This is a genomic window from Streptomyces sp. SJL17-4, assembly GCF_036826855.1.
Taxonomy (GTDB): domain Bacteria; phylum Actinomycetota; class Actinomycetes; order Streptomycetales; family Streptomycetaceae; genus Streptomyces.
This window is the reverse complement of record NZ_CP104578.1, coordinates 4127501-4241801: the sequence shown is the minus strand read 5'-3', so window position 1 is coordinate 4241801 and position 114301 is coordinate 4127501. Positions and strand designations below refer to the sequence as shown.

100 protein-coding genes, 11 tRNA genes, 1 other RNA gene, 1 pseudogene and 1 riboswitch (2 of these 114 cut by a window edge) are annotated in these 114301 nt (G+C 71.8%); of the genes and pseudogenes, 52 read left to right on the top strand and 61 right to left on the bottom strand.

What is annotated here, in order from left to right:
- Positions 1-1407 carry the 3' portion of an MFS transporter gene (locus N5875_RS18970; protein WP_338495042.1) on the top strand. 120 nt of this gene lie to the left of the window's left edge, so 1407 of the gene's 1527 nt are visible here — the last part of the coding sequence; its start codon lies off the left edge, out of view; its stop codon occupies positions 1405-1407.
- Positions 1408-1442: 35 nt separating this feature from the next.
- Positions 1443-2228: a TetR/AcrR family transcriptional regulator gene (locus N5875_RS18965; protein WP_318208348.1), complete on the top strand. Its 786-nt coding sequence runs from the start codon at positions 1443-1445 to the stop codon at positions 2226-2228.
- 87 nt (positions 2229-2315) lie between these two features.
- On the opposite strand, the gene N5875_RS18960 is transcribed toward N5875_RS18965, so the two are convergent.
- Together N5875_RS18960 and N5875_RS18955 are read right to left on the bottom strand one after the other, a co-directional pair.
- A complete protein-coding gene (locus N5875_RS18960) occupies positions 2316-3935 on the bottom strand; it encodes an MDR family MFS transporter (protein WP_318208349.1) in 1620 nt (539 codons plus the stop codon).
- Between the two features lie 15 nt (positions 3936-3950).
- On the bottom strand, positions 3951-4394 hold the full coding sequence (locus tag N5875_RS18955; RefSeq protein WP_338495039.1) for a MarR family transcriptional regulator: 444 nt from the start codon (positions 4392-4394) through the stop codon (positions 3951-3953).
- Positions 4395-4584: 190 nt separating this feature from the next.
- Here N5875_RS18955 and N5875_RS18950 point away from each other — a divergent pair, with 190 nt between their 5' ends.
- On the top strand, positions 4585-4815 hold the full coding sequence (locus tag N5875_RS18950; RefSeq protein ID WP_318208351.1) for a hypothetical protein: 231 nt from the start codon (positions 4585-4587) through the stop codon (positions 4813-4815).
- 75 nt (positions 4816-4890) lie between these two features.
- On the opposite strand, the gene N5875_RS18945 is transcribed toward N5875_RS18950, so the two are convergent.
- On the bottom strand, positions 4891-5487 hold the full coding sequence (locus tag N5875_RS18945) for a TetR family transcriptional regulator (protein WP_318208608.1): 597 nt from the start codon (positions 5485-5487) through the stop codon (positions 4891-4893).
- A gap of 241 nt (positions 5488-5728) precedes the next feature.
- Here N5875_RS18945 and N5875_RS18940 point away from each other — a divergent pair, with 241 nt between their 5' ends.
- Positions 5729-6667, top strand: a complete 939-nt coding sequence (locus N5875_RS18940) for an oxidoreductase (RefSeq protein WP_318208352.1) — start codon at positions 5729-5731, stop codon at positions 6665-6667.
- Here N5875_RS18940 and N5875_RS18935 read toward each other — a convergent pair.
- The 9 genes from N5875_RS18935 to N5875_RS18895 form a co-directional block, all read right to left on the bottom strand.
- Complete coding sequence (locus tag N5875_RS18935) at positions 6654-6938, bottom strand: hypothetical protein (protein WP_338495036.1); 285 nt, start codon at positions 6936-6938, stop codon at positions 6654-6656. The genes N5875_RS18940 and N5875_RS18935 overlap by 14 nt on opposite strands.
- 636 nt (positions 6939-7574) lie before the next feature.
- Entirely contained in the window at positions 7575-8480 is a 906-nt protein-coding gene (locus N5875_RS18930) for an RNA polymerase sigma factor SigF (RefSeq protein ID WP_318208354.1), read from the bottom strand.
- 235 nt (positions 8481-8715) lie between these two features.
- Positions 8716-9561 (bottom strand): RNA polymerase sigma factor SigF, encoded by an 846-nt coding sequence (locus N5875_RS18925; RefSeq protein WP_318208355.1) that lies wholly within the window; start codon positions 9559-9561, stop codon positions 8716-8718.
- 266 nt (positions 9562-9827) lie between these two features.
- Positions 9828-10121: a Dabb family protein gene (locus N5875_RS18920; protein ID WP_015034986.1), complete on the bottom strand. Its 294-nt coding sequence runs from the start codon at positions 10119-10121 to the stop codon at positions 9828-9830.
- A 9-nt stretch (positions 10122-10130) separates the two neighbouring features.
- On the bottom strand, positions 10131-10295 hold the full coding sequence (locus N5875_RS18915) for a hypothetical protein (RefSeq protein ID WP_167346861.1): 165 nt from the start codon (positions 10293-10295) through the stop codon (positions 10131-10133).
- A 447-nt stretch (positions 10296-10742) separates the two neighbouring features.
- Positions 10743-10827, bottom strand: a tRNA-Ser gene (locus N5875_RS18910).
- A gap of 55 nt (positions 10828-10882) precedes the next feature.
- A complete protein-coding gene (gene tadA, locus N5875_RS18905; protein ID WP_338495033.1) occupies positions 10883-11374 on the bottom strand; it encodes a tRNA adenosine(34) deaminase TadA in 492 nt (163 codons plus the stop codon).
- A complete protein-coding gene (locus N5875_RS18900; protein WP_318208371.1) occupies positions 11374-11907 on the bottom strand; it encodes a hypothetical protein in 534 nt (177 codons plus the stop codon). The genes tadA and N5875_RS18900 overlap by 1 nt, the downstream gene beginning before the upstream one ends.
- 239 nt (positions 11908-12146) lie before the next feature.
- Positions 12147-12356, bottom strand: a complete 210-nt coding sequence (locus N5875_RS18895) for a hypothetical protein (protein ID WP_318208372.1) — start codon at positions 12354-12356, stop codon at positions 12147-12149.
- 92 nt (positions 12357-12448) lie between these two features.
- Here N5875_RS18895 and upp point away from each other — a divergent pair, with 92 nt between their 5' ends.
- A complete protein-coding gene (upp, locus tag N5875_RS18890) occupies positions 12449-13084 on the top strand; it encodes a uracil phosphoribosyltransferase (protein WP_150268034.1) in 636 nt (211 codons plus the stop codon).
- Positions 13085-13187: 103 nt separating this feature from the next.
- Here upp and N5875_RS18885 read toward each other — a convergent pair whose 3' ends face one another.
- Positions 13188-13817: a LytR C-terminal domain-containing protein gene (locus tag N5875_RS18885; protein ID WP_318208373.1), complete on the bottom strand. Its 630-nt coding sequence runs from the start codon at positions 13815-13817 to the stop codon at positions 13188-13190.
- A 117-nt stretch (positions 13818-13934) separates the two neighbouring features.
- Positions 13935-14231, bottom strand: a complete 297-nt coding sequence (locus N5875_RS18880; RefSeq protein WP_015034993.1) for a type II toxin-antitoxin system VapB family antitoxin — start codon at positions 14229-14231, stop codon at positions 13935-13937.
- Positions 14232-14327: 96 nt separating this feature from the next.
- Between N5875_RS18880 and N5875_RS18875 the strand changes: the two genes are divergently transcribed.
- Complete coding sequence (locus N5875_RS18875; RefSeq protein ID WP_318208374.1) at positions 14328-15953, top strand: helicase HerA-like domain-containing protein; 1626 nt, start codon at positions 14328-14330, stop codon at positions 15951-15953.
- Positions 15954-15967: 14 nt separating this feature from the next.
- Here N5875_RS18875 and N5875_RS18870 read toward each other — a convergent pair whose 3' ends face one another.
- The 4 genes from N5875_RS18870 to N5875_RS18855 all read right to left on the bottom strand — a co-directional run bounded on the left by N5875_RS18870 (position 15968) and on the right by N5875_RS18855 (position 19881).
- A complete protein-coding gene (locus tag N5875_RS18870; protein ID WP_318208375.1) occupies positions 15968-17521 on the bottom strand; it encodes a M28 family metallopeptidase in 1554 nt (517 codons plus the stop codon).
- A gap of 115 nt (positions 17522-17636) precedes the next feature.
- Positions 17637-18278, bottom strand: coding sequence for an HhH-GPD-type base excision DNA repair protein (locus N5875_RS18865; RefSeq protein WP_318208376.1), 642 nt, complete (start codon positions 18276-18278; stop codon positions 17637-17639).
- 42 nt (positions 18279-18320) lie between these two features.
- On the bottom strand, positions 18321-19298 hold the full coding sequence (gene pip / locus N5875_RS18860) for a prolyl aminopeptidase (RefSeq protein ID WP_318208377.1): 978 nt from the start codon (positions 19296-19298) through the stop codon (positions 18321-18323).
- Between the two features lie 10 nt (positions 19299-19308).
- Positions 19309-19881 (bottom strand): alpha/beta hydrolase, encoded by a 573-nt coding sequence (locus N5875_RS18855; protein WP_338495026.1) that lies wholly within the window; start codon positions 19879-19881, stop codon positions 19309-19311.
- Positions 19882-19931: 50 nt separating this feature from the next.
- Here N5875_RS18855 and N5875_RS18850 point away from each other — a divergent pair, with 50 nt between their 5' ends.
- A complete protein-coding gene (locus N5875_RS18850; protein WP_338495024.1) occupies positions 19932-21134 on the top strand; it encodes an erythromycin esterase family protein in 1203 nt (400 codons plus the stop codon).
- A 12-nt stretch (positions 21135-21146) separates the two neighbouring features.
- On the opposite strand, the gene N5875_RS18845 is transcribed toward N5875_RS18850, so the two are convergent.
- Positions 21147-23426, bottom strand: a complete 2280-nt coding sequence (locus N5875_RS18845) for an excinuclease ABC subunit UvrA (protein ID WP_338495022.1) — start codon at positions 23424-23426, stop codon at positions 21147-21149.
- A gap of 115 nt (positions 23427-23541) precedes the next feature.
- On the opposite strand from N5875_RS18845, the gene N5875_RS18840 reads away from it, so the two are divergent.
- Complete coding sequence (locus tag N5875_RS18840; RefSeq protein WP_318208381.1) at positions 23542-24321, top strand: TetR/AcrR family transcriptional regulator C-terminal domain-containing protein; 780 nt, start codon at positions 23542-23544, stop codon at positions 24319-24321.
- 112 nt (positions 24322-24433) lie between these two features.
- Here the strand turns inward: N5875_RS18840 and N5875_RS18835 are convergent, their stop codons facing one another.
- The gene (locus tag N5875_RS18835; RefSeq protein ID WP_318208382.1) at positions 24434-25069 is read right to left on the bottom strand and encodes a TetR/AcrR family transcriptional regulator; all 636 of its coding nucleotides are present in this window, start codon (positions 25067-25069) and stop codon (positions 24434-24436) included.
- A gap of 195 nt (positions 25070-25264) precedes the next feature.
- Between N5875_RS18835 and wrbA the strand changes: the two genes are divergently transcribed.
- Complete coding sequence (gene wrbA, locus N5875_RS18830) at positions 25265-25873, top strand: NAD(P)H:quinone oxidoreductase (protein WP_187622070.1); 609 nt, start codon at positions 25265-25267, stop codon at positions 25871-25873.
- 79 nt (positions 25874-25952) lie between these two features.
- Here wrbA and N5875_RS18825 read toward each other — a convergent pair whose 3' ends face one another.
- Positions 25953-26240 (bottom strand): metal-sensitive transcriptional regulator, encoded by a 288-nt coding sequence (locus N5875_RS18825; protein ID WP_188268412.1) that lies wholly within the window; start codon positions 26238-26240, stop codon positions 25953-25955.
- A gap of 79 nt (positions 26241-26319) precedes the next feature.
- Positions 26320-27123 (bottom strand): TetR/AcrR family transcriptional regulator, encoded by an 804-nt coding sequence (locus N5875_RS18820; protein WP_338495018.1) that lies wholly within the window; start codon positions 27121-27123, stop codon positions 26320-26322.
- A gap of 64 nt (positions 27124-27187) precedes the next feature.
- On the opposite strand from N5875_RS18820, the gene N5875_RS18815 reads away from it, so the two are divergent.
- The gene (locus N5875_RS18815) at positions 27188-28669 is read left to right on the top strand and encodes an MFS transporter (protein WP_338495016.1); all 1482 of its coding nucleotides are present in this window, start codon (positions 27188-27190) and stop codon (positions 28667-28669) included.
- Positions 28670-28709: 40 nt separating this feature from the next.
- Here N5875_RS18815 and N5875_RS18810 read toward each other — a convergent pair.
- A pseudogene (locus N5875_RS18810) lies at positions 28710-30855 on the bottom strand (TerD family protein).
- Between the two features lie 197 nt (positions 30856-31052).
- Positions 31053-31469: a YciI family protein gene (locus N5875_RS18805; RefSeq protein ID WP_318208612.1), complete on the bottom strand. Its 417-nt coding sequence runs from the start codon at positions 31467-31469 to the stop codon at positions 31053-31055.
- A 143-nt stretch (positions 31470-31612) separates the two neighbouring features.
- Here N5875_RS18805 and N5875_RS18800 point away from each other — a divergent pair, with 143 nt between their 5' ends.
- On the top strand, positions 31613-32242 hold the full coding sequence (locus N5875_RS18800; protein ID WP_318208385.1) for a MarC family protein: 630 nt from the start codon (positions 31613-31615) through the stop codon (positions 32240-32242).
- 15 nt (positions 32243-32257) lie between these two features.
- On the opposite strand, the gene N5875_RS18795 is transcribed toward N5875_RS18800, so the two are convergent.
- Both N5875_RS18795 and N5875_RS18790 read right to left on the bottom strand, forming a co-directional pair.
- A complete protein-coding gene (locus N5875_RS18795; RefSeq protein ID WP_338495014.1) occupies positions 32258-33565 on the bottom strand; it encodes a winged helix DNA-binding domain-containing protein in 1308 nt (435 codons plus the stop codon).
- A gap of 4 nt (positions 33566-33569) precedes the next feature.
- Positions 33570-34421, bottom strand: a complete 852-nt coding sequence (locus tag N5875_RS18790; RefSeq protein WP_318208387.1) for an alpha/beta hydrolase — start codon at positions 34419-34421, stop codon at positions 33570-33572.
- A 226-nt stretch (positions 34422-34647) separates the two neighbouring features.
- Between N5875_RS18790 and N5875_RS18785 the strand changes: the two genes are divergently transcribed.
- Positions 34648-35499 (top strand): helix-turn-helix transcriptional regulator, encoded by an 852-nt coding sequence (locus N5875_RS18785; RefSeq protein ID WP_338495011.1) that lies wholly within the window; start codon positions 34648-34650, stop codon positions 35497-35499.
- Between the two features lie 110 nt (positions 35500-35609).
- Here N5875_RS18785 and N5875_RS18780 read toward each other — a convergent pair whose 3' ends face one another.
- From N5875_RS18780 to N5875_RS18770, 3 genes are read right to left on the bottom strand one after another with little or no spacing between them, the layout of a single operon-like run.
- Positions 35610-36668, bottom strand: coding sequence for an aldo/keto reductase (locus tag N5875_RS18780; protein WP_318208389.1), 1059 nt, complete (start codon positions 36666-36668; stop codon positions 35610-35612).
- Between the two features lie 9 nt (positions 36669-36677).
- Entirely contained in the window at positions 36678-37580 is a 903-nt protein-coding gene (locus tag N5875_RS18775; protein WP_338495009.1) for an alpha/beta hydrolase, read from the bottom strand.
- Between the two features lie 14 nt (positions 37581-37594).
- Positions 37595-38569: a DUF5937 family protein gene (locus tag N5875_RS18770; protein WP_338499200.1), complete on the bottom strand. Its 975-nt coding sequence runs from the start codon at positions 38567-38569 to the stop codon at positions 37595-37597.
- 106 nt (positions 38570-38675) lie between these two features.
- Between N5875_RS18770 and N5875_RS18765 the strand changes: the two genes are divergently transcribed.
- Positions 38676-39923, top strand: a complete 1248-nt coding sequence (locus N5875_RS18765) for an MFS transporter (protein WP_338495007.1) — start codon at positions 38676-38678, stop codon at positions 39921-39923.
- A 9-nt stretch (positions 39924-39932) separates the two neighbouring features.
- Here N5875_RS18765 and N5875_RS18760 read toward each other — a convergent pair whose 3' ends face one another.
- From N5875_RS18760 to N5875_RS18745, 4 genes are all read right to left on the bottom strand, one after another.
- The gene (locus tag N5875_RS18760) at positions 39933-40142 is read right to left on the bottom strand and encodes a DUF4287 domain-containing protein (protein WP_073909122.1); all 210 of its coding nucleotides are present in this window, start codon (positions 40140-40142) and stop codon (positions 39933-39935) included.
- 89 nt (positions 40143-40231) lie between these two features.
- The gene (locus N5875_RS18755; RefSeq protein WP_338495003.1) at positions 40232-42484 is read right to left on the bottom strand and encodes an FtsX-like permease family protein; all 2253 of its coding nucleotides are present in this window, start codon (positions 42482-42484) and stop codon (positions 40232-40234) included.
- Entirely contained in the window at positions 42481-43155 is a 675-nt protein-coding gene (locus N5875_RS18750; RefSeq protein WP_338495000.1) for an ABC transporter ATP-binding protein, read from the bottom strand. Before N5875_RS18750 ends, N5875_RS18755 begins: the two co-directional genes overlap by 4 nt.
- A gap of 57 nt (positions 43156-43212) precedes the next feature.
- Positions 43213-43623 carry a hypothetical protein gene (locus tag N5875_RS18745; RefSeq protein WP_318208393.1) on the bottom strand — a complete coding sequence of 137 codons (411 nt, stop codon included), beginning with the start codon at positions 43621-43623 and terminating at the stop codon, positions 43213-43215.
- Between the two features lie 234 nt (positions 43624-43857).
- On the opposite strand from N5875_RS18745, the gene N5875_RS18740 reads away from it, so the two are divergent.
- Positions 43858-44421, top strand: a complete 564-nt coding sequence (locus tag N5875_RS18740; protein WP_338494997.1) for a hypothetical protein — start codon at positions 43858-43860, stop codon at positions 44419-44421.
- A 112-nt stretch (positions 44422-44533) separates the two neighbouring features.
- Here N5875_RS18740 and N5875_RS18735 read toward each other — a convergent pair whose 3' ends face one another.
- Together N5875_RS18735 and N5875_RS18730 are read right to left on the bottom strand one after the other, a co-directional pair.
- Entirely contained in the window at positions 44534-44929 is a 396-nt protein-coding gene (locus N5875_RS18735) for a VOC family protein (RefSeq protein ID WP_318208395.1), read from the bottom strand.
- 67 nt (positions 44930-44996) lie between these two features.
- Complete coding sequence (locus N5875_RS18730) at positions 44997-45275, bottom strand: hypothetical protein (RefSeq protein ID WP_338494995.1); 279 nt, start codon at positions 45273-45275, stop codon at positions 44997-44999.
- 127 nt (positions 45276-45402) lie between these two features.
- On the opposite strand from N5875_RS18730, the gene N5875_RS18725 reads away from it, so the two are divergent.
- Positions 45403-46008 carry a TetR family transcriptional regulator gene (locus tag N5875_RS18725; RefSeq protein WP_318208614.1) on the top strand — a complete coding sequence of 202 codons (606 nt, stop codon included), beginning with the start codon at positions 45403-45405 and terminating at the stop codon, positions 46006-46008.
- Positions 46009-46098: 90 nt separating this feature from the next.
- Here the strand turns inward: N5875_RS18725 and N5875_RS18720 are convergent.
- Positions 46099-46186 (bottom strand) — tRNA-Ser (locus tag N5875_RS18720).
- A gap of 117 nt (positions 46187-46303) precedes the next feature.
- Between N5875_RS18720 and ffs the strand changes: the two genes are divergently transcribed.
- From ffs to N5875_RS18690, 6 genes are all read left to right on the top strand, one after another.
- An RNA gene (ffs, locus tag N5875_RS18715) (signal recognition particle sRNA small type) lies at positions 46304-46402 on the top strand.
- Positions 46403-46621: 219 nt separating this feature from the next.
- Positions 46622-48805, top strand: coding sequence for a DNA polymerase III subunit gamma and tau (locus tag N5875_RS18710; RefSeq protein WP_338494992.1), 2184 nt, complete (start codon positions 46622-46624; stop codon positions 48803-48805).
- Positions 48806-48866: 61 nt separating this feature from the next.
- Entirely contained in the window at positions 48867-50117 is a 1251-nt protein-coding gene (gene purD, locus N5875_RS18705) for a phosphoribosylamine--glycine ligase (RefSeq protein WP_318208399.1), read from the top strand.
- Positions 50118-50368: 251 nt separating this feature from the next.
- Positions 50369-52339 (top strand): hypothetical protein, encoded by a 1971-nt coding sequence (locus N5875_RS18700; protein ID WP_338494991.1) that lies wholly within the window; start codon positions 50369-50371, stop codon positions 52337-52339.
- 245 nt (positions 52340-52584) lie between these two features.
- A complete protein-coding gene (locus tag N5875_RS18695) occupies positions 52585-54045 on the top strand; it encodes a N,N-dimethylformamidase beta subunit family domain-containing protein (protein WP_318208401.1) in 1461 nt (486 codons plus the stop codon).
- An 88-nt stretch (positions 54046-54133) separates the two neighbouring features.
- Positions 54134-55042 carry a phosphoribosylaminoimidazolesuccinocarboxamide synthase gene (locus N5875_RS18690; protein WP_318208402.1) on the top strand — a complete coding sequence of 303 codons (909 nt, stop codon included), beginning with the start codon at positions 54134-54136 and terminating at the stop codon, positions 55040-55042.
- Between the two features lie 71 nt (positions 55043-55113).
- On the opposite strand, the gene N5875_RS18685 is transcribed toward N5875_RS18690, so the two are convergent.
- From N5875_RS18685 to N5875_RS18650, 8 genes are all read right to left on the bottom strand, one after another.
- Positions 55114-55189, bottom strand: a tRNA-Gly gene (locus tag N5875_RS18685).
- Positions 55190-55211: 22 nt separating this feature from the next.
- Entirely contained in the window at positions 55212-55856 is a 645-nt protein-coding gene (locus tag N5875_RS18680) for a response regulator transcription factor (protein WP_318208403.1), read from the bottom strand.
- Positions 55853-57145: a histidine kinase gene (locus N5875_RS18675; RefSeq protein WP_338494986.1), complete on the bottom strand. Its 1293-nt coding sequence runs from the start codon at positions 57143-57145 to the stop codon at positions 55853-55855. Before N5875_RS18675 ends, N5875_RS18680 begins: the two co-directional genes overlap by 4 nt.
- A 37-nt stretch (positions 57146-57182) precedes the next feature.
- Positions 57183-58016 (bottom strand): ABC transporter permease, encoded by an 834-nt coding sequence (locus N5875_RS18670; RefSeq protein WP_318208405.1) that lies wholly within the window; start codon positions 58014-58016, stop codon positions 57183-57185.
- Positions 58013-58972, bottom strand: coding sequence for an ABC transporter ATP-binding protein (locus N5875_RS18665; protein WP_338494983.1), 960 nt, complete (start codon positions 58970-58972; stop codon positions 58013-58015). Before N5875_RS18665 ends, N5875_RS18670 begins: the two co-directional genes overlap by 4 nt.
- Before the next feature lie 142 nt (positions 58973-59114).
- A tRNA-Gly gene (locus N5875_RS18660) sits at positions 59115-59190 on the bottom strand.
- 80 nt (positions 59191-59270) lie between these two features.
- A tRNA-Gly gene (locus tag N5875_RS18655) sits at positions 59271-59342 on the bottom strand.
- A gap of 123 nt (positions 59343-59465) precedes the next feature.
- Positions 59466-59807 carry an Lsr2 family protein gene (locus N5875_RS18650; protein WP_318208407.1) on the bottom strand — a complete coding sequence of 114 codons (342 nt, stop codon included), beginning with the start codon at positions 59805-59807 and terminating at the stop codon, positions 59466-59468.
- 366 nt (positions 59808-60173) lie between these two features.
- Here N5875_RS18650 and purS point away from each other — a divergent pair, with 366 nt between their 5' ends.
- The 5 genes from purS to N5875_RS18625 all read left to right on the top strand — a co-directional run bounded on the left by purS (position 60174) and on the right by N5875_RS18625 (position 64866).
- Positions 60174-60419: a phosphoribosylformylglycinamidine synthase subunit PurS gene (gene purS, locus N5875_RS18645; RefSeq protein ID WP_017240564.1), complete on the top strand. Its 246-nt coding sequence runs from the start codon at positions 60174-60176 to the stop codon at positions 60417-60419.
- Positions 60416-61096 (top strand): phosphoribosylformylglycinamidine synthase subunit PurQ, encoded by a 681-nt coding sequence (gene purQ, locus N5875_RS18640; protein ID WP_015035033.1) that lies wholly within the window; start codon positions 60416-60418, stop codon positions 61094-61096. The genes purS and purQ overlap by 4 nt, the downstream gene beginning before the upstream one ends.
- On the top strand, positions 61096-63345 hold the full coding sequence (gene purL, locus N5875_RS18635) for a phosphoribosylformylglycinamidine synthase subunit PurL (protein WP_318208408.1): 2250 nt from the start codon (positions 61096-61098) through the stop codon (positions 63343-63345). The genes purQ and purL overlap by 1 nt, the downstream gene beginning before the upstream one ends.
- A 102-nt stretch (positions 63346-63447) precedes the next feature.
- The gene (locus tag N5875_RS18630; protein WP_338494976.1) at positions 63448-64005 is read left to right on the top strand and encodes a winged helix-turn-helix domain-containing protein; all 558 of its coding nucleotides are present in this window, start codon (positions 63448-63450) and stop codon (positions 64003-64005) included.
- A 30-nt stretch (positions 64006-64035) separates the two neighbouring features.
- Positions 64036-64866: a M23 family metallopeptidase gene (locus N5875_RS18625; protein ID WP_318208410.1), complete on the top strand. Its 831-nt coding sequence runs from the start codon at positions 64036-64038 to the stop codon at positions 64864-64866.
- On the opposite strand, the gene N5875_RS18620 is transcribed toward N5875_RS18625, so the two are convergent.
- Positions 64854-65258, bottom strand: coding sequence for a nuclear transport factor 2 family protein (locus N5875_RS18620; RefSeq protein ID WP_318208411.1), 405 nt, complete (start codon positions 65256-65258; stop codon positions 64854-64856). The two genes, N5875_RS18625 and N5875_RS18620, sit on opposite strands and share 13 nt — an antisense overlap.
- A 74-nt stretch (positions 65259-65332) precedes the next feature.
- On the opposite strand from N5875_RS18620, the gene N5875_RS18615 reads away from it, so the two are divergent.
- The 4 genes from N5875_RS18615 (at position 65333) to purM (ending at position 70018) form a co-directional block, all read left to right on the top strand.
- Positions 65333-66124 (top strand): sterol carrier family protein, encoded by a 792-nt coding sequence (locus tag N5875_RS18615; protein WP_338494974.1) that lies wholly within the window; start codon positions 65333-65335, stop codon positions 66122-66124.
- A gap of 92 nt (positions 66125-66216) precedes the next feature.
- A complete protein-coding gene (locus tag N5875_RS18610) occupies positions 66217-67146 on the top strand; it encodes an META domain-containing protein (protein ID WP_318208413.1) in 930 nt (309 codons plus the stop codon).
- Between the two features lie 217 nt (positions 67147-67363).
- Complete coding sequence (gene purF / locus N5875_RS18605) at positions 67364-68890, top strand: amidophosphoribosyltransferase (protein ID WP_318208414.1); 1527 nt, start codon at positions 67364-67366, stop codon at positions 68888-68890.
- A gap of 60 nt (positions 68891-68950) precedes the next feature.
- On the top strand, positions 68951-70018 hold the full coding sequence (purM, locus tag N5875_RS18600; RefSeq protein WP_318208415.1) for a phosphoribosylformylglycinamidine cyclo-ligase: 1068 nt from the start codon (positions 68951-68953) through the stop codon (positions 70016-70018).
- A gap of 161 nt (positions 70019-70179) precedes the next feature.
- Here purM and N5875_RS18595 read toward each other — a convergent pair whose 3' ends face one another.
- Positions 70180-70434 (bottom strand): DUF3073 domain-containing protein, encoded by a 255-nt coding sequence (locus N5875_RS18595; protein ID WP_030318267.1) that lies wholly within the window; start codon positions 70432-70434, stop codon positions 70180-70182.
- Between the two features lie 323 nt (positions 70435-70757).
- Positions 70758-71849 (bottom strand): Glu/Leu/Phe/Val dehydrogenase dimerization domain-containing protein, encoded by a 1092-nt coding sequence (locus N5875_RS18590; RefSeq protein WP_338494970.1) that lies wholly within the window; start codon positions 71847-71849, stop codon positions 70758-70760.
- A 155-nt stretch (positions 71850-72004) separates the two neighbouring features.
- Between N5875_RS18590 and N5875_RS18585 the strand changes: the two genes are divergently transcribed.
- Together N5875_RS18585 and bldC are read left to right on the top strand one after the other, a co-directional pair.
- Positions 72005-72949, top strand: coding sequence for a hypothetical protein (locus N5875_RS18585; RefSeq protein ID WP_338494968.1), 945 nt, complete (start codon positions 72005-72007; stop codon positions 72947-72949).
- A gap of 581 nt (positions 72950-73530) precedes the next feature.
- The gene (bldC, locus tag N5875_RS18580; RefSeq protein WP_003949541.1) at positions 73531-73737 is read left to right on the top strand and encodes a developmental transcriptional regulator BldC; all 207 of its coding nucleotides are present in this window, start codon (positions 73531-73533) and stop codon (positions 73735-73737) included.
- Between the two features lie 341 nt (positions 73738-74078).
- Here bldC and N5875_RS18575 read toward each other — a convergent pair whose 3' ends face one another.
- The 3 genes from N5875_RS18575 to hrpA all read right to left on the bottom strand — a co-directional run bounded on the left by N5875_RS18575 (position 74079) and on the right by hrpA (position 78565).
- Positions 74079-74339, bottom strand: coding sequence for a DUF6274 family protein (locus tag N5875_RS18575; RefSeq protein ID WP_338494966.1), 261 nt, complete (start codon positions 74337-74339; stop codon positions 74079-74081).
- Between the two features lie 127 nt (positions 74340-74466).
- Positions 74467-74540: transfer RNA gene (locus tag N5875_RS18570), tRNA-Asp, on the bottom strand.
- An 86-nt stretch (positions 74541-74626) separates the two neighbouring features.
- A complete protein-coding gene (gene hrpA, locus N5875_RS18565) occupies positions 74627-78565 on the bottom strand; it encodes an ATP-dependent RNA helicase HrpA (RefSeq protein WP_318208419.1) in 3939 nt (1312 codons plus the stop codon).
- Positions 78566-78670: 105 nt separating this feature from the next.
- Here hrpA and N5875_RS18560 point away from each other — a divergent pair, with 105 nt between their 5' ends.
- The 3 genes from N5875_RS18560 to N5875_RS18550 all read left to right on the top strand — a co-directional run bounded on the left by N5875_RS18560 (position 78671) and on the right by N5875_RS18550 (position 80796).
- Positions 78671-79021, top strand: coding sequence for a hypothetical protein (locus N5875_RS18560; RefSeq protein ID WP_318208420.1), 351 nt, complete (start codon positions 78671-78673; stop codon positions 79019-79021).
- 66 nt (positions 79022-79087) lie between these two features.
- Positions 79088-79957: a thioredoxin domain-containing protein gene (locus N5875_RS18555; RefSeq protein ID WP_338494963.1), complete on the top strand. Its 870-nt coding sequence runs from the start codon at positions 79088-79090 to the stop codon at positions 79955-79957.
- Positions 79954-80796 (top strand): cytochrome c biogenesis CcdA family protein, encoded by an 843-nt coding sequence (locus N5875_RS18550; RefSeq protein ID WP_318208422.1) that lies wholly within the window; start codon positions 79954-79956, stop codon positions 80794-80796. The genes N5875_RS18555 and N5875_RS18550 overlap by 4 nt, the downstream gene beginning before the upstream one ends.
- 102 nt (positions 80797-80898) lie before the next feature.
- On the opposite strand, the gene N5875_RS18545 is transcribed toward N5875_RS18550, so the two are convergent.
- From N5875_RS18545 to N5875_RS18535, 3 genes are all read right to left on the bottom strand, one after another.
- Positions 80899-80972, bottom strand: a tRNA-Phe gene (locus N5875_RS18545).
- Between the two features lie 22 nt (positions 80973-80994).
- A tRNA-Asp gene (locus tag N5875_RS18540) sits at positions 80995-81068 on the bottom strand.
- A 40-nt stretch (positions 81069-81108) separates the two neighbouring features.
- A tRNA-Glu gene (locus N5875_RS18535) sits at positions 81109-81181 on the bottom strand.
- 213 nt (positions 81182-81394) lie between these two features.
- Between N5875_RS18535 and N5875_RS18530 the strand changes: the two genes are divergently transcribed.
- The 6 genes from N5875_RS18530 (at position 81395) to N5875_RS18505 (ending at position 87584) form a co-directional block, all read left to right on the top strand.
- The gene (locus N5875_RS18530; RefSeq protein WP_187622110.1) at positions 81395-81745 is read left to right on the top strand and encodes a metallopeptidase family protein; all 351 of its coding nucleotides are present in this window, start codon (positions 81395-81397) and stop codon (positions 81743-81745) included.
- A gap of 124 nt (positions 81746-81869) precedes the next feature.
- Complete coding sequence (locus N5875_RS18525) at positions 81870-82598, top strand: hypothetical protein (protein ID WP_338494958.1); 729 nt, start codon at positions 81870-81872, stop codon at positions 82596-82598.
- A 197-nt stretch (positions 82599-82795) separates the two neighbouring features.
- Positions 82796-85144, top strand: a complete 2349-nt coding sequence (locus N5875_RS18520; RefSeq protein WP_338494956.1) for a DEAD/DEAH box helicase — start codon at positions 82796-82798, stop codon at positions 85142-85144.
- A gap of 192 nt (positions 85145-85336) precedes the next feature.
- Positions 85337-85409, top strand: a tRNA-Lys gene (locus N5875_RS18515).
- Positions 85410-85584: 175 nt separating this feature from the next.
- Positions 85585-86979: a diacylglycerol kinase family protein gene (locus N5875_RS18510; protein ID WP_338499198.1), complete on the top strand. Its 1395-nt coding sequence runs from the start codon at positions 85585-85587 to the stop codon at positions 86977-86979.
- Positions 86976-87584, top strand: a complete 609-nt coding sequence (locus N5875_RS18505) for a phosphatase PAP2 family protein (RefSeq protein ID WP_318208426.1) — start codon at positions 86976-86978, stop codon at positions 87582-87584. The genes N5875_RS18510 and N5875_RS18505 overlap by 4 nt, the downstream gene beginning before the upstream one ends.
- 94 nt (positions 87585-87678) lie before the next feature.
- Here N5875_RS18505 and sigJ read toward each other — a convergent pair whose 3' ends face one another.
- Positions 87679-88632: an RNA polymerase sigma factor SigJ gene (gene sigJ, locus N5875_RS18500; RefSeq protein ID WP_318208427.1), complete on the bottom strand. Its 954-nt coding sequence runs from the start codon at positions 88630-88632 to the stop codon at positions 87679-87681.
- A 210-nt stretch (positions 88633-88842) separates the two neighbouring features.
- Between sigJ and N5875_RS18495 the strand changes: the two genes are divergently transcribed.
- The 6 genes from N5875_RS18495 to N5875_RS18470 all read left to right on the top strand — a co-directional run bounded on the left by N5875_RS18495 (position 88843) and on the right by N5875_RS18470 (position 94279).
- Positions 88843-89337, top strand: a complete 495-nt coding sequence (locus N5875_RS18495) for a rhodanese-like domain-containing protein (RefSeq protein ID WP_318208428.1) — start codon at positions 88843-88845, stop codon at positions 89335-89337.
- Positions 89338-89390: 53 nt separating this feature from the next.
- A tRNA-Met gene (locus N5875_RS18490) sits at positions 89391-89464 on the top strand.
- Between the two features lie 106 nt (positions 89465-89570).
- Entirely contained in the window at positions 89571-90311 is a 741-nt protein-coding gene (locus tag N5875_RS18485) for a MerR family transcriptional regulator (protein ID WP_318208429.1), read from the top strand.
- 229 nt (positions 90312-90540) lie between these two features.
- Entirely contained in the window at positions 90541-91749 is a 1209-nt protein-coding gene (locus N5875_RS18480; protein ID WP_318208616.1) for a PP2C family protein-serine/threonine phosphatase, read from the top strand.
- A gap of 201 nt (positions 91750-91950) precedes the next feature.
- Positions 91951-92097: riboswitch (cyclic di-AMP (ydaO/yuaA leader) on the top strand.
- Positions 92098-92108: 11 nt separating this feature from the next.
- Positions 92109-93269 carry a M23 family metallopeptidase gene (locus N5875_RS18475; RefSeq protein ID WP_318208430.1) on the top strand — a complete coding sequence of 387 codons (1161 nt, stop codon included), beginning with the start codon at positions 92109-92111 and terminating at the stop codon, positions 93267-93269.
- A 62-nt stretch (positions 93270-93331) separates the two neighbouring features.
- Positions 93332-94279: an aldo/keto reductase gene (locus N5875_RS18470; protein WP_338494951.1), complete on the top strand. Its 948-nt coding sequence runs from the start codon at positions 93332-93334 to the stop codon at positions 94277-94279.
- Between the two features lie 54 nt (positions 94280-94333).
- On the opposite strand, the gene N5875_RS18465 is transcribed toward N5875_RS18470, so the two are convergent.
- The 4 genes from N5875_RS18465 to N5875_RS18450 form a co-directional block, all read right to left on the bottom strand.
- A complete protein-coding gene (locus N5875_RS18465; RefSeq protein WP_318208432.1) occupies positions 94334-95662 on the bottom strand; it encodes a PrsW family intramembrane metalloprotease in 1329 nt (442 codons plus the stop codon).
- Between the two features lie 82 nt (positions 95663-95744).
- A complete protein-coding gene (trmB, locus tag N5875_RS18460) occupies positions 95745-96602 on the bottom strand; it encodes a tRNA (guanosine(46)-N7)-methyltransferase TrmB (protein WP_338494950.1) in 858 nt (285 codons plus the stop codon).
- Between the two features lie 49 nt (positions 96603-96651).
- Entirely contained in the window at positions 96652-97836 is a 1185-nt protein-coding gene (gene lhgO / locus N5875_RS18455; protein ID WP_318208434.1) for an L-2-hydroxyglutarate oxidase, read from the bottom strand.
- Between the two features lie 183 nt (positions 97837-98019).
- Positions 98020-99498, bottom strand: coding sequence for an MFS transporter (locus N5875_RS18450; protein ID WP_318208435.1), 1479 nt, complete (start codon positions 99496-99498; stop codon positions 98020-98022).
- Between the two features lie 571 nt (positions 99499-100069).
- Between N5875_RS18450 and N5875_RS18445 the strand changes: the two genes are divergently transcribed.
- The 3 genes from N5875_RS18445 (at position 100070) to N5875_RS18435 (ending at position 106553) form a co-directional block, all read left to right on the top strand.
- Positions 100070-102268: an asparagine synthase-related protein gene (locus N5875_RS18445; RefSeq protein WP_338499196.1), complete on the top strand. Its 2199-nt coding sequence runs from the start codon at positions 100070-100072 to the stop codon at positions 102266-102268.
- A gap of 115 nt (positions 102269-102383) precedes the next feature.
- Entirely contained in the window at positions 102384-102980 is a 597-nt protein-coding gene (locus tag N5875_RS18440; RefSeq protein ID WP_338494948.1) for a Uma2 family endonuclease, read from the top strand.
- A 72-nt stretch (positions 102981-103052) separates the two neighbouring features.
- Positions 103053-106553 carry a BTAD domain-containing putative transcriptional regulator gene (locus N5875_RS18435; RefSeq protein ID WP_338494945.1) on the top strand — a complete coding sequence of 1167 codons (3501 nt, stop codon included), beginning with the start codon at positions 103053-103055 and terminating at the stop codon, positions 106551-106553.
- Here N5875_RS18435 and N5875_RS18430 read toward each other — a convergent pair.
- Both N5875_RS18430 and N5875_RS18425 read right to left on the bottom strand, forming a co-directional pair.
- Positions 106540-108693 (bottom strand): sigma-70 family RNA polymerase sigma factor, encoded by a 2154-nt coding sequence (locus N5875_RS18430; protein WP_338494944.1) that lies wholly within the window; start codon positions 108691-108693, stop codon positions 106540-106542. The two genes, N5875_RS18435 and N5875_RS18430, sit on opposite strands and share 14 nt — an antisense overlap.
- A 207-nt stretch (positions 108694-108900) precedes the next feature.
- On the bottom strand, positions 108901-109713 hold the full coding sequence (locus N5875_RS18425; protein WP_338494942.1) for a helix-turn-helix domain-containing protein: 813 nt from the start codon (positions 109711-109713) through the stop codon (positions 108901-108903).
- 354 nt (positions 109714-110067) lie between these two features.
- On the opposite strand from N5875_RS18425, the gene N5875_RS18420 reads away from it, so the two are divergent.
- Together N5875_RS18420 and N5875_RS18415 are read left to right on the top strand one after the other, a co-directional pair.
- Positions 110068-111432, top strand: coding sequence for an NAD(P)/FAD-dependent oxidoreductase (locus N5875_RS18420; protein ID WP_318208437.1), 1365 nt, complete (start codon positions 110068-110070; stop codon positions 111430-111432).
- A gap of 106 nt (positions 111433-111538) precedes the next feature.
- Positions 111539-113191, top strand: coding sequence for a SpoIIE family protein phosphatase (locus N5875_RS18415; protein WP_318208438.1), 1653 nt, complete (start codon positions 111539-111541; stop codon positions 113189-113191).
- 2 nt (positions 113192-113193) lie between these two features.
- Here N5875_RS18415 and N5875_RS18410 read toward each other — a convergent pair whose 3' ends face one another.
- Positions 113194-114301: the 3' portion of an MFS transporter gene (locus N5875_RS18410; protein ID WP_318208439.1), read on the bottom strand. The gene runs 161 nt beyond the window's last position; only the last 1108 of its 1269 coding nucleotides appear in the window; the start codon falls outside the window, past its right edge; the stop codon is at positions 113194-113196.

Genomic DNA, 114301 nt, shown 5'->3' with positions numbered 1-114301 from the left:
AGCGTCGCCATCCCGTCGCTGACCTCCGAACTCCACGCGACCACCACCGACATCCAGTGGATGATCAACGCGTACTCGCTCGTCCAGTCCGGCCTGCTGCTCAGCGCGGGCAACGCCGCCGACCGCTACGGCCGCAAGAAGCTGCTCGCGATCGGCCTCGCGCTCTTCGGTATCGGCTCGCTCGCCGCCGGCCTCGCCGACTCCACCGCGCAGCTGATCGCCGCCCGCGCGGGCATGGGCGTCGGCGGCGCGCTCCTGATGACAACCACCCTCGCCGTCGTCATGCAGATCTTCGACGACTCGGAGCGGGTCAAGGCCATCGCGCTCTGGTCCACCGTCGCCTCCCTCGGCTTCGCCGGCGGGCCGCTGATCGGCGGCGTGATCCTGAACCACTTCTGGTGGGGAATGATCTTCCTGATCAACATTCCGGTCGCCGTCGTGGCCCTGGTCGCCGTCCTCAAGCTCGTACCGGAGTCCAAGAACCCCCAGGGCGAGCGCCCCGACCTGCTCGGCGCGCTGCTCTCCACCATCGGCATGACCGCCGTCGTGTACGCGATCATCAGTGGCCCCGAGCACGGCTGGGTCTCCGCCCAGGTGCTGGTCCCGGCCGCGATCGGGCTGCTCGGCCTCGGCGCGTTCGCCCTGTGGGAGCTGCACACCCCGTACCCGATGCTCGACATGCACTTCTTCCGGAACCAGAAGTTCATCGGCGCCATCGGCGGTTCGATCCTGGTCGTCTTCGGCATGGGCGGCTCGCTCTTCCTGCTCACCCAGCACCTGCAGTTCGTGCTCGGCTACGAGCCGCTGGAGGCGGGTCTGCGGATGGCGCCGCTCGCGCTGACGATCGTCGGCCTCAACCTGACCGGCATCGGCCCGAAGATCGTCATGAAGCTGGGCACCCCGCCCACCGTCGTCCTCGGCATGACCCTGGTCGCCGCCGGCCTGACCTCGATCTCGCTGCTCGGCGGCGGCACCGACGGCAGCTACGCGGGCATGCTCCTCGGCCTGGTCCTGATGGGCGGCGGCATCGCCGTCTCCTCCCCGGCCATGGCCAACGCGATCATGAGCTCGATCCCGCCGGAGAAGGCGGGCGTGGGCGCCGGGATCAACGGCACCCTCGCCGAGTTCGGCAACGGCCTCGGTGTCGCCGTCCTCGGCGCCGTCCTCAACGCGCGCTTCGCCGCGCTCGTCGCCGTCACCGCGACCTCCCTCCCGGCCGCCCTCGCCGCCGCCGGCAGCGAGGCCGAACGGCAGGAGATCTCCGACGCGTTCGCCTCCGGCCTCCAGACGAGCCAGCTGGTCGGCGCGATCGCCGTCTTCGCCGGCGGTCTGGTCGCGGCGGCCCTGCTCCGGCGGGCCGAGCGGACGGAGAAGGCCCTGACGCCCGAGCAGCCCACCGCTGCCTAGCATGGGCACCGAGAACTGACAGACGGAGGAACGCGATGGTCAAGGCAGCCGACCGGGCCAAGAACCCGGCGCGTTCCAGCGTCTGGCTGGAGACGCGGACTCCGCGGAGCGGCGGCGGTCCGGCCGGGCTCGACCGGGACCGGATCGTCGCCGCCGCGATCCGGATGCTCGACGAGGAGGGCCTGGCCAAGCTGTCGATGCGCAAGCTGGCGGCCGAGCTGAACGTCACCGCGATGTCCCTGTACTGGTACGTGGACACCAAGGACGACATCATCGAGTTCGCCATGGACAGCGTGTACGGCGAGTTCGACCTCGCGGCGATCGACGCCGCGGTGGACTGGCGGGAGCGGATCCACGTCCTCGCCCTGGAGTACCGGCGGATGCTGGTCGGCCACCCCTGGATGTCGCCCTCCGCCGGCCAGTACCTGAACATCGGCCCGAAGGCGATCGCCGTCGGCCAGAAGATCCACGAGGCGATCCGGGACACCGGCCTCTCGCTGGAGCGCCAGCCGAGCGCGATGTCGGCGGTGTTCCAGTTCGTGTACGGCTACGGGACGATCGAGGCCCAGTTCGGGCGCCGTGCGGCGGAGGCGGGCATGTCGCAGGACGATTTCTACGTGGACTCGATCAAGGCCTTCAGGGACGACCCGGCTTTCGTGGACCAGTCCCAGGGCATGAAGGAGATCCTCGACGAGCGGGCCTCGCACGGCAGCGTCAGCGTCATCTGGGACCGCGACTTCGCCTACGCCCTGGATGTCCTGGTCGCCGGCATCGAGACCATGGTTTCCCGTGAAACCAACACCCGTGAAACCGGACCATGAACATGACGGAGCGGCGGGCCGTCCCCTGCCCGCCGCTCCGTACCGGACCCGGCCGCGCCTCCGCTCGAAGCGCGGCCGGGAGTTTCTCTAGCCCTCGTCGGAGCCCTCGGCGGAGCCTTCCTCGGAGCCCTTCACCGAGCTGCTCTTCAGGGCGACTTCCTTGATGAACAGCGTCACCACGAAGGCCAGCAGCGCGAACGGCGCCGAGTAGAGGAAGACATCGGCGACACCGTGCCCGTACGCGTCCTCCATGACCGTGCGGATCGGGGCCGGCAGCTTGTCCATGTCGGGGATGCCGCCGCCGGTGCCGCCCTGGCCCATGGCGCCCGCGGCCTTCGGACCGAGCTCGGCCAGGCCCTCCTTGACGTAGCTCGTGACCCGGTGGGCCATGACCGCGCCGAGTGCCGAGACACCGATCGCACCGCCCAGGGAGCGGAAGAAGGTGACGACGGAGGAGGCGGCGCCGAGGTCGGCGGGGGCCACCTGGTTCTGGGTGCAGAGCACCAGGTTCTGCATCATCATGCCGAGGCCGAGGCCGAGGACCGCCATGAACAGCGCGATGTGCCAGTACGCCGTGTCGTAGCGGATCGTGCCGAGCAGGCCGAGACCGCCCGCGGCGAAGGCGCCGCCGCTGACCAGCCACGCCTTCCACCGGCCGGTCTTGGTGATGACCAGACCCGAGACGGTGGAGGAGACGAACAGGCCCGCGATCATCGGGATGGTGAGGACGCCGGACATCGTCGGCGACTCGTTCCGCGCCAGCTGGAAGTACTGGCTGAAGAAGACCGTGCCGGCGAACATCGCGACACCCACGAAGAGCGAGGCGAGCGAGGCCAGGGTGATCGTGCGGTTGCGGAAGAGGCGGAGCGGGATGATCGGCTCGCTCGCCTTCGACTCGACGAGCAGGAAGATCCCGCCGAGCGCGACCGAACCGAGCACCATCACGGCCGTCTGCCAGGACATCCAGTCGTACTTGTCGCCCGCGAAGGTGACCCAGATGAGGAGCAGGGAGACCGCGGCACTGATGAAGAAGGCGCCGGCCCAGTCGACCTTGACCTTGCGCTTCACGACGGGGAGCTTGAGCGTCTTCTGCAGGACGACCAGCGCGATGAACGCGAAGGGCACGCCCACGTAGAAGCACCAGCGCCAGCCGAGCCAGTCGGTGTCGGTGATGACGCCGCCGAGCAGCGGGCCGCCGACGGTGGCGACGGCGAAGGTCGCGCCGAGGTAGCCGCTGTACCGGCCGCGCTCACGCGGGGCGATCATCGCGGCCAGGATGATCTGGGAGAGGGCGGTCAGACCGCCGACGCCGATGCCCTGCACGACACGGCAGGCGATGAGCATGCCGGTGCTCTGCGAGAGACCGGCGACGATCGAGCCCGCCACGTAGATGATCAGGGCTATCTGGACGAGCAGCTTCTTGGAGAAGAGGTCCGCGAGCTTGCCCCAGAGCGGGGTGGTCGCGGTCATCGAAAGCAGCGCGGCGGTGACCACCCAGGTGTACGCGGACTGGCCGCCGCCCAGGTCGGTGATGATCTGGGGGAGGGCGTTGGAGACGATCGTCGAGGACAGGATGGCGACGAACATGCCGAGCAGCAGCCCGGACAGCGCCTCCATGATCTGCCGGTGTGTCATCGGGGCGGTCGCGCCGCCACCAGCACCGGTGAGGCCGTCCCGCACACCGGTGTCGGGCGTGGTCGTAGCCATGAACTTCCTTTTTTCTCAAGCGTGGTGGGCCCGGCAGTCCCCGAAGGAGTCGCGGAGGCGGGCGAGCAGGTGGGTGAGGAGTTCGACGTCGTCGTCGGACCACTCCGCGAGGTGGCGGGAGAAGGCCTCGGTCACCCGGCGGTCGAGTTCGCCGAGCATCGCGTGGCCCGCGTCGGTGAGCCGCAGGATGCGGGAGCGCTTGTCATCCGGATCGGGCAGTCGCTCGATCCAGCCGTGTTCCACCGTGTGCGCCACCTGGCGACTGCACACGGACATGTCGACGGCCATGAGTTCCGCGAGCCGGCTCATCCGCATGTCGCCGTGGTGCTTGACCAGGGCGAGCACGGCCGCCGAGCCGCCCTGGCATTCGACGGGCAGGGCGCGGGCGAGTCCGCGCTTCACGGCCCCGATCGCACTCACCGAGCGGGCGAGTTCTTCGTACCTGTTCCGTGTCGCCATCGGGCACCCCGTACATCTTGTTGCTTAGGGCAACCATAGAGATGGATGGTTGCTTCAGGCAAACTAAATCGGTCAAACGGCGCTAAAGAAACGGCAAAGGTGGAGCGGACGTGTGGGTCACGGACGGTTCCGCAGAGTCCTGGGGACGGGGCTTGGGCCCCTCACCCGTACTTCGCTAGGGTCCTGACCCATGGCACACAACCCCCAAGCACCGTACGGCCAGGGCCAGCCCCCGCAGGGCCCCGAGGGTTACGACCCCGCCGGCAACACGCAGATGTTCCGCGCCTTCGTCGACGAGGGCGCCCCGCAGCAGCGGCAGCCGCAGGCCGCGGCCGCGTCGGGCGGCCCGAAGGTCGGACTGATCGTGGGCGTGGTCGCGGTGATCGTCGTCCTGGCGGCCGTCGCCTGGCTGGCCCTCTGACCGCTCCGCACATCCACAGGCCCGAGGTGGGCCGGGTCCGCAGCCTGCGGACCCGGCCCACCTTTCTCTTTCCGATCAGGAGGCCGCGGAGTCCAGCGCGGGCGTGAGCACCGCGAAAGCCTCCCCGATCAGGGCGCTCGGGTCCGCGGAGCTCCCCGCGTCCTCACCCTCGCTCCACCGGTGCAGTACGGCATCGAAGGCGGCGAGCGCCATGCCCGCGGCCAGCCGGGGGTAGAGGTCGGCCCGGGGGTCGCGGCCCAGGCGGGCCGCCAGCTCCTCCGTCAGGTCCTCCCGCCACCGCGCCTGGTGCTCCAGGAAGCGGGCGAGCAGGGCGGGGGTGCGCAGGATCAGCCGGACCACCGGCAGGGCCCGCTCGGCGTGGTCGTCGCAGATCGTCAGGGGTACGGAGACGGCGTGCAGGAGCGCCTCGGAGGGGCGCTCCCCGGCGGGCCGGGCGGCGAGGCCCGCGCGCATGTCGGCGCCCATGTCGGCCAGGAACTGGACGACCACGTCCTCCTTGGACGCGAAGTACCGGAAGAAGGTCCGCTTGGAGACCCCGGCGGTGGTCGCGATCTCGTCGACGGTGACGGCGTCGAATCCCTTGAGGGCGAGGAGTTGGAGGGCCGCTTCGGTGAGCTCGGTCGCGACGAGCTGACGCTTGCGCTGGGCCAGGCTGACGGGGGCGGGGCCGGTGGCTCGGCCGGGACCGGGACCGGGACCGAGGCTGGGGCCGGTGGCTCGGCCGGGACCGGCACCGGGGCTGGGCCCGGTCGCGCCACCGGGCGCGGGGTCGACTTCGGGGCGGATGCTCACGGGCAGATCGTAACGTGGTGCCTTCGGTGACACCAGGACGCCTTGATGGCGCGCGGTTGCCTGCTTGACACTCGGTGACACAAGCGGCAGCGTGTGTCGTATGACCAAGAAGCAGCGCTGGACCGCCGATCGGATCCCGGACCAGACCGGGCGGCTCTTCCTCGTCACCGGGGCCAACAGCGGCCTCGGCCTCGCCACCACCCGGGCGCTCGCCGGCCGCGGCGGACGGGTGATCCTCGCCGTACGGGACGAGGAGAAGGGCCACCGGGCCGTCGACGAGCTCGTCGCGGCCGGGGTCGCGCCGGGCCTGCTCGCCGTACGCCCGCTCGACCTCGCCGACCTCGACTCGGTACGCGCCTTCGCCGACCGGATGCGCGAGGAGCACCCGCGCCTGGACGTGCTCGTCAACAACGCGGGCGTGATGGCCCCGCCCCGCACCCTCAGCGCCCAGGGGCACGAGCTCCAGTTCGCCACCAACCACCTCGGCCACTTCGCGCTCACCGGACTGCTGCTCGACCTGCTCGCCGCCGGACGGGACCCCCGGGTGGTCACGGTCAGCTCGATCAAGCACCGGCAGGGCAGCCTCCGCCTCGACGACCTCACCGGCGAGCACGGCTACGCGCCCATGACCTTCTACGACCAGTCGAAGTTCGCCAACGCCGTCTTCGGGCAGGAACTGCACCGGCGCCTGAGCGCGTCCGGCAGCCCGGTCCGGAGCGTGCTCGCCCACCCCGGCTACACCGCGACCCGGCTCCAGACCCGGGACACCTCCGGCCTCCAGCGGTGGATCTTCATCCACCTCGGCAATCCGCACATCGCCCAGCGTCCCGAGCAGGGCGCGCTGCCGCAGCTGTACGCGGCGACCGAACCGGACGTGCGGGGCGGCGAGTTCATCGGCCCCGACGGCATGGCCGAACTGCGCGGCGCACCCACCCGCGTACGCCTCTCCACCGAGGCGACCGATCCCGGGACAGGTCGCGAGCTGTGGGAGCTCTCGGAACGCCTGACCGAGGTGCGCTTCCCCGTCACCGCCAGGTAGCGGTCACCTTCTGGGTGTCGACACGCATCCCCAGCGGCACCCGCCAGGAGTCCACGCACACGGTGTACGTCTCCGTCCGCGCCGCCCCGGCGGCGATCGGCGCGGGCAGGGGCTGGGTGGACGTGAGGGTCGCCCAGTCGACGCCGAGGGCCCCGATGACGTGCGTGGCGAAGGTGACCGTGCCCGAACGGGCCGCCGTACCCCCGCTGTTCCGGAAGGTGACCGTCACCTTCTCGCACCAGCGCCGCTCGCCGTCGGCGAGGACGGGCACGGAGACGGTGACCAGGGCGGGGCCGGGGGTGGGTGTGGGCGCCGGGGTCGCGGGCGGTGCCGGGGCGGTGGTGCCGGGCGCGGGCTTCGAGGGCGGCGGGGAGGGCGTACGGGGAGGGGTTCCGGTGCCGGAACCCGGGGGCGTACTGCCGGATCCCGTGCCGCCCGGCTCGGTCGTCGGAGCCGTACCGGACCCCGTACTCGTACTCGACCCCGATCCAGGTCCCGATCCAGGTCCCGACCCAGGTCCCGATCCAGGTCCCGACCCAGGTCCCGATCCCGATCCCGTATCCGTACCGGAAGACCCGGACGGGCCCGGGGGTGCCGTGTCCCCGTCCGCCGGTGGCGGCATGGACGGCGTTTCCGGCTCCGGCGAGGGTGACGACGTGCTGGACGTGTCCCCGCTCGTCGTCGGGCCGTCCAGGGGCACCAGGGTGACCGCGCCCGACGGGGTGCCCGCCGCTCCCGGGGAGGGGCCGGCGCCCACCGCCGCGTACCCCTCGCCGTCTCCTCCGCCGCCACAGGCGGTCAGCGCCCCGCCGAGGCAGAGCGCCACCGCTACGAGTCCGGGCTTCCTTCGCCTCATAACCGCCAGTCTGTCTGACGATCCGTCAACAAGGGAGCCCTTCGCGGAACTTCAGTCGGCGATGAGGCCCTCGCGCAGCTGGGCGAGGGTGCGGGTGAGCAGCCGCGAGACGTGCATCTGGGAGATGCCGACCTCCTCGCCGATCTGCGACTGGGTCATGTTGGCGAAGAAGCGCAGCATGATGATCTGCCGCTCCCGGGGCGGGAGTTTGGCGAGCAGCGGCTTGAGCGACTCGCGGTACTCGACGCCTTCGAGCGCCGTGTCCTCGTAGCCCAGGCGGTCGGCGAGGGAGCCCTCGCCGCCGTCGTCCTCGGGCGAGGGGGAGTCGAGCGAGGAGGCGGTGTACGCGTTGCCCACGGCGAGGCCGTCGACGACGTCCTCCTCCGACACCCCGAGCACGGCGGCGAGTTCGGGCACGGTGGGGGAGCGGTCGAGCTTCTGGGCGAGCTCGTCGCTGGCCTTGGTGAGGGCGAGGCGCAGCTCCTGGAGCCGACGCGGGACGCGGACCGACCAGGAGGTGTCGCGGAAGAAGCGCTTGATCTCACCGACGACCGTCGGCATCGCGAACGTCGGGAACTCCACGCCCCGTTCGCAGTCGAAGCGGTCGATCGCCTTGATCAGGCCGATGGTGCCGACCTGGACGATGTCCTCCATCGGCTCGTTGCGGGAGCGGAAGCGGGCCGCCGCGTACCGCACGAGGGGGAGGTTGAGCTCGATGAGGGTGTCGCGGACGTAGGTCCGCTCCGGGCTGTCGGCGGCGGCACCCTCGGTGTCGAGGGCGCGCAGCCTCAGGAAGAGGGAGCGGGAGAGGGTGCGGGTGTCGAGGGCTCCGGACGTGACGACCATCGGCGGAGGCGCGGTCTCCGCGCTCTCGGTCGCGGTCGGCGCCGTCGTCTGCGTGGGCACGGGAACGGGCGTGAGCGTGAGCACCTTCGAGCTGCCCAGTTCTGTGGACATGCCACCCCCTTGAGGTCGCGGACGGTCGCGGTGGCCGCGACCATCTGAGGAACGCAGCCTCCACCTGAATACCGGCGGCGGGGCTGCGGCAAACTCGGTTCCAGCAGAATGTCACATGTCGGCAACACGCTGTAGTGACTTGTCGACAAGGCGAGGGTGCATATCCGCAGGAAACAAGGGGTGTACGGCATTTGGGGCGCCGCAGAACTGCTCCGAACCGGTCTACCCGATCCGGTTACGCCTCGATTCTGTTTGCGGATCTCAAACGCGCGAAGCTGCGGGCGAGGAGCCTTGACACATGCATCTGGGAGACGCCGAGTTCCTGGCTGATCTGGGACTGCGTCAGATTGCTGTAGTAGCGCAGCATCAGGATCCGCTGCTCCCGCTCGGGCAGTTGGACGAGCAGGTGGCGGACGAGGTCGCGGTGCTCGACGCCGGCGAGGGCGGGGTCCTCGTAGCCGAGCCGGTCGAGCAGGCCGGGCAGTCCATCGCCCTCCTGTGCGGCCTCCAGGGAGGTCGCGTGGTACGAGCGTCCGGCCTCGATGCAGGCGAGTACCTCGTCCTCGGCGATCCGCAGCCGCTCGGCGATCTCGGCGGTCGTGGGGGAGCGGCCGTGGGCGGTCGTGAGGTCCTCGGTGGCGCCGTTCACCTGGACCCAGAGCTCGTGCAGCCGGCGGGGCACGTGCACGGTGCGGACGTTGTCGCGGAAGTACCGCTTGATCTCGCCGACGACGGTCGGCATGGCGAACGTCGGGAACTGGACGCCTCGGTCGGGGTCGAAGCGGTCGATGGCGTTGATCAGGCCGATGGTGCCGACCTGGACGACGTCCTCCATCGGCTCGTTGCGGGAACGGAAGCGGGCCGCCGCGTACCGCACGAGGGGGAGGTTGGCCTCGATGAGGGCCCCGCGCACCCGGTGGTGCTCGGGAGTGCCCGGTTCCAGGTTCTTGAGCTGCCCGAAGAGCACCTGGGTGAGGGCGCGGGTGTCGGCGCCACGGGTGCTCTGGGGCCGCGGGCGGGGGGTCTCCGCCCCGCCCGCCTCGTGCTGGGGCGGGACCTGAGGCGCTGTACTGGCCGGCACGTTCACGCCACCCCTTTGGCTGGTCTTGCTGGTCGACTGGGTCAACTACGGTCAACTCATCCGTCAAAAGCGGTCATAGCATCACAAGACATGTCCACTGTGTGCAAGCACCGCATATCGACGTGTTGAGGGCATAGTGACGGAAAAAGGGGAGGTCACGCGTGGAATCGCGCACGAAAAAGCCCCCCACCTCGACGGCGGGGGGCGGGGCGTCGATCGCGGACCGGAACGCGTCGAACGCAGACCCGGAACGCGTCGAACGCGGACTAGAACGCGTAGTCCGCGATCACCCAGGTGGCGAACTCGCGCCACTGGGCGACACCCGCCTGGTGCGCGGGGTGCTCCAGGTAGCGCTGGAGCGCGTCGGTGTCCTCGACGGCCGAGTTGATGGCGAAGTCGTACGCGATCGGCCGGTCCGTGATGTTCCAGTCGCACTCCCAGAAGCGCAGCTCCGGGATCTGGTCGCCGAGGGCGCGGAACGCCTCGACGCCGGCGACGACACGCGGCTCGTCGCGCGCGACACCGTCGTTGAGCTTGAAGAGGACCAGATGGCGGATCACGAAGGGCTCCTAGTTGATGAGTTCGGTCATGAACTCGCCGACACCCTGGGCGGCGCTGGAAATGCCCTCGAACCCTACCTGTACGAGATCAGCGGCCCGGGCCGGGGACGTGATGATCGTGTACAGCACAAAGACCGAGACCGCGTAGAGCGCGACCTTCTTCGCTTGCGCCATGGCCAGCCCTCCCGTGTTCCCCCGCCTGTTCCCCCGCCGTACGACCGCGCCACTCTAACCGAGGCTTTATGGACCAAGGGCCCGAAGATCGAGGCCTTTCGCCGCCACCCGGAAGGGTGATGACGGAGCAGGATGGATGTCGAGCCCGGAAGATCTGGCAGGAATCGGAAGGGCTCCTGGAACCGGCCCGCACTGCGGGGTCCGCGCCGCGAGCTTCCCCCCTGACCGCGGCGCAGGACTTGTAGGACCGGTTCTCATCGGGGGGAGCGGCTTGTCCCCCCGATGCCGCTCCCCCCGTCCAAGCTTCCCTGCCCGACGAAAGAAGGCCCCGGCCGCGCCACGCGCGCGTACGGGGCCTCTGTCGTATCGCGAGGACGGGAGGACGGGAGGACTGTACGGGGATACGCCGAAGGGCCCGGTGCAATGCACCGGGCCCTTCGATCGAAGCGGTAGCGGAGGGATTTGAACCCTCGGTGACTTGCGCCACACTCGCTTTCGAGGCGAGCTCCTTCGGCCGCTCGGACACGCTACCGAGAGAGAGCTTAGCCGAAACTCGCGCTGCGATGAAATCCGTATCCCGTGGCAGGTCAGCGGGTGCGGAAGAAGGCCGTGAGCTGTTCCGCGCACTCCTCGCCGAGCACGCCCTGGATCACCTCGGGCCGGTGGTTGAGCCGGCGGTCCCGCACGAGGTCCCAGAGCGAACCGGCCGCGCCCGCCTTCTCGTCGGGCGCGCCGAACACCACCCGCTCGACCCGCGACTGGACGAGTGCCCCCGCGCACATCACGCACGGCTCCAGGGTCACGACCAGCGTGCAGCCCGTCAGCCGCCACTCCCCGGTCGCCGCGGCCGCCCGGCGCAGGGCGAGCACCTCGGCGTGCGCGGTGGGGTCACCGGCCGCCTCCCGCTCGTTGTGCCCGCGCGCGAGCACGGCGCCGTCCGGGCCGAGTACGACCGCGCCGACCGGTACGTCACCGGCCGGCAGGGCCGCGTCGGCCTCGGCCAGGGCGAGCCGCATGGCGTCCCGCCAGGGGTCCCGAACGGGGTCGGGCGCAGGTACGACTGGTACAGCGCGGGCCACTAGCGGACGGCCTCCAGGACCTCGGCGGCCCCCAGCGCGTCCGCGATCTCCGCGAGCGCCTCGCTTTCGAGCGCCAGCAGGTCCGCCGCGGACATACCGAGGTCCGCAAGGATCAGCCGGTCGCCGACCGGAGCGGCCGGTACGGCCTCGGCGGCGACGCTCGTCTCCTCGTCGTCGTCCGTGTCGCCGTCGAGCGGCTCCCCGTCCTCCGTGCCGTCCAGGTCCAGCGACTCGAGCTCGTCGACGATGTCGTCCAGGTCGTCGCCGAGGATCTCCCGGGTGAGGATCTCCCCGTACGAGGAACGGGCGGCGGCGGCGCCGTCCGAGACGTAGATGCGAGGGTCTTCCTCACCCTCGATCCGTACGATCCCGAACCACGCGTCCTCCTGCTCGATGAAGACGATCACCGTGTCGTCGTCCGAGGCCTCGCGGGCGAGCTCGGTCAGATCCGACAGGGTCTCCACGTCGTCGAGCTCCGTGTCGCTCGCTTCCCACCCGTCTTCGGTGCGCGCGAGCAGTGCGGCGAAGTACACCTGACTCTCTCCCACTGATCAGAGGTGTGACGATCCGGCGGCGCGCTCCTGATGCCCCGCCCAATCGGCATCGTGACAGATACGGCGCCCACAGGAGAGGTCTTCGGCTCTTGAGTCGTGCATCAGTCTGAACGACCCCGCGATCGGGCGGGCGTGCGACCCCGGCGCACGCTGGGGGCGCACAAGGGGACGGGACGGGGACGGGACAGGGCGTGGCCGGGCACGGAGCGGCGGGCGGCTCACCAGCGGAACGTCCGCATGCGCATGGCCTGGCGCATCCGGGCCGCCCGGGCCCGCCTCGGCTGGACGCGTTCACGCAGCGCCTTGGCCTCGCCCAGTTCACGGAGGAACTGGGCGCGGCGCCTGCGGCGCTCCGCGTCGGTCTCCGGTGCCGGCTTCCGGGCCGCCCCCTCGGCGGCACCCTCGGCCGGTTCTTCCAGGTCGGGCATGGGCCACTCCACCCCATCGCCGGGTCCCCGTGTTCCCACCTTCCCCCAGTGGCGCGGGTCGACGCCAGTGCGCGGCGGGCTACTGTTGAGTCATGCGTCTCCACGTCGTCGATCACCCGCTGGTCGCCCACAAGCTCACCACGCTGCGCGACAAGCGCACGGACTCCGCGACCTTCCGTCGGCTCGCCGACGAGCTGGTCACCCTGCTCGCCTACGAGGCCACCAGGGACGTCCGGACCGAGCAGGTCGACATCGAGACCCCCGTGACGCCCACGACCGGCGTGAAGCTGTCGTACCCGCGTCCGCTGGTGGTCCCGATCCTGCGCGCCGGGCTCGGCATGCTCGACGGCATGGTCCGGCTGCTCCCGACCGCCGAGGTCGGCTTCCTGGGCATGATCCGCAACGAGGAGACGCTGGAGGCGTCGACCTACGCCACGCGGATGCCGGAGGACCTCTCGGGCCGCCAGGTGTACGTCCTGGACCCGATGCTGGCGACCGGCGGCACGCTCGTCGCGGCCATCCAGGAGCTCATCAAGCGCGGCGCCGACGACGTGACCGCGGTCGTGCTCCTCGCCGCCCCGGAGGGCGTCGAGATCATGGAGCGCGAGCTGGCGGGCACCCCCGTCACCGTCGTGACGGCCTCGGTCGACGAGCGTCTCAACGAGAACGGCTACATCGTCCCGGGCCTGGGCGACGCGGGCGACCGCATGTACGGCTCCGCCGAATAGGCACTGTCGGCTCCGCCGAATAGGCACTGTCGGCTCCGCCGAATAGGCACTGTCGGCTCCGCCGAACAAGCGCTGTCGGCTCCGCCGAACACGAAAAACTACCTCAGCACTTTCCGGTCGGTACGGGCGCGGGCTTGGTCAGGGCGACCAGGGCCGCGTCCGCCGTCTTCTTCGGGGCCAGGTTCTTGAAGGCGGTCCCGATGATCAGGTCCACGTCCGCCGTGCCCCGGGTGTCCGTCTTCGTCGTGGCGCCCGCGAGCTGGGTGCCGAGGACCGGGAAGACGCCCTTGGCGGCGGTCGTGGCGCCGAGGAGCAGACCGGCGCCGGGGACCTTCTTGTCGTAGGCGGCGGGAGCGTTCCCCACCTTGCCGATCTTGAAGCCGCGCTTCTTGAGTTCGTCCGCGGTCGACTTGGCGAGCCCGCTGCGCGGGGTCGCGTTGTAGACGTTGACCGTGATCTGGGCGGGCTTGGGGAGGACGGCGGCGGGCGGGGTCGTCGCCCGGGCGACGGGTTTGCAGTCGGCCTGTTTTCCGGCCGTCGCCCTGGTGCCCTCGTCGCCGGAGAAGACGTCGACGAGCTGGAGCGTGCCCCAGCCGGCCGCGCCGAGCACGACCACGGCGGCGGCGGACGCGAGGATGATCCTGCGCCGGCGGTGGGGGCGGCGCATGCGAGGGTAGACGTCCCCCGTGATGCGGTACTTTCCGCCCATTCCAGGGGGAGTGAGCATGCTCATGAACGCAGCGTAATGCCGCCCGTCGGCGATGCCTACTTGATGATCATGTGATCGCGTCCGGATGGGGGCGAACTGACCCCGAAAGGGTCAGCGAGTACGGGGCCGGTCGGCGCCGTCTCAGTCCATTTCCAGGACGCGGGCGTGCAGCACCTGGCGCTGCTGGAGTGCCGCGCGGACGGCGCGGTGCAGTCCGTCCTCGAGGTAGAGATCGCCCTGCCACTTCACGACGTGCGCGAAGAGGTCGCCGTAGAACGTGGAGTCCTCGGCGAGCAGCGTCTCCAGGTCCAGCTGGCCCTTGGTGGTGACCAGCTGATCGAGACGGACCGGGCGCGGGGCGACGTCCGCCCACTGCCGGGTGCTTTCCCGGCCGTGGTCGGGATACGGCTTTCCGTTTCCGATGCGCTTGAAGATCACACGGAAAGCCTACCGGGCGAGCGGCTCCCGGCGCAGCCATGCCCGGGTAGTGGGATCCTGGTGCGAAATATGACAAACCGGAATCGGGGTGCCGTGATGAGCGCGAGCGAGCAGCAACCGGCCGTGCTGGGCGGCCCTGCCGCCGAGATCGCCGCCGGATACGCCTTCGAGGGGGCGGCACTCGATCTGGGGGCGCTGCTCTGGGACGGGGCGTGTCACCCGGACGCGCCGATCCGCATCCCGCTGCCCGTGCTCAACCGGCACGGGCTGGTCGCCGGCGCGACCGGCACCGGCAAGACGAAGACGCTCCAGCTGATCGCCGAGCAGCTCTCGGCGCACGGCGTGCCGGTCTTCCTCGCCGACATCAAGGGCGACGTCTCCGGCGTCTCGGCCCCCGGCGAGGACGGCGAGAAGGTCCGGGAGCGGGCCGCGCAGGTCGGTCAGGAGTGGCGCGCGACGGGCTTCCCCTGCGAGTTCTACGGGCTCGGCGGGACCGGCCCCGGCATCCCGGTGCGCGCCACGGTGACCAGTTTCGGCCCCGTACTCCTGTCGAAGGTGCTCCAGCTCAACCAGACGCAGGAGCAGTCGCTCGGCCTGATCTTCCACTACGCCGACTCCAAGGGCCTGGAGCTGGTGGACCTCAAGGATCTGCGGGCGGTGGTGGCGTTCCTGGTCTCGGACACCGGGAAGGCGGAGCTGAAGGGGATCGGCGGGCTCTCCACGGTGACGGCCGGGGTGATCCTGCGGGCGATCACGGCCTTCGAACAGCAGGGCGCGGGCGGCTTCTTCGGGGAGCCGGAGTTCGACACGAGCGAGTTGCTGCGGACGGCGGCGGACGGGCGCGGGATCGTCTCGGTCCTGGAACTGCCGGCGGTGCAGGACAAGCCGCAGCTCTTCTCGACCTTTCTGATGTGGATGCTCGCGGATCTCTTCCATGACCTGCCGGAGGTCGGCGATCTGGAGAAGCCGAAGCTGGTCTTCTTCTTCGACGAGGCGCATCTGCTGTTCAACGGGGCGTCGAAGACCTTCCTGCAGTCGATCACCCAGACCGTGCGGCTGATCCGCTCGAAGGGCGTCGGGGTGTTCTTCGTGACGCAGACGCCGAAGGACGTGCCGTCGGACGTGCTCGCGCAGCTCGGCAACCGGGTGCAGCACGCCTTGCGCGCGTTCACCCCGGACGACGCGAAGGCCTTGAAGGCGACGGTACGGACGTTCCCGAACTCGCCGTACGACCTGGAGGAGGTCCTCACGGGCCTCGGTACGGGCGAGGCGGTGATCACCGTACTGAGCGAGAAGGGTGCTCCGACCCCGGTCGCGGCGACCCGGCTGCGGGCGCCGGAGTCGCTGATGGGCCCGATCGACGCTGCCGCCCTGGACGCGGCGGTGAAGGGCTCGCTCCTCCACGGGCGGTACGCGGAGGCGGTGGACCGCGAGTCGGCGTACGAGAGGCTGACGGCCGAGCAGCAGGCGACGGAGGCGGCGGCACTTGAAGCGGCGGCCGCCAAGGAGGCCGAGAAGGAGGCGAAAGAGGCCGGGAACGAGGCCAAGGAGGCCGAGAAGACGCGGAAGCAGGAGGGAGCGAGGGCTCCTAAGCCGGAGCCCTCGCTCGCCGACCAGGTGGTGGGCAGCGGGATCTTCAAGTCCCTTGCGCGGTCGATCGGCACCCAGCTGGGCCGGGAGATCAGCCGCTCGGTCTTCGGTACCGCCCGCCGTAAGAGGTAACGGGGCCCGGCGGACTACTCGGTGACCTCGTGGTGGTCGCTGTGCAGGCCGCCGCCGCTGCTCTCGCCGCCCGTGGTCGGGGTGGAGACGACCGGCTTGCGCAGCGAGGAGATGTCGTGGGCGTAGGTGCCCACGGCGTTGGCGATGACGTCGATGTTCACGTCGAAGGCCGTCATGTTGACGTTCTTCAGGTCGTCGCCCTTGGCGTGGTAGTTCACGTCGTACGCGACACCCGCCGTGCCGCCGAACTTGGCGGCCTGGGCTGCGGTCTTGATGCCCTCGGCGCCGGTGAAGGTGCCGCCGGAGGGGATGCCGACCTTGATGAACGGGCCGTAGTCGGAGCGCCCGGAGAAGTCGGTGCCCTCGTTCGGGACCCCGCGCGATCCCATGAAGTCGGTGATGTCGCGCTCGAGCTGGGCGGAGCCCGCGGGGCCGGCGCCCTCGCCGACGTTGTCCGAGTTGTCGCCGTCGTAGACGAACAGGCCGTAGTTCGGCGAGGCGATCATGTCGAAGTTGAGGTAGAGCTTGATCTCGCTCTTGTCGAGCGCGGTCAGGTTCTTGACGTAGTGGTCGGAGCCGAGGAGGCCGTTCTCCTCCGCGGACCACCAGGCGAAGCGGACCTTGTTGCGGACCTTGTCCTTCGACTTGGCGAGCTCCAGGGCGGTCTGGAGGAGACCGGCGGAGCCGGAGCCGTTGTCGTTGATGCCGGGGCCGGCGGTGACGGAGTCGAGGTGCGAGCCGAGCATCACGGTGTTGGCGGCGTTGCCGCCCTTCGTCTCCGCGATGACGTTGTTGGTGACGCGCTTCTCCTGGAACTGGCGGATCTCGAAGGAGAGCGTGACCGGGCCCTTGGCGAGGTCGGCGGCGAGTTTCTCGCCCTCGGCCAGGCTGATGCCACCGGTCGGGATCTTGCCGGCGGCCGGGTCGCTGAGGGTGCCGGAGAGGATGCCCTCGACGTTGTTGTAGATGATCGCGCCGGCGGCACCGGCCGCGGCGGCCTGCTGCTGCTTGATCGCGAAGGAGCAGCCTCCGCGCTTGATGAGCGCGACCTTGCCGGTGAAGGCGCCGGCGGCGTAGTCGCCCGGCTCGCAGCCGGTGGTGCCGTCGGCGTCGACGGGCACGGCGGCCAGGTCGGCCTTGATGCCGTCGACCGGGGTGGACGTGGTGTACGTCATGGCTCTGATCTCCAGGGCGCGCGGCGCGGGCGTCACCACGGAGACCTTCTCGGCGAGCGTCTCGGTGTAGATGAAGTCGAACTGCTCGTACGAGACGTCGTAGCCGGCCTTCTTGAGCTGCTGGTACACGTACGCGGCCGAGGCGTCGTGCCCGAGGGTGCCGGCCGCGCGGTGACCGCCGGCCGAGTCGGCTATCGCCTGGAACTTCTGCAGGTGCTTGTAGGCGTCCTGGCCAGTGGTTTCGCGGACCAGCTTCTTCGCCAGCCGGGCGGCATCGCGGGCGGGTGCGGCCGTGGGGTCCTTCACCGCGGTGGCGGGGGAGGCGAGGACCAGCGGGGTGGCGAGGGCGGCGGCGGCCAGAACGGCCGCGGCCCGGCGCTGGGTAGCGTTCACAGAAGTCCTTCCCGTTACGGACGAGGTTGAGGGGAAGTTAGCGATCGGCAGGGCATCCTGTGAACACCTTCTCCACAATTCCTGTCCCACAGAGCAGGATTGAAATCTGGAAGTATCAATTCTCGTCGGTTTTGGACTCCTTGGCGGCTTTCGCCGCTTTCGCTGCCGCCTTCATCTCCTGCTTGTGGGCCCGCACCTTCACCAGCGACTCCGGGCCCGTGATGTCGGCGGCCGAGCGGTACGAGCCCTGCTCGCCGTACGCACCCGCCGCCTCCCGCCAGCCCGTCGGCCGCACCCTGTACTGCTTGCCGAGGAGGGCCAGGAAGATCTGCGCCTTCTGCTTGCCGAATCCGGGCAGCGCCTGGAGCCGCGCGAGCAGTTCCTTCCCGGTCGCCGCGTCCGCCCAGACGGCCTCGGCATCGCCCCCGTACTCCTCGACGAGGAACGCGCACAGTTGCTGTACGCGCTGGGCCATCGACCCCGGGTAGCGGTGCACGGCGGGCTTCTCGGAGAGCAGCGCGGCGAACTCCTCCGGGTCCCGGGCGGCGATCTCGTGCGCGTCGAGATCGTCCGCGCCGAGCCGCTGGGCGATGGTGTATGGCCCGGAGAAGGCCCATTCCATCGGCACCTGCTGGTCGAGCAGCATGCCGACGAGCGCGGCCAGCGGGGACCGGCCGAGCAGCGCGTCGGCCTCCGTCTGCTGGGCGAGATGGATCTCGGGGGCCTTGGACCTGGAGCTGGTGGACTCGGGACTCATTCCTCGATCATCCCGCCGGGGCAGGATGATCGCCCGGTGGACTCACCCTCCCCCGAGCTCGGGCTTCGCCCGAACAGGGGGGACCCCCATCGCGAAGCGGTCGAGGGCGGCCAGGATGAGCAGTCCGGTCTCCTTCCCGCCCAGGTGGCCGGCGGTCTCGACGACGTGCAGCTCGGCGTCCGGCCAGGCTCTGGAGAGCTCCCAGGCGGTGCCGAGCGGGCCGCCCATGTCGAGCCGGCCGTGGATCAGGACGCCGGGGATGCCGGCGAGCCGGTGGGCGTCGCGGATCAGGGCGCCCTCCTCCAGCCAGGCGCCGTGCGCGAAGTAGTGCGAGCAGATCCGGACGAAGGCGAGCCGGGTGTCGTCGACCCGGTCGGTGTACGGGGTGCCCATGCCCTCCATCGAGAGGACGGCGTCCTCCCAGGCGCACCAGTCGGCGGCGGCCTTCTCCCGTACGGCCCGGTCGGGATGGTTCATGCGGTCGGCGTAGGCGCCGACGAGGTCCGCGGCCCCGTCGGCGCCGGCCCGGAAGCGCTCGTGGGCCTCGGGGAAGAACCGCCCCACACCCTCGTACAGCCAGGCCGTCTCGGAACGGCGGGTCGTCGTGACGGCCGCGATCACGATCTCCGTCACCCTCTCCGGGTACGCCTCCGCGTACGCCAGGATCAGCGTGGAGCCCCAGGAGCCGCCGTACAGCAGCCAGCGGTCGATCCCGAGGTGCTCGCGCAGCCGCTCCATGTCGGCGACCAGGTGGGCGGTGGTGTTCACGGTCATGTCGGCGGCCGGGTCGCCGGCGTGCGGGGTGGAGCGTCCGCAGCCGCGCTGGTCGAAGAGGACCAGGCGGTACGCCTCCGGGTCGAAGAAGCGCCGGTTGTGCGGCGAGGACCCGGAGCCGGGCCCGCCGTGCACGACGAGCGCGGGCTTGCCGTCCGGGTTGCCGGAGACCTCCCAGTGGACGCGGTTGCCGTCGCCCACGTCGAGCAGGCCCTGGTCGTACGGTGCGGTGCTGTCGGAGTACATCCGACCGAGCCTAGCGACCCTTGATCCGCACCGCGGGGTCCTCGCACCACTCCAGGAGCGAGGGCCATTCCCCGTACCCGGAGTCGGGGTTGAGGTGTTCCCCGCCCGGTACGTGGTCCAGGTCGAGGCCGAGGGGGAGGCCGTAGTGCCGGTCGGCGCCCTCGGGGCAGTACGGGTCACCGTCGCCGTACACGAGCCGCGCGTCGAGCCCGGCCTCCGTCAGGTCGAGCCCGTCGGCGAAGGCGGCGATCTCGGGGATCGAGGCGGTGACGGCCGGCGAGGGCGGGGCGACGAGCAGCACCCGGTCGGCGACCGGCCGGCGGTCCCCGGCCCGCAACCAGAGCAGCACGGACAGGCTGTGCGCGAGCACGACGAACTCACCCCGGGCGGGCCGCGCGCCGTGCTCGTCGAGCGCGGCGAGCCAGTCGCCGAGCACGGGCGCGTCGGGCTCGGGCAGCTGCGGGTACCGCACCTCATGGCCGCGCTCCCGCAGGCGCCCGGCGAGCCAGTGCTGCCAGTGGGCGGGCGGACGGCGGTTCTGGAATCCGTGCAGGATCAGGAACGTCGTGGAATCGGTCGTCATGGCCCGATCGTGCGGTCCTGGGGGACGGCTGGTCCAGATAGTTTCGGTGGATGGACGGATCAGGGGAGGCCGAGCTGCCGGGGCGGTTCGGGGTCGAGGGGTTCGGCACGGGGGAGTTCGGGGCGGCCCTTGACGGAGTGCGGGTCGTCGGCCTGGGCGAGTCCACCCACGGGACGAGGGAGTTCTTCCGGCTCAAGCACCGGCTCTTCGCGTACTTGGTGGTCGAGCACGGCTTCCGGACGTTCGCCATGGAGGCCAGTGCGTCCGCCGGAACGGCGGTCGACGCGTACGTCAGGGACGGCATCGGCGACGGGGCCGCCGTCCTGACGGGGCTCGGATTCTGGGTCTGGCGGACCCGGGAGGTCCTGGACCTCCTGGAGTGGATGCGGGACTACAACCGGGGACGGCCCCGCGCGGAGCAGGTCGGTTTCGTGGGCATCGACCCGAAGCGGTGCGGGGCGTCGCTCGCGCACTTCGGGGAGGAGCGCGCGGGGGCCCTGGCGGTGCTCGCGGAGGCGCACCCGGGTCGGTACCCCGAGCGCCGGGCGGAGCTGCTCGCGGCGGCGGAGGCGCTGGAGGCCGGGGTGCTGGAGGCCGCGGAAGGGCCGGCGGAGGCGGCTGGGCAGGCGTCCGCGGACGCGGGCGTCCGTGAGGCCGCTCGGCGGGCGTCCGTGGAGGACCGGCATCATGCCCGCGTTCTGGCGAGGGCCGCCGACGTGGTCACCCGCGAGCCCGGCAGGGAGGTGATGACGGCCAGGGACGGTCACATGGCCGACGCGGTGGACGAGGCCGTGGCCGCCGGCGGCGGCGCCGGGGTCGCGGTGTGGGCCCACAACGGCCACATCGGCGTCCGGGGACGCACGCTCGGGGCCCGGCTGCGGGAGCGGTACGGCTCCGCGTACTACGCGCTCGGCCTGGTCTTCGGCGAGGGCGCCTTCCGGGCCCGCCGGATGTGGCCGGGACCGTGGGGCCCGCGCCTGAAGCGGCCCTCGCCGGTGGCCGTGAACCGGCTCGGGCCCGCCCGCGAGGGCACGCTCGAAGCGCTCCTCGCGGCGCGGGCGCCGGGCACGCACCTGGTGGATCTGAGGTCCCGCGCGGACGAGCCGTGGGTGACGGGGACGCACCTCACCCGCACCCACGGGGCGTACGTCCACCGCCTCACCTACCGCTGGAACGTGGCGCCGACGGTGCCGGGCGCCGAGTACGACGGTCTGCTGTACGTACCCGTCTCGACGCCCTCACGGCCGCTGTGACCGCACGTCTCCTCAGCCGCCCACGTACTCCTTGAGGTGACGTGCGGTCAGGGTGTCGGCCTTCTCGACGAGTTGGGCGGGTGTGCCCTCGAAGACGATCCGCCCCCCGTCGTGCCCCGCCCCCGGCCCCAGGTCGATCAGCCAGTCCGCGTGGGCCATCACCGCCTGGTGGTGTTCGATCACGACGACCGTGTTGCCCGCCTCGACGAGCCGGTCGAGGAGGGCGAGCAGCTTGTCGACGTCGGCGAGGTGGAGCCCGGTGGTCGGCTCGTCGAGGACGTACACGGCGGCCTTCTCCGCCATGTGGATGGCGAGCTTGATGCGCTGCCGCTCTCCGCCCGACAGCGTGTTGAGGGGCTGCCCGAGACGGAGGTACCCGAGGCCGACGTCCTTGAGGCGGCCGAGGATCGTGCGGGCCTGGCCCTTGGCCGAGAGGGCGGTGAAGAAGTCGTACGCCTCCTCGATCGACAGCGACAGGACCTCGTGGATGTTCTTCCCGTTCAGGAGGTAGGTGAGGACCTCGGGCGTGAACCTCTTCCCCTCGCACTCCTCGCAGACCGACGCGACGCCCGCCGCGATGGCGAGGTCGGTGTAGACGAGCCCGAGGCCGTTGCAGCGCGGGCAGGCGCCCTCGGAGTTGGCGCTGAAGAGGGCCGGCTTGACGCCGTTGGCCTTGGCGAAGGCCGTACGGATCGGGCCGAGGAGCCCCGTGTACGTCGCCGGGTTCGAGCGGCGCGAGCCCCGGATGGGGGACTGGTCGGCGACGACGACGCCCTCGCGGCCCGGCAGGTTGCCGTGGATGAGGGAGGACTTTCCGGAGCCCGCCACGCCCGTGACGACGGTCAGGACCCCGGTCGGGATCTCGACGCTCACGTCCTTGAGGTTGTGCTGCGTGGCGCCGGTGATGCTCAGCGCGCCGGTGGGGACCCGTACCTCCGCGCGGAGCTTCGCCCGGTGGGCGAGGTGGTTGCCGGTGAGGGTGCCGGAGGTGCGCAGCCCCGGAACGTTTCCGCTGTAGCAGATCTCGCCGCCCGCGGACCCGGCGCGCGGGCCGAGGTCGACGACGTGGTCGGCGATCTCGATGACCTCGGGCTTGTGCTCGACGACGAGAACGGTGTTGCCCTTGTCGCGCAAGCGCAGGAGCAGGTCGTTCATGCGCCGCACGTCGTGCGGGTGCAGCCCGGTGGTCGGCTCGTCGAAGACGTACGTGACGTCGGTGAGCGGGGAGCCGAGGTGGCGGACCATCTTGACGCGCTGGGCCTCGCCGCCGGAGAGCGTGCCGGACGACCGGTCGAGGGAGAGGTAGCCGAGGCCGATCTCGACGAGCGAGTCGAGCAGCTCGCGCAGCCCGGCGAGGAGCGGGGCGACGGAGGGGTCCTCGATCCGGCGGACGAACGCGGCGAGGTCGCTGATCTGCATCGCCGAGCACTCGGCGATGTTGACCCCGTCGATACGGGAGGACAGCGCGGCCCGGGTGAGCCGGGTGCCCTCGCACTCGGGGCAGGTCCGGAAACCGACGGCCCGGTCGACGAAGGCGCGGATGTGGGCCTGCATGGCCTCCCGGTCCTTGGAGAGGACGGTCCGCTGGAGCTTCACCACGAGGCCCTCGTAGGTGAAGTTGTTGGTGCCGACCTTCACCTTGCAGGACGGCTTGTGGAGGAAGTCCTCCCACTCCTGCTCGGTGAAGTCCGCGAGCTTCTTGTCGGGGTCGTAGAAACCCGAGTGGGCCATGATCTGCCACATCCAGGAGTCGACGGCGTAGCCCGGCACGGTGATGGCGCCCTCGTTGAGGGACTTGGTTCGGTCGACGAGCTCGTCGACGTCGATGTCGGAGATCTGGCCGGTGCCCTCGCAGCGCGGGCACATGCCTTCGGGCAGGTTGAAGCTGAAGGCGCCCGAGGTGCCGACGTGCGGTGTGCCGAGGCGGCTGAAGACGATCCGCAGCATCGTGTACGCGTCGGTGGCGGTGCCCACGGTGGAGCGGGAGTTGGCGCCCATCCGCTCCTGGTCGACGACGATCGCGGCGCTGAGGTTGTGCAGTCCGTCGACGTCGGGGCGGGCGAGCGACGGCATGAAGGACTGCAGGAAGGCGCTGTAGGTCTCGTTGATCAGGCGCTGCGACTCGGCGGCGATGGTGCCGAAGACGAGGGAGGACTTTCCGGAGCCGGAGACTCCGGTGAAGACGGTGAGGCGGCGCTTGGGGAGGTCGACGTCGACGTTCCTGAGGTTGTTCTCCCTGGCCCCGCGGACCTGGATGACGTGATGGCTGTCCGCTGCGACGGGGTGGTTCATGCGTGCGCCCTCCGTTGGTCGTCCTGCTTGCCGGGGAAGGGTACTCTATACAGCGTACAAAGTAAGCGAGAATAATCCTGACCTGCGAAAACGAGATGATCGGAAGGGGAGTGACATGGCGGCGGCGAAGGGGAAGAGCAGCAGCGGTGCGGGCGACCCGGCGCGCACCCTGGAGCTCCTGTGGCGCGACGGCTCGGCCGCCCCGGCGGGTCGGCGCGGGCCGAGACAGGGCCTCACGGTCGACGCGGTCGTCGACGCGGCCCTCGCCCTCGCCGACGCCGGCGGACTCGACGCGCTGACCATGCGCGCGGTGGCCCAGCACCTCGGCGTGACCCCGATGACGCTCTACACGTACGTCCCCGGCAAGGCCGAACTCCTCGACCTCATGCTGGACGCCGTCTTCCTGCGGATGGACCGGCCGCCGTTCCGCCCGGAGGAGTCCTGGCGGTCCCGCCTCACCGCGGTCGCGGACGCCAACCGGGCACTGCACCTGCGTCACCCGTGGCTGGTCGAACTGCGCATCGTGCGCGCCCCGTTGGGGCCCGGCGTGATGACCAAGTACGAGTACGAGCTCGGCGCCTTCGAGGGCCTCGGCCTCGACGACGTGGCCCGGGACTCGGCGCTGACGTACGTCCTCGGCTTCGTGCAGTCGGGCGCGCGGGCGGAGCTGGACGCGCGGGCCGTGGAGCGGGAGAGCGCGATGTCGGACGGGGAGTGGTGGGACGCCCACGAGCCGCTGCTGGCCCGCGCGTTGGACCAGTCGCGGTTCCCGCTGGCGAGCCGGGTGGGGGAGGCGGCGGCACTCGCGTACGACGGCCTGTACGACGCGGAACACGCGTACCGCTTCGGGCTGGCGCGGGTCCTGGACGGGCTTGCGGCGCTGGGCGGGATCTGACTGATCCGGGGGCGCTGACCCCGGGCTGCCGTGCCGGGGTGACTGTTCCCGGGCTGCTGACCCCGGGCTGCTGGGTCAGGGCCCCTCCGGGCTCCCCAGGGCTCCCCAGGGCTCAGGCCCGCAGGTGGAGCAGTTCCCGTATCCCCGTCTTGAGGCGCTCCGCCGACAGCTCCTGCTCGACCGCCAGATGGTGCATGACGTCCGGCGAGAACGGTGCGAGCAGCAGGTGCGCGAGCAGCGTGCTGTCGGAGCCGGGCCGCAGGCGCCCGACGAGCAGGGCCACATGCGTGTGCATCACGCGGTACGCGCCGCTGTGGTAGCGGGCGCGGGGCGCGGCGGAGTGCGCGGCGAGCAGGATCTCGCGCTGTTCGCCGACCCGGTCGACGAGCGCGTCGATGAAGGCGTCGAGCCGCGCGTCGGCCGGGGCGCCGGGTCCGAGCGGCGGCGGGCCGCTCATGTACGCCTCCTGGAACTGGCGCTCGCGGTCGTCGAGGAGCGCCCACAGGAGCTGGGAGACGTCGCCGAAGCGGCGGTAGACCGTGCCGACGCCGATACCGCTGGCGTGAGCGACCTGGTTCATGGTGACGGCCTCGGGGCCGTCCTCGGCGACGATCCGGGCGGCGGCGTCGAGGATCTTGCGCCGGTTGCGGGCGGCGTCGGCCCGCTCGGGTGCGGGGGTGCCGACGGTGGGGAGGAGGCCGAGCAGGGGTGCCGCCGTGCCTCCGGCCCGCGGGATCTCGGTGCTCATCTGCCGACTCCTGTTCCTGGTGCGCCGCCCGTGCGCCCTGTTGCGCGTCGCATCGCGCTGTTTCTGTTTGCGTGCCCCGTCTCCCCGTTCCGGTAGCCCTCGAAGTGAGCATACCCGTTCCCCTTGCGAACCGGATAGTGATCCGTTTAGTCTCGCCTCATTGAAACGGAAACTGATCCGGTTGAGGAGATCGCCATGTCCGTGAAGGTCGCTGTCATCTACTACTCGGCCACGGGTGCCGTCCACCAGCTCGCCCAGGCCGTCGCCGAGGGCGCCGAGAAGGCCGGCGCCGAGGTGCGGCTGCGCCGGGTGCCCGAGCTCGCCCCGGCCGCCGCCATCGACTCGAACCCGGCGTGGCGCGCCCATGTCGACGCCACCGGTGACGTGGAGGTCGCCACCCTCGAGGACCTGGAGTGGGCGGACGCGTACGCGCTCGGCTCCCCGACCCGTTTCGGCAACGTGGCGGCGCAGCTGAAGCAGTACATCGACACCTCGGGCGGCCTCTGGCAGCAGGGCGTCATGGCGGACAAGCCCGCGACCGCCTTCACCAGCGCGCACAACCTGCACGGCGGCAACGAGTCGACGCTGCTCGCGCTCTACAACACCTTCCACCACTGGGGCTCGGTCATCGTCTCCCCCGGCTTCACGGACCCGGCGGTCTACGCGGCCGGCGGCAACCCGTACGGCACCGCCCACCCGGGCGCGAACGGCGCCCCGGAGGAGAACGTCCTCCAGGCCGCCCGCTACCAGGGCCGACGCCTGACGACGATCGCGAAGCGCCTGAAGGGCCTCGCGACCGACTGACCGCGCCGACGGTCGCCACGAATGACGTACCCCCGGGGGATCTCCCCCGGGGGTACGTCCGCGTCTCATGGGGCGCAGGTCACGCCAGCGACAGGAAGAGCTTCTCCAGCCGGGCGCGCATCGCGTCACGGTCCTCGCCGTTCCGGCGGCCGTCCTCGACGTCGGTCAGGCACTGCTGGAGGCCGGTCGCGATGATCGCGAACCCGGCCCGGTCGAGGGCCCGGGAGGCGGCGGCCAGCTGGGTCACGACCTCCTCGCAGTCGCGGCCTTCCTCGATCATCCGGATCACGCCGGAGATCTGGCCCTGAGCCCGGCGGAGCCGGTTCAGTACCGACTTCAGCTCCGCACCAGCGAGATCCAGTTCCACAGCTACTCCTCTTAGATACCCCAGGGGGTAATTTACTCCCCGCGCGGGGTTCCGTCGAAGACCAAGGATGACACCTGCGTCAGATTGCGGGCGGGGACGAGGAGGGCGCGGGGGCGGGTCCGGGCCCGAGGGCGGGCTCGTACCGTCGGAGGAACATCTCGACCCCGTCGACGACGAGACGCTCGCCCAGCTCCTCGCCGAGCTCGGTCCCGTGCTGCTCGAACACCATCTGCGGGAAGACCAGCAGCGAGTAGAGCTGGAGTACGGCGACCTCCAGGTCGGGGATGTCGAGGAGGCCCCGGTCCGCGAGGGTGCGCAGGGCGTTCGTGACGGCGGGGTGGTGGCCGGCCGGGCCGTGCGCGCGCCAGGCGCGGCCCAGTTCGGGAAAGCGGTGGACCTCGGTGGCGACGAGGGTGCGCAGGGCGCGCCCCTCGGTGTCGGCGCGCAGGGCCCGGCCCCAGGCGTGACCGGCGTCGATGAGGGCGGCCTTGAGCGCCTCGGGCCCGTCGGCCTCGACGAGCCGAGCGAGGTCGGGCGCGTCGCTCCGCCCCTCACCGCTCTGTCCGCCCTGGCCACCCCGTCCGCCCTGGGCACCCCGTCCGCCCTGGGCGCCCCGTCCGCCCTGTTCGCCCTGCCAGCTTTCGCTGAGGGGCTCGTCGAGGCCGCCCGCGACGACGGCGGTGAAGAGGGCTTCCTTGCTGCCGAAGTGGTTGTAGACGGTCACTTTCGAAACGCCGGCCTCGGCGGCGATGGCGTCCATGCCGACGCCGAAGCCCTCGCGGAGGAAGAGGTCGCGGGCGGCCCGGACGATCGCCTGCCGTTTGCGGGCGGCGCGGGGGCCGGTGGGGGCGGGCTTGGCGGCCGGGGCGGGCTTGGCGTCCATGGCCTCACCCTACCCAGGAAACTGTACTCTTGAGTTCAACTGTACTGTGCCGTACAGTTCAATTATGCCCACAGACTCCGCCGCACCCTCCCCTGCCCACGCCCACGCCCACGCCCATGACCAGACCCATGGCCACCCGAGCCCCGACCCCCGCCGCTGGAAGGCCCTCGCGCTGATCTGCGCGGCCCAGTTCATGCTGGTCCTCGACGTGACCGTGGTGAACGTCGCGCTGCCCGCGCTCGCCATCGACCTCGATCTCGGACGTACCGCCCTGACCTGGGTCGTCACCGCGTACACCCTCTGCTTCGGCGGGCTGATGCTCCTCGGCGGACGACTCTCCGACGCCCTCGGTGCCCGCCGGGTCCTCCTCACCGGACTTGCCCTCTTCACCGCCGCGTCCCTCGCCTGCGGACTCGCGCCGAACGCCGGCGTCCTGCTCGGCGGCCGGATCGTCCAGGGCGTCGGCGCCGCGCTCCTCTCCCCGGCGGCGCTCGCCCTGGTCACGACGATGTTCCACGGCCCGGAGAGGCCCAGGGCGCTGGGCGTCTGGGCGGCCATCGGCGGAACGGGTTCGGCGGTGGGCGTCCTGCTCGGCGGCGCCCTCACCTCGGGCCCGGGCTGGCCGTGGATCTTCTACGTCAACGTCCCGGTGGGCCTCGCGGTCCTGGCGACCCTCCCGAGGTTCGTACGGTCGACGGCGACGGCGAAGCCCGCGAAGCGGAGCGGCGGCCTGGACATCCCGGGCGCCCTCCTCGTCACGACGGCGACGGGCGCACTCGTCTACGGCCTGGTCACGGCGGGCGACTCCGGCTGGACGTCGACGGCGACGCTGCTGCCCCTCCTCGGCGCGCTCGCGCTCTACGGAGCCTTCGCGGCGACCGAACGGAAGACCCGCACCCCGCTGATGGACCTGCGGATGTTCACCCGGCGACCGGTCGTCGCGGGCTCACTCCTCATGCTGGTCGCGACGGCGCTCCTGATCTCGTTCTTCTTCCTCGGCTCGATGCACCTCCAGCACGTCCACCGCCTGGACGCCCTCCGCACCGGACTCCTGTTCCTCCCGGTGGCCCTGACCACGGCGATCGGCGCTCACCTCGGCTCCCGCCTGGTGAGCACGGCGGGCCCGCGCGTCTGCGCGACGGCAGGCCTGACGGTCGCGGCCCTGGGCTGCCTGCCGCTGGTCCTCGTCGACCCCGCGACCGGCCCGTGGACCACGCTCCTCCCGTCCCTCGCGACGGCGTCGCTCGGCCTCGGCGCGGTCTTCGTCACGGCGACGACGACGGCCCTGGGCCTGATCGCCCCGCACGAGGCGGGCCTCGCCTCCGGCATCGTGAACACCTTCCACGAACTGGGCGGCTCCATCGGCGTCGCGCTCGTCTCCACCCTGGCCCTGACCACCACGACCGCCCCGACCCCGACCCCGTCCGGCCTGACCACCGCGTACGCCCTCTGCACCGTCACGGCGGCAGCAGCGGCCCTTGCGTCCCCACTCCTCATCCCGAGCGGCCGCCCGCACATGACGGGCGGCCCGCACGGAATGCACTGAGATCCGGAACACCAGGACGGCAGCGGTGGGCGGCGGAGGGTCAGTGGACTCCGGACGTGTCGGCGGCGGCCGCCCGCGGAGCCCGTCGCTGCTCGAACTGGCCCAGATGAGAGACGACCGAGCTGTAGAAGCGGTCGACGGCTTCGTCGATGCTGCGGATGAACCCCGACTCCGTGCCGCCCCGGCTGCTGCCCATGCCCTTGAAGAGGGACAGCCGGAAGCCGGTGATGGCCACGCCGTCCTTGGGCAGCAGATCTCCTGGCTCGGGGCGGAGCCGCTCCAGGGTGCCGCGCGGTCCGCTCCGGCCCTCCAGCAGCCACGTGCAGGTCGGCGGGTGCGTCGTCCAGCACACGCAGGAGCCGCTTCGCGACCGACAAGGGGTAGGCGCCGTCGGGTGCGGGGACGTCGATGGACGTGCGGATCTTGCCGGTTCGGAGATCCGCGGTGAGGGAGAGGATGCTCTGTGTACCGTCGACGCGCAGCTCGGCGGAGAGCTTTCCCTCTTCGCAGAGCCGGTCGGCCAGCTCCGTGCGTCGGGACTTCGGGTCGGAGCCGCGCTTGGCCCTCTGTACCGGCAGGGCCTTCTGCCCGAGCTCGCCGCCCAGTCGGAGGCAGACCTGGCGGATCAGCCGCTCCCAGCTCTCCACGACCTCCACCGCGCGCGGATCGCCCTGGCACAGGGTCTCGCCGTCGATTCCGTTGCGGACGGGAACCCATGACGGTCCCATGTTCTGGAAGCCGTGGCAGCCGGAGTTCTCGTGCTGGAGGTAGTGGAGCAGCTCCTGGAGGAGCCAGGCATGTGCGGCATTGCCGACGCCTTCGTGCCGGATCAGCATCTGTGCCTGGTGCGCCACCTCCGCCCACGAGAGGTGCCAGAGCGAGACCTTGTGCTTGCGCCTGCCGTCCGTCTTGACCTCGACGAGCGGACTGCCCTCCAGGGCCACGTCGTTGGAGAGGGTGATGACGGCCTCGTAACCGCGCCTCGCGGCGATGTCCATGTAGTTCTGGACCTGCTCCGACTTCAGCGGGTTGCCGTTGGTCTTGGTCTCCACGAGCGCGGTCCAGAGCTTCCCGGCCCGCTCCGTCCGGATGACCCCGTCCGGGCGCTTCGGGCTGTCGCCGTGGGGGAGCGATACCTCGGTGAACGTCTGCATCCGGCCGGCGGGAGCCCCGAAACCAGCGGTGAGGCGTCGACCGAACTCCGGCACTTCCGCCATGACGGAGAGCAGGACCGATGTCGCGCGCACCTCCCGCTCCCGGTCGCTCTTGTAGGAGGGGACGGGGAAGAGCCGGGCGGGCTTCCACGAATCGTTCTCCGCCAGAGACTTCTTCGCGGCCTTCGGGAGAGTGACCTTCTTCTTGGCCGTGCGCGTTCCGCGGCGGCGGGCGGGCTGGGGCGTGTCCGCGGGCGAGGCAGGGGCGGCGGCCGTCCCGCGCGGGGCCGATACCGCGCGATCCGTGGATGAGGTGGCCTGCGCCGGGATGCGGAGGGCGTCGGCTGCCCGTAGATCGGTTTCGGCCACGTCGGGGGACGTCTCCCCGGCATCCCCGGCTCCCCTTGCGGCCTCGGAGCGGCCGGCCGCGACGACTTCCTCCCTGCCGCCGCCTTGAATCTCCGCGCCCTCCGGGCCCTCGACGTCCTCGTCCTCGCCCTCGTCGACCGTGATGCCGAAGTCGGTGGCGAGACCGGCGAGACCGGTTTCGTATCCCTGGCCCACGGCACGGAACTTCCACTCGTCGTTGCGCCGGTACAGCTCGCCGAAGATGAAGGCCGTCTCGATCGTGGCGTCCGGGATGGAGAACCCGAGGAGCGCTTCGCCCGAGCGGTCGGTGACGGTCATGCGCAGGTCGTCCAGATCCCCGAAGCAGGCACCGCCGTACTGGCTGGCCGCCACGACGACGGTGGCGACGTCCGAGGGGACGGCCGTGAGGTCGAGGCTGATCCGGTCCTCGCTGCCGTTCTCCGTGGGGACCTTGCCCAGGAGCTGCACACTGCCGTCCTGGGCGGCGGGGTGGTTGTAGAAGTAGAAGTCCGAGTCACTGCGGACCTTGCCGTCGCCGTCGACCAGCAGCACCGAGACGTCCGCGTCGCCGTCGCCGGCCGCGCTGCTCCAGCTCAGACCGACGACGACCGACCCGGCGTCGTCGCTGAGTGCAGCCAGTCCGATGTTGGCTCCCTTGGCCATCTCGTGCATGCGTCCCCCGGCCCCTCGCGATGTGATGTGCATCTCAGGGGAACCGTAGCGTCCGTAACGGGAGGACGGGGAGGGAATGTGAAACCTGGACTAACGGTGCGTGTCGATGGCCGGAAAGGGCCACTCGGCAGGCGGATGACAGGCCCGCCGAGCGGTCTCGGTGGACTGCCGACGGCTGGTTCGCGCCGTCAGTCCTGAGTCGGGCCCGTCTCGTCCACCGGCCGGATGACCACCGGGTACGCCGGGGCGCCGGCCGGCTGCGGGCAGCGGGCGACCTGGGCGGCGATCTCCGTCACGCGCTCCAGGGAGGCGCAGTCGAGGAGCCAGTAGCCCGCGATGACCTCCTTGGTCTCCGCGTAGGGGCCGTCCGTGACGACCGGCCTGCCGTCGCCGTCCACCGTCACGAACCGGGTCGTGGAGGGGGCGGCGAGGCCCTGGGCGTCGACCATCTCGCCGTTGGCCGACAGCTCCTCGTTGATGGCGTTCATGTGCTCGAACATCGCCTTGAGGTCGGACTTGTTCCAGGCGGGGCTGTCCTCGCTGGGGCGGCCCACCATGGCCTCGTAGTCCGCCTGCGCGCCCTCCACCATCACCAGGTACTTCATGACGTCCTCCTCGCTCATCGTTCTCGGCTTCCTGGGGGTGCTGCCTCTCGCAGGACAGTCGGAGCGGAGGACCCGTTCTCGACACCGCGCGGACACCGGCCGGAAAAACAGGAGAAATCACCCACCCGCACCATGATTCCGGTGTGAACGCCTTCAGCTACTCCGCCGCCTTCATCACCTTCTTCTCCGTCGTCGGCCCCCCGAAGGTCCTCCTCGCCTTCGCCGGCCTCGCCCAGGTCCACCCGGTGCGCCAGCTGAGGACCATCGCCCTCATCTCCTCGGGCGCGGCCGTCCTCGTCGGTCTGGTCATCGGCATCACCGCCCCCTGGGTGCTGGACGTCTTCCACATCAGCACCCCCGCACTCCAGCTCGCCGGCGGCGTCATCTTCTTCATCTACGCCGTCGGGCTCGTCCTCGGTCTCCACTTCGGCTCGGGCACCACCCACCAGGACGCCCCCGACCTGCCCAGCGGCGTGAGCGAGCTGCTCATCCCGTACGTGGTCAGCCCGCTCGCCATGACGGCCGTGCTCATCGAGGCGGCCGCCCGCGACTCCTTCACCTGGCGCTCGACCGTCGTCGGCTCGTACGTGTCCGTCATCGCGCTCGACCTGATCTGCGTCCTGCTGCTCGCCCCCGTCCTGCGCCGCACCCACCACGCCACGATCGAGCTCCTCGGCCGCCTGCTGGGCCTGCTGCTCGCGGCCGTCGGCGTCGACCTGGTCCTCGACGGCCTCTCCGACCTGGACGTCCCGGGCCTGTACCAGCGCCAATGAGCCCCGGGCGCGAGCTCAGGCGCCCAACTCCCGCTCCAGCGGTGTACGGAATCGAGGCGTCACCCGTACGCCCCCGACCCACCCCGCGAGCCGTTCCGCCTCCGCGTCGATCGCCCGCTCGGCCGCCGCGCCCACGTCCGTCAGGAGCCGGTGGACGATCTCGCCGTCCGGGCGCTGCGCCCAGCCGCCGACGATCCGGCCGTCCCACCACACCGTCGGGCCGATGTTCCCGCTGCGGTCGTACAGCGCCGGCCGGTGCTCCGGGTCCAGGTACCAGTCACGGGCCTGCCAGCCCATCGCCGTCGGATCGAGCGCGGGCAGCAGCGCCGCCCACGGCTCAGGCGCGGCCGCCCGCTCCGTCACGGGGTCGAGGTCGTCCGGCAGGACGAATCCGGTCCCCTCGTCGAGGGCCACCGGCAGCGCCCCGACGGCGGCGAGCGCCCCGCGTACATCCGTCACCTTCCACCCCGTCCACCACTTCAGATCCGCCTCGGTGGCGGGCCCGCAGGCCCGGAGCCACCGCTGCATCAGCTCGGCGCGAGCCGCGAGGGGATCGTGATCCGGCGGGGGAAAGGACTCGGGCTCGGAATCGGAATCGGGATCGGGATCGGGGTCGGGATCGGGACCGGAACCGGGATCTGGGTCTGGATCTGGATCTGCATCGGGCTCGACGGGACGCGCCCAACGGAACTGGCTGGACGTCCACGTGCCCTGAGGCCGGCCCCGTACGATCCGCCCCTCCATGCCGAGCACCCGCAGCACCCGGCTCGCGACCGACTGGACACCCTCCTGCCGCGTGCCCTTCCCGTACACGTACGTCGATCTCAACGCCGGTACCGCCCGGCCGAGTTCGGTGCCGGTCGCCTCGCCCCGTACGGCCAGCTCGGCGAGGACGAGCCGCTCGGTCTCCGCCAGCCACGCGGCGTCGAAGTCGCTGCCGACCGCCAAGTGCCGGAGCAGCATGGTGCGTTCGCGGACGGCGGCCGGGTCGGCCGTCGAGGCCTGCACGGCGGGGGCGAGGGCGGCGGGGAAGACGAAGACCGTGTGCCGCATGCCGTGCATCCGGACCAGCGACCGGTCCTCGTACAGCGCCCGCTCGACCTCCGCCACCGGCCCGGCCTCCCCGGCCAGCCGCGCCCCCACGGCGAGGAACACACTCGCCGGGTCCGTCCCGTGCAGCGCGACGAGCGACTCCGCGACCTCCTCCGCCGACCCGGCCCGCGCAGCTCCGGCCAGCCGATGCCGCACCCCGAGCCGCGCCCTGCGTTCGGCGGCGTCGATCGTCCTCGTCCTCGCCCTCGTCTCACCCATGCGCCCAAGCATGGCCTCAGGCACGGACCGAAACGCGGAATTCGGAGCGGGGGGAGTCCGAGTCCACGGTGCCGGAGCCGAGGAAATCCGTCACGGTCCCCACGAACTCGTCCTCCTTCTCGAAGAAGACGACATGACCGGCGTCGATCTCCGTGTACGCGCTGCCGCCGATCGCCGCGTGCAGCTCGCGGCTGTTCTCCACCGGGACGGTGGCGTCCTGCGCGCACCCCACGACCAGCGTCGGCGCCGTGATCCGTGGCAGCAGCGCCCGGATGTCGACCTCCAGGTCGAGCGCCACGTGCCGCAGGGTGCCCGGGGTGGGCGGCATGTTGGGGATGAGCGCCTCGACGCCCTCGCGGCCGACGGAGTTGAGGAACCCGCGGCTGAACCCGGTCATCGTCACGCTCCGCCCGAAACCCGCCGGATCGAACTCCCCGAGCCGCTGCCAGAGCGTGAACAGGTTCCGCAGGTACTCGTCGCCCTCGGTGTACGCCCAGCCCGCGACCAGGACGAGTCGGTGGACCAGGTCGGGGCGGAGGGCGGCGACGGCCGCCGAGACCGGGGAGCCCATGGAGAACCCGAGCAGGTCGACGGGCCCGGTGCCCGCGTCCTCGATCACGGCGATCACCTGGGCGGCGAGCGCCTCGACGGTCAGCGGACCGCCGTCGTCGACGGTCCGGTCGGCGCCGGACAGGTCCGGGGTGATGACCGTACGACCGGTGGCGAAACGGGGCGCGGTCTGCCCCCAGTTGACGACGGCGCCACCGGAGCCGGTGCCGTGGACGAGAAGCAGGGCGGGCCCGGCGCCCGATCCCTCGACGTCGTAGCGGACGCGGGCGGTGCCGACGGGGACGGTGACGGTGGCCATGAGTGCTGCTCCAGGGATGGGTCGGGGTGGGGTGTCGTGTTGCCGACACCCAGAACCCTGCCGCCCACCGGAAACAGGCGGGAGAGCCCTCCCGACCCTGGGACCGCCGGTCCCAGGATGGCCGCGGGGAAGACATACGACGGTGCTCCGCGACGAGCCGACCTTCGAGCTCGGCACGGCACGGCACGGATCGGCACGGATCGGCACGGTCCGGCAGGATGACCGCATGACGACGATCGACCGCCGTGAACTCGCCGACTTCCTTCGCCGTACCCGCGATCGGGTCCGGCCGCAGGACGCGGGTCTCCCGGTGGGGCCCCGCCGCCGCACGCCCGGACTGCGCCGCGAGGAGGTCGCCCAGCTGGCCGGGATGTCCGCCGACTACTACATCCGCCTGGAACAGGCCCGTGGCCCGCAGCCCTCGCCGCAGATGCTCGCCGCGCTCGCCCGAGCGCTGCGGCTCGACACCGACGAGCGCGACCACCTGCACCTCCTGGCGGGCCACCGCCCGCCGGCGGGCCCCATGGCGGGCGATCACGTCTCACCCGGCCTGCTCCACCTCCTGGACCAACTGGGGACGACACCCGCGCAGGTCCTGAGCGACCTGGGGGACGTACTCGCGCAGAACACGATGGCCCGCGCGCTGCTCGGCGGGGTGTGCACGGTGTCGGAGCACGGCCGGAACGTGGTGTGGCGCTGGTTCGCCGACCCGGAGGCCCGTACGGCGTACCCGGCCGAGGAGCACGCGTACCACAGCCGCCTCCATGTCGCGGATCTGCGCGCGGCGTTCGGCCGCCGGTCGGGCGACCCGGCGGCGACCCGGCTGGTGGAGCGGCTGCGCGGGGCGAGCGAGGAGTTCGCGGAGCTGTGGGAGCGGCACGAGGTGGCGGTGCGCCGGCACAACCGGATGCGGGTCACGCACCCGGTGATCGGCCCGGTGGACCTGGACTGCCAGGTGCTGCTCGCCCCGGAGGGCGATCAGCGGCTCGTGCTGTTCACCCCGCCGCCGGGCACGGACGCGGGGGAGCGACTCGCGCTGCTCGGGGTGGTGGGCACGGAGCAGTTCACGCGGAGGTGACGACCCCGGGCGCCCAAGCACCGGAGGCGCCCATCAGGCACAGGCGCCCATCAAGCGCAGGCGCCCATCAGGCACAGGCACGCATCAAGCGCAGGCGCCCCTCAGGTCACCTACCCGGCCGCCCGCTCCTCCAACGGCCGCCGCCGCAGCGCGGGCTGGGTGAGGAAGGGTGTCTGCCATGCGCCGTCCGCGCGGTAGAGGTTCGTGCCCGGCGGCACGATCGCGTCGATCCGGTCCAGGATCTCGTCCGTGAGGACGACGGTCGCGCCCTTCAGTAGCCCCTCCAGCTGGTCCATCGTCCGCGGCCCGATGATCACGGAGGTCACGGCCGGGTGCGAGGCGGCGAAGGCGAGGGCGAGCTCGGGAAGGGAGCAGCCGATCTCGTCGGCGAGGGCGATGAACTCCTCGACGGCGTCGAGCTTCGCGGCGTTGCCGGGCAGCGTCGGGTCGAAGCGGTGCGGGGTGAGCGCGGCGCGTCCGCTGGTGAGGTCGATCGGCTGCCCCTTGCGGTACTTGCCGGTGAGGAAGCCGGAGGCGAGCGGCGCCCAGGTCAGGACGCCCATCCCGTACCGCTGGGCGACGGGCAGGACGGAGGCCTCGATGCCCCGGGCGAGCAGCGAGTACGGCGGCTGCTCGGAGCGGAAGCGGCGCAGGCCGCGCCGTTCGGCGACGGCGTGGGCCTCGACGATCTCCTCGGCCGGGAAGGTGGAGCAGCCGAACGCCCGGATCTTGCCCTGGCCGACGAGGTCACCGAGGACGTCGAGGGTCTCCTCGATGTCGGTGCGGTGGTCGGGCCGGTGGACCTGGTAGAGGTCGATCCAGTCGGTGCCGAGCCGCTTGAGGCTGTTCTCGACGGCCCGGGTGATCCAACGGCGGGAGAGACCGCCCCGGTTGGGGCCCTCGCCGCCGACGGGGAAGTACACCTTGGTGGCGAGGACGGTCGCGTCCCGCCGGCTGGAGTCGCGCAGCGCCTTGCCGACGATCTCCTCGGACTCGCCGGAGGAGTACATGTCGGCGGTGTCCACGAAGTTGATGCCCCGGTCGAGCGCGGCATGGATGACACGTACGGAATCCTCGTGGTCAGGATTGCCGACGGCCCCGAACATCATCGTGCCGAGGCAGTACGTACTTACTTCGAACCCGGTCCCGCCGAGTACCCGATAGCGCATGCGCGCACTCTAGGAATTCGAGTGCACTCCAAGGCAAGGGCCCGCGAGGAAGTCGACGATCAGCCGATGGAGGACCCCGGGCCGCTCCAGGTGCACGTCGTGGCCGGTGCCGGGCAGGCTGGTGCCGTGCAGCGCGGGCCGGCGGCGGACCATCTCCGCGTACTCGTCGCCGCCGATGATCCCGCCGTGTTCGCCCTGCCCGAGGACCACGAGGGTGGGGCAGGTGATCGCGGCCCACTCGTCCCAGAACGCACGGGTGGCGTTCTCGTCGAGGGACCGGACCATGACCTCGGGGTCGAAGCGCGGCCACAGCCCGTCGGCCCGCTGCTCCAGCCCGCGTGCCCAGCCCTCGCCCACGGCGTCCGTGCCGCCGCCGAGGTACGCGACGGCCGCCGCCCGCGAGGGGAACGGCACCGGCCAGGCCCGCAGCCAGGCCCCGATCTGCTCCTGGACGCCGGGGCTCGCCCCGCCGGGCCCGGCCTCGACGAGGACGAGGGCGCGCGGCAGGCCGGGGTGGGCGGCGGCGGTGAGGAGCGCGGTGCTCCCGCCCAGCGACTGCCCGATCAACACGGGGTGATCGAGACCGAGTTGATCGATGACGGCGACGGCATCGGCGACGTACGCGGCCCGTGAGAGGTCTCCGTCCCGGGGGTGGCGCTCGCTGCCGCCGTGCCCGCGCTGGTCGAGGGCGACGACGCGATGGCCGGAGTCCCGCAACAGCCGGGCGGTGTCGTCCCACTCGCCGGCGTGCCCGGCGAGCCCGTGGAGGAGGAGCACGTCGACCCCGGAGCCAGGGGAACTGCCCCGGTCGCCCCAGTCGCCCCGGTCGCCCCAGTCGCGACACGAGAGCCGCACACCGTCACGGATCACGACCCGCTCTGACCAGGAGGGACTGGAGGAAGAAGACGTCATCCCTCCATGATCCCCTACGGGTTGAGGAGCTGATCGGCGACGGCGGTACGGGCGTAGAGGACGGAGCGCCCGCTGCGGTGGGCGGTGACGAGGCCGGCGTTGCGCAGGGCGATGAGGTGCTGGGAGACGCCGGCGGCCGACAGGCCGCAGTGGGCGGCGAGTTGGGTGGTCGACGCGGGGGTGTCGAGCTGGGTGAGGAGCAGGGTGCGGGAGCGCCCGAGGACGGCGGCGATCGCCTCGGTGGCATCGGAGGTACGAGGCTCCCAGACGGCACCGAAGCCCCGGGCCGGGTAAGCGAGTTGGGGCGGGTCGGGATGAACGGACCGGGTGAGGACCCGGGGCCAGGCGAACACGGAGGGGACGAGCAGCAGCCCGGACCCGGCCTGGTCGCGACTGAGCGCGCAGTGCCGCCGTACGAGCCGCAGGGTGCCGTCGTCCCACCGCACGGTCTCATGGAGCTCGCTCAGCACCCGCGCCGAACCGTGCTCGGCGACCTGCCGGGCCCGATGGAAGACATCGGCCTCCAGGACGTGCTGGATCCGGGCCCAGTAGGGGGCGAGGGCGAGCTCCCAGTAGGCCTCGATCTCGTCGACGACCTTACGGAGAACGGCGGGAGGGTCGTCATGAAACGCCTGAAGCCGCCCAGAAGGCTCACCCCCGGCCAGCGTGCGGAGATCGTCCCGCACCTGCCCGGCGGGCGTGCGGAGAAGGGCGTCGAGCTCGGTGGCGAGGGTGGGGAAGGGCCGGGCGGGGGTGGGGTTGAGGAAGTCGGCGAGGTAGCCGTGTGCGGGAACGAGCGCGGCGAGCCACCCACGATCGAGCCCGGCGCGCACGATCCGGGGCCGGACCTGGGCGGCCCAGCGCCGATGGGGACCGGAATCGGGCCGGCCGACGAGGACGCGGTAGCTGGTGACGACCTCCCACATGGGGGAGACGGCGAAACGGGTCTGGGCGAGGTCGGCGGCGGAGAAACTGAGCCCGGATTCCAAGGGATCCACGTCCTAGAGTCCACAATCGAGCAGAGGAAGAGGGAGATTGGATTCGGCCAGAGCTTAATCAATGGAGACGGAGACGCAACGGGGGCAGCCTCGGCGCATGCCCCCTCTCACTGCCTCGTCCCTCGTCCCGTCCTCCTTCCGAGGACTGCCACCCGTCGTATGGACGATCTTCGCGGGAACGATCGTCAACCGCCTCGGCTACCTCGTGACCCCGTTCCTGGTCTTCTTCCTGGCCGCGCGCGGAGTGACGGGCACGGAGACCTCGTACGTCCTGGGAGCCCTGGGCGCGGGCAACCTCCTGGGCCCGGCCGTGGGCGGCGTCCTGGCCGACCGGATCGGGCGCCGCCCGACGATGCTGATCGGCCTGATCGGGGCGTCGGCGGCGCAGGGCGCGCTGTTCCTGGCCCCGGGAGTGTGGACGATGGCGGCGGCGGCGCTGCTGATCAGCGCGGCGGGCAGCACGGTCTCGCCGGCGGCGTACGCGCTCCTCGCGGACGCGGTGGACAGCGAGCGGCGCCGACGCGCGTACGCCCTGTTCGGCTGGGGAGTGAACATCGGTACGGCGGTGGCGGGCGTCCTCGGCGGCTACCTGGCCGCGCAGGGGTACTGGCTGCTCTTCGCGGTGGACGCGGGCTCGATGCTGGCGTACGCGCTGGTGGTGGCGGTCCGCCTCAGGGACCCCGAGCGACCGGACCGGCCCGAGCGGCCCGAGCGGCCCGAGCGCAATGCGAAGCCCGAGAAGGACGGCATCGGCTACGGGGTGGTGCTGAGGGACCGCCTGGCCCTGCTCCTCCTCCCCCTCTTCGGGGTCCAGCTCTTCGTGTACTCGCTGACCGAGGTCGCCCTGCCGCTGGCGATCCACGACAGTGGCCTGTCGCCGGCGGTGTACGGGTCGATGGCGGCGGTGAACGCGGTCCTGGTGGTGGCGCTGCAGCCGTTCGCGACGGCGAGGCTGTCCAGGTTCCCGCAGCTGGCGGTGCAGGGCGCGGGCGGCACGCTGATCGCGGGAGGGGTGGCGCTGACCGGACTGGCGGAGGGGATCGTGGGCTACACGGTGTCGGTCGTGGTCTGGTCGCTGGGCGAGGTGGTGGTGGCGGGCATCGCCGCGGGCGTGGTCGCCAATCTGGCCCCGGCACACGCGCGGGGCCGCTACCAGGGCGCCTTCAGCTGGACGTGGGGGCTGGCCCGCTTCGCGGCGCTCACCCTGGGCGTCGCCGCGTACACGACGCTGGGCGCGTCGGTGCTGTGGTGGACGGCCCTGGTGGCGGGCACCGCCGCGGCGCTGGCGACGGCGGCCCTGACGTCGAGGGTGAACGCCCGCGCGGCCCACGAACTGGCGGCGTGAGGCCGGGGGTTACTTCCCTTCGGCAAGGGTGTGGGCCACGAGCGCGTTGGCGTGCCCGTGGCCCAGCCCGTGCTCGGCCTTCAGCCAGGAGACGAGCTCCATGTGCTTGGTGAGGGGAGAGGACCGGATGAGCTCCTGCCACTCGGAGATGGGTCGGCCGTACTTCTTCTCGATGGAGGGGAAGTAACTGGCGGGACCTTTGACGACGTTCTCGGCCACGGGATCTCCTGGAGCGACGGGATGGGACGGGAGTACTGACAGAGGCATGACCCCCACCCCACCAAAAACTCATCGGGGTCGCCGCAAGATCAATCCCGCCGAATGTGCTCCGGGTCGATGTGTCGCCGCACCATGGGCACGGAGGCGAGTGCGGCGACGACCAGCACGCCCAGCGCAGAGGCGAACAACAGGGGCAACCCCTCCCAGTCCCAGTGCACGGCACCACCCCCGGTGATCAGATAACTGGACTCGGCCAGCCACCCGGCGACGATGGCACCCCCCAACCCCACGACAAGCGGCAGCAACACCTGCATGACCTGCACCCCCCGCAAGGTCCCGGCCCGAGCCCCGAGCAAGGCAAGCGCGGTCACCTGCCCCCGCCGCTCCATGGCCCGATCGGCCACAGAAACCACAAACGCGGCCACACCGATCACCAGCCCGAGCACCATCCCCACACCGAGCAGACTCCGAATAACGGCGAGCTGAGCCAGCGAGTCGATGACAATCCCGACGGGCTCGACGGGCGAGGTGGGCGCAACGGCCCCGATCCCGTCGAGAACGGCGCGGACGGTGGCGGGGTCGGAGTCACTAACGAGCGTGAGGGTGCCGGCGGAATCGGCGAGGGGGGAGGGAAGACGGGAGGGGGGTACGAGCAGGACGCCCGAGTCGAAGACGGAGACGCTCCAGGGAAGTACGTCGACTCTTTCGCGGGGCACACTGAAAATGGCTTTCCGGCCGTTCTTCAATGCAAATGGGTAGCGCTCTCCAGCCTTCGGGTCGTACCTGAAGTTCGAGCGCTCATCGCGCAGCTGCATGATCCTGTCGTCTACGCAGCCTGTGGCTCGCTGCGTAGACGTGGCGAGCTGCGCGCAGGTCGCCACCACGAGATTGGCGTGAGGTACGTCGCTGCCGTCCAGCGGATCCCAGGAGCTGTATGAGACCACTTGCGTCCGCACACCTGGCACCTTTGCAAGTGCCTTCCGTTGCTCCGGGTTCAGCCCGTTCAGATGGACGTTGTATTCCTGAAGTGGCGCAGTTCGCCGGCTGGCTTGGCCCAGCTCGATGAGCACCCCCTGAGTAAGCGAGGCGCCGAACACCAGCAAAACAAGGCCAGTAACCACCCGCAGCGATGAACCAGGGTCTACCTCGGTACGCCGCATCGCCAGCGCCACGGGCAGCGACTTGGCCGCCCCGGCCAGCCGTCGCGCGAGCCATGCAGTGATGGGAGCCAACCCAAAGACGAGCCCGGCACCGGTCAAGAGCACGGCACCAGGCACCAGCAGGGAGCTGGCTGACCCGCCGGAAGGGTCGCGCCCCATGATGCTGAGGACGCAATATCCGCAGATGATCCCAACCCCGGGAACCAGCAGCAGGGTCCCGAACTTCCTCGGAGGTTTGCGCTCCCCGGTCCGTCGCACACTGATTGGCGAAAGGGCGGCCCGCCGTGCACTGAACTGCCCTACTACCCAAGCGAGCGCTGGACATCCGACCAGACACACTGCCACGGTCGCCACCGAGGGTCGGCCATCCGCGGGATACCAGTGCAAGCCCGGCAACCCGACCCGAGCCGTGATCTCGTTGGCGCCGAGATAGCCCACAATCCCGATTACCGCCCCGACCAGAGCGGCGACGACACTCTCCCCGGCATTGACGCGCAGGGTGTCCTTCACGCTGAGCCCGACGAGCCGGAGGGCGGCTAGCCGTCGGGCACGCGACTCCCCGGAGAGCCGTGCACAGATGGAGAGAAAGATGACGAGCGGGAGCAGGACGATGCACCCGAGGGTGAACCGAAGGATGTCGAGGGTCGACGGCTCGACAATCTCCCGCCACGACCGACCGGAGCCAAAGCTGCCCAGTTCCTCTGCTTCGGTCAGCTTGGCGGGAGTTGTGCCGATGTACGCGTAGAGATCCTCGGAGTCCCCCAATCCCTCCGGCGCGATGGTGCCGGTTACGCGGCCCGGGATAAGACCGGCTGTCTTTGGATTGGCCCCAAGAATCTCACCGAGCTTCGGCGAGACGATGGCCTCGCCGTCGGCGGGAAGCTTCTCAATACCCGGGGGCACGGGGCTGGGCCCAGAGCCTGTACGTGCGACGAAGACCCGATGCAGTGGCTGTGACCCATACGGATCCCGAAATTCTTGGTACAGGGTGTTACTGGTCCCTGGGTTCGGTTCACGGGCGGCCGTGCGAGCGTCATGAGCGGCGAGTATCGATGGAATAGTGAGGACTGCGGCAAGGCACGCCACGCCGAGTGCCGAGCCAAGCGCCATCAGGAGGAAACGAACCCGCCCCCGGCGCCCGCTTCCCCACAACAGGCGCAATCCGAGGGCGAACGCGTTCACACCGCCACCCGTTGGGCCAGAACGCCGTCCGACATCGTGTATTGCGTATCAGCCCTCGCAGCGACGTCGGCATCGTGTGTGACGATGACTACGGCCGTCTTCTGCCTGCGCGCCAGCTGAAGGAACTCATCCAAGACCGCTGCCGCGTTGGCACTGTCGAGCGCGCCGGTCGGCTCGTCAGCGAACACCACGTCAGGCCGGTGGACCAGAGCGCGTGCGACCGCAACACGCTGACTCTGGCCCCCGGACAGCTTTGAGGTCCTGCGCCGCAGCAGATCACCCATCCCGAGCCGCCCCAGCACCTGCGCGGCCACGGCGTGGGCGTGCACCTTGCTGATGCCGGCGAGTCGGAGGGGAAGGGCCGCGTTCTCCTCGGCGGTCAGTTCGGGCAGCAGCTCCCCGTACTGAAAAACGAACCCGAGACGGGTGCGACGTAGGGCGCTCAGCTCACCGTCGGGGAGACTCGAGAGCTGGATCCCATCGAAGGTGACGGTGCCGTTGGTCGGTGGCAGAACCCCCGCGAGGCAATACAGCAGCGACGACTTCCCTGACCCGCTGCTCCCCATGATGGCGGCCACTTCGCCGCGCTTGAGCATGAAATCCGCGCTACTGACGGCCTGCTCAGTGCCGTAGAAGAGATCCACGCTGTCGGCGCGGAGGATGACGTCCATGCTGGTGTGCTCCCTGGGCGTGGGGAGCCGCGCGTCGGCGGCTCCCGGAACCGTTGACTACTTCCGCGAGAACAGCCGCTCCGGCGAGCAGTAGTCGGGTCGCAGCGAGCCGCGATCGATGCACGCGTGCAACCGCACCTTCTTGGTCTTCAGGACGGCTCCGTCGTAGAAGACCTTGTCGACCTTGACGCTTTTCCTCTGGACACCCTTGTGATGGCCCCAGGCGTAGCCCTCGACCTTGGTGCGGAGGTAGACGTTGTGGCCGTCGCTCCCGTTTTCGTCCCGCAATGAGCCCTTGAGGTGAAGTCCGCTAGGCGCCTTGGTTGTGGGTTGCCACTGGTACTTGCCTTCGAACGCAACTCCCGGCGTTTCCATGACCAACTCGTGCCAAGACGAGTCCGCCACCGCCACCCCCATCCCCCCGAAGAACAGCCCCGCGGCCACCACCGCCGTAGCGAACTTCCTCATCGATAACCCCTGTTTGGTCGTGCCGACTGGTCATCACAGAAAGTATCGGCATCACTACACACCGGTAGCCGCAGTAACGTCCCTCCCTCTCATCACCCCCCGATCCAGTGAATGAGCCGACTTACGGCGGGCGGAGGGCCCGAACACGCAAGCCCATCCCCCTCCGCACCTCGTAGGAGTGATCACCGGTGCGCCTCCGTGAAGGCGTACCGCGGCAGCCCCAAAGATGCGCGCATGCCTCTTTCCTCTTCCTCCGCGCTGCGCCGCGCCCTCCTCCCCTTCGTCGCCGCCGTCGCCCTCCTCGGGACGGCCGGTTCCGCCGGTGCCGGTGCCGTCGAGGCGTGCGGTTCGGTCATCACCGCCCCGCTCGCCCGGCCCGTGTCCGCCGACGAACCCTGTCCCAGCACCGACCCCGTGGTGTGTCGGATCCGCGTGCTGCCGATGGACGAGAAGGTCGAGGCCCAGCGGACCCGGATGCGGTACCACGGGCTCCTCGAGGACATGCACCGCACGGAGGCCGCCATGCGTGAGGCGGGCGCCACGGACGAGGAGATCGCCCGGGAGATGGTCGACATGCGGAACCAGGCCAAGGAGATCACCCGCGCCGGCATGACCCCGGAGGAGGTCCGGATCCTGGAGCAGCGGAACGTCGCCAAGTACGGCAACCCGCTCGGCCCCACCGCGGACCAGCTGTACGCCAAGTACGGCTCCTGGCAGCAGGTGATCGACGCGTCGATGCGGACGAGCTACGCCGTCGACCGCGAACTCAGCCTCGAGTACCGCCCCTGCCCCGTCTAGGAGGGCGGCGCGCACACACGCCGGTGGGCCGGGACGCGGATGCGTCCCGGCCCACCGGCTGTATCGGCTTCATGGCGGTATGGGCGGCCGTCCGACCCTCAGGCGCCGCTGCTCACGAGGCGTCGGCGGAGGGCGTGACCCACTCGACCAGCTGGATGACGACCCCGTTGGGGTCGGTCAGCTGGAACAGGCGCTCGCCCCACGGCTCCTCGCGCAGCGGCATGGTGATCGGAGCGCCCGCCGCGCGGAGGCGGGCCTCCTCCGCCGCGAGGTCGGTGACGGTGAACGCCAGGATCAGGCCGGCGGCCTGCTGGTCGCGCTGCTCGGGCGGGAGGACGTCGGTGCCCCGGCTGAGCAGCACGATGTCGACGGCGGCGTCGTCGCGGGTCAGCGAGGCGAAGCCGTCGGCGGCCATGGCTACCTGGTAGCCGAGGTGGGTGGTGAGGAACTCCCGGGACGCGTCCACGTCGGTGACGGTGAGGGAGAGGGTGGAGGTCGAGACGTTCACGGCGGCTCCTCGGTAGGAAGGCAGGTAGACGGTCAGGCCGGTAGGCAAGCAGGCGGGTGGTCGCGCCTCAGTACGTACGGCGCGGCGCCTGGTACCGGTTGCGGGCGGCGGCAGCGGGGGCCCCGCGGCGACCGCCGCGCGGCAGCTCCCGGAGCGGCGGGCGCCGGGCGGCGCTGGGCGCAGGTCCCGCGTCCTGCCCGGCGCCGGACAGGACGGCGAGCCCGGCGGAGGACCTGGTGGCGGACCTGGTGGCGTACGCGACGGACACGGCGGACGCGGCGTACGCGACGGACACGGTGGATGTGGCGGACGTGGTGGCGAGCACGGTGCGATCCGGCTTCGGCATACGCGGCCTCTTCCCTTTGGTTCTACGGGGCGATTTTTACGACGGACGTAACTTTACGCACGCCGCCGAGGATGCGTCAAGGATATTTTTACGTCGAGTGTAAGATTCGCTCATGGGTACCGAGAGCATGGGACTCCGCGAGTCCAAGAAGCAGGAGACCAGGCAGCTGATCTCCGACCACGCCACCCGCCTCTTCATGGAGCAGGGCTTCGAACAGACGACCATCGCCGAGATCGCCACGGCGGCCCGCGTCGCCAAGAAGACGGTCACCAACTACTTCCCGCGGAAGGAGGACCTGGCCCTCGACCACCACGAGGCGTTCACCGCGACGCTGGCCCGCGCGGTCGCCGACCGGGCGGCCGGGGAGTCGCCGCTCGCCGCGCTGCGTCGCGAGTTCGCCGGCGCGGTCGAGCGGTGCGACCCCGTTGCGGGCTTCGCCGGTCCGGAGTTCGCCCGCATGATCGCCGAGAGTCCCACCCTGAGCGCCCGCCTGCGCGAACTCCACGACCTCCGCGAGGAGGCCCTGGCCGCAGCCCTCACGGCCCCAGCCCCGGCCATCGCCCCCCGGGCCACCGCCGCGCTCCTCGGCGCCGCCCACCGCCTGCTCTTCCAGCGCATCCAGGAACTCACCCTCGCCGGAGAGCCCAACGCCCGGATCGCCGCCACCGTGGCCCCGGAGGCCACGTACGTCTTCGATCTCCTCGAAGCCGGCCTCCCCGGAAGCGAGGGCTGAAGAGCAAGCCCGTCGGCTCCGCTCCGGACAACGCCGAAGGGCCCCACCGCGAACGGTGGGGCCCTTCAACGAATTGCCCGGTGAGAGCAATGGCGGAGGATACGAGATTCGAACTCGTGAGGGGTTGCCCCCAACACGCTTTCCAAGCGTGCGCCCTAGGCCTCTAGGCGAATCCTCCGCCGCGAACATTACATGACCGAAGAGGGTGCTCGCGAACTCGATCCTGGTGGGGGACGGTGAGGGGGTCCGGGAGGGGGAGCGGGGCCTTGGGGGCTCTGGCATCGGGTACTCTGGGCGGAGCCCCTCACGCGGTGCTATCTGACTGAACTCCCCCAGGGCCGGAAGGCAGCAAGGGTAGGTCGGCTCTGGCAGGTGCGTGGGGGGCGCTTGCGTTCCCGTACGCGGCGATGGCGGTGGCGATAGCGATGGCGATGGCGGTGGCAGAAGCTGTGGCCGGGGCCGCAGCAGCAGCCGGGAGCAGCAGTGGCCGGGGGCAGTGGACGGGGCCGGGCCCCGCAGCCGTGGCCGAGGTCGCGCGCCGGGGCCGGGCTCGGAGCAGTCGGCGGCGGCGGTTTTTCCCGGGTTGTCGGTGGGCGCCTATAACCTCGTACATGTGTCGTCTCTCGCGCTCTACCGCCGCTATCGCCCCGAGTCCTTCGCCGAGGTCATCGGGCAGGAGCATGTCACCGACCCGTTGCAGCAGGCCCTGCGGAACAACCGGGTCAATCACGCGTACCTGTTCAGCGGGCCGCGCGGCTGTGGCAAGACGACCAGTGCGCGCATTCTCGCGCGGTGTCTGAACTGCGAGCAGGGGCCCACTCCCACGCCCTGCGGGGAGTGCCAGTCCTGCCGTGACCTCGCGCGGAACGGGCCGGGGTCGATCGACGTCATCGAGATCGACGCCGCCTCGCACGGTGGTGTGGACGACGCCCGTGAGCTGCGCGAGAAGGCGTTCTTCGGGCCCGCGTCGAGCCGGTACAAGATCTACATCATCGACGAGGCCCACATGGTCACCCCGGCGGGCTTCAACGCCCTGCTGAAGGTGGTCGAGGAGCCGCCGGAGCACCTCAAGTTCATCTTCGCCACGACCGAGCCCGAGAAGGTGATCGGGACGATCCGGTCCCGGACCCACCACTACCCCTTCCGGCTCGTCCCGCCCGGCACCCTGCGGGAGTACCTGCGCGACGTCTGCGGGCGCGAGGGCATCCCCGTCGAGGACGGCGTGCTGCCGCTCGTCGTGCGTGCCGGCGCCGGTTCCGTGCGTGACTCGATGTCCGTCATGGACCAGCTCCTCGCCGGAGCCGCCGCCGACGGTGTGACGTACCCCATGGCCACCTCCCTGCTCGGCTACACGGACGGTTCGCTGCTCGACGCGGTCGTGGAGGCCTTCGCCGCCGGTGACGGCGCCGCCGCGTTCGAGGTCGTCGACACGGTCATCGAGGGCGGCAACGACCCGCGCCGGTTCGTCGCCGACCTCCTGGAGCGGCTGCGCGACCTGGTGATCCTCGCCGCCGTGCCCGACGCCGCCGAGAAGGGCCTCATCGACGCCCCGGCCGATGTGATCGAGCGCATGCAGGCGCAGGCGTCCGTGTTCGGTGCCGCCGAGCTCAGCCGGGCCGCCGACCTGGTCAACGCCGGTCTGACCGAGATGCGGGGCGCCACCTCGCCCCGGCTCCAGCTGGAGCTGATCTGCGCGCGCGTGCTGCTGCCCGCCGCCTTCGACGACGAGCGGTCCGTCCAGGCCCGCCTCGATCGGCTGGAGCGCGGTGCCGCCACCGGGCCCGCGCCCGTCTTCACGCCCGGCGCGCCCGCGCCCGCCCTGGGGTACGTGCCCGGGCCGGACGCCCATACGCCGATGGCCCCGCCCCCGCCGGCCCCCGCCCCGGCCCCCGCGCCCATGCCCGTACAGGCTCCGCCGCAGGCCGCACCGGCACCGGCACCCGCACCGGCCGCCGCACCCGCACCGGCTCCCGAGCCGGTTCAAGCGCAGCCCTCCGCTCCCCGTCCCGGCGCCTGGCCCGGTGCCGCCGCGCCCGGTGGCGGCGCACCCGGTGCCTGGCCCGGTGCGTCCGCGTCCGCCGCGCCGGCTCCGGCGGCCCCCGCTCCCGCTCCCGTGTACGCACAGCCCGCGCCGCAGGCATCCGCGCCCGCTCCCGCCGCCTCGGGCGGCGGCGGTGACACCGCCCAGGTGCGCAACCTCTGGCCGCAGATCCTCGACGCCGTGAAGAACCGGCGCCGCTTCACCTGGATCCTGCTCAGCCAGAACGCGCAGGTCGCGGGCTTCGACGGCACGACCCTCCAGCTCGGCTTCCTCAACGCCGGAGCCCGCGACAACTTCGCGAGCAGCGGCAGCGAGGACGTCCTGAAGCAGGCCCTCGCCGAGCAGTTCAACGTGAACTGGAAGATCGAGGCGATCATCGACCCGTCGGGCGGCGCCTCGCCGCCGCCCGCCGCCACCGGCTTCGGCGGATCGGGCGGCACCGGAGGCTTCGGCCGCCCGCAGGCCTCCGCCCCCGCGCACGCACAGCCCGCGCCGTCCTTCCAGCAGGCGCCGCCGCCCGCCCCCGTACAGCCGCAGACGCAGTCCGCCGCCCCCGCGTCCGCCCCCGCGCCCTCCTTCCAGCAGGCCCCGTCGCCCGCGCCCGCGTACACGCCGCCCGCGCCGCAGCCTGTGGCGCCCGAGGACGACGTGCCGGAGGAGGACGATCCGGACCTCGTCGACTCCGCCCTCTCCGGGCACGACCTGATCGTGCGCGAACTCGGAGCCACGGTTGTGGAGGAATACACGAACGAGTAGGGGCGTCTCGTTCAGTGGCCCGCACAAGGGGCATCCCGGTCGTCGGGCTACCCTGACTGGCGTGAAGGTCCTCGTCATCGGCGGCGGCGCCCGCGAACACGCCCTGTGCCGCTCTCTCTCCCTCGATCCCGACGTCACCGCTCTGCACTGCGCGCCCGGCAACGCCGGAATCGCGGAGGTCGCCGAGCTGCACCCCGTCGACCAGCTGGACGGCGAAGCCGTCGCGCGCCTCGCCACCGAGCTCGGCGCCGACCTGGTCGTCGTCGGCCCGGAGGCTCCGCTCGTCGCCGGTGTCGCCGACGCCGTCCGCGCGGCCGGCATCCCCGCCTTCGGCCCGTCGCGGGAAGCGGCGGAGCTGGAAGGCTCCAAGGCGTTCGCCAAGGACGTCATGGCCGGCGCCGGGGTGCCCACCGCCCGCAGCTACGTCTGCACGACCCCGGAGGAGATCGACGAGGCGCTCGACGCCTTCGGCGCTCCGTACGTCGTGAAGGACGACGGCCTCGCCGCCGGCAAGGGCGTCGTCGTCACCGACGACCTCGCGCAGGCCCGGGCCCACGCGCTCGCGTGCGACCGGGTGGTCATCGAGGAGTTCCTCGACGGCCCCGAGGTCTCCCTCTTCGCCATCACCGACGGCACCACCGTCCTCCCGCTCCAGCCCGCGCAGGACTTCAAGCGCGCGCTCGACGACGACGAGGGCCCGAACACCGGCGGCATGGGTGCCTACTCGCCGCTGCCCTGGGCCGACCCGAAGCTGGTCGAGGAGGTCCTCGGGACCGTCCTCCAGCCGACGGTCGACGAGCTGCGCCGCCGTGGCACGCCGTTCTCCGGCCTGCTGTACGCGGGTCTGGCGATCACCAGCCGCGGCGTACGGGTCATCGAGTTCAACGCCCGCTTCGGCGACCCCGAGACCCAGGTCGTGCTGGCCCGGCTCCGCACCCCGCTGGCCGGCGTGCTGCTGAACTCCGCCAACGGCACCCTGGGCGACCAGGCCCCGCTGAACTGGAGCGACGACGCCGCGGTCACCGTGGTCATCGCCTCGCACAACTACCCGGAGACCCCGCGGACGGGCGACCCGATCGAGGGCCTCGACGAGGTCGCCGAGCAGGACGCCCCGCTCGCGTACGTGCTGCACGCCGGGACGAAGCGGGACGGCGACGCGATCGTCAGCGCGGGCGGCCGCGTCCTTTCGGTCACCGCGACCGGAACGGACCTGGCGCAGGCCCGCGAGCGTGCCTACGCGGCGGTCGGCCGTATCCGCCTTGACGGCTCCCAGCACCGTACGGACATCGCGCGGAAGGCCGCCGAGGCCTGACAGGACCGCCGATTTCTCGCGTGGCCGTGCGGTGGATCGTACGGCCGCGCGAAATCCATCACCTTTGCCCAAAGCCATACCTTCGAGTGACGGCTGGGCCATCCGGATGACGTCCGCCGAAGCCCCAACTAGGGTGCGGCGAAGGCATTCCGGCACTTGGCCCACCGGCATTGCGATGTCAGTGGCGGGTGCCACAGTGGGGGAGTGAGCAACACCGCCACAGGCAGTCCCGACGTGGGCAGGAGGGGGTGATGTACGGCGTGTCCGGTACCGGTTCCGTTGTCGGCGAGGAGTGGGGAGCGCGCGCCGCGCGCTCCCGGGCCCTCGCCGTCCTCCGGGTCCGCGGCAGGGCGCTGGGCCTCGCGGTCCTGCCCGCCGCCGTGGCCGTCGTCCTGTACGCGGGCGGGGCCACCGGCCACTTCACCGGCTCCGGCTGGGACACGGCCCGCTGGGTGGTGACCGTCCTCGCGGTCCTCGTCCTCCTCGCCGGCACCGCCGTCGCCCTCGTCGTGGCCCGCGCCCGTCCGGCCGCCACGCCGACGGTGGAGCTCTCCGAGACCGCCGCCCCCGACCTCTACCGGCTCGTCCGGGACCTGGCCGACCGGCTCGACGTCCCGGCGCCCGCCGCGATAGCCCTGACCCCGGACTGCGACAGCTGGCTGGAGGACCGCACCCACCGGGCCCACCGCGCGCTGCGCACACCGGGCGGCGAGGGGGAGGGCGAAGGCGCCCCCGTCCTCGTCATAGGTTCGCCCTTCCTGTGGTGGATGCGCGTCGGCGAGCTGAGGGCGGTCCTCGCCCCGGTCGTCGCCGGTACGGGCCCCGCCGCGCACCCCGACATAGCCGCGGCCCGCCGTTTCGTCCGGGGCCTGGACGCGGCCGTGGCCGTGCCGGAGACCCCCGGTCTCGACCCGTTCCGCCGACTGGGCGCGGGCGCCGTCGGGCAGGTCGCCCGTGTCCTCCTCCGCGCCTGCCGCGGGCACGCCGCCGAGATGGAGCGCGGGGTCGCCGCCGCCGGCTCGGAGCGCGCCCAGGCCGTGGACTACGGCGTTCGGATCGTCGCCCAGGAGCAGGTCGGCCTGGCGTACGCGGGCTGGGACCGGCTCCTGACCCGCGTCGCGCTGCCCGCCTGGCGGATGGGCCGCTGGCCCGCCAAGCTCGACGCCGGCGTGGTCTCCGCCCTGACCGAGCTCTCCCGCCGCGACCGGCTCGCGGACGGCTTCTCCTCCCGGCTCGGCGAGCGGCCCGCCTGCGACCTCCTGGAGGAGCCGGGCGCGGTCGACGAGGCCACCTCGCTGCTCGCCGCCCGTCTCTTCCACGGCGGCCCGGCCGAACCCGGGCCCGACTGGTCCCCGGTGGAGTGGAGCCAGTACCCGGAGGAGGTCGTCGACCGGAAGTGGCGCACCGACGCGGCCCGGCTGCACCAGGTCCTCGACGGCCTCGGCCTGGCGGATTCCGCGGCCGGGGGCGGGGGCAGGGGCAGGGGCGGTGAGGGCGTTGCCGACGGCCCGACCCTGACCCGGGTGATCGCCCACCTCTCCACGGAGCCGGCGAAGCCCGCCGATGTCACCGCAGATGTCGCCGCCGATGTCGATGCAGATGTCGACGACGCCGACGCCGCCGCAGTGCCCGGGGACCGCCCGCTCCCGGTGGAAGGCGCGGACGCCCGCAGCCACGACGACGGCCGGGTCACCCTCACTGACGAGGTCGACATCGAGGATGCCACCGACGTCGACCTCGACATCGAGGACGACGAAGAGGCCGTCAACCCCGCCGCCGAGGCGCTCGCCGGCGCGCTCAGCGCGCTCCTCGCGCGCGAGGAGGCCGCCCGGGAGGCGCGGGTGGCCGCCACCGCCCTGACCGCCGAGGCGGCGGCCCGCAGCGCCGAGAGAAACGACCGGCACTCCGGCACCACACCCCCCGTGGTCGTCAGCGGCCCGGACGGCCCGCTGCCGCTCTTCCCGCTCCAGCCGCCCCGCTCCGGCCGCGACCTGCTCGCCGACCACGTCACCGCGATGGTCTGCTGCGCGGCCGTGGACACCGCCGAGGCCACCCCCGGCCTCGACTGGCTCGACGGCCCCGCGCTCCTCGTCGGCGGCGAGCGGGCGGCGGACCTCGGCCCCCGTGTCCTCGCGCTCGTCGAGGACGGCGACCCGGAGCCGCTGCGGGCGTGGCTGGCCCGCACGGGGGTGCGCCCCGAGAAGCCCGTACGCCTGGTCTGAGGCGTCCTGGGGCGTCCTGAGTCGTCCTGAGGCGTCCTGAGGCGTCCGGGGGCGTCCGGGGGCGCCCCGGGGGCCGTCCGGAGGTGCCCCGAAGATCACTCGTTTCGGAGCCCCGCCTTCCACTCTCGTCAATTCACGACGAACGGTGACGGAGTGCGTGCGTTATGTGATGTGCTGGAGACCGTCACTGACAGAGGCACAGGCACTGACCAGCCGACCCGGGGGAGTCGAGGGAGGGGCGCAGCATGGGGGCGGACCAGATCAGACGGTGGGAGTCGGGTGCGCTCGCGCACGCCGTCACCGATCCCTTCGGCCAGGGCCCGTTGCCCTGGCTGCGCGGTTCCGAGAACTACTTCGACGACACCGGGCAGATGGTCCCCTGGTACGCGGACGAGATCCTGGCCCGGGGCGGCAGCGGCGGCCCGCGCACGGCCGACGACGTCCGGCGCCAGATCAAGGGTTTCGCCTCCGACGGGGCCGTGGCGCCGGGCGAGTCGATCGACTTCCACGTCACCGTGGACCCGCCGCAGCAGTTCTCGGTCGACGTCTACCGGATCGGTCACTACAGCGGCGACGGCGCCGCGAAGATCACCACGAGCCCCCGGCTCTCCGGCATCGTCCAGCCGGCCCCGCTGACCGCCGACCGCACGGTCTCCTGCCACCACTGGTGGCAGTCCTGGCGGTTGCAGGTCCCCTCCTACTGGTCGATCGGGGCGTACGTCGCCGTCCTCACCACCGCCGACGGCTACCGCTCGCACATCCCCTTCACGGTCCGCGACAACCACCCGGCCGATCTGCTCCTCGTCCTCCCGGACGTGACCTGGCAGGCGTACAACCTCTATCCGGAGGACGGCCACACCGGCGCCAGCCTCTACCACGCCTGGGACGAGGAGGGCCGGCTGCTCGGCGAGCAGGACGCGGCCGTGACCGTCTCCTTCGACCGCCCGTACGCGGGCGCGGGGCTGCCCCTCCACGTCGGGCACGCGTACGACTTCATCCGCTGGGCCGAGCGCTACGGGTACGACCTGGCGTACGCCGAGACCCGCGATCTGCACGCCGGGCGGGTCGACCCGAGCCGGTACCGGGGTCTGGTCTTCCCCGGGCACGACGAGTACTGGTCGGTGCCGATGCGCAAGACCGTCGAACTCGCCCGCGACCAGGGCACGTCGCTGGTCTTCCTCTCCGCGAACACCATGTACTGGCAGGTGGAGTTGGGGCCCTCGCCGTCCGGGGTGCCGGACCGGCTCCTCACCTGCCGCAAGCGCCGCGGCCCGGGCCGGCCCGCGCTCTGGCGCGAGGTCGACCGGCCCGAGCAGCAGCTCCTCGGCATCCAGTACGCGGGACGGGTGCCCGAACCGCACCCGCTGGTCGTACGGAACGCCGAGCACTGGCTCTGGGAGGCGACCGGCGCCGGTGACGGCGATGAACTCCCCGGCCTGGTCGCGGGCGAGGCCGACCGCTACTTCCCGCGTACGGCGCTCCCCGAGCACCAGGGCCGCATCCTGCTCGCCCACTCGCCCTACCGGGACGGCGAGGGGGCGCTCCGGCACCAGGAGACGAGTCTCTACCGGGCTCCCTCGGGCGCCTGGGTCTTCGCCTCCGGCACCTTCGCCTGGTCGCCGGCGCTCGACCGGCCGGGCCATGTCGACGCCCGGGTCCAGCGCGCCACCGCGAACCTCCTCGACCGGATCTGCAAAAGGGACTGAGCGGCGGGTCACAGGGCCTGGCGGCCGGGGCCGCCCCGATGTGCGAGAGAATCGGACACGCTCCTGGATCAACCTACGCGGAGGAACCGTGTCCGGATTCGTAGAAAAGCCCGAGCCCGTCCAGGTCCCGGGCCTCACCCATCTCCACACGGGCAAGGTGCGCGACCTGTACCGGAACGAGGACGGGGACCTCGTGATGGTGGCGAGCGACCGCATGTCCGCGTACGACTGGGTGCTGCCCACCGAGATCCCCGACAAGGGCCGGGTCCTCACCCAGCTCTCCCTGTGGTGGTTCGACCGGCTCTCCGACCTGGTCCCGCACCACGTGATCTCGACGGAGCTGCCGGCCGGCGCCCCCGCCGACTGGGCGGGCCGCACCACGGTCTGCAAGTCGCTGAACATGATCCCGGTCGAGTGCGTGGCCCGCGGCTACCTCACCGGCTCCGGCCTCGTCGAGTACAACGAGTCCCGCACGGTCTGCGGCCTCGCGCTCCCCGAGGGCCTCGGCGACGGCTCCGAGCTGCCCGCCCCGATCTTCACCCCGGCCACCAAGGCCGCCGTCGGCGACCACGACGAGAACGTGTCGTACGAGGAGGTCGCCCGCCAGGTCGGCGCCGAGACGGCCGCCCTGCTGCGCCAGACGACCCTCGCCGTGTACGGCCGGGCCCGTGACATCGCCCGCGAGCGCGGGATCATCCTCGCGGACACCAAGTTCGAGTTCGGCTTCGACGGGGAGACGCTCGTCCTGGGCGACGAGGTCCTCACCCCGGACTCCTCCCGCTTCTGGCCGGCCGACCAGTGGGAGCCGGGCCGCGCCCAGCCCTCGTACGACAAGCAGTTCGTCCGGGACTGGCTGACCTCCCCGGCCTCCGGCTGGGACCGCAAGAGCGAGCAGCCCCCGCCGCCGCTGCCGCAGGAGATCGTGGACGCCACGCGCGCCAAGTACCTGGAGGCGTACGAGCTGCTGACCGGCAAGTCCTGGTCCGACAGCTTCTGAGGTCCGCGTGCCCCGGGCAGCAGCCCGGGGCACGAGAAAGCCCCCGGTCGATTCGACCGGGGGCTTCTTCATGGAGCGGACGACGAGATTCGAACTCGCGACCCTCACCTTGGCAAGGTGATGCTCTACCAACTGAGCCACGTCCGCATGCGCCGTAGCGCGGAGCCAACTATACCCAACCTTTCGCCTGCGCGAGACGCACCGCTGTATGCCGGTTCTCGGCACCGAGTTTCGCGGCGGCCGAGGAGAGGTAGTTGCGGACGGTCCCGGGGGAGAGCGAGGCGCGCCGGGCGATCTCCGCGACGGGTGCCCCGTCGGCGGAGAATTCGAGCACCTCGGCCTCCCGCGCGGTCAGCGGGGAGTCCCCGGCGGCGATGGCGTCGGCCGCCAACTCCGGGTCCACGTAACGGTTTCCGGCGTGCACGGTACGGATGATCTCGGCGAGCCGCTGGGCGCTGACGGTCTTCGGGACGAAGCCGCGGACGCCGGCCGAGAGGGCCCGCTTGAGGTGTCCGGGGCGACCGTGACCGGTCACGATCATGGTGCGGCAGCCGGGCAGTTCGTCCCGCAGGACTGTGGCGACCCTCACACCGTCCGCACCCGGCATCTGCAGATCGAGCACGGCGACGTCGGGGCGGTGGGCGCGGGCCATGGCGAGCGCCTCGGGCCCGGTCGCGGCCTCGGCGACGACGACGAGATCGTCCTCGAGACCGAGCAGCGCGGCGACCGCGCCACGGATCAGATGCTCGTCGTCGGCGAGCAGCACGCGCACGGGCACGGGCGTGCGTACGGGCGCCGGTACGGGCCCGGTCATCGCCGCACCTCCGCCCGGGCCACCGGAATCCGGGCCGTCACGAGGAACGTACCCCCGTCGCCCGGCCCCGCGTCGAGCGTCCCGCCGACCGCCGCGAGCCGCTCCCGCAGCCCGACGAGCCCGGTACCGGTACCGGTGCCCGAACCGGCGTCACGGCGACCCTCACCGGAACCGCCGCCGCCCCCCGCACCCGCCCGCACCCCGTCGTTCTCCACCGTCAGCAGCACCATGTTCTCCTCCTTCTCCTTCTTCCCCTTCTCCTTCCGCACGGCGATGGCGCAGCGCCGCGCGTCCCCGTGTCGCAGTACGTTCGTCGTGGCCTCCCGGACCACCCACCCGAGGGCTGCCTGGACCTCGTCGGGCAGGTCGAGCGCCGGTCCGGGGGAGTCGACGGCGCAGTCGATCCCGGCCGCGTCGAGCACGCCCCGCGCGCCCTCCAGCTCCACGCGCAGATCCGCCTCGCGGTAGCCGCGTACGACGTCCCGTACCTCCCGCTGGGACTCCTGGGCGATGCGCTGCACCTCGATCATCTGGTCGACGGCCTCGGGGCGTTCGCGCCGCGCGAGCTGGACGGCGAGCTCGCTCTTGAGGGCGATCACGGAGAGGTTCCGGCCGAGGATGTCGTGCAGGTCGCGCCCGAAGCGCAGCCGTTCCTCGGCGACCGCGAGCCGGGCCTGTACGTCGCGTGCCTCGCGCAGTTCGAAGACGACGCCGAGCACCCAGAGCGAGAGGCGGACGGTGACGGCGAGCCAGCCGGTGATGAAGAGGACGGTGGCCACGGACGCGAGGCTCTGTTCCGTGTCCCGGCCGGTGAGCGGTACGAGGAGCAGGAGCACGCCGGCGAGCAGGGCCTGGTGGAGGGCGACGATCCGGCCGGGCAGGATCAGGCAGTGCCCGGCGAGGAAGGGCACGAGTGCCGCTCCGAGCATGCCGGGCAGCAGTCCGGTCAGGTCGGCGGTGGCCGCTTCGAGGAGTACGGCTCCGGCGGTCGCGGCCCCGGCCGCCGCGGCGGGCAGCACCTCGCGCGGCGGGAGCACGGTCCCGGGCTTCAGGTACGCGTCCATGGCGCGGCGCAGGAAGCGGTGGGAGAGGACCCCGTTGGCGAGGTTGAGCAGCGGGGCGACGACGACGAGGAGGAGTGGGGCCTCGTGCCGGATGGGCCGGATCAGGAGGAGGAGCCCGAGGACGAAGACGGCGGCCCACAGCAGCATGTACGCGGTGACGCGGGTGTAGAGGTCGACCTTGGCCAGGCCGCTCCGGCCGTTCCAGCTCTTCACGGGCCTCTTCACGGGCGCGGGTCCGTCCTCTCGGTGTCGCGCTGGTTCCTCAGCGCCGGGGCTCCCAGCGGAACCACCGCTGGACAGCAAACACCGAGACCACGATCCAGGCCACCGCGGTCGCCGTCGCGCCCAGCAGGTCACCCGCCGCCACGTCGCCTGACCAGCCGGCCCGTACGAGTGTCATGACCCCGGTCACCGGCAGCAGTTCGCAGACGGACGCGAGCGCCTTGGGAAGCATGGAGAGGGGTACGAAGAGCCCGGAGCCGATGGAGGAGATCAGGATCAGCGGCAGCGCGGTGAGCTGGGCGCTCTCGGGTGTGCGGGTGACGGCCGAGGTGGCCGCGGCGAGGGTGGTGAGCAGGACGGTGCCGAGGACGACGCCACCGAGGAGCAGATCGGGCCTGGCGGGTACGGGCAGGTCGAGGACGGCGATGCCGCCGATGGTCAGGACGGCGCTCTGGGCGAGGGCGAGGGTGGCGGCCGGCAGCGCGATCCCGGTCAGGATCTCGGGGTCGGTGGGCTCTCCGGTGCGCAGCCGCTTGAGGACGAGGGCTTCGCGGCGGGCGGCGAAGGCGGCGACGAGGTTGCTGTAGACGCCGATGAGGAGGGCCATGCCGATGGCGCCGGTCACGGCGACCTCGGCGATGCTCGTGCCCGCTGCGCCGAGGTCGACGCTCTTCAGGGAGCTGCGGACGGCTTCCACCATGAGGAGCGGGACGAGGAGGGCGCCGAAGAGCGCGGTGCGGTTGCGGACGAGGAGCGTGAGCTCGGCCCGCCCGAGCGCGAGGAGCCGCCGCCGGGAGGGGAGCTCCCTGCGGGAGGCGAGCGGTGTACGCGAAGGGAGGGGCGTACGGGAGGGGAGCTGGACGGGGGAGCTCATCGAACGGCCTCCGATTCCGGGATCCGGGCTTCTGACACGGTGTCCGCCGCGGCGGCGATGTCGAGGAAGGCCTCTTCGAGCGAGGCGGAGCGGGCGTCGAGCCCGTCGAGTCGTACGCCCTCGTCCCGGGCCCAGCCGAGCAGCGCGGCGAGGTCGTCCTGGAGGGATCCGGTACGGATCTCCACCCGCCCCGCGTCCTCGGCGGCCCGCAGTCCCAGCGGGAGCCGGGCGGCGGGGACCTCGGCGGGGAGGGTGAAGCGGATGCGGGCGGGCCGGGCGGCGGTGACCTCGGCCGGGGTGCCGGAGAGCACGATCTGCCCGCGGTGCATGATCGCGAGCCGGTCGGCCAGGGCCTCGGCCTCCTCCAGGTAGTGGGTGGTGAGCAGCACGGTGGTGCCGCCGTCGCGGAGGGCGCGGACGAGTTCCCAGGTGTCGCGGCGGCCCTCGGCGTCGAGGCCGGTGGTGGGTTCGTCGAGGAAGAGGACCTCGGGGCGGCCGAGGAGGGCGAGGGCGAGGTCGAGCCGGCGTCGTTCGCCGCCGGACAGCTGCTTGACCCGTACGTCCTCGCGTCCGGTGAGGCCGGTGGCGCCGAGCGCTTCGCCGGCGGGGCGGGCACCGGTGGTGCAGCCTGCCCACATCCGTACGGTTTCGGCCACGGTCAGTTCGGAGGGGAAGCCGCCCTCCTGGAGCATCACGCCGATCCGGGGGCGGACGGTGGCCCGTTCGCGGTACGGGTCGTGGCCGAGGACGCGGGCGGTGCCGGCGCTCGGGGCGGCGAGGCCTTCGAGGAGTTCGACGGTGGAGGTCTTCCCGGCGCCGTTGGTGCCGAGGAGGGCGAAGATCTCGCCGTGCGGGACGGTGAAGGAGATGCCGCGGACGGCCTCGAAGTCGCCGGAGTAGCCGCGGCGGAGGTCTTCCGCCTCGATCGCGGGGGTCGCGGGGGTCGCGTTGCTCATGTGTCCAGGCTTCCGGCGGCGGGGGCCGTCCGGCAGTGCGCGCTGTCACCACCCGCTTCTGACAAATGTCATGGGGGGTGGGGCCACCGAGGAAGGGGAACACGACGAAGGCCCCGGTTCCAGAGAACCGGGGCCTTCGATCTGGAGCGGACGACGAGATTCGAACTCGCGACCCTCACCTTGGCAAGGTGATGCTCTACCAACTGAGCCACGTCCGCATTGCTGCCGCTCAGCTTTCACTGGGCGGTGCGAGCACCACTCTACCTGATGCACCGGAGTGCTTGGTCTTGCGATGCAGAGCGGGTGACAGGAATTGCACACTGCGCCTTCCCCCTGGAAGGGGGATGTTCTACTACTGAACTACACCCGCACGCTGCGTGAGGTGGGGCTTTGCGGCCTCGCCCCTCGGCGTGTTCCAGACTTTAGCGGATCATGGGGGGTGCAATGCAAATCGGCTCCGCCGCGCCGCGTCGGCGGCCGGGGGCCGGCCCGCTCAACTCGCGGCGCGGAAGGCCTCGTAGACCCTCTTCGGGATCCGGCCGCGGGCCGGCACCTCCATCTTGTTGGACTGCGCCCAGGCGCGGACCGCCGCCGGGTCGGGGGCGAGGGAGGTGCGGGTGTACGACTCCACGGAGGCGCTCCGGCCGGTCCGGGCCTTCGCCGGCAACGTGCGTCCGGCGGCGAGGTACGGGGCGAGTGCCTTGCGGAGTTTCTTTGCATTGGCAGCATTCAGGTCGATCTCGTACATCTTCCCGTCGAGGCCGAACGCGACCGTTTCAGCCGCTTCTCCGCCGTCCATGTCGTCGGAGATTGTGACCACCACACGCTGAGCCACGGATATCGGTCCTTTCCTGCGGCCGGTGCCGCAGAGGGGGCGCTTGCGACGCCCCTGACGTGCGGCGATGCCGACCGTACGGCTGTGCCGCGACAATGCTGATTTCTTCTCGATTCCTTTGTACAGCGACGGGCGTCGCATTGTGAAGCCCTGGCAATTGTTTCAGCGTGTCCCGGTGCAATGAGGTCCGCAATATTTCACTGGAATTTTGCGTGGGTGTGCTCGGACGGGGGGCATGGCTGTGATCCCTGGCGGGGCGGCGCCGTGACCTGGCTTTTGTAGGATCCTTCAGATCTCTACCCGCGTAGAATTTGGAGACAGGTACGCTGAGGGAACCGCCCACGCAACACACCACCGGGAGTGCCAGTGGCACGCGTCGTAGTCGACGTCATGCTCAAGCCGGAGATCCTCGACCCTCAGGGGCAGGCGGTGCAGCGTGCACTGCCCCGCCTGGGATTCGCCGGAATCGCCGACGTCCGTCAGGGGAAGCGTTTCGAGCTGGAGGTGGAGGGACCGGTCGACGACGCCGCCCTCGCCCGCATCCATGAGATGGCCGAAACCTTCCTTGCCAACACCGTGATCGAAGACTTCATCGTGAAGGTGGAGTCGTGACCGCACGCATCGGCGTCGTCACGTTCCCCGGAACGCTCGACGACCAGGACGCGCTGCGTGCCGCCCGCCTCGCGGGCGCCGAGCCCGTATCGCTCTGGCACCGCGACAAGGACCTCAAGCAGGTCGACGCCGTGGTCCTGGCCGGCGGTTTCTCCTACGGCGACTACCTGCGGGCCGGAGCCATCTCCCGCTTCTCGCCGGTGATGGAGACGATCATCGAGCAGGCGAAGGCGGGCATGCCCGTCCTCGGTATCTGCAACGGCTTCCAGATCCTCACCGAGGCGCATCTGCTGCCGGGCGCGATGCTGCGCAACAACCACCTCCACTTCATCTGCCGCGACCAGAAGCTGCGGGTGGAGAACGCGGAGACCGCCTGGACCTCGGACTACACCGAGGGCCAGGAGATCGAGGTCCCGCTCAAGAACATGGACGGCCGGTACGTCGCCGACGAGCGGGTGCTCGACGAGCTGGAGGCCGAGGGGCGGGTGGCCTTCCGCTACCTGGACATGAACCCCAACGGCTCGCTCCGTGACATCGCGGGCATCACCAACGCCGCGGGCAACGTGGTCGGCCTCATGCCGCACCCCGAGCACGCCGTCGAGCCGCTCGTCGGCACCGGCAAGACGGACGGCCTCGGATTCTTCACCTCGATCCTCAAGAAGCTGGTCAACGCCTGATGAGCCTCGACACCGTCAAGCACGCGAGCGAGACGCCGGACAGCGAGCAGCCCTGGAAGGAGCTCGGCCTCAAAGAGGACGAGTACGCGCGCATCCGCGAGATCCTCGGCCGCCGTCCCACCGGCGCCGAGCTCGCCATGTACTCGGTCATGTGGTCCGAGCACTGCTCCTACAAGAGCAGCAAGGTCCACCTGAAGCAGTTCGGCGAGAAGGTCCCCGCCAACGACGCCATGCTCGTCGGCATCGGTGAGAACGCCGGCGTCGTCGACGTCGGCCAGGGGTACGCGGTCACCTTCAAGGTCGAGTCGCACAACCACCCCTCGTACATCGAGCCCTACCAGGGCGCGGCCACCGGCATCGGCGGCATCGTCCGCGACATCCTCGCCATGGGTGCCCGCCCGGTCGCGGTCGTCGACCCGCTGCGCTTCGGCGCGGCCGACCACCCCGACACCAAGCGCGTGCTGCCCGGTGTCGTCGCCGGCATCGGCGGCTACGGCAACTGCCTCGGCCTGCCGAACATCGGCGGCGAGGTCGTCTTCGACGAGTGCTACCAGGGCAACCCGCTGGTCAACGCCGGCTGCATCGGCGTGATGAAGCACGAGGACATCCACCTCGCCAAGGCCTCCGGCCCCGGCAACAAGGTGATCCTGTACGGCGCCCGCACGGGCGGCGACGGCATCGGCGGCGTGTCCGTGCTGGCCTCGGAGACCTTCGACGACACGAAGCCGACCAAGCGCCCCGCCGTCCAGGTCGGCGACCCCTTCCAGGAGAAGCTCCTCATCGAGTGCACCCTGGAGATCTTCAAGGAGAAGCTGGTCGCGGGCATCCAGGACCTCGGCGGCGCCGGGCTCTCCTGCGCCACGTCCGAGCTGGCCTCCGCCGGTTCCGGCGGCATGCGCGTCGAGCTCGACCGGGTCCACCTGCGCGACGCGACCCTCTCGCCCGAGGAAATCCTCATGAGCGAGTCGCAGGAGCGCATGTGCGCGATCGTCGAGCCCGAGCACGTCGACCGCTTCCTGGAGATCTGCGAGAAGTGGGACGTCATCGCCGTCGTCATCGGTGAGGTGACCGAGGGCGAGCGCCTGGAGATCTTCTGGCACGGCGAGCAGATCGTCGACGTGCCGCCGCGCTCCGTCGCCCACGAGGGCCCGACCTACCACCGGCCGTACGCCCGCCCGGAGTGGCAGGACGCGCTCCAGGCCGACGACGCCGGCAAGCTGCCCCGGCCGCAGACGGGCGAGGAGCTGAAGGACCAGGTCCTGAAGCTGGTCTCCTCCCCGAACCAGGCGTCGAAGTCCTGGATCACGGACCAGTACGACCGGTTCGTGCAGGGCAACACGGTCCTGGCGCAGCCCGAGGACGCGGGCATGGTCCGTATCGACGAGGAGACCAACCTCGGCGTGGCCATGGCGACCGACGGCAACGGCCGGTACGCCAAGCTCGACCCGTACACGGGTGCGCAGCTCGCGCTCGCGGAGGCGTACCGCAACGTCGCCGCCTCCGGTGCCAAGCCGCTCGCCATCTCGGACTGCCTGAACTTCGGTTCGCCCGAGGACCCGGCCGTGATGTGGCAGTTCGCCGAGGCCACCCGTGGTCTCGCGGACGGCTGCCTCCAGCTCGGCACCCCGGTGACCGGCGGCAACGTCTCGCTCTACAACCAGACCGGTGAGGTCGCCATCCACCCGACGCCGGTCGTGGCCGTCCTCGGTGTGATCGACGACGTCAACCGCCGTACGCCGATCGCCTTCGCGGAAGAGGGCCAGCTCCTCTACCTGCTCGGTGACACGCGCGAGGAGTTCGGCGGCTCGGCATGGTCCGAGGTCATCCACCGGCACCTCGGCGGTCTGCCGCCGGCCGTGGACCTCGACCGGGAGAAGCTGCTCGGCGAGATCCTGATCTCGGCCTCGCGCGACGGCATGATCGACGCCGCGCACGACCTGTCCGACGGCGGTCTCGTCCAGGCGGTCGTCGAGTCCTGCCTGCGCGGCGGGAACGGCGCGCGCCTGGTCGTCCCGGAGGGCCTGGACGCGTTCACGTTCCTCTTCAGCGAGTCGGCCGGCCGTGCGGTCGTCGCCGTCCCGCGCAGCGAGGAGCTCCGCTTCACCGACATGTGCGGTGCGCGGGGTCTGCCGGCGGCGCGGATCGGTGTCGTCGACGGAGACGCCGTCGACGTCCAGGGCGAGTTCGCGCTCTCCCTGACGGAGCTGCGCACGGCGCACGAGGCGACGATTCCGGCCCTGCTGGCCTGATACGGAGCACCGGGGAAGCCCCCGTCCGGACCGGAAGGTCTGGACGGGGGCTTTCGCGTTTCCTGCTTGCCGGGCATTACGTAATTACGTAATGTCGATGCCATGGAGCTGGAAGAGCGGGTCGCCGCGCTGGAACGGCGTATGACGGCCTTGGAAAGCACGGCCGAAGGCGCGGCTGACGGCGTGGTCGAGAGTGCGGTCGAGAGCGCGGAGCGCCCCGCGCCCGAGGTCACCGACAGCCCGCTCTGGGCCCTCGAAAGCCTCAAGGCGCAGCTCGCGGCGGACAGGGGAGACCGGGGCGCGGACGGCGCGGTCGTCTTCACGGGAGCCGTCAGGCTGCCGACCCAGGAGCGGTACGAGTGGCAGCTCGGGGCCTTCACCGGGCAGCTGTTCGAGGAGGACTGGGCGGACGCCGCCGAGTCCCTCGCCGCGCTCGGTCATCCCGTACGGCTCCGCCTGCTGCGCGAGATCCTCGGGGGCCGGCGCACCGCCGCCGAGCTGGCGGAGCTGGAGGAGACCGGCACGACCGGCCAGATCTACCACCACCTGCGCCAACTGACCGGCGCGGGCTGGCTCAAGACCGTCGGACGCGGTCGCTACGAGGTCCCGGGGGCCCGGGTCGTCCCGCTCCTGGTGGTCCTCACCGCGGCCCGCCCGTAACCGACACCACGATCCTCAGGGGGAATCCGGATGTCCTCGCGCAAACTGGTGGTGGTCCTCCACCGCGTGCTCTGGCTGGCGTTCGTCGTCCAGGTCATCGCCTCGTTCGTCGTCGAGCTGCCGTACCCGTACTGGGTGGGCTGGCTGCCCGTGATCGTCGCGATGATCCTCGGCGTCGGTCTCGCCCGGACCGCCCGCGGCCGGGTCATGGCCACGCCCCGCGCCACGGTCGAGGTGGCGCCGCCGGTCACCGGCCTCTGGTCCGCGCTGAACAGCCCGGCGGACCGGACGCCCAGCCACGGCACCCACCAGCTGGGCCAGACGTACGCGATCGACGTCACCCGGGAGGACGAGGCGCGGCCCCGCCCGGGCTTCGCCCGGCTGTGGCCGGTGGCCCGGCGGAACGAGGACTTCCCGGCGTTCGACGCGCCGCTGCTCGCGGTCGCGGACGCGACCGTCGTGCACGCCGAGGACCGACAGCGCGACCACCTCAGCCGGAACTCGCTGCTCGGTGTCCTCTATCTGCTGCTGGTCGAGTCCGGCGCGCGGAGCATCGGCGGAGCCCGCCGGGTCACCGGGAACCACCTCGTCCTCGACCTCGGCGGCGGTACGTACGCGATGTACGCCCATCTGCGGCGCGGCTCCCTGGCCGTCCGCGCGGGCGACCGCGTCTCGGCCGGCCAGGAACTCGCCCGGTGCGGGAACTCGGGCAACTCCACCGAGCCGCACGTGCACTTCCAGCTGATGGACGGCCCGGACCTGGACACGGCGAGCGGTGTGCCGTTCACCTGGTCCGGTGTCGGCGTACCGAAGAACGGCGAGACGTTCGAGGTGCCACGCGATTCGGTCTACTCGGCCTGACCCCAGAAGGCGTCGGACTCGTCGATGTCCTCGACGCACTCGTCGACGTCAGTGACCTTGCCTCCCACGATGGTGAAGAAGAGACCGCCGCGCATCTCGATGCCGCGGTCGCCGCGGTCGCCGTGCCACTTGTGGGTCGCCATGACGTGCCCCCGGCCGTCCGGGTACACGCCCTCCAACTCGACCCGGAAGGTGCCGTCGGTGAGCTCCATGAGACGCCCGAAGTGGTCGAGGACGTTGTCCACGCCCTTGAAGTGCCCGGACATCTGGCTGGACCCCGGCGAGTGATGGGTGCAGTCCGAGGTCATCAGCGACCGGATGGTCTCCATGTCTCCTTGCGAGAACGCTTCGTAGCCCCGGCGGACCACGATGCTGTCAGGGTGCTCAGCCATGGCTGTCCGACCCCTCTCGTACGCGTAGGTGTACTGCGAGCCCTCCTCTCCAGTCTCCGACTACCCTCGCCCCCATGCCACCGGCCAAGAAGCGCACCCGCCGTTACGACTCCGCCAGGACCAGGGCCGCCGTGCTCGCCCAGTTCGCCCATGTACGGGAGGCGGTCGTGGCGCTCACGCCCGAGCAGCTCGACGGGCCGACCCGGCTGGGGGAGTGGACGGTACGGGACCTGGCGGCGCACCTCGCCTGGATGGTCGACTCGGTGCCGCAGCTCCTGGCCGCGCCGGAGCGCCCGGGACAGGACCGGCTCGCCCTCCTCGACTGGCCGTTCATGACGGCCGGGGCCGCCGAGCGGATCGACGAGCACACCCGGGGCCTGGACGCCTCCGACCTGCCGGGGCTCTACGCGCGCGTGGCGGACGATTACGAGCGGGCGCTCGCGGAGGCATCGGAGGACCGGCTCCTGCCGCTGAGCTTCGGTGCGATGACCGTCGGCGACTTCCTCGTCACCCGGACCGTCGAGCTCGTCGTCCACACCGACGACCTGAACGCGGCGACCGGCGCCGGCGTCCCCTTCGAGCGGCAGGCCCTCGCCGCCTGCACCCGGCTGCTCGCCGACGCCCTCGCCGCGAAGGCCCCGGGCGGGGCGGTCGAGGTGCGGATCCCGCCGTACGCCGTGGTGCAGTGCGTGGAGGGCCCCCGGCACACCCGGGGCACCCCGCCCAACGTGGTCGAGACCGACCCGCTGACCTGGATCCGCCTCGCGACCGGGCGGGCGGAGTGGGCGAAGGAGCTGGAGGGGGCCCGGGTCGGCGCGAGCGGCGAGCGGGCCGACCTGAAGGACCTCCTGCCCCTGATGGGCTGAGATTCCCGTACGGCACGGGCCCCCGGACAGGAACGGGCCCCGGACAGGAACGGGCCGCGGAACCGACTTCCGCCCCGGCCCGTCCCACCGTCATGCAGACGCCGACGCCGCGCACCCTCGTATCCGCCGCATCCGCCGCCGCCCTGGCCCTCCTCCTCGCCGCCTGCGGCACGGAGGGAGGCACCACGGGAGCGGGCTCCGGTTCCGGCTCCGGCTCCGGCTCCGGTTCCGGTTCCGGTTCCGACACCGTCTCCCCCGACCTGCCCGTCGCCGGTACCCACTGGACGATCGGCGCCGTCACGGTCGACGGCCGCAGGTCCGCCGCCCCGGACGGCGCCCGCATCGAGTTCGGCGCGGACGGCCGCGCCCGCGGGAACAGCGGCTGCAACAACTTCGGCGCGACCGTCGCCGTGCGGGGGGACACCCTGACCGTCTCCCCGCAGGAGTTCACCGCGATCGGCTGCCCCGAGGACCGGCAGCGCTTCGAGTCGGAGCTGGTCAAGGCCTTCACCGGACCGCTCAAGGGAAAGCAGAAGGGCGAGACCCTCACCCTGACCTCCCCGGACGGCCGCAACGGCCTGGAGCTGACCGCCCAGGCGGACCTCCCGCTGCGCGGCACCACCTGGAAGATCGACGGGCTGATCTCGGGGGACACCGCGTCCTCGCTGCCCGCCGGCAGCGGCGACAAGGCCCGTCTCGTCCTCGGCGCCGACGGCCGGGTCACCGGCAACCTGGGCTGCAACAACTTCGCCGCGACCGCCCGCGTCGAGGGGAAGACGCTCACGATCGAGGGCCCGGCGGCGACCACCCGGATGATGTGCACCAGCCCGCAGATGCAGCTGGAGACCCAGCTGTACGAGCTCCTCGACGGCCCGCTCACCTATCGCCTGGACCACCGGACGCTGACGCTCACCGACGCCGCGGGCGAGGGCCTGACGGCGAAGGCCGCCACCGTGACGACTGGCGGAACCTCCGAAGGAGCGGACGGAACGGACGGCCAAGAGCCCCCGGCCTCCCGGTGAACGAGGCTCTCCGGGGTGCCCTCCGTCACATCGGTCCGGGGCTCCGGTGCTGGTACGAGCGTCCGCTCGGGAGGGTTCCGGGGCGGGAATCCCTTACCGCGCCTGCCTCGTAGCCCTCTCCAAGCCGGAGATGATCATTTCGTGCGATCGCACGAGTGCGGGAACCCCGCATTTCCCCAATTCGGACCAGTGGTCGAGCCCGTCTACACTCGGAAACGTGCCACGTGGTGACGGTCGACTCAATCACGACCTGCTCCCCGGCGAGAAAGGCCCCCAGGACGCTTGTGGCGTCTTCGGTGTCTGGGCTCCGGGTGAAGAGGTCGCAAAGCTCACGTACTTCGGGCTCTACGCCCTCCAGCATCGGGGCCAGGAATCCGCGGGAATCGCGGTCAGCAACGGCTCCCAGATCCTCGTCTTCAAGGACATGGGCCTTGTGTCCCAGGTCTTCGACGAGACCTCTCTCGGTTCCCTCCAAGGTCATATCGCGGTCGGTCACGCCCGCTACTCGACCACCGGGGCCTCCGTGTGGGAGAACGCGCAGCCGACGTTCAGGGCAACCGCCCACGGCTCGATCGCGCTCGGCCACAACGGCAACCTGGTGAACACGGCGCAGCTCGCCGAGATGGTCGCGGACCTGCCCAAGAAGGAAGGCCGCACCACTCGCGTGGCGGCCACCAACGACACCGACCTGCTCACGGCGCTCCTCGCCGCCCAGGTCGACGAGGACGGTGAGCCGCTCACCATCGAGCAGGCCGCCGCGAAGATCCTCCCCGACGTCCGGGGCGCCTTCTCCCTCGTCTTCATGGACGAGCACACGCTCTACGCGGCCCGTGACCCGCAGGGCATCCGCCCGCTGGTCCTCGGCCGTCTGGAGCGCGGCTGGGTGGTCGCCTCCGAGTCCGCCGCCCTCGACATCTGCGGCGCCAGCTACGTCCGCGAGGTCGAGCCGGGCGAGCTGATCGCGATCGACGAGAACGGCATCCGTACCTCGCGATTCGCGGAAGCGAAGCCCAAGGGCTGTGTCTTCGAGTACGTGTACCTGGCTCGCCCGGACACCGACATCGCCGGCCGGAACGTGTACCTCTCCCGCGTGGAGATGGGCCGCCGCCTCGCGAAGGAGGCGCCCGTCGAGGCCGACCTGGTGATAGCGACGCCGGAGTCCGGAACCCCGGCCGCGATCGGCTACGCCGAGGCCTCGGGCATCCCCTTCGGTGCGGGCCTGGTGAAGAACGCCTATGTCGGGCGCACCTTCATCCAGCCGTCCCAGACCATCCGACAGCTCGGCATCCGGCTGAAGCTGAACCCGCTCAAGGACGTCATCAAGGGCAAGCGCCTGGTGGTCGTCGACGACTCGATCGTCCGCGGCAACACCCAGCGCGCCCTCGTCAAGATGCTCCGCGAGGCCGGCGCGGCCGAGATCCACATCCGGATCTCCTCGCCGCCGGTGAAGTGGCCCTGCTTCTTCGGCATCGACTTCGCCACCCGCGCGGAGCTGATCGCCAACGGCATGTCGATCGAGGAGATCGGCAAGTCGCTGGGCGCGGACTCGCTCTCGTACATCTCGATCGACGGGATGATCGAGGCGACGACGATCCAGAAGCCGAACCTCTGCCGTGCCTGCTTCGACGGCGAGTACCCGATGGAGCTGCCGGACCCCGAGCTGCTCGGCAAGCAGCTCCTGGAGACCGAACTGGCCGCGGGTCCCGCTGCCACGGCGGCCTCCGACGCGCTCCGCCGTCCGTGAGCACTGCCGCCCGTAAGACCCCGCTGCACACCCGCAGTACGACACGAAAGTTCTCAACCCATGTCTGAGACCACTGGTGCCAGCTACGCGTCCGCGGGCGTCGACATCGAGGCGGGTGACCGCGCCGTCGAGCTCATGAAGGAGTGGGTGAAGAAGACGCAGCGCCCCGAGGTCCTCGGTGGCCTCGGCGGCTTCGCCGGCCTCTTCGACGCCTCCGCCCTCAAGCGCTACGAGCGCCCGCTGCTCGCCTCCGCCACCGACGGCGTCGGGACGAAGGTCGACATCGCCCGCCAGATGGGCGTGTACGACACGATCGGCCACGACCTGGTCGCGATGGTCATGGACGACATCGTCGTCTGCGGCGCCGAGCCGCTCTTCATGACCGACTACATCTGCGTCGGCAAGGTCCACCCGGAGCGGGTCGCCGCCATCGTCAAGGGCATCGCCGAGGGCTGTGTCCTGGCCGGCTGCGCGCTGGTCGGCGGCGAGACGGCGGAGCACCCGGGCCTCCTCGGCCCGGACGACTTCGACGTCGCCGGCGCGGGCACGGGAGTCGTGGAGCACGACCGGCTGCTCGGCGCCGATCGCATCCGTACGGGGGACGCGGTCATCGCCATGGCCTCCTCGGGTCTTCACTCGAACGGGTACTCGCTCGTCCGGCACGTGGTCTTCGACCGCGCCGGCATGACCCTCGACCAGCGGGTCGACGAGCTCGGCCGGACGCTCGGCGAGGAGCTCCTGGAGCCGACGAAGATCTACTCGCTCGACTGCCTGGCCCTCACCCGGACCACGGACGTCCACGCGTTCAGCCACATCACGGGCGGCGGTCTCGCGGCCAACCTGGCCCGGGTGATCCCGGACGGCCTGCACGCCACGGTCGACCGTTCGACCTGGGCGCCGGGCGCGATCTTCGACCTGGTCGGCAAGGCCGGTCAGGTGGAGCGTCTGGAGCTGGAGAAGACCCTGAACATGGGTGTCGGCATGATGGCGGTCGTACCGGCCGACTTCGTGGACGCGGCCCTGACGACGCTGGCGGACCGGGGCGTCGAGTCCTGGGTCGCGGGCGAGATCACCGAGCGCGGCGCGCACACCACGGGCGCGGAGCTCGTCGGGACGTATGCGAACTAGAGGCGTCGCGAAGTAACTCTCAGCGGTACGAAAAGAACGGGGCGCCCCTTGAGGGAGCGCCCCGTTCTTTTCGTCGTACAGAGCGCCCGTACGGCACGCGGACAGCACAGAAACCCGGCCGGGTGATCCCGGACCGGGTTTCTGTGGTGCGATTCAGAAGGTCAAGCGCGACGCGGGGACGCGCTCGGACCGGACTCGTCGTCCTCGTCCTCGTCGTCCTCGTTATAGAGATCCGCGTACTGGGCGTACGGGTCGTCTTCCTCGTCGTCGTCCTCGAACGGCTCGCCATTCGGCGGCTGGTTCGAAGTCGAAGCGCCCAGCTCATTGGCCAGACGCGTCAGGTCCGTCCCGCCGCTGCTGTACTTCAGCTGGCGGGCGACCTTGGTCTGCTTGGCCTTTGCCCGGCCGCGCCCCATGGCTCGACCCCCTCGGTGACGGGGCTCGGTGGCCCCAGAGTCTTGACACGCGTTCATGATTCGGAACGGGCTCTCGACAGAGAGACCGGTCCGTAGGGCTTCAACGGTACCTGTTTCCGAGGGTCTACGGTACGCCGCGCGCATCACATACCCCGGTACAGAACCATCGAGGTGCCCTTTCCTCGCTGGTCAATCGCGATTTTAACCTCTTCTTGAGGCCCGACCCGCCGAGGGGCGTGAGCGAAGTCTCTCCGTGGTCGCTCCATGGCCCTCCCACGGACTCCTCACGGTCGCCCCCGCGACGGGTCGGTCCCCGGTACGGCTCAGGCGCGTCGCGCGTCCGCCATCCGCTGCTCGGCGATCCGGTCGGCCGCCGCGGCCGGCGGAATCCCGTCAGCCTTCGCACGTGCGAAGATTTCGAGCGTGGTGTCGAAGATCTTCGTCGCCTTCTTCTTGCAGCGGTCGAAGTCGAAGCCGTGCAGCTCGTCGGCGACCTGGATCACGCCACCGGCGTTGACCACGTAGTCGGGCGCGTAGAGGATCCCGCGCTCCACGAGGTCCTTCTCGATGCCCGGGTGGGCGAGCTGGTTGTTGGCCGCGCCGCAGACGATGCTCGCGGTGATGAACGGGACGGTCTCCTCGTTCAGGGCGCCGCCCAGCGCGCAGGGCGCGTAGATGTCGAGACCCTCGACGCGGATCAGCGCCTCGGTGTCGGCGACGACGGTGACCTGCGGGTGCTTGTCGGTGATCCGGCGCACCGACTCCTCGCGCACATCGGTGATGACGACCTCGGCGCCGTCCTCCAGGAGGTGCTCGACGAGGTAGTGGCCGACCTTGCCGACGCCCGCGACGCCGACCTTGCGGCCGCGCAGCGTCGGGTCGCCCCAGAGGGTCTGCGCGGAGGCGCGCATGCCCTGGAAGACACCGAAGGCGGTGAGGACGGAGGAGTCGCCGGCGCCGCCGTTCTCGGGGGAGCGGCCGGTGGTCCACTGGTTCTCGCGGGCGACGACGTCCATGTCGGCCACGTAGGTGCCGACGTCGCAGGCCGTGACGTACCGGCCGCCGAGGGAGGCGACGAAGCGCCCGTAGGCGAGGAGGAGCTCCTCCGTCTTGATCTTCTCCGGGTCGCCGATGATGACGGCCTTGCCGCCGCCGTGGTCGAGACCGGCCATGGCGTTCTTGTACGACATGCCGCGGGCCAGGTTGAGGGCGTCGGCGACGGCCGCGGCCTCGGTGGCGTACGGGTAGAAGCGGGTGCCGCCGAGGGCGGGGCCCAGGGCGGTGGAGTGGAGGGCGATGACGGCCTTGAGGCCGGTGGCGCGGTCCTGGCAGAGCACGACTTGCTCGTGGCCACCCTGCTCCGAATGGAACAGGGTGTGCAGTACATCAGCAGGAACGCCGGTCACATCGGTCACGGTGGTGACTCCCAAGTACGAAGCGGCGGTTGCGGACCTCCCTGCGGGTGGGGGAGGACCAGTTCGGCACGAGAGTAAGTCCTACCTGGGCGTAGATCGGCGGCAGTGCTCAGGATCACCCCCTCCCGGAGTACCTCCGTGGAAGGATTCGCGACATGTCGGTCGCTTCCTCGGTCCTCATCCCCTATGCGTCCTATCTGCGGGTGTACGAGCCGCTGGCCGCGTTCCCCGAGCCGGAGCGGACCCACTGGGACCGGTACGCCCGCCGGCCGCGCACTCCGGGGGCGCAGGACGAGCTGCGGCGCTCGCTGGCCGACCTGCTGCCGACACCGCCGGTCCCGGTGCCGGTCCACGAGAGCGGGGAGGCCTTCGTCGCCCGGCTGGACGGGGTGGTGGTGATCTGCCCGTGGCGGACCCGGCTGCGGGGCTGGCTGGCGCTCCAGGAGCTGGCCGGCCAGTTCCCGGATCCGGTGCTCGACGCGATGCTGCCGCCGGTCGTGCGCGTCCAGGTGGAGAGCGACTACGAGCGGTGGCTGAGCAGGAACCCGGACGCGCGTCCGTGGATCCGTACGGCGGTCTGGCAGGTGCCGCTGCGCTGGTTCGCGCTCTTCGGGGACGAGGACCGGGAGTACGAGCCGGGGGAGCGGCCGTCAGGTGCGGGTACGTCCGGCGCGGGTGCGGGCGGCGCGGGGGCGTCCGGTGCGGGCGCGGGTGGCCCGGCTGCGGGTGGCCCGGCTGCGGGCGGCCCGGGGAAGGCTCCGGTGCTGCGCTACCGGACGACGATGGCGCAGGCGCGCCGCCGTCTCGCGCGGGCGCTGCGGGCCCTGCGGGAGTCGATCGACGACGGTCCGATGACGGAGGGCCTGATCGAGGTGGGGCGCTGGCTGGAGGAGTTTCATCCGCGGGCGCTCGTGGAGCTGGACTTCGGTGGTCTGGTGCACGCGGTCCCGGAGGAGTGGCTGGCGGCGGACCGGTCGGCGGCGCAGCTGGCGGAGGGCATCGCGGCGCTGCGGTCCGGCGACGGCGAGCGGGCGAGCGAAGCGTACGGGCGGCTCGCGGAGCGCTGGCGGACGGTCAGGGATCTTCGCTTCGCGAATTGACATCAGTCGGGCATCTTCGTCAGGTCGGTATCGACAAGACATGTCCGACGGGTGTAAATGATCTTCAGGGCTGTCCGGATACCGCCTGCCCGGTTTTGATTGCCGGGGGTGTCGGGTCCTTCGGCACCCGCCGGGCGGGGACGTTGGTCCCGATCCGGGCCTTTGGCTCAAGCGTGACGGACAGCACGTAACGCACCCTTGCGCCCATCGCCCACCCTCGTGCCAAAATAGGACAAGGAGTCCGGGGAGGGTTCCTTCCGTCCATCTATGGGCGGAACGCTCAGCATTGCACTCTATGGGGGGTCTGAGGACTCCTGATCGCTCTGTGACTGATCGTCACAGTGGCGTGACTGTCCGTTATGGCATGGTCCATCGACTTCCGCCGCTGATGAACACCTGCGAGGGCAATTCCATCGGTTTGGCCGACGTGGCTGGACGGATGGTGTAGTTGTAGTGCCGAGGACAAGCCGTTCGTCCTATAACCGACTCGGCCCGCTTCTGCCATTTCGGGCAACGCGGGTCAAGGTGCAGAATTTAGAGGAAAGAACCGAGAAGGTTCGGTTCTCCCGAGGAGGCCGCTCATGACCGCTCGCACCCCTGATGCCGAGCCGCTGCTGACCCCTGCCGAGGTTGCCACGATGTTCCGCGTGGACCCGAAGACGGTGACCCGTTGGGCGAAGGCCGGGAAGCTCACGTCCATCCGCACCCTGGGTGGGCATCGCCGGTACCGCGAAGCTGAGGTTCGCGCTCTGCTGGCGGGTATTCCGCAGCAGCGCAGCGAGGCCTGAGGTCGCGCAAACACCCCGTAGTACCCCGCAGTACCCCGTAACACCGGGCCTGTCCGGATCCCCCAATCCGGTCGCCCACACCTAGCTCTGCCGACGGATTCCTGCCCCAACAGGCCTTCGTCATCGATCGCGCTGGACTCCGCCGGGTCTGGCGCGATCTTCTTTTGTGCCCGGCGTCACTCTTCGGAGGGCGGTGCAATTGCACATATTAAATCGGGCCCGTGTAGGGAGGGTGTAAGTGAAGCGGTTTCTGAAACTGCTTCAGTGACTCCCGTCACACTGGCGAACTCTTGCCAAAGAACAGCCTCCCACTCCCCGGAACGGCCTCAACCCGCCGTTGGTCATGGGTCGGTGGGACTTTCGTCCTCACTGTCGTCCGCCGGCCCCTCGGGCCCTTCCGCCGGCTCCCCGGACCCTTCCCCCGACTCCGGGAGCTCCGGAAGGCCTGAGGGCTCCGAGAGCTCCGGAAGGTCCATGGAGAGCCGCAGGAGGCGATGGCAGACCACGCAGTGGCGGGTGAGGTGTCCGTACCGCGACGCGGCCGCCAGATGGGCGCGCAGCAGTGCTCTCGTCTCGTGCCGTGCTGCGGACGCCGCGGCCATGCGCGACCACCTCCGGTGTGGGCCCCCGAATCCCTGATGTCCGGGGTACCGGCGGGCCTGTGGCCCCGTCAAGACACGGGAACACAAAGAAAGGCCCGCATCTCACGATGCGGGCCTTTCCTGGAAGCGATCCTGACGGGACTTGAACCCGCGACCTCCACCTTGACAGGGTGGCGAGCTAACCAACTGCTCCACAGGACCTTGGTCGCAACCCCTGAGAAGCGGCTGCGAGAGAGACTGTACAGCAGGTCAGCGGTCCGGTCGAACTCACCGACGGCAACACCCCGCTACGGGGCGGCCGCGTCGATCGCCTTCACGATCCGCTTGTCCGAGACGGGGTGCGCCGTGCCGAGCGCATGGGCGAAGTAGCTCACCCGCAGCTCCTCGATCATCCAGCGGATGTCGGTGACCTCGGACGGCACCGGGCGGCCCTTGGGGAGCTGTTCGAGCAGCCAGGCGTACTCGTCGAGCATCTCCTGGACCTTCTCCATCCGGGTGGTGTCCCGCTGGACCCCGGTCGGCATCTGCTGGAGCCGCCGGTCCACCGCCACCAGATAGCGCATCAGGTCCGGGAGCCGCCTCAGACCCGTACGGGTGACGAAACCGGCCGGCATCAGCCACGCCAGCTGGGCGCGCACGTCGGTCAGGTTGTTGATCAGCGCCAGGCTGTTCGTCGACTTCAGCCGGCGCTCGCACGCCTGCCAGGCCGCCAGGATCTGCTGGACCTGGCCCACCGTCCGCACGGTCGTGTCCACGAGGTCCGCGCGGACCTTGTCGTACAGCTTCCGGAACGACTCCTCGTCCCACGCCGGACCGCCGTGCTCCGCGATCAGCTTGTCGGCCGCCGCGGTGGCGCAGTCGTCGAAGAGGGCCTGGATCGAGCCGTGCGGGTTCGACGACAGGGCCAGCTTCTGCTGGTTGGTCAGCTTGTCCGAGGCGAACTTCGCCGGGTTCACCGGGATGTTCAGCATGATCAGCTTCCGGGTGCCCCGCCACATCGCGAGCTGCTGCTCGGCCTCCGTGTCGAAGAGCCGTACGGCGACGGTCGCGCCCTCGTCCACCAGCGCCGGGTACGCCTTGACCGGCTGCCCGCCCCTCTTGGTCTCGAAGACCTTCGTCAGCGTCCCGATCGTCCAGTCCGTGAGCCCCGTGCGCTCCAGCGAGGGCCCGGAGCCGTCCGGACCCCCGGTGGCCGCCGCAGCGGCCTGGGAGAGGGCCTTACGGGCCTTCGGGCGCAGCTTCAGCCGCAGCGTCTCCAGGTCCTTGTCCTCGGCGAGCTTCCTGCGCCGCTCGTCGACGATCCGGAACGTCACCTTGAGGTGCTCGGGGACCTTCGCCCAGTCGAAGTCCTCGGCCGTCACCGGCACCCCGACCATCCGCTGCAGCTCGCGGGCGAGCGCGCCGTCCAGCGGCTCCTGCACGGGCACGACGACGTCCAGGAAGCGGCTCGCGAAGTTCGGCGCGGGCACGTAGTGCCGGCGGATCGGCTTCGGCAGGGAGCGGATCAGCTCGGTGACAACCTCAGCCCGCAGACCCGGGATCTGCCACTCGAAGCCCTCGTCCGTCACCTGGTTGAGCACCTGGAGAGGGACGTGGACGGTCACGCCGTCGGCGTCCGCGCCGGGCTCGAACTGGTACGTCACCCGGAACTTCAGCGGACCCTGCCGCCAGGAGTCCGGATAGTCGTCCTTGGTGACCCCGGCGGCCTTCTCGTTGATGAGCATCTCGCGCTCGAAGTCGAGGAACTCGGGTTCCTCGTGGCGCTTGTGCTTCCACCAGGAGTCGAAGTGGGCTCCGGACACGACGTGTTCGGGGACGCGCTTGTCGTAGAAGTCGAAGAGCGTCTCGTCGTCGACCAGGATGTCCCGGCGCCGCGCGCGGTGTTCCAGCTCCTCGACCTCGGTGAGGAGCTTGCGGTTGTCCGCGAAGAACTTGTGGTGGGTCCGCCAGTCGCCCTCGACCAGCGCGTTCCTGATGAACAGGTCGCGGGAGACCTCGGGGTCGATCCGGCCGTAGTTGACCTTGCGGTCGGCGATGATCGGGACGCCGTACAGCGTCACCTTCTCGAAGGCCATCACGGCCGCCTGGTCCTTCTCCCAGTGCGGCTCGCTGTACGTCTTCTTCACCAGGTGCTGGGCGAGCGGCTCGATCCACTCGGGCTCCACGCGCGCGTTGACCCGGGCCCAGAGGCGCGAGGTCTCCACCAGCTCGGCGGACATGACGAAGCGCGGGGGCTTCTTGAAGAGCGCGGAACCGGGGAAGATCGCGAACTTGGCGCTGCGGGCGCCCAGGTAGTCGTTCTTCGCGCCGTCCTTCACGTCCTTCATGCCGATGTGGCTGAGGAGACCCGCGAGGAGCGAGATGTGGACGGACTGCTCCGGCGCGTCCTCCTCGTTCACATGGATGCCCAGCTGCTTCGCGACCGTCCGCAGCTGCGCGTAGATGTCCTGCCACTCGCGGATGCGCAGGAAGTTCAGGTACTCCTGCTTGCACATCCGGCGGAAGGAGCTGGAACCCCGCTCCTTCTGCTGCTCACGGATGTACCGCCACATGTTCAGGAAGGCGAGGAAGTCGCTCGTCTCGTCCTTGAACCGGGCGTGCTGCTGATCGGCCTGCGCCTGCTTCTCCGCCGGCCGCTCGCGCGGGTCCTGGATGGAGAGGGCGGCCGCGATCACCATGACCTCGCGGACGCAGCCGTTCTTGTCGGCCTCCAGGACCATCCGGGCGAGCCGCGGGTCGACGGGCAGCTGGGAGAGCTTCCGCCCCTGCTGCGTCAGCCGCTTCTTCGGATCCTTCTCCGTCGGGTCGATCGCGCCCAGCTCCTGGAGGAGCTGCACGCCGTCCCGGATGTTCCGGTGGTCCGGCGGGTCGATGAAGGGGAACTTCTCGATCTCGCCGAGGCCGGCCGCGGTCATCTGGAGGATGACGGAAGCCAGGTTCGTACGGAGGATCTCGGCGTCCGTGAACTCCGGCCGTGAGAGGAAGTCGTCCTCCGAGTACAGCCGGATGCAGATGCCGTCGGACGTACGGCCGCAGCGGCCCTTGCGCTGGTTGGCGCTGGCCTGGCTGACCGGCTCGATCGGCAGCCGCTGCACCTTGGTCCGGTGCGAGTAGCGGGAGATGCGGGCGGTGCCCGGATCGACCACGTACTTGATGCCGGGGACGGTCAGGGACGTCTCGGCGACGTTCGTCGCGAGGACGATCCGGCGGCCGGAGTGCGCCTGGAAGACCCGGTGCTGCTCGGCGTGGCTCAGCCGGGCGTAGAGCGGGAGGACCTCGGTGTTGCGCAGCTGCCGCTTGAGGAGCGCGTCCGCGGTGTCACGGATCTCGCGCTCGCCCGAGAGGAAGACCAGGACGTCGCCGGGACCCTCGGACTGGAGCTCGTCGACGGCCTCGCAGATCGCGGTGATCTGGTCGCGGTCGCTCTCCTCGGAGTCCTCCTCCAGGAGGGGGCGGTAGCGGACCTCGACCGGATACGTACGGCCGGAGACCTCGACGATCGGGGCGTCGCCGAAGTGGCGGGAGAAACGCTCCGGGTCGATGGTCGCCGAGGTGATCACGACCTTGAGGTCGGGGCGCTTCGGGAGCAGCTGGGCCAGATAGCCGAGCAGGAAGTCGATGTTGAGGGACCGCTCGTGGGCCTCGTCGATGATGATCGTGTCGTAGGCGCGCAGCTCGCGGTCCGTCTGGATCTCGGCGAGCAGGATGCCGTCCGTCATCAGCTTCACGAAGGTCGCGTCGGGGTTCACCTGGTCGGTGAAGCGGACCTTCCAGCCGACGGCCTCGCCGAGCGGGGTCCTCAGCTCCTCGGCGACCCGCTCGGCCACCGTGCGGGCCGCGATCCGGCGGGGCTGGGTGTGCCCGATCATGCCCCGGACGCCCCGGCCGAGCTCCAGGCAGATCTTCGGGATCTGGGTGGTCTTTCCCGAACCCGTCTCACCGGCGACGATCACGACCTGGTGGTCGCGTATCGCCTCCAGGATCTCGTCCTTCTTCTGCGAGACGGGCAGCTGCTCGGGATACGTGACCGCGGGCACGCGGGAGGCGCGCCCGTCGACGCGCTCCTTGGCCTTGGCCGCCTCGACGGCGATCTCGTCCAGGACGGCCGCGCGGGCCTCGGGCTTGCGGATGCGGCGGGCGCCTTCGAGACGGCGGCCGAGCCGGTGGGAGTCCCGCAGCGAGACCTCGGCCAGGACGGACTGGAGGGCGGCGAAGGAAGTAGACATACGGAGTCCAGGATCGCACCTGCGGCCGAGAAGCGGCGAACCGATTTCCTGGACCACGAGGTGCGTACTATTTCGGACACGTCGACCGGACCGGAGAGGTTTCGCATGTTCCGCACCACCCGCGTGCCGGTGGCGTTGGCCGCGCTCGTGGCGATGGTCCTGGGACTCCTGGTGTGCGGTGCGACGACGGTCACCCCCGCGGGGACGGCCCCGGTCGTCCTGGGCGCCGCCGTCCCCGGCTGCGACCCGGGCCACCCCGTCGACGAAGGGGCCGCCGGTCCCGTCGTACCCCCACGCGCGCACGGCTTCGCCGAACTGCTGCCGGCCCTGGCCGCCGACCGGACCCCGTGCCGGGTCCGGGAACAGCATTCGCCCAGCCGGGGCGTGTCGGCGGGACGGGAGCCACCCGCGCGCGTACCCCTGTCTCCCGTGGAGCTGTCGGTCCTGAGGGTCTAGACGGACGGCCGTCCTCCGCCGTCCTCATCCCCCTTTTCTCCTCTTTCTCCTCAGGAGCGCTTCCGCATGTCCAAGCCCAAGTCCAAGTCCAAGCCCAAGTCCAAGCCCAAGCCCAAGTCCAAGTCCAAGCCGATCGTCGTCGTCTCCGGGGTGGCCCTCGCCGCCGTGCTGCTCGGCGTCGTCTCGTACACCGCCACCCGGCCCGCGTCCCCCGGCGCCGCCGGTTCCTCCTCCGTCGCCGAGGTGTCCGCCGACCCGTCCGCCGGTGTCTACGCCGAACTGGAGGCGTACGCCCGCCGCGACGCCTCCGACAAGCTCGCCCTCGGCCGCGCCGACGCGCCCGTCGTGCTCATCGAGTACGCCGACTTCAAATGCGGCTACTGCGGGAAGTTCGCCCGGGACACCGAGCCGGTGCTGGTGAAGAAGTACGTCGACAACGGCACCCTGCGCATCGAGTGGCGGAACTTCCCGATCTTCGGCGAGGAGTCCGAGGCGGTCGCCCGCGCGTCCTGGGCCGCCGGGCAGCAGGGCCGGTTCTGGGAGTTCCACAAGGCCGCCTACGCGGAGGGCGCCAAGGAGAAGGGCTTCGGCAAGGACCGGATCGCGGCCCTGGCGAAGGAGGCGGGCGTCCCCGACGCGGCCCGGTTCGCGAAGGACAGCGAGGGGGCGGCGGCCCGCGCGGCCGTGAGCGCGGACCAGGAGCAGGGCTACTCCCTCGGCGCCACCTCCACCCCCTCGTTCCTGATCAACGGCCGGCCCATCGCGGGCGCGCAGCCGCTGGAGACGTTCACGGAGACGATCGAGGCGGCGGCCAAGGCGGCGAAGGCGAAGGCGAAGTCGCCGAAGTCGCCGAAGTCGCCGAAGTCGCCGAAGCCGTCGGAGCCGTCCGCGTCGGGCGCGTCGGGCGAGGCCGCCGAGACCGGTGCCGGGCAGTGACCTCCGGCATCGGCTATTTCGCGGCCTTCCTCGGCGGGCTGCTCGCCCTGCTCAGCCCGTGCAGCGCCCTGCTCCTGCCGGCCTTCTTCGCGTATTCGATCGACACGCGCGCGAAGCTGGTGGCCAGGACCGGCATCCTCTACGCGGGGCTGGCCACCACCCTCGTCCCGCTCGGCGCGGCCGGCTCCTTCGCGGGCCGCCTCTTCTACGGCCACCGGGACCTGCTGGTCACCGTCGGCGGCTGGCTGATCATCGGCCTCGGCGTCCTCCAGATCCTCGGCCTGGGCTTCGCCTCCCGGCGGATCGCCGAGGCGAGCGGCCGCATCCGGCCCACGTCCGCGCTCTCCGTCTACGCCCTCGGCCTGGTCTACGGCCTCGCGGGCTTCTGCGCGGGCCCGATCCTCGGCAGCGTCCTGACGGTGGCGGCGCTGAGCGGCAGCCCGGCGTACGGGGGGCTGCTCCTCGCCGTGTACGCGCTCGGCATGGCCGTTCCGCTGTTCGTGCTCGCGCTGCTCTGGGAGCGGTACGACCTGGGCCGGCGGTCCTGGCTGCGCGGCCGGCCGCTCCGGGTGGGCCGGCTCACGCTCCACTCGACGTCGCTGCTCTCGGGCCTGTTCTTCGTGGCTCTCGGCACGCTCTTCCTGGTCTTCGACGGGACGACCGCGCTGCCGGGTCTGCTGTCGGTGGACGACTCGTTCGCGGTGGAGCAGCGGGTGTCCTCGCTCGGCCGGGCGGTCCCGGACTGGGCGCTGCTCGTCGCGGTGGTGGCCGTGGTGGCGCTGGTGCTCGCGCTGCGGGCAAGGCGGGGGAGCCGTACGGGGGAACGCGAGGAGGTGTGACGGATACGGGGAGGGGGCGCCGGCCCCTTCCCCGTACGGACGTCTCCCCCCGCCCCCGGGAACGACGAAGGCCCCGTTCTTTCGAACGGGGCCTTCTCTTTGTGGCTGGGGCCGGGGTCGAACCGGCGACCTATCGCTTTTCAGGCGATCGCTCGTACCAACTGAGCTACCCAGCCACGAAGCTGTTTCCAGCTTCAGCGACTCTGACGGGACTTGAACCCGCGACCTCCACCTTGACAGGGTGGCGAGCTAACCAACTGCTCCACAGAGCCAAGCTTGTGTGCGATCACTAGTCTCGCACACGGTACTGCGTGCCCCCAACGGGATTCGAACCCGTGCTACCGCCTTGAAAGGGCGGCGTCCTGGGCCACTAGACGATGAGGGCGTGTAGCCTGTACTGCTCTCTGCTTCGTCCGTGCGGCCCCAGGGGGACGTGAGAAGCATGTGACTCCGCTTCCCCCGAAGGTTCCGCTTCTCCTCGGTTCCTTGCGGAACCTTCGGACGGTCAAGCCCTGACCGGCGCCCTTGGGCACGAGCAGACTGTACTACGACCGCTGGACCTCGACCAAACCGAATGCGCGCGGGGGACAATGGGCGCGTGCTGGAGATGACGCGCGAGGAGTTCGAAGAACTGGTCGCCGAGGCCCTGGACCGGATTCCGCCGGAGCTGACGCGGCTGATGGACAACGTCGCGGTGTTCGTGGAGGACGAGCCCGCCCCGGACGATCCCGACCTGCTCGGGCTCTACGAGGGGACGCCGCTGACCGAGCGCGGTGAGTGGTACGCCGGTGTGCTGCCGGACCGGATCACGATCTACCGGGGGCCGACGCTGCGGATGTGCGAGTCGCGCGAGGACGTGGTCGCGGAGACCGAGATCACGGTGGTGCACGAGATCGCCCACCACTTCGGCATCGACGACGAGCGGCTGCACGCGCTGGGCTACGGCTGAGCCGGCCCGGCGTCCGAGGCGTGTTCGACGCTCGGACCCGTTCGGGCGTGTCCCTTGTGGCGCCGAGGGAGTTGGGCAGTGCAACGCGTTCCGTTCCTGCCTGTCGTGTCCTGGAGGTGCCCCCGTGCGCCATTTGCCCACCCGTGTCAGCTGGGCCGCCGCCGCGCTGGCCGTCGCGGCCTGTGCCGGTCTGAGCGGCTGTATGAGTGTGAGTGACGAGGGGGCGAAGCCGGCGCCCGGCGCGTCCGGCGGGAAGCGGGGCGTGGCGACCGAGTCCGGCGGCGGCGCGGCCGGGGAGCCCGGCGGCGACGGCGGCTCGGGGAACGGCCGGCCGGACGCCGGCGGCCCCGACGTGGCCGGCTCCGGTACGGAGTCCCCGGTGCCGAGCGGCTCTCCCTCGGGCACGGCGAAGCCCTCCACGGGCGCGGTGCTGCCCGTGGAGGGTCCGGGCGGGCCCGGCGGCCCGTCGAAGCCGCACCCGACGGGCGGCCCCGGCGGCCCCGGCGGCGGCGCGGGCGGCTCCGCCGGGAACGGCGACGGCGGCGGTGGCGCGGGCGGCGGCGACGGGAACGGGAGCGGCGGCGGAAACGGCGGCGGGGCGAACGGCGGCGGCTCCGGCGGGCCCGGCGGTGGCGAGCCCACGCCGACGTCGGACCCGGAGCCCGAGCCGACCCCGGAACCGACGCCCGAGCCGACGTCCAACCCGACCCCCGAGCCGACGCCGGAGCCGACGTCCAACCCGACCGATCCACCGACGTCCGGATCCGAGCCGCAGATGGGTGCGATGCGCGCGGCGGACGGGCCGGGAGCGCCCCCGGAGCCGGCGGCGTCTCCGCAGGTCGGACCGGTGTGAGGGAGTCCGATTTGCCATAGGTGGGGGAGGGTGCGTATGGTGGTAGATCGTTTGATCCCATTGCCCGGCGCCGACACAGAAGAGCGCCGCGTGGCGCGTACTCTCCCTAGCCGTGGCTGACCGCATTGAGGCGGTCGTTTGCGAAATCACGGAGTTGACGGGCGCGTGCCGAGACTCCGGAAGGTTTCGCATTTCGCATGTCCATTTTCAGTTCTGACCACGCCGTCATGCCCGAGAACGACGAGATCGTCGACGCCGCCGAGGCTGTCGCGATCGTCGAGATCGACACCGACGACCTCGCCGAGGCCGTAGAGGCCCTCGACATCGACACGGACGTCGACGGTTCCGACGACTCCGTCGAGGAGCCCGCCGAGCCCACCATCACCTTCGGCGACCTCGGTCTGCCGGACGGCGTCGTGCGCAAGCTCGCGCAGAACGGCGTGACCACCCCCTTCCCGATCCAGGCGGCGACCATCCCGGACGCCCTGGCCGGCAAGGACATCCTGGGCCGTGGCCGTACCGGCTCCGGCAAGACCCTCTCCTTCGGTCTGCCGCTGCTCGCCGGCCTGGCCGACGGTCACACCGAGAAGAAGAAGCCCCGCGGCATCATCCTCACGCCGACGCGTGAGCTCGCGATGCAGGTCGCGGACGCCCTCCAGCCGTACGGCGACGTGCTCGGCCTCAAGATGAAGGTCGTCTGCGGCGGTACGTCGATGGGCAACCAGATCTACGCGCTGGAGCGCGGCGTCGACGTCCTCGTCGCCACCCCGGGCCGTCTGCGCGACATCATCAACCGCGGCGCCTGCTCCCTGGAGCAGGTCAAGATCGCCGTCCTCGACGAGGCCGACCAGATGGCCGACCTGGGCTTCCTGCCCGAGGTCACCGAGCTGCTCGACCAGATCCCCGGCGGCGGCCAGCGCATGCTCTTCTCCGCCACCATGGAGAACGAGATCGGCACCCTGGTCAAGCGCTACCTGACCGACCCCGTCACGCACGAGGTCGACAGCGCGCAGGGCAACGTCACGACCATGACCCACCACGTCCTCGTCGTGAAGCCGAAGGACAAGGCCCCGGTCACCGCGGCGATCGCCGCCCGCAAGGGCCGCACGATCATCTTCGTCCGCACCCAGCTGGGCGCCGACCGCATCGCCGAGCAGCTGTGCGACTCCGGCGTGAAGGCCGACGCGCTGCACGGTGGCATGACGCAGGGCGCCCGTACCCGCGTCCTGGAGGACTTCAAGAAGGGTTACGTCAACGCCCTCGTGGCGACCGACGTCGCCGCCCGAGGCATCCACGTCGACGGCATCGACCTGGTCCTCAACGTGGACCCGGCCGGCGACCACAAGGACTACCTGCACCGTTCGGGCCGTACCGCCCGTGCCGGCCGCTCCGGTGTCGTGGTCTCCCTGGCCCTGCCGCACCAGCGCCGTCAGATCTTCCGCCTGATGGAGGACGCGGGCGTCGACGCCTCGCGCCACATGGTCGGCGGTTCGGGCGTCTTCGACCCCGAGGTCGCCGAGATCACCGGCGCCCGTTCGCTGACCGAGGTCCAGGCCGACTCGGCGAACAACTCGGCCAAGCAGGCCGAGCGCGAGGTCGTCGACCTGACCAAGCAGCTGGAGCGCCTGCAGCGCCGCGCCGTCGAGCTCCGCGAGGAGGCCGACCGTCTGGTGGCCCGCGCCGCCCGTGAGCGTGGCGAGGACCCCGAGGCCGCTGTCGCCGAGGTGACCGAGGCCGCCGACGCCGAGGTCGCGGCCGCCGCCGTGGAGGCCGAGCGCGCCGCCCGCGCCGAGGAGCAGCGCCGCGAGGAGCGCCCGGCCCGCGACGAGCGGGGCAACTACGAGCGCCGTGACCGTGGCGGCTTCAACCGCGACGACCGTGGTGACCGCGGTGGCTTCCGCGGCGGTGACCGTGGTGGCGACCGTGGCGGGTTCCGCCGCGACAACGACCGTCCGTCCGGTGGTTTCCGTCGTGACGACCGCCCCTCGGGTGGCTTCAACCGCGATGACCGTGGTGGCCGTTCTTTCGAGCGTCGTGACAACGACCGTCCGTCCGGTGGTTTCCGTCGTGACGACCGCCCCTCGGGTGGCTTCAACCGCGATGACCGTGGCGGCCGTTCTTTCGAGCGTCGTGACAACGACCGTCCGTCCGGTGGTTTCCGTCGTGACGACCGCCCCTCGGGTGGCTTCAACCGTGACGACCGTGGCGGCCGTTCTTTCGAGCGTCGTGACAACGACCGTCCGTCCGGTGGTTTCCGTCGTGACGACCGCCCCTCGGGTGGCTTCAACCGCGATGACCGTGGCGGCCGTTCTTTCGAGCGTCGTGACAACGACCGTCCGACCGGCGGCCACCGTGGCAGCGACCGTCCGTTCAACCGCGACCGTCGTGACGACCGCCCCGCCGGCGGCTTCCGCTCGGGTGGCGGCGACCGCCCGTACGGCCGTCGTGACGACCACCGCGGCACCGGCTCGACCGGCTCGACCGGCTCGACCGGTGGCTCCTTCGGCCGCCGCGACGACAAGCCGCGCTGGAAGCGCAACGGCTGACCTCACGTAGCACTCTGAGCAGGGCCCGTACGACACTTCGGTGACGTACGGGCCCTGCCGCTTTGAACAGGCTCGAACGTCGCTTTCGGCGTGCGGGGGCGGCCGGCATGAGGACGGGCCCCGAGCCATACGCGTATACCCGATCGGTTCGGGGGATCTCTCGGGCTATGCTGCACGGGTGTGCTTGTCCACGGGCCGTTAGCTCAATTGGCAGAGCAGCGGACTTTTAATCCGTTGGTTGTGGGTTCGAGTCCCACACGGCCTACGTGTGGCAGGCGGGGGTTTCGGTCTCCGAGCTGCCGAGAAGCGCCCCGACCGGTTTCGACCGGTCGGGGCGTTTCCGTATCCGGGACGCGGTGTGCGGCGCCGTGGGTGAATCTGGTTCGTGCACGCTGAGCATGGAGGTGGGGACCGTGACGGGGAACGGATCCGGTGATCCGATGGACCAGGCCCGGACGCTGGCGCGGTGGGCGCTCGGCGCCGCCGCGGTGGCGCTCGTGCTGCTGCTGACGGGGCTCGGCGCCGGCGGGCTGCTGGTCCTCCTGGGCGCGCTCGTGGGGCTTGCCTGCTCGGCCGTGGGCATCTGGTGGTTCCTCGCCCACCGCGGGCCGCTGCGGGTGTCCGGCGCCCTGCTCGCCGTCGCCGCGCCGCTCGCCGTCCTCGTCCTGTACGTCGCCTGGGGCCCCTGGCTGACCGGGCTCGGGGCCCTCGCGTCGTGGAGCGTCGCGCTGATCTGCGCGCGGGCCGCCCTGCGCCTCATCCGCGACATGAACGGCGCGCCGGCGCGCCCGCGGCCGAAGCGGCGGCCCCGGCCGAAGCGGCCCGTGCTGATCATGAACCCGAAGTCCGGGGGCGGGAAGGTCGCCCGCTTCGGGCTCGTCGAGCGGGCCGAGAGACTGGGCGCGCGGGTCGTCCTCATCGACCCGTCCGTCGAGACCGATGTCGCCGCGCTCGCCCGGGAGGCCGTCGCCGACGGCGCCGACCTGCTCGGGGTGGCGGGAGGGGACGGCACCCAGGCGCTGGTCGCCGCCGTGGCCGCCGAGCACGACCTGCCCTTCCTCGTCATCTCCGCCGGGACCCGCAACCACTTCGCCCTGGACCTGGGCCTCGACCGCGCCGACCCGACGACCTGTCTGGACGCCCTCGTCGACGGCGAGGAACTCCGCGTCGACCTCGGCTCCGTGTCCGGGCGGGCGTTCGTCAACACCGTCTCCTTCGGTGTGTACGCCGATGTCGTCCAGCTCCCCGAGTACCGCGACGCGAAGGCCGGCACCGCCGTCGACGTCCTGCCCGACCTGCTCCAGGGCGGCGGCGGCGACCGTCTCGACGCGACCGCCGACGGCCTCCGGCTGCCCGCCCAGCAGGCCCTCCTCGTCAGCAACAACGCGTACGCCGCGCCTGATCCGTTCGGCGCCGCCGCCGCCCGGAGACCGCGCCTGGACGGCGGTGAGCTCGGGGTGATCGCGATCCGGGTCGACGGGGCCGCGCAGGCCGCCGAGATGGCCGTACGGGGCACCCAGGCGACCGGCCTGAACGTCCTGACGGCCGCTCGGGTCGAGGTGACCGGGAAGGCCGCGGCCCCCGTCCCCGTGCCGGCCTCGGTCTTCGTCCCCGCGCCGACCCGTGCCCCCGGCGCCCCCGGCACCATCGCCGTCGCCGTCGACGGTGAGGCGCTGACCCTCCCCACCCCCGTCGTCTGCACCCTGCGCCCCGGCGCCCTACGGGTCCTCGTGCCGCGTGACCGGCCCGGCGTCATCGAGCCCCGGCCGCCACTGGACTGGCGGCGCATCACCGAAATCGCCTTCCAGCCCACTTCGAGGAGCAGCGGTTCATGACCGGCACCACCACCCCCAACCCCAACCCCACGCGCACCACGAACCCCGTCCGGGCCGTCCTCAGGGACCTCCGCGCGATCGACGGGGCCGTCTACGCCGCCGTGGCCGCCACGCCCACGCCCACCCTCGACACGGGCTTCCGCAGGCTGTCGCACGCGGCGAACCACTCCAAGATCTCGTTCGCCGTGGCGGCCGGGCTCGCCCTCTTCCCCGGCCGGCCGCGCCGGGCCGCCCTCGCCGGCGTCGGGGCGGTGGCCGTCGCCTCCGCCACGGCCAACCTGCTGGGCAAGCGTCTCGTCCGCAGGCCGCGGCCGGACCGGGAGGCGGCCCGGGTCGTCGTGGGCCGGCATGTGCCGATGCCGGACTCGGCCTCGTTCCCCTCCGGACACACCGCGTCGGCGGTCGCCTTCGCGACCGCCGTGGGGGTGGTCTTCCCGCCGGTCGCCGTGCCGCTGCAGGTCCTGGCGATGGCCGTGGGCTACTCCCGCGTCCACACCGGGGTGCACTATCCGGGTGACGTCGCCGCGGGCGCCGTCCTCGGCGTCGCGAGCGCCGCCGTCTCCCTGACGGCCGTGGCCTCCTTGACGGCCGCCAGGGGGAAGTGACCGGGCGTCGGAGACACCCGGTCCCCTCGGAAGCCGACTGTTGCCGTACGCCCGGCCGTTGCCGTACGCGGCCCGTTCCCGTACGCCGGTCGTCTCAGTACGTCGCGCGAGCCAGGTCCTCCTCCGCGAGGTCGAGCTCGGCGAGCCGCTCCGGGTCCGCCAGGATCTGGAGTTCGACGATCCGGTCCCCGGCGATCGTGAACGCCATGAGGACGGTCGGGCGGCCGTCGGCGACCGCGACGAACGCGGGCGCGCCGTTGACCACGACCGGCAGCGAGGCCTGCCGGAACTTGGCGTACATGAGGGCCTGCGAGATGACGGCCTCGGCGCCCCGTACGACCTTGGAGACGGCCGCGAGGGTCCGGCCGCCGTCCGCGCGCAGCACCACGTCCGGGTCGAGGACGGCGAGCAGCCCCTCGAAGTCACCGCCCTGCGAGGCGGCGAGGAAGGCGTCGGCGATCTCCCGCTGCCGGCGCGCGTCGGGCCCGGCGGCGGGAGTGGCGTCCTGCACGCGGCGGCGGGCGCGGCTGGCGAGCTGGCGGGTGGCGGCCGGGGTCCGGTCCACGATCCGCGCGATCTCGTCGAAGGAGACGGCGAACATGTCGTGCAGGACGAACGCGAGCCGTTCCGCCGGTCCGAGGGTCTCCAGGACGACGAGGAGCGCCAGGCCGACGGACTCGGTGATCTCGGCCGCGTGCTCGGGGTCGGTGGTGTCGGCGACCCGGACGACCGGGTCGGGGACGTAGTACTCCAGCGGGTCCTCGCGGCGCGAGCCGCGCGAGCGCAGCATGTCGAGGCAGACGCGGCCGACGACCGTGGTCAGCCAGCCGCTCAGGTTCTCCACCGCGCCGACGTCGCTGCGGCTGAGCTTGAACCAGGCCTCCTGGACCGCGTCCTCGGCCTCGCTGAGCGAGCCCAGCATCCGGTACGCCACCGCCCGCAGGTGCCCCCGGTCGGCCTCGAAGCGCCGGGCCAGCAGGTCCTTGCCGTCGGTGTGGTTCTCGCGGTTCTGGTCCACTCGTCGATCTCCCCGTTCGCGTCCCGTCATGCCGTCATGACGGATCAAGCCTCGACGATGTGACACCACCCGTCACGCGTCTGTCACGCCCTTTAGGGCGGGGCATCGGCGGTCCCGGGGATTCCGCTACGTGAGATCCACGCCGCCTCGCGGCGAACGCCACGGATTCCCCGGTCGATGGCTCGGAGCGCCGGGGATCACCCCTTCAGCGTGGTGATCACCATCCGTAGATTGATCCTCATGACGACGACAACTTCGCAGGTCAACGCCGTGCTCCGCACCCCGCCGGCCTCTCCCGCCGCCGCTGCCGCGTACTTCTCCGCGAGCCTCGCCTTCCACGCCGATGTCTCCGACGTGGCCTCGGCGCTGGCGACCGCGGCCGCCGACGGCACCGACCCGGGGTTCGTGGTGATCGACTCGCGGTCGGCCGCCTCCTGGGACCAGGGGCACGTCCCCGGCGCCGTCCACCTGCCGACCGCGCTCATCCCCGAGCAGGCCGAGCGGCTGCTCGACCGGTCCGTGCCGGTCGTCACGTACTGCTGGGGCCCCGGCTGCAACGGCGCCACGCGCGCCGCGCTGGCCCTCGCGGAGCGGGGATTCCAGGTGAAGGAGATGCTCGGCGGCTTCGAGTACTGGGTGCGCGAGGGCTTCGCGTACGAGACCTGGGAGGGGCCCGCGGAGAAGGCCGCGGACCCTCTCACGGCGCCGGTCGACTCCGACGACTGCGGCTGCTGACGGAATCCGATTTCCGGATCGCCCCGGTCATGCCGTACAGTCGTGTTTACCGACGCGGGGTGGAGCAGCTCGGTAGCTCGCTGGGCTCATAACCCAGAGGTCGCAGGTTCAAATCCTGTCCCCGCTACTCAGTAGCAACGAAGGCCCGGATCCAGTCACTGGATCCGGGCCTTCGTCGTTCCCGCATGTCCGGCCTTGACCTTTACGCAACGTCAAGATTTAGCGTTCTCGGTATGGAGTGGTCGATCCAAGAGATCGCCAAGAAGGCCGGCACCACCAGTCGCACCCTCCGGCACTACGGGGACCGCGGACTGCTGGAGCCGAGCCGGATCGGCGCGAACGGTTACCGGTACTACGACCAGGCGGCGCTCGTGCGGCTGCAGCGCATCCTGCTGCTGCGCGAGCTGGGGCTCTCGTTGCCCGCGATCGCCGAGGTCCTCGCGGGGCAGCGGGACACGTCCGCCGCCCTGCGCACCCATCTCGCTCTGCTGGAGCAGGAGCGCGAGCGCATCGGACGGCAGATCGCCTCGGTGCGGACCACTCTCCACAAGACCGAGAACGGAGAAGAGCTCATGGCCGACGAAGTGTTCGACGGTTTCGACCACACGGTGTACGAGCAGGAGGTCACCGAGCGCTGGGGCCGCGACGCCTACGAGAGCGGCGACCGCTGGTGGCGCTCGCTCACCGCCGCGCAGAAGAAGGCGTTCATGGACGAACAGGCGGGCATCGCCCGCGACTTCGCCCAGGCGCTCAAGGAGGGTCGCGCCGCCGGCAGCGACGAGGTGCAGGAGATCGCGCGGCGGCAGGTCGCCTGGCTGTCCACCACCACGACGCCGAGCAAGGAGTACGTGATCGGTCTCGGCCGTATGTACGTCGACGACCCGCGCTTCACCGTGAACTACGACAAGCACGGCGAGGGCACCGCGGTCCTCGTGCGGGACGCGATGGAGATCTACGCGGAGCGGAACCTGTAGCCCGAGCCCGCCCGGCCGCCGGGAAGCGGGGTCCTTCGACGTCCACCTGCCCGCGCAGACCGCCGCGGCGCCTCCCCGCGCGCGTGGCCGGGCCGGGTCCCCGGCCGTACGCCGGTCGGCCCCCTGGGAGTCGCCGCCCCGGGCGGCGGCGGCCACCCTGGGAGGGCGCGGTACGGGCCGCGGGGACGGACCGGGCAGGAGAGCACAGGTGGGGCACCTCCCAGGAGCGATCGGTGGGCGGCGCGGCGGCGAGGGCCGTGGCCCGTACGGGGGTGCCCGGAGGTTCCTCCGGGCGCTGCCGCCGCTGATCATCGTGGGTGGGGTCGTCTTCGACGTCCTGACGCCGGCCAAGTACAGCGCGGCGCCGATGTTCTCCGCCGCCCCGCTGATCGCGGCACCGTTCTTCTCCACCCTCACGACGCTGCTCACCGGGATCGCCGCCGTCCTCGCCTCGGTCGGGCTGCACGTCTACAACGGCACCGCGACCGAGATCCCCTCGCTCACCGAGATCCTGACGGTGCTCACGGTCTCCGTGCTCGCCCTGCTCATCAACCGGGTCGTCCGCCGCAGCGGTGAACGGCTCGCCTCGGCGCGGGTCATCGCGGAGACCGCGCAGAAGGCGGTGCTGCCGACGCCCGCCGAGCGGATCGGCGGGCTGCAGTGCGCGGCGCGGTACGAGGCGGCGCAGGCGGACGCGTTCATCGGCGGCGACCTGTTCGCCGTCCAGGACACCCCCTACGGGGTGCGGCTCGTGGTCGGCGACGTCCGGGGCAAGGGCCTGGACGCGGTCGAGGCCGTCGCCGTCGTCATCGGGGCGTTCCGGGAGGCGGCCGAGCAGGAGCGGACCCTGGAGGGCGTGGCGCAGCGGCTCGAACGGGCCCTGGCCCGGGAGGGCACCCGCCGTCATGGGCTCGACGCCTTCGAGGGGTTCACCACGGCCGTCCTCGCCGAGATCCCGCGCGGTGACGGGGGCGGCACCTTCGACGGTTTCGTACGGGTCGTCAACCGCGGGCATCCGCCGCCGCTGATGCTGTCCGCGGACGGGAGCCTGGACACGCTGGAGCCCGGCGAGCCGGCACTGCCGCTCGGCATGGGCGATCTGGCGTCGTGGCCGGACCGGGCCGAGGCGCGGCCGTACCCGCCGGGCGCGACGCTGCTCTTCTACACCGACGGTCTCTCGGAGGCGCGGAACGCCGAGGGCGTCTTCTACGACCCGGGGGAGCGGCTCGCCGGGCGGATCTTCCCCGGGCCCGAGGAACTGCTCGACGCGCTCGTGGACGACGTACGGCTGCACACCGGCGGCGGGTCGACGGACGACATGGCGCTGCTCGCGGTGAGCCGCCCGGCGACGGGGCAGCCGAAGCGGCGCCGGACGATGCCGGTGGTGCCGCCGGGCGGGCCCGGATCCCCCCGCGGCAGGCCCGGTCACCGACCGTAGTCGCGAGGTGTCACTGCGATAACAATTGACATAACGTCAGGTAGCGAGGGTTTCGGCGTCCCTTGCTGAAGGGAGGTCAAGTCGGACTATTCCCTCCCAATTCAATGAATGATCAAGAGGAACAGCTTGGAATCGGCACCCCGCGTCTATTAACGTTCGATAACGCAGCGCGGTCGTCCCAGCCGTCGCAAGAGACGGCACCGTGCGCACGCGCCGAATCCTGAAAAGGAACCGGGGAACCACTACTTGGGGTGAATCGGGCCCTTCGCACTTGTGCGACCGTGCCCGTAGGAGACCTTCCTGCTCCGAACCCGTCAGCTAACCCGGTAGGCGAGAAGGAAGGAAAGGAGCGCGCCTCCGTGGCGTCCAACACTCCCGCACCCGAAGCCCCCTTCGATGCCTTCGGTGGTGGTGCGGGCCCCGCCGCCCCGGACACCGAGTGGAACCCCACCGAGGGATCCCTCCGCGCCGAGAGCCGCTCCGGCGGCCGCCACCGTGTCGTCAAGCAGCGCTCCAACTTCGCCCGTTCCTCCACCGTCCTCGGCGTCGGTGTGATCGCGGCCGTCGGTGCGGGTGGCCTCGCCACCGCGCAGGAGAAGCCCCCGGTGGCCATCTCGCTGCCGGACCTCCCGGACCTCGACCTGCCGGACGCCCACGACCTGCCCGGCGTCGGCGACCTCCTCCCCGAGGAGACCCACGAGACGGTCAGCGCGGCCCGCGCCAACCCGAACCCGCTCACCGTCGCCACGTACGCCACCGTCGACGACGAGCAGGGCACGAAGACCCCGCAGATGCAGCAGGCCGGCCTGATCACCCAGGACGGCCCGGCCGCGAAGGCCGCGCCCGGCGCCGGCGACGCGGGCGAGGCCCTGCGCGCCCGCATCCTCCAGCAGGCCGAGCAGCAGCAGGCCTCCGCCGACGCCGCCGAGAAGGCCGCGGCGGAGAAGGCGGCGGCCGAGAAGGCCGCCGCGGAGGCCGCGGCCAAGGCCGACGCGGCGGAGAAGGCGGCCGCCGAGGCGAAGGCCAAGGCCGAGGCGGAGGCCAAGGCGAAGGCGGAAGCCGAGGCCAGGGCGAAGGCCGAGGCGGCGGCCGAGGCCGAGCGCCTCGCCAAGCTCGCCGCGAGCTACACGCTGCCGCTCTCCTCGTACAGCCTCAGCGCCACCTACATGCAGTCCGGCTCGATGTGGTCCTCCGGCTACCACACCGGCCTCGACTTCGCCGCCCCCACCGGCACCCCGCTCAAGGCCGTCCACGGCGGCACCATCAAGTCGGCGGGCTGGTCCGGCTCGTACGGCTACCGCGTCGTCCTGGAGCTCTCGGACGGCACCGAGATCTGGTACGCCCACATGTCCTCCATGACGGTCTCCGCCGGCCAGACCGTGGGCACCGGCGAGACGATCGGCCGCGTCGGCGCCACCGGCAACGTCACCGGCGCCCACCTCCACATGGAGGTGCACACGCCCGGCGGCTCCGGCCTCGACCCGGCGGAGTGGCTGCGCTCCAAGGGCCTCAGCCTCTGACACCCCGGCTCGCCACCTGAGCCGACGGAATAGGCCCGGCGGGGCGGACGGTTGTCTCGACCATGACGACTCTCCGCCCGCTGGGCAGTTCCGACCTGCACGTCTTCCCGCTCGCCCTGGGCGGCAACGTCTTCGGCTGGACCGCCGACGAGGCGCAGTCCTTCGCCGTCCTCGACGCCTACACCGCCGCGGGCGGCAACTTCGTCGACTCCGCCGACGTCTACTCGGCCTGGGCCGAGGGCAACGAGGGCGGCGAGTCCGAGACCGTCATCGGCCGTTGGCTCGCCGCGCGCGGCAACCGCGCCGATGTCGTCGTCGCCACCAAGGTCGGCGCCCACCCCCACTTCAAGGGACTGTCCGCGACCACCATCAAGGCGGCCGCGGAGGAGTCGCTGCGCCGCCTCGGCACCGACTACATCGACCTGTACTACACGCACTTCGACGACGAGTCCGTCCCCGTCGAGGAGATCGTCACCGCCCTCGACCAGCTGGTGAAGGACGGCACCGTGCGGGCCGTCGCCGCCTCCAACATCTCCCCGGAGCGACTGCGCGCCTCCCTCGACTTCGCCGAGTCCGAGGGCCTCGCCCGTTACGTGGCCCTCCAGCCGCACTACAACCTGGTCTCCCGCGACACGTACGAGGGCCCGCTCCTGGAGACCGTCGAGCGGGCCGGACTCTCCGCCGTCCCGTACTACGGCCTCGCCGCCGGCTTCCTCACCGGCAAGTACCGCCCCGGTGCCACCGTCGACAGCGCCCGCGCCGCCGGGGCCGGCGGACACCTCGACACCGAGCGGGGCCGGGCCGTGCTCTCCGCGCTCGACACGGTCGCCGAGGCGCACGGCGCGGAACTCGCCACCGTCGCCCTCGCCTGGCTCGCCTCCCGCCCGACCGTCGCGGCGCCGATCGCCTCGGCGCGTACGGTCGAGCAGGTCCCCGCGCTGGTCGCGGCGGCGGAGCTCACGCTCACGGACGCGGAGCTGACCCTCCTGACGGAGGCCTCGGGGATCTGACCGCGGGGCAGCCACCGGCTCGGCGGGCGGGTCCGGGCCGACCGGCCGACTCCCTCAGCTGCGGTACGGGTTGAAGCCGTCGTAGTCCAAGTACTGCGGCGGTGCCCAGACCTGGCCCGTCGCCCGCGCCGCGTACGTGAGGGCGGGGGAGGCGACCGCCCGGCGCTGCCACAGATGGTGCAGCAACTCCTGCTCCCGGGCCGGGAAGTCCGCTCCGGCGGTGCCGCGCCGGGCCCGGTCCCGGAGGAACGCCAGGGTCGTCGCGAAGGACTCGTACTCGCCGACGGCCCGCGCGGCCGGCTGCCCGGACGTACGGGCGGCGAAGGTGCGGGCCAGCCGGCGGGCGCGCATCGAGGAGAGCGCGAGCGGCTCGGCGGGGGAGAGCCAGCCGGCCGCCGCGTACGCCGGGAGCTCGCCGGATATCGTGCGCAGCTCGCGCTGCCGGCTCCAGACCGCGAGCCAGGTCAGCAGGCCGAAGGCCGGGACCATGAGCGCCCCGTACACCGCGTAGAAGGCCAGGGGGCCGCCGAAGGTGGCCGAGCCGTTCCAGGCGGCGTGCATGCCCATGGCGAGCAGCAGCCCGGCGAGCGGCAGCAGCACCCGGCGCAGCCGCTTGCCGCGCGGTGCGAGGGCGGCGAAGCCGAAGCCGATGCCGGTGAGCACGGTGAAGAGCGGATGCGCGAACGGCGACATGACGACCCGGACGAAGAAGGTCGCGGCCGTCACCGAGCCGAGGCCGGTGGAGCCGAACTCCTGGTCCTCGCCGAAGGCGTTCCCGAGGTAGAGGATGTTCTCGGTGAAGGCGAAGCCGGTCGCGGTGAACCCGGCGATCACGACGCCGTCGACGAGCCCGCCGAAGTGCTTCCTGCGGAAGAGGAAGAGCAGCAGGATCGCGGCGGCCTTCGCGGTCTCCTCCACCACCGGCGCGACGACGGTCGCGCCGAGCGTGTCCGCCGAGGCCGGATCGGCGGTGGCCGTCGCGATCCAGCGGACCGCGAAGGAATTGGCCAGGATCGCGACGAGCGCGGCGGCGAAGGCACCCCACGCGAACGCGAAGAGCAGGTTCTTCCAGGGACCCGGCTCGACCCGGTCGAGCCAGCGGAACGCCGCCATCAGCAGCGGTACGGGAAGCACGGCGAGGCCCAGGCCGACCAGGAAGCCCTCCGTGCCGGTCTGCTCGCGGACGAGACCGAGGATGAACAGCGCGCAGATCGCCAGCACGGTGACGAGGGCGACGGCCCGGAGCAGCCGGCTGCGCCAGAAGTCCCGGCGGGGCCGGTAGCGCCACTGGGACCGGTCGGCGGCGGCCGGGAAGGCCGGCTCCTCGGTGTCCCGGTGGGGGACGGGGGCGGCACCGGCTTCGGTGGGGGCGGGGAAGGACACGTGAGCGACCCTAACGACCCCCACCGACAGGCGGGAAAGGGTTAAGCCTGTGTGGCTTTCAGTCGGTGCGGCTTTCCCCGGGTCACTTCCGCCGGAAGAGGAGATCGTTCACGACGTGGCCCTTGTCGAGCCCCTGCCCCTCGAAGCGGGTGAGCGGCCGGAAGTCGGGCCGGGGCGAGAATCCGCCGTCGGCCTGCGTGTTCTCGAAGTCGGGGTGCGCGGAGAGCACCTCCAGCATCTGCTCGGCGTACGACTCCCAGTCGGTGGCGCAGTGCAGCACGGCGCCGGGCTTGAGCCGGGTCGCGAGGAGGCTGAGGAACTCGGGCTGGATGAGGCGCCGCTTGTGGTGGCGGGCCTTGGGCCAGGGGTCCGGGAAGTAGACGCGGCAGCCGTCGAGGGAGTCCTTGTCGAGCATCTCGCGGAGCAGGATGATCGCGTCGCCGTTGGCGACCCGGACGTTGGTCATGCCGTTCCGGTCGGCGAGGCCGAGGAGATTGCCCTGGCCGGGGGTGTGGACGTCGACGGCGAGGATGCCGGTGCCGGGGTCGGCGGCGGCCATCTGCGCGGTCGCCTCGCCCATGCCGAAGCCGATCTCGAGGACGACGGGCAGCCCGTCGAACATCTCGCCGAGGTCGAGGACCCGCTTGCCGTCGATGTCGAGGCCCCAGTCGGGCCACCGCTTCAGCAGGGCCTCGGCCTGGCCGGCCGTGACGCGGCTGCGCCGCGGCTGGAAGCTGCGGATCCGCCGCTCGTGATGAGACCCGGCGGGATCGGGCAGGGGGCCCTCACCGGGCGCGAACCGCTGACTGCCCCGCTGCGAGACGGGCCGGACGGACTCGGCGGACTCGGCGGACTCGACGGGGTCGGCGGCGTCGGCGGCGCCGTCGAGGTCGGCGGCGTCGGCGAGGGGGCGCGCGATGTTCTCTGGCTGCTCAGACACAATGCCCCAATTCTACGGCGAACCCCGCCGCCCCCCCCACGGCGGTGGGCTACAGCCGCGCCAGCGCCCGCCCCGCCACCTCCCGGCCGATCGGCAGCGAGGCCGTCGCCGCCGGCGAAGGCGCGTTCAGGACGTGGACCGTCCGAGGCGCCTCCCGGATCAGGAAGTCGTCGACCAGCGTCCCGTCCCGCAGCACCGCCTGCGCCCGCACCCCCGCGTCCGCCCGTCTCAGGTCCGACTCCGACACCACCGGCAGCAGCCGCTGCACCGCCTCCGTGAACGCCCGCTTCGACACCGACCGCCGCAGCTCACCCGCCCCGTACCGCCAGTGCGCCCGGGCGATGGCCCACGAGCCGGGCCACGCGAGCGTGCCGGCCAGCTCGCGCGGGCGGACGACGGACCAGCCGTATCCCTCACGGGCGAGCGCCGGGACCGCGTTCGGCCCGATGTGGACGCCGCCGTCGATCCCCCGCGTCAGATGCACCCCGAGGAACGGGAAGGCGGGGTCCGGCACCGGATAGACGAGACCCCGCACGAGCGAGGGGTCCCGGAGCTCGTAGTACTCCCCCCGGAAGGGCACGATCCGCATGCCCGGGTCGTCGCCCGCGAGCCGCGCGATCCGGTCGCAGTGCAGGCCCGCGCAGTTGACCAGGACCCGCGCCCGCACCACCCGGCCGTCCGCCGTCCGCACGGCGACCCCCCAGGGCCGCCGGTCGATGACGGTGACCTCGGCCCCGTACAGGATCCGGGCCCGGGAGGACTCGGCGAGCCGCCGGGACACCGCCCCGTAGTCGCAGATGCCGGTCGTTCCCACGTGGATCGCGGCGAGGCCCCGCACCCGGGGCTCGTACTCGCTGATCTGGGCGGGGCCGAGCTCGCGCACCGGGATGCCGTTCTCCCTGCCGCGCTGCACGAGCGCGTGCAGCCGGGGCAGCTCCTCGCGCGCGGTGGCGACGACGAGCTTGCCCGTCACCTCGTACGGAATGCCCCACTCCGCGCAGAACTTGACCATTTCGGCCGCGCCCTCGACCGCGAACCGGGCCTTGAGCGACCCCGGCCGGTAGTAGATCCCGCTGTGGATCACCCCGCTGTTGCGCCCGGTCTGGTGGCTCGCGAGCGCGTGCTCCTTCTCCAGGACCGTGACCCGGGTGCCGGGAGCGGCGCGCGTCAGGGCGTACGCCGTCGACAGACCGACGATCCCACCGCCGATCACCAGCACGTCACAGTCAAACACCAGCGCCACCTCCCACCCCCGATAGTGCACTGGCCCACTGACAATCCCGTGAAACCTCGCGCGACGGCACGAGACGCGGGTCACGCCGACGCAGGGCATGCCGATGCGGGTCACGCCGACGCAGGGCGTGCCGACGCGGGTCACGCCCCTCGCGTCGGGGGCGACGAGCGGCGCCCCCGCCCCTCACGCCGGTGTGACGAGCAGCGGCCGGGCCCGCTCCCGCAGTTCCATGACCCGGGGCTCGTCCCCGTACGCCTCGAGCCGGTGCAGCAGATCCCGTACGTACTCCGTCGTCCGCGCCGACGAGATCCGGCCCGCCACCTCCACCGCGCGCGTGCCCGCCGCGCAGGCCGCGTCCAGATTGCCCGACTCCAGCTCGGCGACGGCGGAGACCACGAGCCGCAGCCCGTGCGAGCGGACGAACTCCTCGGTCGGCCGCGAGAGCGCCTGCTCGGTGAAGCGGCGCACCTCGTGCGGCGCCTTCAGGTCGCTGTAGCACTCGGCGGCGTCGGCGCAGAACCGGTCGTACGAGTAGAAGCCCAGCCAGGTCGGGTCGCCGTCACCCTCCCGGGAGCGCTCCAGCCAGCCCTCGGCAGACTTGAGCGCGGCCGCCGCCGCGACCCCGTCACCGGCCTTCGCGTGCGCGCGTGCCTCGACGAGCCGGAAGAAGGACATGGTGCGGGCGGTGGCGAGCCCACGGTTCCGCTCGAGCGCGGCCTGGGCGAGGTCGACGCCCTCGTCGGCGAAGCCCCGGTAGGTGGCCTGGAGGGACATCGAGGCGAGGACGTAGCCGCCGAGGGGCACGTCGGCCGCGGCGCGGGCGAGCCGCAGGGCCTGGATGTAGTAGCGCTGGGCGGCCTCCTGCTGCCCGGTGTCGAAGGCCATCCACCCGGCGAGCCGGGTGAGCTCGGCGGTCGCGCCGAAGAGGGCCCGGCCGACCTCGTCGGAGTACGAGCCGAGCAGCAGCGGAGCCGCGTCCACGCGTAAGCACTCGGGGACCATGGACGAACGCCAGTCCCCGCCGCCGTACTTGGAGTCCCAGCGGCGGGCGTCCTCGGCCGCCTCGCGGAGCTTGGCGACGTCGCTGTGCCCCACGCGCACGTGCTCGGTGGCGGCCGAGGCGGTCGCCGCCGCTCCCGCCGCGCCCCGGCCCGCGCCCGTGATCCCGCCCCCCGGCGGGCGGGGTGCCTCGCGCTCCACCGACGGGTCGGCCGGGGTTATCAGCCAGCGGGACGCGGGCGTCGCGTACGCGCTCACCGCGAAGGAGCCGGCCAGCGACTGCCAGATCCCGCCGCCGGCCCGCCGTCCGGCGAGATCCAGCCGGTACAGGTCGGTCGCCGAGCGCACCGCCTCGCCCACGTCGCGCGGGAAGGCGAGGCCCACCTCGGGCGCGGGGTCGGCGTCGGCGAGGCCGATCTCGTGCAGCGGCACGGGCCGGCCGAGCTTCTGCCCGATCGCGGCGGCGATCAGATGCGGCGCGGCGCCCTGCGGCACCATGCCCTTCGACACCCACCGGGCGACGGAGGTCTTGTCGTAACGAAGTGTCAGACCTCGTTGCGCACCGAGGTCGTTGACGCGCCGGGCCAGTCCGGCGTTGCTGATTCCCGCGAGGGCGAGAACCGTGCCGAGCTTTTCGTTCGGCCCGCGTTGCTCCCTGGACATGACGCCACCCCTCGACAACCCAGACGGCCGCCACGACGCCGGGCATAGGCGTGCGGCATTCGTAAACACAGCGTAGTTCGCCGCATCCCTACCGTTAAGGGGCGGTGTTCCGTATGGCGAGATTGTTGTGTGAAAGGCCGACGGACGGGCCCGGCGGACCGGCTCGTGCTCCCGCCGTGTGGCCGTGCGCCCGGCCGTGCGCTCTCTCGGCGTGGCCGGGGGAGCGCTTCCATGAGTACCGCGTGGGTCGGCCCGCTCGGCCGGGAAAGTGTCCCGGACCAGTGGGCTGGGGGATACCGCCGCCCCATTCCCCGCGGGCGGCGGACGGCGCCGGGAGGCGGGAGCGCCTCCCGGGCTGCCGGTGGCCGGTGTGAAGCGGTGTGCGTGGGCAGGTGCCCCGGACGCTTCTCACCCCCCCCCGTGGAGGGGCGATATTTGGCCGAATGACGCCGGTGTTCAACTGGCCCATGCCAGGGGCGCATTCGGCTTTCGCGCGCGTGCACCCGGACTCCGCCCCGTGCGCCGTTGTCGTGGCAGCATGTCTCCCACCGAAACGGATGTGGAGGCGCCGATGCGATGGCTGGTGGGCTGGAGCAGTGTCGCCGCGGGCTTCGCAACGACGGCCGGGGCCCGGGCGGGCTCGGTGAGCGGCTCGTACGGCGGCGGATACGGCGCAGGCTCCGGCTCGGGCGGGGGATACGGCTCCGGCTACGCCCAGGAGGCGGCCGCCACCGAGGGGCGCACGGTGCAACCGGTCGGCGCACAACTCCTCTGGGGCGGCCCCGATCCGCTCTGGGCGGTCGGCGACTGGCGGCCCGACGAGGTGCGGGTCGTGGCCGTCGACGACCACACCCGTCTCGCCGTCCTCGGCTGTTGCGCCGCGAGCGACGAGGAACTGCGGATCGGCCTGCTCACCGCGCGCGGGGGCGCGTTGCGGCATCTCACTGCCTGGCCCGGCAGCTACACCGCGGTCGTCAAGGCCGGCCGCCGGGTCACCGTCACCGGTGATCTCGCGGGCGCCCGGCCGGTGTTCCACACCCCGTGGGACGGCGGCACCGCCTTCGCCACCGCCGCCCTCCCGCTCGCCGACCTGGTCGAGGCCCAGCTCGACATCGGCCATCTCGCCGCGCTGCTCGCCTGCCCGGAGACCCCTGAGGCGCTGCGCGACTCCACCCCGTACGAGGGGGTCCGGCGGGTGCCGCCGGGCCACGCGCTGATCCTGCGGGAGGGCTCGCGCGAGATCACCGGGTACGAGCAGGTCGCCTCGCTCGCGGTCGCGGCGGCCCAGGCCGACCCCCGGCAGGCCGTCGAGGGGGTCAGGGACGCCCTGATCGAAGCCGTACGCGCGCGGCTCACCGCCCCGCGGCACGCGCCCGAGGCCCCGCTGCCCGACCCGGGCCCGGTGCCCGGCATGGGGCCCGCCGACCGGCGCGCGGCCCGGGGCGCGCGCCCGGCGCCCGGCATCGGCGCCGACCTGTCCGGTGGCAGCGCCTCCGGCACGCTCGCGCTGCTCGCGGCGGGCCTCCCCGGAGTGCCGGGCACCATCACCGGACAGGGCACCGGCGCGGGGGAGCGGCTGCTCGCCGTCACCTTCAACGACCTGGCCACGCGCGCGGGTTCGGACCGGGAGGACGAGCTGAAGCGGGCCGGGGCGATCGCGGCCGACCCGCGCCTGCACCACGTGGTCGTCGCGGGGGGCGAGGAGGCACTCCCGTACGCCGCGCTTGACGGGCCGCTCACGGACGAGCCGGGGCCCTCGCTCGTGACGGCCGAACGGCACCGGAGACGACTCGCGGGCGGCAGCGCCGACCACTTCACCGGCTGGGGCGCCAAGCAGGTCCTGGACGCGCACCCGGCACGCCTCGCGGACCTCCTGATGGACCGCAGGCGCCGCTCCCTGGTGCGTCCGGTGACGGCGCTCGCGAAGGCCTCGGGGCCGTCGGCGGGCTCGCTCCTGGTGCCGCTGACGGTGTACCGGGCGGCGCGGAAGCTGGCCCGTACCCCGTACCGGACGGGCCTGGAGGCGGCCGCCCAGCGGGTCCTGGAGGCGAACCGTACGGCTCCGGACGGCTTCGGCCCCCTGGAGGCGTCCCTCTCGGCGCTCACCTGGTCCCGGCCGGGGCCCGCGGCCCGCTGGCTGACGGGGGAGGCACTGGCTGAAGTATCGGTTCGCCTGAACCGGGCGGCGACCCTGCCGACCTCCGTCCAGCGCCCGGGCGAAGCACGCGCGCGTGCCGCGCTCGCGCGTGCGGCGGCCGACCACCGGGTCCTGGAACAGGCGGCGGAGATCCGCGGCCAGCGCCTGCACGCCCCCTTCCTCGACAACCAGGTCGTACGGGCCTGCCGCGTGCTCCCGGAATCGCTCCGGGTCCAGCCGGACGCCCGCGCGAACGTCCTGCGCACCGTCCTCTCCGGCGCCGGCATCCATGACCTCCCCCCGGGCTGGGGCGCCCCCCACCCGGCGGTCCCGGCCGGAGCCACGCGCGCGGGCCTGCGCGCGGCGCTCCCCCACCTGATCGCCCTGTTCGACGCGCCGCTGCTCGCCGACGCGGGCCTGATCGAGGCACGCGTGGTCCGCGAGGCCCTCCGCTCGGCGGCCGACGGCGCCTCCGTCCCCCTCGACGGCCTCGCCGACCTGGTCTCGACCGAACTGTGGCTCCGCCGCCTCATGTCCCGCCGGGGCTCGTGCTGGACGGACACGACGTCTCCCCGCCCGCCCCGCGCGGTGCAGGGCCCGCTGATCCCCGCCTCACGGTCGCTCTCGGCGTGAGGGCCGTCTCCTGAGCGGAACGTCACTGCACGCTCGTTCGAGTGAACGCTTCCAGGACCGTGACAAGGCCCCCGCCCTAAGCTGAGAGTGTCGCACCGAGCGAAGGAGGTCCGTCATGGCGATGCCGCTGCCGGTTCCGGAGAGCGTGCTCTCCGAGGGGCTGCCCGACCGTGAGGGCGCGAGTGTGCGGGAGACCTTCGAGCTGTTCAGCGCCGTGGCCCCCAAGGGCTGGCGCGTGGAGCTGATCGAAGGGGAGATCTACGTGGTACCTCCGGCCAACGGCGAGCACGAGGAGATCGTCTCGGAACTGAACGGGCAGGTCCGAGACCATGACAAGGGTGTCGGGCGTTATACGGGAGTCGGTCTTGTCCTACCCGGGGCAACCGAGACGGTCCGCGTGATTCCTGACCTCGTCATCGCCCCCAAGGGCAGCTTCGACGACCAGCAGGAGTGGCACGCCCCCGACCCCGTCCTCCTCGTCGCGGAGGTCACCTCCACCTCCACCGCCGGCCGCGACCGCGTCCAGAAGATCCGGGCCTATGCCCGCGCGGGCATCCCCCTCTACCTGCTGATCGACCGCGAGGCCGGCGAAGCCGTCGTGTGCTCCGAACCCTCCGGCGACGACTACAGCCACAAGTCCATCCACAAGCTGGGGACACAGGTCCCGCTCCCCACCCCCCTCGGCTTCACCCTGGACACCGCGGCGTTCTGACGGCCGCGACCCCAGGGTCACCCCCGGGTAAACCCCGAGGCGTACGTCAGTGCCACCGGACACAATGAGCCGGTGCGGTATCTCATCCTCGGCACCACCGAGGCCCTCGACCCCCACGGCACCCCCCTCCCCCTCGGCGGCGCCAGGCTGCGCGCGCTCCTCGCCGCCCTCGCGCTGCGCGGCGGACGGGCCGCCTCCGTCACCGAACTCGCCGACGACGTGTACGGCGACTCCCCGCCGCAGGACGCCCCCGCCGCCCTCCAGGCCCTCGTCGGCCGCCTCCGTCGGATCCTCGGCAGCGAGGCCGTCGCCTCCACCCCCGGCCCCGGCTACCGGCTCGTCGCCGCCCCCGAGGACATCGACCTGTACGTCTTCGAGCGCCGGGCCAAGGACGCGGGCGCCCACCTCGACGCGGGCGAACCCGAGAAGGCCGCCGCACTCCTCCGCCCGGCCCTCGGTCTCTTCCGCGGCCCCGCCCTCGCCGACCTGCCCGACCCGGCCGGCGTCCGCCCCGAGGCCCTGCGGCTCGCGGCCCTGCGGCAGCGCGTCGAGGCCGATCTGCGCCGGGGCGCCACCGACGGACTCGTACCGGAGCTGACCGAGCTCACCACCACGTACCCGTACGACGAAGCCTTCCGGGCCCAGCTCATCCGCGCCCTGCGCGCCGAGGGCCTGCACGCCGACGCCCTCGCCGCCTACGAGTCGGCCCGCCGTACCCTCGCGGACGCCCTCGGCACCGACCCCGGCCCCGAGCTCGTCGCCCTCCACCAGGAACTCCTCACGGCGCCCGCGGGCCCTCCCCGGGCGAGCGGCCCCTGGGGCACACCGCCGCCCGCCCGCCCGCAGCCGACGACGACGCCAGCGGACCTGGGGCAGAGCCCCGTTGCCGCGCGGGGGGCCCACCCCGAGCCGCCCGGACCGGACCGCCCGAGCCTCTTCACCGCGGCCCCAAGCACCCCGGCCCCCGGGAATCCCGCCCCCACCCCCGGCAACATCCGCCCCCGCCTCACCTCCTTCGTCGGCCGGGAGCCCGAGCTGGCCGCGCTCCACGCCGATCTGGACCGATGCCGCCTCGTCACGCTCACCGGCCCCGGCGGCTCCGGCAAGACCCGGCTCGCCGAAGAGGCCGCCCTGAGGCTCTTCGCTCCGCCCGAAGCCCCAGCCGAAGCCCCGCCCGAAGCCCCGGCCGAGCCCCCGGCCGAAGCCGCCCTGACCCCCGCCCCCGCCGCCTGGGTCGTCGAACTGGCCCCGCTCGACGACCCCGAGGCCGTCCCCGGCGCCGTCCTCTCCGCGCTCGGGCTCCGCGAGGTCCACCTGATCACCCGCGAGGGCGTGACCCTCCAGGACGACCCCACGGCCCATCTCGTCGAGCACCTCGCCCGCCGCCCCGTCCTCCTCGTCCTCGACAACTGCGAGCACGTGATCGACGCGGCCGCGGCCCTCGCCGAGACCCTCCTCACCGACTGCCCGCGACTCCGCATCCTCGCCACCAGCCGCGAACCCCTCGGCGTCCCCGGGGAGTCCGTCCGCCCCCTCGAACCGCTGCCGCCGGACCCCGCGCACCGCCTCTTCGCCGAGCGCGCCCGCGCCGTACGCCCCGACGCCGACCTCGCCCAGGACGGCGGCGCGGCCGTCGACGAGATCTGCCGCCGCCTCGACGGCCTGCCCCTCGCCATCGAACTGGCCGCCGCCCGCCTCCGGCTGCTCACCCCGCGCCAGATCGCCGACCGCCTCGACGACCGCTTCCGTCTCCTCACCTCCGGCTCCCGCACGGTCCTGCCCCGCCAGCAGACCCTCCGCGCCGTCGTCGACTGGTCCTGGGACCTGCTCGACCCCGACGAGCGCACCCTGCTCCGCCAGGTCTCGGTCTTCGCCGGCGGCTGGGACCTCGCCGCCGCGGAGGCCCTCTCCCCGCGCGCGGCGGACTTGCTCGGCGCCCTGGTCGACAAGTCCCTCGTCGTCGCCACCCCCACCGAGGGCGGCGAGATGCGCTACCGGCTCCTGGAGACCATCCACGAGTACGCGGTCGAGCGTGCCGCCGAGACCCCGGCGGTCCTCGCCGCCGCCGAGGCCGCCCACACCGCCCACTTCACGGCCCTCGCCGAGACCGCCGAGCCCAAACTCCGCTCGGCCGAGCAGCTCCCGTGGATCGACCGGATCGAGCGCGATCTGGACAACATCCGGGCCGCCCTGCACCGCACCGTCGGCACCTCCCCCAAACTCTCGGCTCCGCTCCAGCAGGGGGGACCGCCACCCGACGAGGCCGCCGCCCACCGCCTGGTCCTCGCCATGGGCTGGTTCTGGTGGCTGCGCAACTACCGCCCCGAGGGCCTGACCTGGGTCGTCCGCGCGGTCGCCCTCGGCGACGACCCGAACGACCCCGACGACCCGCGCTACTGGCCCCGCATGCGCCTGCGCATGCTGCAGTTCTTCCTGGAGGTCGAGAGCCGCACCCTGGGCGACTTCGAGGAACCGGAGACGCTCGCGCTCGCCCGCCGCGTACGGGCCGCATTCGGCGAGCCTCCCGGCCCCGAGGGCGCCCGGTTCCCCGGACTGCTCTGGCCGTTCACCGCGTACCTCACCGAGGAACCGGTCGTGGTCCGCGGCCTCCTCGACGAGGCCGTCGCCAACTGCCGTCGCCACGCCGGCGACTGGGAGGTCGGCGTCAGCCTGATGTTCCGTACGCACATGGTCGTCGACATGCCCGGCGGCATGCCCGGCATCGACGAGGACCTGGCCGAACTCCGCCTGCTCGCCCGGCGCGTCGGCGACCGCTGGTTGGGCGCCCAGATCGCGAGCGCGGTGGGAGAGGCCCATATGCTGCGCGGCCGCGTCGAGGAGGCGGGGGAGGCGTACGAGGAGGCCCTCCGGCTGGCCCGTGAGGTCGGCGCGCACGCCGAGTCGCCGTTCCTCCTCGCCCGCCTGGCCGAACTCGCCTACCAGACGGGGGACATGGAGGCCGCGGAGAAGGGCCTCGACGAGGCCTCGCGGGAGGCGGAGCGCTATCGCGTGCGGGACACCGGTGTGTTCGTCTGTTTCCTGCGTGCCGCGCTCGCCCTGTACCGCGGTGAGGTCGCGGCGGCCCGCGCCCAGCTGGAGGCGGCGGGCCGCACGGTCGCGACGGGTGCGCCCCCACCGCACTTCGAGGCGGTGCTCGTGGGGCTTTCCGCGCGCGTCGAGGCGGGCGAGGGGCGGGCTTCCGCCGTCGCCACGGCCGTCGAAGCGCTGCGCCGCGCGCGGGACGCGCAGTGCGCGGACTTCGTGACCGCGGCCCTGGGGGAGGGCCTCGCGGTCGTCCTGTCCATGGCGGGTGAACCCGCCCTGGCGATCAGGATCATGGCGGCCGTCGAGGCCTGGCGTGCCGAGCTGCCGCGCTCCGTCCCGGGTCTGCGGGACGTCGAGGCCGTGACCGAACGGGCACTCACGGCGCTCGGTCCGTCGGGCGTCGCCGCCGCCCGCGCGGCTGGGAAGGGCCTCGGCATCGACGACGTACTGACCCTCGCCGAGTCCGTCATCACCGCGCGCCCCGGACCCGACGGATCCGGGTCGTGCGGGGACGTCAGGAGCAGCTGATCCCGGACTGCGCCCAGTCGGCGACCGCGGTCCGCCCGAACGGCGTGTGCTCCTCCACCACGAGCCGGATCATGCTGAGGCCGGAGATGTCGACGTGCACCGGGACCGGCGGGTCGCCGGGCCGGACCACGTCGGAGCGCCAGAGCCGCTCCTCGTCCCCGTACACGGAGAACCGGACGCCGCCTACGCCGAGCAGGGCGCTCAGGTCGTCGACGCCGACGATCGCGTCGTAACTCGTGCACTGCCGGTTGAGGTTGATCAGCAGGGACGAGGGCGCGTGGACGCTCACTCCGTGCGCGTACGGGGTGCCGCCGATGGACAGGTTGTCGCGCTGCCACATCCAGCTGCTGTCGGAGAGGTCGACCTCGGGCTCGGTGCCGTCGCCGAAGATCCCGTAGTCCAGCTGGTTGACCTGGTAGACGCTCGGCGGGGCGGGCGGGGGCGCCGGCTTGGGCGAGGGCTTCTCGGGACTGGGCGTCGGCGTGGGCGTGGGCGTCGGCGTGGGTCTGGGCTTCGGCGGCGGCGTCGGCTTCGGCGTGGGCTTCGCGGGAGGGGGCGTGGGGGTCGGCGTCGGCGTGGGCGCCGGCGGCTCGGACGTCACGGGCGGGGGCGGCGGTACGGGCTTCGGCGTCGGCTTCGGCGGCGGCGCGGGCTCCGCCGGTACGACGGGGGTGACGACGGGCTGGGTGGGCTTGGGCGCGGCCACCGGCTGAGGGTCCCCGGCCATGGCCCAGACGAGTCCGGCGGCCGCGGCGACGGCCACGGCGGCCGCGATACCGGCCTTCGCGGGCGCGCCGAGCCCCTCGGCGGCGGCGCCTCCGGATGCCGCACCGCCCGAGGAGCCGGTGGCGGCGGCCGCGGCACCGGCCGCACCCGCGCCGACGGCGCCACCGGCGACGACGCCGGCGGCCTTGAGCGAGTACCCGGCGGCGAACCAGCCGATGACGGCGACCGGGAGCAGCGCGGGGATCCCGGCGTTGACATGGGCCAGCTCACCGGCGGCGAGCCGGCACTTGGCGCACTCGTCCAGGTGCTTGCGCAGTCCGCGTTCGGCGCGCATCCGCAGGCCACCGCGCGCGTAGGCGCCGAGCCGGTCGGCGTACCGGGCGCAGTCGCCGCCGGCCGTCAGGGACTGGCTGACGTGGGCCTGGAGGTAGGCCTGCTTGAGGCCTTCGCGGGCGCGGCTGGCGAGGACGGCCGTGGCGTTGGCGGTCAGGCCGAAGAGCGGTGCGACCTCGCTGGGGGACTCCTCCTCGACGGTGGTGTGCCACAGCACGGCCTGCCAGCGCTCGGGCAGCGAGCGGAAGGCCTGCATGGCGAGCGACTGCTCGGCCTCGTGCATGGCCAGGACGTCGGCGCCGAGGTCGAGGCCCGCCCCGAAGGAAGCGTTCTGGTCGGAGACCTCGGAGGCGCGGGCGGCCTCGGCCGCGAACACCGCGAAGTCCTCGACGAGGTGTTCTCGCTTCTGGGTCTTCGTCCAGCTCGCGGCGACGCGCCGGACGGTGGTCATCAGATAGGCGCGTACGGCCTGTTCGGGCCCGGCTCCGCCGCGGACGGCCTGGAGGGTGCGGGCGAAGACCTCGGCGGTCAGGTCGTCGGCGGTGTGGGCGTCCCGGCAGCAGGTCCTGGCGTACCGGCGCACGGCGTCGGAGTGCCGGCGGAACAGTTCCTCGTACGCGGAGTCGTCGCCCTCCCGCATGAGCTGGACGAGCTCGGAGTCGGAGGGCGGCAGTTCGACGGGCGGCGGAAGGACGGTGTCGTGCTCGGGTTCGTGCTCGGTGTCGTGCTCGGTGTCGTGGTCCGGGTCGTCCTCGGTGGCGGTACCGGCCCCGGTCGCGTCGAACCCGGCACTCGTTCCGGAACCGGCGCCCCACCCGGAGGTCTTGACCTCGCGCTGCTGCGGCACGCTCGGGTCGAGCGGTCCGACGGCGCCCCCGGCCCCGGCCGAACCCACGGCACCAGCTCCGGCCGAACCCGAACCCACGGCACCAGCTCCGGCCGAACCCGAACCCACGGCCCCGGCTGTGTCCGGCGCGCCGGCGAGGCCTCCCGGCCCACCTTGGCTCGGCACCTGCCGGGAGGGCAGGCCCCCCGCCTCGGCGGGGCCGCCCAGCGGCTCGTCCCGACTGTCACCGCTCATCGCGGAAGCCCCCGTACGCACGCTCGGACCCGAACACCGGCCAAGCCTGCCACAGAGCGCGGGCACGCCGAAGCGCCGCGTCCACTTACCACTCATCCGGGGCGACTTCGTGTATCCGGGCGTAACCGCTCACACGTTCGTGTCATGTTCGTTGATCCGCCCGGACCACGAAGACTCCGGCCCGCGCCGGGGCGCGGCAGCCGACTCCTACCGGGAGCGCAGCCCTTCGAGCAGGATGTCGAGGAGACGCGTCGAGGCCGCCGCCTGCTGCACCGCGTCCGGCAGCGCCGGGGCGGCCGTGGCGATGACGAGAAGGACGTCGGCCACGGTCACGTCGGTCCGCAGCTCACCCGCCTCACGCGCCCGGTCGACCAGCCGGCCGACCACCTCGAGGAGCTCCGCGGCGCCCGCGTCGTCCCTCTCCTCGGCCGGTACGGCCCGCGGTGCGACCACGCGCGCGTCCCCCGGTTCACCGACACCCCGCTGGTACGGCACCCGCGCCGCGTCGTCGGCGTTGTGGGAGTTCTGGGAGTCCTGGGAGTCGCCGCCGAGCGGCAGCACCGTGACCTCGTCGACGCCCACCCGCAGCACCTGGGGCGGAAGGAGCCGGCCCGCGCCCGAGGCGACCGAGGTCCGCAGGAACCGGGAGAGCGCCGACCACGGCTCGTCCTCCTGGCCCAGCGCGGCCCGTGCCTGCTCGGTCAGCCGGGAGGTCTCCTCCTCGGCTATCCGCCTGACCAGCACGTCCTTGCTCGGGAAGCGGCGGTAGACGGTGCCGACACCGACGCGGGCGCGGCGTGCCACGTCCTCCATCGGAGCCCCGTAACCGAGCTCGCCGAACACCTCGCGCGCGGCGCGCAGGACGTGCTCCAGATTGCGCTGGGCGTCCACCCGCAGCGGCGCTGACCTGCCGGTCACCGGTGCGCCGTGGCGCTCGGAGCCGCCGACGCCCGCGTGCGGGCCGTCGTCCACGGTCGCCGTCCCGGCGCCCGTCTGCCATCGTGAATCCTGAATATGCATAAGCGTTCCCCCGCTCATGATGTCTCCCCCCGGAGACTCCCCGCCCTGAAAACGGGGCCTCCGGTGGACGAGCGCTTCGGTCCACGCGCTCCCATCCGACACCCCGACGAAGTACGAACATAGTTGAGTCCGGGTCAATTCAGAAGGGGGAGTTCCGTACGGTGCGCCCCCCGATCGGAGCAAGGACCGGAACACTCCCGATTCCGACCCCCCACCGAACCCGGCGTGACCGTCCTGACCTGCGCCGTTGTGCCCACACCCGCCTCGTGCGCCACCCCGCGCCTCCGTACCCCTCCGGTCACACAATTTGCCGGGGCTGTGGACAAACCACGGACGGGGGTGCGTCATGGGACAGTGACCGAACCTGCGCGCATTCTCGTGGTCGGCGGTGGCTACGTCGGCATGTACACCGCGCTGCGCCTCCAACGGCAGCTCAGGGCCGAGCTGAGAGCCGGCGCCGCCGAGATCGTGGTGGTCACCCCCGAGCCGTACATGACGTACCAGCCGTTCCTCCCCGAGGCCGCCGCCGGCTCGATCTCCCCGCGCCATGTCGTCGTGCCGCTCCGCCGGGTCCTCGACCGCTGCCGGATCGTCATAGGCGAGGTCCTCTCCGTCGACCACGCCAAGCGGACCGCGAAGCTCTCCACCCTCGCGACCGCCGAGGAGGGCACCGGCGCGGTCGACCTCACGTACGACGAGCTGGTCATCGCGCCGGGCTCGGTCTCCCGGACCCTCCCGGTCCCCGGGCTCGCCGACCACGGCATCGGCTTCAAGACCGTGGAGGAGGCCATCGGCCTGCGCAACCACGTCATCGAGCAGATGGACATCGCCTCTTCGACCCGTGACCCCTCGATCCGCGACGCCGCCCTGACCTTCGTCTTCGTCGGCGGGGGGTACGCGGGCGTGGAGGCGCTCGCCGAGCTGGAGGACATGGCCCGCTACACGGCGCGGTACTACCACAACGTCAAGCCGGAGGACCTGCGCTGGGTCCTCGTCGAGGCCTCGGACCGGATCCTGCCCGAGGTGGGCGAGGAGATGGGCAGGTACGCCATCCGGGAGCTGCGCGGCCGGAACATCGACGTACGCCTGGAGACCCGCCTCGACTCCTGCGAGGACCGGGTCGCCGTCCTCAGCGACGGCACCAGGCTGCCCACCCGCACCGTCGTCTGGACCGCGGGCGTCAAACCCGCCCCCGTCCTCGCCGCGACCGACCTGCCGCTGAACGAGCGCGGCCGGCTGCGCTGCACGGCCGGGCTCGCCGTCGAGGGCGTCGCCCACGCCTGGGCGGCCGGCGACGCCGCCGCCGTCCCCGACGTCACCTCGGAGGAACCCGGCAGGGAGTGCGCGCCCAACGCCCAGCACGCCGTCCGCCAGGCCAAGGTCCTCGCCGAGAACATCGCCGCCTCCCTGCGCGGGCAGCCGCTCAAGGAGTACGCGCACGCGTACGCCGGCTCCGTCGCCTCCCTGGGGCTCCACAAGGGCGTCGCCCACGTCTACGGACGGAAACTCAAGGGATACCCGGCCTGGTTCATGCACCGCGCCTACCACCTGAGCCGGGTGCCCACCTTCAACCGCAAGGCCCGGGTCCTCGCAGAATGGACCCTGTCCGGCCTGTTCAAACGGGAGATCGTCTCCCTCGGGTCGCTGGAACACCCCCGCGCCGAATTCGAACTCGCCGCCGCTCCACCACCCGACCACGGCGACAAGCCGTCGTCCTGACATCACTGTCAGTGCACTCGTCCACACTGGACGTGTGACCATAGGTGGGCTCACACCTGCACAGCGTGACTCTGCACGGCACCGACACCACGAGGCATAGAGATCCGTGAACTTCACCCGTTGGAGCGCCCGGCTCCCCGGTACACAGCGCCGTGCGGCGCGGGGGACCGAAGGCTCCGTGCCCGCCGCCCGCGGTGAGTACGCGCAGCAGCTGGAGCACCTCGCCCAAGAGGCTCCCGAGACCGGCGAGCCCGCCGACGTACCCGCCCTGGAGGACTTCTCCGTACGAGAGCTCCTGGGCCGGCTCCCCGGCCTGGTCGCCCTCGCGTACGGCCCGGAGCACCGCATCGCGTACGTCAACGACGCCTATGCCGCCGCCTTCGGCCCCCGCCCCGCGGGCGTACCCGTCGCCGACACCTGCCCGGAGGCGGAGGAGCTCGGCCTGCTGCCCCTCATGGACCAGGTGCTGCGCAGCGGCAAGCCGCGTACGGTCAAGTCCCGCCGCACCCAGGACGGCGGCTCGTACACGGTGACGTGCCTGCCCGTGGACAGCGCGCACCTCGAAGGCGGCGGAGTCCTCGTCCACGCCGCCGACGTCACCGACCACGCGGAGGCCGCCGAGCGGCTGCGGGCCAGCGAGCGCCGCCACCGCGAGACCGCCGTCACCCTCCAGCGCTCGCTGCTCCCGCAGGACCTGGAGCAGCCCGACGACCTGCGGATCGCCGCCACCTACCAGCCCGGCGGCACCGACGCGGCCGTCGGCGGCGACTGGTACGACGTGATCACCCTCGGCGCCGGCCGCACGGCGCTCGTCATCGGCGACGTGATGGGCCGGGGGGTGCGCGCCGCCGCCGTCATGGGCCAGCTCCGCACCGCCGTCCGGGCCTACGCGCGCCTGGACCTGCCCCCGCACGAGGTGCTCCAGCTCCTCGACGGCCTCGCCGCAGAGATCGACGCCAGCCAGATCGCCACCTGTGTGTACGCGATCCACGACCCCAACGAGGGGAAGCTGGTCTACGCCTCCGCGGGCCACCTCCCGATCCTCGTCCGGGACGAGGACGGCAGCGTCCGGCGCGCCGAGGACCCGACGGGCCCCCCGCTGGGCACGGGCGGCTGGCTGCACACCTCCGGCTCCATCGCCCTGCCTCCCGGCTCGACCGCCGTCCTCTACACCGACGGTCTGGTCGAGCGGCGCCGCGAGGACATCGACGAGGGCGTCGCCGCCCTGGCCCGCGCGCTCTCCGGCGCCAGCGGCACCCCGCAGGTCGTCTGCGACCGGCTGCTCCGCTCCCTGGGGGTCACCGCGGAGCACGACGACGACGTGGCCGTCCTGGTCGTCCAGCATCCGTCCCGCAAGGGCGCGGACGCGGAGCTCTTCCACAACGCGGCCCTGGAACTCCTCGGCGGAGTGGAAGCCGCCCCCCGCGCGCGTGCCTTCGCCTCCGGGGTCCTGTCGTCCTGGCGCTTCCCGGTCGAACTGCGCGACCTGGGCGTCCTCGCCACCAGCGAACTGGTGGCGAACTCCCTCCAGCACGGCACCCCGCCCATGCGGCTCCGTCTGCGCCGCACCGACCGCCGACTGATCATCGAGGTCACGGACGGCGACGACCATCTGCCGCGCCGCCGCAGGGCGGAAACGGAGGACGAGGCGGGTCGCGGGATCTCGATCATCGCGACGATCGCCTCGTCCTGGGGGAGCCGCCGCACACCGGGCGGCGGCAAAGCGGTCTGGTGCGAGTTCGCCCTGCCCGACCACTAGGGTCAGGCGGCCGCGGTCTCCTTCTCGGGCAGGTGCTGCGCCACGACCCGGGACGGCTTCACGGCGAGCGACGGCTGGTTCTGCTCCGGGGTCAGCTGCTTGCCCAGTCGCACCGCGAGGAACGTGATGCCGAGCGAGAAGAGCACGAACGTCACGATGTACGGACCGTGCAGCGCCGCACCCATGGGCCCGCCCACGGCCGGCCCGACGGCCAGCGCCAACTGCTTGACCAGCGCGAAGGCCGAGTTGTACTGCCCGACCATCGACTCCGGCGCCAGATCGGCGACCAGCGGGGCCACGGTCGGCGACAGCATCGCCTCACCGAGCCCGAACAGGGCGTACGTGGAGACGAAGGCCGCCGTCGCCATGGCCTGGCTGCCGTGCCCGAGTCCCGCGTACCCGGCGATCAGCCAGGCCACGGTCCAGATCAGACCGACGGCCGCGATCACCCGGGTCCGCTTGCGGCGCTCGACGAACCTCAGCACCAGGAACTGAGCGGCCACGATCACCGCGGTGTTGGCGGCCAGCGCCATACCGAGCGTGGAGGGCTGGATGCCGGCGGCCTCGGTGCCGTACGCGGCGAGACCCGACTCGAACTGTCCGTAGCAGGCGAAGAAGAGGACGAAGCCGAGGACGCACAGCTGCACCATGGCCTTGTGCCCGAGCAGCGCGCGGACGCCGCCGCCCTTGCCGCCCTCGGAGGGACGGGCGCCCTGGAACGCCGGGGAGCCCGGCATCCGCACGGTCCCGACGACCGCCGCAAGAACGAGGAACATCGCCGCCTCGATCGAGAACAGCAGGATGAAGCTGCCCGGCCGGCTGGTGTCGACCAGCAGACCACCGATCAGACCACCGACACCGAGACCCAGGTTCTGCAGGAAGAACTGCATGGCGAAGGCCCGGGTGCGTCCGACGGGCGTCGAGCACCAGACGATCATCGTGGCGAGAGCCGGCTGGAGCACGGCCGTACCGGCACCGAGCAGCGCCGCGGCCCCCACGGCCGCGGGCACGCTGGACGCGAAGCCCATCGCCACCGCACCCACGGCGGCGACGACCGAGGCGACCAGCAGGACCGGCACGGGCCCGCGCCGGTCGATGGCCCGCCCGCTG

Coding starts and splice junctions, on each gene's coding strand:
- N5875_RS18950 (WP_318208351.1), top strand. CDS start 4,585: ATGGCACACAACCCCCAAGCACCGTACGGCCAGGGCCAGCCCCCGCAG.
- N5875_RS18555 (WP_338494963.1), top strand. CDS start 79,088: ATGTCCAAGCCCAAGTCCAAGTCCAAGCCCAAGTCCAAGCCCAAGCCC.
- N5875_RS18630 (WP_338494976.1), top strand. CDS start 63,448: ATGGAGCTGGAAGAGCGGGTCGCCGCGCTGGAACGGCGTATGACGGCC.
- N5875_RS18740 (WP_338494997.1), top strand. CDS start 43,858: ATGCCTCTTTCCTCTTCCTCCGCGCTGCGCCGCGCCCTCCTCCCCTTC.
- N5875_RS18665 (WP_338494983.1), bottom strand. CDS start 58,972: ATGAGCAACGCGACCCCCGCGACCCCCGCGATCGAGGCGGAAGACCTC.
- N5875_RS18430 (WP_338494944.1), bottom strand. CDS start 108,693: ATGAGCGGTGACAGTCGGGACGAGCCGCTGGGCGGCCCCGCCGAGGCG.
- N5875_RS18485 (WP_318208429.1), top strand. CDS start 89,571: ATGGAGTGGTCGATCCAAGAGATCGCCAAGAAGGCCGGCACCACCAGT.
- N5875_RS18780 (WP_318208389.1), bottom strand. CDS start 36,668: ATGCGCTATCGGGTACTCGGCGGGACCGGGTTCGAAGTAAGTACGTAC.
- N5875_RS18585 (WP_338494968.1), top strand. CDS start 72,005: ATGTCGGTCGCTTCCTCGGTCCTCATCCCCTATGCGTCCTATCTGCGG.
- N5875_RS18785 (WP_338495011.1), top strand. CDS start 34,648: ATGACGACGATCGACCGCCGTGAACTCGCCGACTTCCTTCGCCGTACC.
- N5875_RS18855 (WP_338495026.1), bottom strand. CDS start 19,881: ATGACGACCGATTCCACGACGTTCCTGATCCTGCACGGATTCCAGAAC.
- N5875_RS18765 (WP_338495007.1), top strand. CDS start 38,676: ATGCCCCCTCTCACTGCCTCGTCCCTCGTCCCGTCCTCCTTCCGAGGA.
- N5875_RS18575 (WP_338494966.1), bottom strand. CDS start 74,339: ATGGCCGCGGCGTCCGCAGCACGGCACGAGACGAGAGCACTGCTGCGC.
- N5875_RS18850 (WP_338495024.1), top strand. CDS start 19,932: ATGGACGGATCAGGGGAGGCCGAGCTGCCGGGGCGGTTCGGGGTCGAG.
- N5875_RS18750 (WP_338495000.1), bottom strand. CDS start 43,155: ATGGACGTCATCCTCCGCGCCGACAGCGTGGATCTCTTCTACGGCACT.
- N5875_RS18495 (WP_318208428.1), top strand. CDS start 88,843: ATGACGACGACAACTTCGCAGGTCAACGCCGTGCTCCGCACCCCGCCG.
- N5875_RS18560 (WP_318208420.1), top strand. CDS start 78,671: ATGTTCCGCACCACCCGCGTGCCGGTGGCGTTGGCCGCGCTCGTGGCG.
- wrbA (WP_187622070.1), top strand. CDS start 25,265: ATGTCCGTGAAGGTCGCTGTCATCTACTACTCGGCCACGGGTGCCGTC.
- N5875_RS18615 (WP_338494974.1), top strand. CDS start 65,333: ATGCCACCGGCCAAGAAGCGCACCCGCCGTTACGACTCCGCCAGGACC.
- purM (WP_318208415.1), top strand. CDS start 68,951: ATGTCTGAGACCACTGGTGCCAGCTACGCGTCCGCGGGCGTCGACATC.
- N5875_RS18840 (WP_318208381.1), top strand. CDS start 23,542: ATGGCGGCGGCGAAGGGGAAGAGCAGCAGCGGTGCGGGCGACCCGGCG.
- N5875_RS18700 (WP_338494991.1), top strand. CDS start 50,369: ATGTACGGCGTGTCCGGTACCGGTTCCGTTGTCGGCGAGGAGTGGGGA.
- N5875_RS18775 (WP_338495009.1), bottom strand. CDS start 37,580: ATGACGTCTTCTTCCTCCAGTCCCTCCTGGTCAGAGCGGGTCGTGATC.
- N5875_RS18680 (WP_318208403.1), bottom strand. CDS start 55,856: ATGACCGGGCCCGTACCGGCGCCCGTACGCACGCCCGTGCCCGTGCGC.
- N5875_RS18470 (WP_338494951.1), top strand. CDS start 93,332: ATGACGACTCTCCGCCCGCTGGGCAGTTCCGACCTGCACGTCTTCCCG.
- N5875_RS18815 (WP_338495016.1), top strand. CDS start 27,188: ATGCCCACAGACTCCGCCGCACCCTCCCCTGCCCACGCCCACGCCCAC.
- N5875_RS18510 (WP_338499198.1), top strand. CDS start 85,585: ATGGACCAGGCCCGGACGCTGGCGCGGTGGGCGCTCGGCGCCGCCGCG.
- N5875_RS18625 (WP_318208410.1), top strand. CDS start 64,036: ATGTCCTCGCGCAAACTGGTGGTGGTCCTCCACCGCGTGCTCTGGCTG.
- sigJ (WP_318208427.1), bottom strand. CDS start 88,632: ATGACGGGACGCGAACGGGGAGATCGACGAGTGGACCAGAACCGCGAG.
- N5875_RS18425 (WP_338494942.1), bottom strand. CDS start 109,713: ATGCATATTCAGGATTCACGATGGCAGACGGGCGCCGGGACGGCGACC.
- N5875_RS18520 (WP_338494956.1), top strand. CDS start 82,796: ATGTCCATTTTCAGTTCTGACCACGCCGTCATGCCCGAGAACGACGAG.
- bldC (WP_003949541.1), top strand. CDS start 73,531: ATGACCGCTCGCACCCCTGATGCCGAGCCGCTGCTGACCCCTGCCGAG.
- hrpA (WP_318208419.1), bottom strand. CDS start 78,565: ATGTCTACTTCCTTCGCCGCCCTCCAGTCCGTCCTGGCCGAGGTCTCG.
- N5875_RS18440 (WP_338494948.1), top strand. CDS start 102,384: ATGGCGATGCCGCTGCCGGTTCCGGAGAGCGTGCTCTCCGAGGGGCTG.
- N5875_RS18835 (WP_318208382.1), bottom strand. CDS start 25,069: ATGAGCACCGAGATCCCGCGGGCCGGAGGCACGGCGGCACCCCTGCTC.
- N5875_RS18930 (WP_318208354.1), bottom strand. CDS start 8,480: ATGTCCACAGAACTGGGCAGCTCGAAGGTGCTCACGCTCACGCCCGTT.
- N5875_RS18450 (WP_318208435.1), bottom strand. CDS start 99,498: ATGTCCAGGGAGCAACGCGGGCCGAACGAAAAGCTCGGCACGGTTCTC.
- N5875_RS18865 (WP_318208376.1), bottom strand. CDS start 18,278: ATGAGTCCCGAGTCCACCAGCTCCAGGTCCAAGGCCCCCGAGATCCAT.
- N5875_RS18820 (WP_338495018.1), bottom strand. CDS start 27,123: ATGGACGCCAAGCCCGCCCCGGCCGCCAAGCCCGCCCCCACCGGCCCC.
- N5875_RS18955 (WP_338495039.1), bottom strand. CDS start 4,394: ATGGCGACACGGAACAGGTACGAAGAACTCGCCCGCTCGGTGAGTGCG.
- N5875_RS18790 (WP_318208387.1), bottom strand. CDS start 34,421: ATGGCCACCGTCACCGTCCCCGTCGGCACCGCCCGCGTCCGCTACGAC.
- N5875_RS18725 (WP_318208614.1), top strand. CDS start 45,403: ATGGGACTCCGCGAGTCCAAGAAGCAGGAGACCAGGCAGCTGATCTCC.
- N5875_RS18795 (WP_338495014.1), bottom strand. CDS start 33,565: ATGCTTGGGCGCATGGGTGAGACGAGGGCGAGGACGAGGACGATCGAC.
- pip (WP_318208377.1), bottom strand. CDS start 19,298: ATGTACTCCGACAGCACCGCACCGTACGACCAGGGCCTGCTCGACGTG.
- N5875_RS18670 (WP_318208405.1), bottom strand. CDS start 58,016: ATGAGCTCCCCCGTCCAGCTCCCCTCCCGTACGCCCCTCCCTTCGCGT.
- N5875_RS18875 (WP_318208374.1), top strand. CDS start 14,328: ATGAGCGCGAGCGAGCAGCAACCGGCCGTGCTGGGCGGCCCTGCCGCC.
- N5875_RS18960 (WP_318208349.1), bottom strand. CDS start 3,935: ATGGCTACGACCACGCCCGACACCGGTGTGCGGGACGGCCTCACCGGT.
- N5875_RS18595 (WP_030318267.1), bottom strand. CDS start 70,434: ATGGGGCGCGGCCGGGCAAAGGCCAAGCAGACCAAGGTCGCCCGCCAG.
- N5875_RS18505 (WP_318208426.1), top strand. CDS start 86,976: ATGACCGGCACCACCACCCCCAACCCCAACCCCACGCGCACCACGAAC.
- N5875_RS18895 (WP_318208372.1), bottom strand. CDS start 12,356: ATGCCCGACCTGGAAGAACCGGCCGAGGGTGCCGCCGAGGGGGCGGCC.
- N5875_RS18845 (WP_338495022.1), bottom strand. CDS start 23,426: ATGAACCACCCCGTCGCAGCGGACAGCCATCACGTCATCCAGGTCCGC.
- upp (WP_150268034.1), top strand. CDS start 12,449: ATGCGTCTCCACGTCGTCGATCACCCGCTGGTCGCCCACAAGCTCACC.
- N5875_RS18445 (WP_338499196.1), top strand. CDS start 100,070: ATGCGATGGCTGGTGGGCTGGAGCAGTGTCGCCGCGGGCTTCGCAACG.
- N5875_RS18915 (WP_167346861.1), bottom strand. CDS start 10,295: ATGGCGCAAGCGAAGAAGGTCGCGCTCTACGCGGTCTCGGTCTTTGTG.
- N5875_RS18940 (WP_318208352.1), top strand. CDS start 5,729: ATGACCAAGAAGCAGCGCTGGACCGCCGATCGGATCCCGGACCAGACC.
- N5875_RS18730 (WP_338494995.1), bottom strand. CDS start 45,275: ATGCCGAAGCCGGATCGCACCGTGCTCGCCACCACGTCCGCCACATCC.
- N5875_RS18805 (WP_318208612.1), bottom strand. CDS start 31,469: ATGAAGTACCTGGTGATGGTGGAGGGCGCGCAGGCGGACTACGAGGCC.
- N5875_RS18620 (WP_318208411.1), bottom strand. CDS start 65,258: ATGGCTGAGCACCCTGACAGCATCGTGGTCCGCCGGGGCTACGAAGCG.
- N5875_RS18610 (WP_318208413.1), top strand. CDS start 66,217: ATGCAGACGCCGACGCCGCGCACCCTCGTATCCGCCGCATCCGCCGCC.
- purL (WP_318208408.1), top strand. CDS start 61,096: ATGAGCCTCGACACCGTCAAGCACGCGAGCGAGACGCCGGACAGCGAG.
- N5875_RS18745 (WP_318208393.1), bottom strand. CDS start 43,623: ATGAGGAAGTTCGCTACGGCGGTGGTGGCCGCGGGGCTGTTCTTCGGG.
- N5875_RS18885 (WP_318208373.1), bottom strand. CDS start 13,817: ATGAGCATGCTCACTCCCCCTGGAATGGGCGGAAAGTACCGCATCACG.
- N5875_RS18965 (WP_318208348.1), top strand. CDS start 1,443: ATGGTCAAGGCAGCCGACCGGGCCAAGAACCCGGCGCGTTCCAGCGTC.
- N5875_RS18695 (WP_318208401.1), top strand. CDS start 52,585: ATGGGGGCGGACCAGATCAGACGGTGGGAGTCGGGTGCGCTCGCGCAC.